This is a genomic window from Nitrospirota bacterium (assembly GCA_035873375.1).
Classification (GTDB): Bacteria; Nitrospirota; Thermodesulfovibrionia; order Thermodesulfovibrionales; family JdFR-85; genus BMS3Bbin07.
The window spans coordinates 1-95,132 of record JAYWMQ010000027.1; the positions used below are offsets into that span (position 1 = coordinate 1).

General features: G+C 46.8%; 98 protein-coding genes, 1 tRNA gene and 1 rRNA gene. 57 read left to right on the plus strand and 43 right to left on the minus strand.

What is annotated here, in order from left to right; genetic code table 11:
* Positions 1-587: 587 nt before the first annotated feature.
* The 4 genes from VST71_05815 (at position 588) to VST71_05830 (ending at position 2,713) form a co-directional block, all read left to right on the plus strand.
* On the plus strand, positions 588-755 hold the full coding sequence (locus VST71_05815; protein MEC4685228.1) for a hypothetical protein: 168 nt from the start codon (positions 588-590) through the stop codon (positions 753-755).
* Positions 756-897: 142 nt separating this feature from the next.
* A complete protein-coding gene (locus tag VST71_05820) occupies positions 898-1,446 on the plus strand; it encodes a type II secretion system protein (protein ID MEC4685229.1) in 549 nt (182 codons plus the stop codon).
* An 81-nt stretch (positions 1,447-1,527) separates the two neighbouring features.
* On the plus strand, positions 1,528-2,070 hold the full coding sequence (locus VST71_05825; protein MEC4685230.1) for a prepilin-type N-terminal cleavage/methylation domain-containing protein: 543 nt from the start codon (positions 1,528-1,530) through the stop codon (positions 2,068-2,070).
* A 118-nt stretch (positions 2,071-2,188) separates the two neighbouring features.
* A complete protein-coding gene (locus VST71_05830; GenBank protein ID MEC4685231.1) occupies positions 2,189-2,713 on the plus strand; it encodes a prepilin-type N-terminal cleavage/methylation domain-containing protein in 525 nt (174 codons plus the stop codon).
* Positions 2,714-2,803: 90 nt separating this feature from the next.
* On the opposite strand, the gene VST71_05835 is transcribed toward VST71_05830, so the two are convergent.
* Entirely contained in the window at positions 2,804-4,708 is a 1,905-nt protein-coding gene (locus tag VST71_05835; protein MEC4685232.1) for a tetratricopeptide repeat protein, read from the minus strand.
* 519 nt (positions 4,709-5,227) lie between these two features.
* Between VST71_05835 and VST71_05840 the strand changes: the two genes are divergently transcribed.
* The 3 genes from VST71_05840 to VST71_05850 are packed head-to-tail and all read left to right on the plus strand — an operon-like array spanning position 5,228 to position 7,279.
* Positions 5,228-6,205, plus strand: coding sequence for a glycosyltransferase (locus tag VST71_05840; GenBank protein MEC4685233.1), 978 nt, complete (start codon positions 5,228-5,230; stop codon positions 6,203-6,205).
* A gap of 41 nt (positions 6,206-6,246) precedes the next feature.
* A complete protein-coding gene (locus VST71_05845) occupies positions 6,247-6,912 on the plus strand; it encodes a class I SAM-dependent methyltransferase (protein MEC4685234.1) in 666 nt (221 codons plus the stop codon).
* A 7-nt stretch (positions 6,913-6,919) separates the two neighbouring features.
* The gene (locus VST71_05850; protein MEC4685235.1) at positions 6,920-7,279 is read left to right on the plus strand and encodes a Uma2 family endonuclease; all 360 of its coding nucleotides are present in this window, start codon (positions 6,920-6,922) and stop codon (positions 7,277-7,279) included.
* Positions 7,280-7,339: 60 nt separating this feature from the next.
* Here the strand turns inward: VST71_05850 and VST71_05855 are convergent, their stop codons facing one another.
* The 3 genes from VST71_05855 to VST71_05865 all read right to left on the minus strand — a co-directional run bounded on the left by VST71_05855 (position 7,340) and on the right by VST71_05865 (position 10,042).
* Positions 7,340-8,803, minus strand: a complete 1,464-nt coding sequence (locus VST71_05855; GenBank protein ID MEC4685236.1) for a DegQ family serine endoprotease — start codon at positions 8,801-8,803, stop codon at positions 7,340-7,342.
* 77 nt (positions 8,804-8,880) lie between these two features.
* Entirely contained in the window at positions 8,881-9,936 is a 1,056-nt protein-coding gene (locus VST71_05860) for a deoxyguanosinetriphosphate triphosphohydrolase (GenBank protein MEC4685237.1), read from the minus strand.
* Between the two features lie 21 nt (positions 9,937-9,957).
* Positions 9,958-10,042: transfer RNA gene (locus tag VST71_05865), tRNA-Leu, on the minus strand.
* Positions 10,043-10,181: 139 nt separating this feature from the next.
* Between VST71_05865 and ald the strand changes: the two genes are divergently transcribed.
* The 3 genes from ald (at position 10,182) to VST71_05880 (ending at position 13,317) form a co-directional block, all read left to right on the plus strand.
* Positions 10,182-11,294: an alanine dehydrogenase gene (ald, locus tag VST71_05870; protein ID MEC4685238.1), complete on the plus strand. Its 1,113-nt coding sequence runs from the start codon at positions 10,182-10,184 to the stop codon at positions 11,292-11,294.
* Positions 11,295-11,501: 207 nt separating this feature from the next.
* Positions 11,502-11,705, plus strand: a complete 204-nt coding sequence (locus VST71_05875) for a helix-turn-helix domain-containing protein (GenBank protein ID MEC4685239.1) — start codon at positions 11,502-11,504, stop codon at positions 11,703-11,705.
* Positions 11,706-11,751: 46 nt separating this feature from the next.
* Positions 11,752-13,317 (plus strand): PilT/PilU family type 4a pilus ATPase, encoded by a 1,566-nt coding sequence (locus tag VST71_05880; GenBank protein MEC4685240.1) that lies wholly within the window; start codon positions 11,752-11,754, stop codon positions 13,315-13,317.
* Between the two features lie 202 nt (positions 13,318-13,519).
* Here VST71_05880 and fliW read toward each other — a convergent pair whose 3' ends face one another.
* The 14 genes from fliW to VST71_05950 all read right to left on the minus strand — a co-directional run bounded on the left by fliW (position 13,520) and on the right by VST71_05950 (position 22,963).
* Entirely contained in the window at positions 13,520-13,945 is a 426-nt protein-coding gene (fliW, locus tag VST71_05885) for a flagellar assembly protein FliW (GenBank protein ID MEC4685241.1), read from the minus strand.
* Positions 13,942-14,172, minus strand: coding sequence for a carbon storage regulator CsrA (csrA, locus tag VST71_05890; GenBank protein MEC4685242.1), 231 nt, complete (start codon positions 14,170-14,172; stop codon positions 13,942-13,944). Before csrA ends, fliW begins: the two co-directional genes overlap by 4 nt.
* Before the next feature lie 58 nt (positions 14,173-14,230).
* A complete protein-coding gene (flgL, locus tag VST71_05895; GenBank protein ID MEC4685243.1) occupies positions 14,231-15,304 on the minus strand; it encodes a flagellar hook-associated protein FlgL in 1,074 nt (357 codons plus the stop codon).
* Positions 15,301-16,929, minus strand: coding sequence for a flagellar hook-associated protein FlgK (flgK, locus tag VST71_05900; GenBank protein MEC4685244.1), 1,629 nt, complete (start codon positions 16,927-16,929; stop codon positions 15,301-15,303). Before flgK ends, flgL begins: the two co-directional genes overlap by 4 nt.
* A 40-nt stretch (positions 16,930-16,969) precedes the next feature.
* The gene (locus VST71_05905; GenBank protein MEC4685245.1) at positions 16,970-17,410 is read right to left on the minus strand and encodes a flagellar protein FlgN; all 441 of its coding nucleotides are present in this window, start codon (positions 17,408-17,410) and stop codon (positions 16,970-16,972) included.
* Positions 17,407-17,700, minus strand: coding sequence for a flagellar biosynthesis anti-sigma factor FlgM (gene flgM, locus VST71_05910; GenBank protein MEC4685246.1), 294 nt, complete (start codon positions 17,698-17,700; stop codon positions 17,407-17,409). Before flgM ends, VST71_05905 begins: the two co-directional genes overlap by 4 nt.
* Positions 17,701-17,772: 72 nt before the next feature.
* Positions 17,773-18,078: a rod-binding protein gene (locus tag VST71_05915; protein ID MEC4685247.1), complete on the minus strand. Its 306-nt coding sequence runs from the start codon at positions 18,076-18,078 to the stop codon at positions 17,773-17,775.
* Positions 18,078-19,169, minus strand: a complete 1,092-nt coding sequence (locus VST71_05920; GenBank protein MEC4685248.1) for a flagellar basal body P-ring protein FlgI — start codon at positions 19,167-19,169, stop codon at positions 18,078-18,080. Before VST71_05920 ends, VST71_05915 begins: the two co-directional genes overlap by 1 nt.
* 101 nt (positions 19,170-19,270) lie before the next feature.
* Positions 19,271-19,990 carry a flagellar basal body L-ring protein FlgH gene (locus VST71_05925; GenBank protein MEC4685249.1) on the minus strand — a complete coding sequence of 240 codons (720 nt, stop codon included), beginning with the start codon at positions 19,988-19,990 and terminating at the stop codon, positions 19,271-19,273.
* Positions 19,977-20,606, minus strand: coding sequence for a flagellar basal body P-ring formation chaperone FlgA (flgA, locus tag VST71_05930; GenBank protein ID MEC4685250.1), 630 nt, complete (start codon positions 20,604-20,606; stop codon positions 19,977-19,979). Before flgA ends, VST71_05925 begins: the two co-directional genes overlap by 14 nt.
* An 11-nt stretch (positions 20,607-20,617) precedes the next feature.
* Entirely contained in the window at positions 20,618-21,406 is a 789-nt protein-coding gene (gene flgG / locus VST71_05935; protein ID MEC4685251.1) for a flagellar basal-body rod protein FlgG, read from the minus strand.
* 2 nt (positions 21,407-21,408) lie between these two features.
* Complete coding sequence (locus tag VST71_05940; GenBank protein MEC4685252.1) at positions 21,409-22,158, minus strand: flagellar hook-basal body complex protein; 750 nt, start codon at positions 22,156-22,158, stop codon at positions 21,409-21,411.
* A gap of 264 nt (positions 22,159-22,422) precedes the next feature.
* Positions 22,423-22,779 carry a hypothetical protein gene (locus VST71_05945; protein MEC4685253.1) on the minus strand — a complete coding sequence of 119 codons (357 nt, stop codon included), beginning with the start codon at positions 22,777-22,779 and terminating at the stop codon, positions 22,423-22,425.
* Positions 22,780-22,813: 34 nt separating this feature from the next.
* Positions 22,814-22,963 (minus strand): hypothetical protein, encoded by a 150-nt coding sequence (locus VST71_05950; protein ID MEC4685254.1) that lies wholly within the window; start codon positions 22,961-22,963, stop codon positions 22,814-22,816.
* A 523-nt stretch (positions 22,964-23,486) separates the two neighbouring features.
* Here VST71_05950 and pheA point away from each other — a divergent pair.
* The 11 genes from pheA to VST71_06005 all read left to right on the plus strand — a co-directional run bounded on the left by pheA (position 23,487) and on the right by VST71_06005 (position 34,090).
* Positions 23,487-24,578: a prephenate dehydratase gene (gene pheA, locus VST71_05955; GenBank protein ID MEC4685255.1), complete on the plus strand. Its 1,092-nt coding sequence runs from the start codon at positions 23,487-23,489 to the stop codon at positions 24,576-24,578.
* Positions 24,575-25,666 (plus strand): histidinol-phosphate transaminase, encoded by a 1,092-nt coding sequence (gene hisC / locus VST71_05960; protein MEC4685256.1) that lies wholly within the window; start codon positions 24,575-24,577, stop codon positions 25,664-25,666. Before pheA ends, hisC begins: the two co-directional genes overlap by 4 nt.
* Before the next feature lie 78 nt (positions 25,667-25,744).
* Positions 25,745-26,770 (plus strand): 3-deoxy-7-phosphoheptulonate synthase, encoded by a 1,026-nt coding sequence (aroF, locus tag VST71_05965; protein ID MEC4685257.1) that lies wholly within the window; start codon positions 25,745-25,747, stop codon positions 26,768-26,770.
* A 10-nt stretch (positions 26,771-26,780) separates the two neighbouring features.
* Complete coding sequence (locus VST71_05970) at positions 26,781-27,632, plus strand: prephenate dehydrogenase/arogenate dehydrogenase family protein (protein MEC4685258.1); 852 nt, start codon at positions 26,781-26,783, stop codon at positions 27,630-27,632.
* A gap of 76 nt (positions 27,633-27,708) precedes the next feature.
* On the plus strand, positions 27,709-29,001 hold the full coding sequence (gene aroA / locus VST71_05975; GenBank protein MEC4685259.1) for a 3-phosphoshikimate 1-carboxyvinyltransferase: 1,293 nt from the start codon (positions 27,709-27,711) through the stop codon (positions 28,999-29,001).
* Between the two features lie 55 nt (positions 29,002-29,056).
* Positions 29,057-29,719, plus strand: a complete 663-nt coding sequence (cmk, locus tag VST71_05980) for a (d)CMP kinase (GenBank protein ID MEC4685260.1) — start codon at positions 29,057-29,059, stop codon at positions 29,717-29,719.
* A gap of 35 nt (positions 29,720-29,754) precedes the next feature.
* On the plus strand, positions 29,755-30,372 hold the full coding sequence (locus tag VST71_05985; protein MEC4685261.1) for a lysophospholipid acyltransferase family protein: 618 nt from the start codon (positions 29,755-29,757) through the stop codon (positions 30,370-30,372).
* 14 nt (positions 30,373-30,386) lie between these two features.
* Positions 30,387-31,247 carry a 4-hydroxy-3-methylbut-2-enyl diphosphate reductase gene (gene ispH / locus VST71_05990; GenBank protein ID MEC4685262.1) on the plus strand — a complete coding sequence of 287 codons (861 nt, stop codon included), beginning with the start codon at positions 30,387-30,389 and terminating at the stop codon, positions 31,245-31,247.
* 24 nt (positions 31,248-31,271) lie between these two features.
* Positions 31,272-32,855 (plus strand): 30S ribosomal protein S1, encoded by a 1,584-nt coding sequence (gene rpsA / locus VST71_05995; protein ID MEC4685263.1) that lies wholly within the window; start codon positions 31,272-31,274, stop codon positions 32,853-32,855.
* 54 nt (positions 32,856-32,909) lie between these two features.
* Positions 32,910-33,758, plus strand: a complete 849-nt coding sequence (sppA, locus tag VST71_06000) for a signal peptide peptidase SppA (protein ID MEC4685264.1) — start codon at positions 32,910-32,912, stop codon at positions 33,756-33,758.
* A 44-nt stretch (positions 33,759-33,802) separates the two neighbouring features.
* Entirely contained in the window at positions 33,803-34,090 is a 288-nt protein-coding gene (locus tag VST71_06005; GenBank protein ID MEC4685265.1) for an HU family DNA-binding protein, read from the plus strand.
* On the opposite strand, the gene VST71_06010 is transcribed toward VST71_06005, so the two are convergent.
* Together VST71_06010 and VST71_06015 are read right to left on the minus strand one after the other, a co-directional pair.
* A complete protein-coding gene (locus VST71_06010; GenBank protein ID MEC4685266.1) occupies positions 34,087-34,665 on the minus strand; it encodes a DUF6691 family protein in 579 nt (192 codons plus the stop codon). The genes VST71_06005 and VST71_06010 overlap by 4 nt on opposite strands.
* Positions 34,665-35,171, minus strand: a complete 507-nt coding sequence (locus tag VST71_06015; GenBank protein ID MEC4685267.1) for a YeeE/YedE thiosulfate transporter family protein — start codon at positions 35,169-35,171, stop codon at positions 34,665-34,667. Before VST71_06015 ends, VST71_06010 begins: the two co-directional genes overlap by 1 nt.
* Before the next feature lie 93 nt (positions 35,172-35,264).
* On the opposite strand from VST71_06015, the gene VST71_06020 reads away from it, so the two are divergent.
* Positions 35,265-35,444, plus strand: coding sequence for a hypothetical protein (locus tag VST71_06020; protein MEC4685268.1), 180 nt, complete (start codon positions 35,265-35,267; stop codon positions 35,442-35,444).
* Positions 35,445-35,456: 12 nt separating this feature from the next.
* The gene (locus tag VST71_06025) at positions 35,457-35,810 is read left to right on the plus strand and encodes a PilZ domain-containing protein (protein ID MEC4685269.1); all 354 of its coding nucleotides are present in this window, start codon (positions 35,457-35,459) and stop codon (positions 35,808-35,810) included.
* Between the two features lie 21 nt (positions 35,811-35,831).
* Here VST71_06025 and VST71_06030 read toward each other — a convergent pair whose 3' ends face one another.
* Entirely contained in the window at positions 35,832-37,709 is a 1,878-nt protein-coding gene (locus VST71_06030; GenBank protein ID MEC4685270.1) for an ASKHA domain-containing protein, read from the minus strand.
* Between the two features lie 240 nt (positions 37,710-37,949).
* On the opposite strand from VST71_06030, the gene hisD reads away from it, so the two are divergent.
* The 18 genes from hisD (at position 37,950) to VST71_06120 (ending at position 62,218) form a co-directional block, all read left to right on the plus strand.
* Positions 37,950-39,230, plus strand: coding sequence for a histidinol dehydrogenase (hisD, locus tag VST71_06035; protein ID MEC4685271.1), 1,281 nt, complete (start codon positions 37,950-37,952; stop codon positions 39,228-39,230).
* A complete protein-coding gene (locus tag VST71_06040) occupies positions 39,227-39,580 on the plus strand; it encodes a YraN family protein (GenBank protein MEC4685272.1) in 354 nt (117 codons plus the stop codon). The genes hisD and VST71_06040 overlap by 4 nt, the downstream gene beginning before the upstream one ends.
* Before the next feature lie 245 nt (positions 39,581-39,825).
* Positions 39,826-41,274, plus strand: coding sequence for a cytochrome c3 family protein (locus tag VST71_06045; protein MEC4685273.1), 1,449 nt, complete (start codon positions 39,826-39,828; stop codon positions 41,272-41,274).
* Positions 41,275-41,387: 113 nt separating this feature from the next.
* The gene (locus VST71_06050) at positions 41,388-42,446 is read left to right on the plus strand and encodes a cytochrome c3 family protein (GenBank protein MEC4685274.1); all 1,059 of its coding nucleotides are present in this window, start codon (positions 41,388-41,390) and stop codon (positions 42,444-42,446) included.
* Positions 42,446-43,537 (plus strand): cytochrome c3 family protein, encoded by a 1,092-nt coding sequence (locus VST71_06055; protein ID MEC4685275.1) that lies wholly within the window; start codon positions 42,446-42,448, stop codon positions 43,535-43,537. The genes VST71_06050 and VST71_06055 overlap by 1 nt, the downstream gene beginning before the upstream one ends.
* 392 nt (positions 43,538-43,929) lie before the next feature.
* Complete coding sequence (locus VST71_06060) at positions 43,930-45,012, plus strand: cytochrome c3 family protein (protein MEC4685276.1); 1,083 nt, start codon at positions 43,930-43,932, stop codon at positions 45,010-45,012.
* Positions 45,013-45,194: 182 nt separating this feature from the next.
* The gene (locus VST71_06065; GenBank protein ID MEC4685277.1) at positions 45,195-46,328 is read left to right on the plus strand and encodes a cytochrome c3 family protein; all 1,134 of its coding nucleotides are present in this window, start codon (positions 45,195-45,197) and stop codon (positions 46,326-46,328) included.
* 101 nt (positions 46,329-46,429) lie between these two features.
* On the plus strand, positions 46,430-47,365 hold the full coding sequence (locus VST71_06070; GenBank protein ID MEC4685278.1) for an NHL repeat-containing protein: 936 nt from the start codon (positions 46,430-46,432) through the stop codon (positions 47,363-47,365).
* A gap of 52 nt (positions 47,366-47,417) precedes the next feature.
* Positions 47,418-49,103, plus strand: coding sequence for a DUF4382 domain-containing protein (locus VST71_06075; protein MEC4685279.1), 1,686 nt, complete (start codon positions 47,418-47,420; stop codon positions 49,101-49,103).
* 145 nt (positions 49,104-49,248) lie between these two features.
* Positions 49,249-51,516: a hypothetical protein gene (locus VST71_06080; GenBank protein MEC4685280.1), complete on the plus strand. Its 2,268-nt coding sequence runs from the start codon at positions 49,249-49,251 to the stop codon at positions 51,514-51,516.
* 91 nt (positions 51,517-51,607) lie between these two features.
* Complete coding sequence (locus VST71_06085; protein MEC4685281.1) at positions 51,608-52,168, plus strand: hypothetical protein; 561 nt, start codon at positions 51,608-51,610, stop codon at positions 52,166-52,168.
* 84 nt (positions 52,169-52,252) lie between these two features.
* A complete protein-coding gene (locus tag VST71_06090) occupies positions 52,253-52,834 on the plus strand; it encodes a hypothetical protein (GenBank protein ID MEC4685282.1) in 582 nt (193 codons plus the stop codon).
* 123 nt (positions 52,835-52,957) lie between these two features.
* Positions 52,958-54,475 (plus strand): OmpA family protein, encoded by a 1,518-nt coding sequence (locus VST71_06095; GenBank protein MEC4685283.1) that lies wholly within the window; start codon positions 52,958-52,960, stop codon positions 54,473-54,475.
* Positions 54,476-54,501: 26 nt separating this feature from the next.
* Positions 54,502-56,220 (plus strand): peptidyl-prolyl cis-trans isomerase, encoded by a 1,719-nt coding sequence (locus VST71_06100; protein ID MEC4685284.1) that lies wholly within the window; start codon positions 54,502-54,504, stop codon positions 56,218-56,220.
* A gap of 91 nt (positions 56,221-56,311) precedes the next feature.
* Entirely contained in the window at positions 56,312-58,273 is a 1,962-nt protein-coding gene (locus tag VST71_06105; GenBank protein ID MEC4685285.1) for a cytochrome c3 family protein, read from the plus strand.
* Entirely contained in the window at positions 58,254-59,537 is a 1,284-nt protein-coding gene (locus VST71_06110; protein ID MEC4685286.1) for a cytochrome c3 family protein, read from the plus strand. Before VST71_06105 ends, VST71_06110 begins: the two co-directional genes overlap by 20 nt.
* A 233-nt stretch (positions 59,538-59,770) precedes the next feature.
* Positions 59,771-60,853: a cytochrome c3 family protein gene (locus VST71_06115; protein ID MEC4685287.1), complete on the plus strand. Its 1,083-nt coding sequence runs from the start codon at positions 59,771-59,773 to the stop codon at positions 60,851-60,853.
* A gap of 57 nt (positions 60,854-60,910) precedes the next feature.
* Positions 60,911-62,218, plus strand: a complete 1,308-nt coding sequence (locus VST71_06120; GenBank protein MEC4685288.1) for a cytochrome c3 family protein — start codon at positions 60,911-60,913, stop codon at positions 62,216-62,218.
* Between the two features lie 307 nt (positions 62,219-62,525).
* On the opposite strand, the gene VST71_06125 is transcribed toward VST71_06120, so the two are convergent.
* The 5 genes from VST71_06125 to purB all read right to left on the minus strand — a co-directional run bounded on the left by VST71_06125 (position 62,526) and on the right by purB (position 65,390).
* Positions 62,526-62,807 (minus strand): DsrH/TusB family sulfur metabolism protein, encoded by a 282-nt coding sequence (locus VST71_06125; GenBank protein MEC4685289.1) that lies wholly within the window; start codon positions 62,805-62,807, stop codon positions 62,526-62,528.
* A gap of 37 nt (positions 62,808-62,844) precedes the next feature.
* Positions 62,845-63,189, minus strand: coding sequence for a DsrE family protein (locus tag VST71_06130; protein MEC4685290.1), 345 nt, complete (start codon positions 63,187-63,189; stop codon positions 62,845-62,847).
* Positions 63,190-63,332: 143 nt separating this feature from the next.
* Positions 63,333-63,551: a DsrE family protein gene (locus VST71_06135; GenBank protein ID MEC4685291.1), complete on the minus strand. Its 219-nt coding sequence runs from the start codon at positions 63,549-63,551 to the stop codon at positions 63,333-63,335.
* Positions 63,552-63,674: 123 nt separating this feature from the next.
* A complete protein-coding gene (locus VST71_06140) occupies positions 63,675-64,016 on the minus strand; it encodes a metalloregulator ArsR/SmtB family transcription factor (protein ID MEC4685292.1) in 342 nt (113 codons plus the stop codon).
* 75 nt (positions 64,017-64,091) lie between these two features.
* Positions 64,092-65,390 (minus strand): adenylosuccinate lyase, encoded by a 1,299-nt coding sequence (purB, locus tag VST71_06145; protein MEC4685293.1) that lies wholly within the window; start codon positions 65,388-65,390, stop codon positions 64,092-64,094.
* Between the two features lie 153 nt (positions 65,391-65,543).
* On the opposite strand from purB, the gene VST71_06150 reads away from it, so the two are divergent.
* On the plus strand, positions 65,544-65,990 hold the full coding sequence (locus tag VST71_06150) for an SH3 domain-containing protein (protein ID MEC4685294.1): 447 nt from the start codon (positions 65,544-65,546) through the stop codon (positions 65,988-65,990).
* Positions 65,991-66,022: 32 nt separating this feature from the next.
* On the opposite strand, the gene VST71_06155 is transcribed toward VST71_06150, so the two are convergent.
* The 17 genes from VST71_06155 to VST71_06235 form a co-directional block, all read right to left on the minus strand.
* Positions 66,023-66,748 (minus strand): metallophosphoesterase family protein, encoded by a 726-nt coding sequence (locus VST71_06155; GenBank protein ID MEC4685295.1) that lies wholly within the window; start codon positions 66,746-66,748, stop codon positions 66,023-66,025.
* Positions 66,749-66,750: 2 nt separating this feature from the next.
* Positions 66,751-67,167, minus strand: coding sequence for a transcription antitermination factor NusB (gene nusB, locus VST71_06160; GenBank protein MEC4685296.1), 417 nt, complete (start codon positions 67,165-67,167; stop codon positions 66,751-66,753).
* Positions 67,168-67,170: 3 nt separating this feature from the next.
* Positions 67,171-67,632 carry a 6,7-dimethyl-8-ribityllumazine synthase gene (gene ribE / locus VST71_06165; protein ID MEC4685297.1) on the minus strand — a complete coding sequence of 154 codons (462 nt, stop codon included), beginning with the start codon at positions 67,630-67,632 and terminating at the stop codon, positions 67,171-67,173.
* Between the two features lie 68 nt (positions 67,633-67,700).
* Positions 67,701-68,918, minus strand: a complete 1,218-nt coding sequence (locus VST71_06170) for a bifunctional 3,4-dihydroxy-2-butanone-4-phosphate synthase/GTP cyclohydrolase II (protein ID MEC4685298.1) — start codon at positions 68,916-68,918, stop codon at positions 67,701-67,703.
* A 42-nt stretch (positions 68,919-68,960) separates the two neighbouring features.
* Positions 68,961-69,605 carry a riboflavin synthase gene (locus VST71_06175; GenBank protein MEC4685299.1) on the minus strand — a complete coding sequence of 215 codons (645 nt, stop codon included), beginning with the start codon at positions 69,603-69,605 and terminating at the stop codon, positions 68,961-68,963.
* A gap of 2 nt (positions 69,606-69,607) precedes the next feature.
* Positions 69,608-69,952 (minus strand): hypothetical protein, encoded by a 345-nt coding sequence (locus VST71_06180; protein ID MEC4685300.1) that lies wholly within the window; start codon positions 69,950-69,952, stop codon positions 69,608-69,610.
* Positions 69,949-70,560: a signal peptidase I gene (gene lepB / locus VST71_06185; protein MEC4685301.1), complete on the minus strand. Its 612-nt coding sequence runs from the start codon at positions 70,558-70,560 to the stop codon at positions 69,949-69,951. Before lepB ends, VST71_06180 begins: the two co-directional genes overlap by 4 nt.
* Positions 70,557-72,347, minus strand: a complete 1,791-nt coding sequence (gene lepA, locus VST71_06190) for a translation elongation factor 4 (protein MEC4685302.1) — start codon at positions 72,345-72,347, stop codon at positions 70,557-70,559. Before lepA ends, lepB begins: the two co-directional genes overlap by 4 nt.
* Entirely contained in the window at positions 72,347-73,276 is a 930-nt protein-coding gene (locus VST71_06195; protein ID MEC4685303.1) for an ROK family protein, read from the minus strand. The genes lepA and VST71_06195 overlap by 1 nt, the downstream gene beginning before the upstream one ends.
* A 169-nt stretch (positions 73,277-73,445) precedes the next feature.
* Complete coding sequence (locus tag VST71_06200; GenBank protein MEC4685304.1) at positions 73,446-73,820, minus strand: response regulator; 375 nt, start codon at positions 73,818-73,820, stop codon at positions 73,446-73,448.
* A complete protein-coding gene (locus VST71_06205) occupies positions 73,817-74,368 on the minus strand; it encodes an ATP-binding protein (GenBank protein MEC4685305.1) in 552 nt (183 codons plus the stop codon). The genes VST71_06200 and VST71_06205 overlap by 4 nt, the downstream gene beginning before the upstream one ends.
* Position 74,369: 1 nt before the next feature.
* Positions 74,370-75,101, minus strand: a complete 732-nt coding sequence (locus tag VST71_06210) for a PHP domain-containing protein (GenBank protein ID MEC4685306.1) — start codon at positions 75,099-75,101, stop codon at positions 74,370-74,372.
* On the minus strand, positions 75,079-75,429 hold the full coding sequence (locus VST71_06215) for a serine kinase (GenBank protein ID MEC4685307.1): 351 nt from the start codon (positions 75,427-75,429) through the stop codon (positions 75,079-75,081). Before VST71_06215 ends, VST71_06210 begins: the two co-directional genes overlap by 23 nt.
* Positions 75,426-75,851 carry an ATP-binding protein gene (locus VST71_06220; GenBank protein MEC4685308.1) on the minus strand — a complete coding sequence of 142 codons (426 nt, stop codon included), beginning with the start codon at positions 75,849-75,851 and terminating at the stop codon, positions 75,426-75,428. Before VST71_06220 ends, VST71_06215 begins: the two co-directional genes overlap by 4 nt.
* A gap of 76 nt (positions 75,852-75,927) precedes the next feature.
* On the minus strand, positions 75,928-76,275 hold the full coding sequence (locus VST71_06225) for a DRTGG domain-containing protein (protein ID MEC4685309.1): 348 nt from the start codon (positions 76,273-76,275) through the stop codon (positions 75,928-75,930).
* Entirely contained in the window at positions 76,272-77,663 is a 1,392-nt protein-coding gene (locus VST71_06230; protein MEC4685310.1) for a sigma-54 dependent transcriptional regulator, read from the minus strand. The genes VST71_06225 and VST71_06230 overlap by 4 nt, the downstream gene beginning before the upstream one ends.
* A gap of 102 nt (positions 77,664-77,765) precedes the next feature.
* Entirely contained in the window at positions 77,766-79,445 is a 1,680-nt protein-coding gene (locus VST71_06235) for an ATP-binding protein (GenBank protein ID MEC4685311.1), read from the minus strand.
* A 228-nt stretch (positions 79,446-79,673) separates the two neighbouring features.
* Between VST71_06235 and ndhC the strand changes: the two genes are divergently transcribed.
* The 15 genes from ndhC to VST71_06310 all read left to right on the plus strand — a co-directional run.
* Positions 79,674-80,030, plus strand: coding sequence for an NADH-quinone oxidoreductase subunit A (gene ndhC / locus VST71_06240; protein ID MEC4685312.1), 357 nt, complete (start codon positions 79,674-79,676; stop codon positions 80,028-80,030).
* A 36-nt stretch (positions 80,031-80,066) separates the two neighbouring features.
* Positions 80,067-80,564, plus strand: a complete 498-nt coding sequence (locus VST71_06245) for an NADH-quinone oxidoreductase subunit B family protein (protein MEC4685313.1) — start codon at positions 80,067-80,069, stop codon at positions 80,562-80,564.
* On the plus strand, positions 80,546-81,079 hold the full coding sequence (locus VST71_06250; protein ID MEC4685314.1) for an NADH-quinone oxidoreductase subunit C: 534 nt from the start codon (positions 80,546-80,548) through the stop codon (positions 81,077-81,079). Before VST71_06245 ends, VST71_06250 begins: the two co-directional genes overlap by 19 nt.
* Positions 81,067-82,263, plus strand: a complete 1,197-nt coding sequence (gene nuoD, locus VST71_06255) for an NADH dehydrogenase (quinone) subunit D (GenBank protein ID MEC4685315.1) — start codon at positions 81,067-81,069, stop codon at positions 82,261-82,263. Before VST71_06250 ends, nuoD begins: the two co-directional genes overlap by 13 nt.
* Positions 82,264-82,319: 56 nt before the next feature.
* Positions 82,320-82,775 (plus strand): NADH-quinone oxidoreductase subunit NuoE, encoded by a 456-nt coding sequence (gene nuoE, locus VST71_06260; GenBank protein ID MEC4685316.1) that lies wholly within the window; start codon positions 82,320-82,322, stop codon positions 82,773-82,775.
* A gap of 101 nt (positions 82,776-82,876) precedes the next feature.
* Positions 82,877-84,157 carry an NADH-quinone oxidoreductase subunit NuoF gene (nuoF, locus tag VST71_06265; GenBank protein MEC4685317.1) on the plus strand — a complete coding sequence of 427 codons (1,281 nt, stop codon included), beginning with the start codon at positions 82,877-82,879 and terminating at the stop codon, positions 84,155-84,157.
* Between the two features lie 65 nt (positions 84,158-84,222).
* Positions 84,223-86,826, plus strand: a complete 2,604-nt coding sequence (nuoG, locus tag VST71_06270; GenBank protein MEC4685318.1) for an NADH-quinone oxidoreductase subunit NuoG — start codon at positions 84,223-84,225, stop codon at positions 86,824-86,826.
* Positions 86,823-87,860 (plus strand): NADH-quinone oxidoreductase subunit NuoH, encoded by a 1,038-nt coding sequence (gene nuoH / locus VST71_06275; GenBank protein ID MEC4685319.1) that lies wholly within the window; start codon positions 86,823-86,825, stop codon positions 87,858-87,860. Before nuoG ends, nuoH begins: the two co-directional genes overlap by 4 nt.
* 82 nt (positions 87,861-87,942) lie before the next feature.
* Positions 87,943-88,503, plus strand: coding sequence for an NADH-quinone oxidoreductase subunit I (locus VST71_06280; protein ID MEC4685320.1), 561 nt, complete (start codon positions 87,943-87,945; stop codon positions 88,501-88,503).
* Positions 88,496-89,020 (plus strand): NADH-quinone oxidoreductase subunit J, encoded by a 525-nt coding sequence (locus VST71_06285; GenBank protein MEC4685321.1) that lies wholly within the window; start codon positions 88,496-88,498, stop codon positions 89,018-89,020. Before VST71_06280 ends, VST71_06285 begins: the two co-directional genes overlap by 8 nt.
* Positions 89,021-89,168: 148 nt before the next feature.
* Positions 89,169-89,471, plus strand: coding sequence for an NADH-quinone oxidoreductase subunit NuoK (gene nuoK, locus VST71_06290; GenBank protein ID MEC4685322.1), 303 nt, complete (start codon positions 89,169-89,171; stop codon positions 89,469-89,471).
* 49 nt (positions 89,472-89,520) lie between these two features.
* Positions 89,521-91,464: an NADH-quinone oxidoreductase subunit L gene (nuoL, locus tag VST71_06295; protein ID MEC4685323.1), complete on the plus strand. Its 1,944-nt coding sequence runs from the start codon at positions 89,521-89,523 to the stop codon at positions 91,462-91,464.
* Between the two features lie 83 nt (positions 91,465-91,547).
* Positions 91,548-93,062: an NADH-quinone oxidoreductase subunit M gene (locus VST71_06300; GenBank protein ID MEC4685324.1), complete on the plus strand. Its 1,515-nt coding sequence runs from the start codon at positions 91,548-91,550 to the stop codon at positions 93,060-93,062.
* 1 nt (position 93,063) lies between these two features.
* Positions 93,064-94,476, plus strand: coding sequence for an NADH-quinone oxidoreductase subunit N (locus VST71_06305; protein ID MEC4685325.1), 1,413 nt, complete (start codon positions 93,064-93,066; stop codon positions 94,474-94,476).
* A gap of 542 nt (positions 94,477-95,018) precedes the next feature.
* Positions 95,019-95,132: ribosomal RNA gene (locus VST71_06310) — 16S ribosomal RNA — on the plus strand; the annotation flags it as partial.

A 95,132-nucleotide genomic window follows, 5' to 3' on the forward strand; every position in this document is an offset into this window, starting at 1 on the left:
AATCTGAAGATGTCACCCGCCACGGCGGTGTCAAACCAAGGGCCTTTTGTATAAGTTCAGTATCTGTCATAATGCGTATGAACTTACCATTTTGTATGGCTACTAAGCAAGGGCTACCCACTCAAATCAGCGAGGAACCATCTTTTTTATCCAATAGAGAGAAGATACCGAAATAGCAGGAGTTCCCCCCCAAAAAAGACATCAAAAAGGATAAGCCCACGAAAAACAGACAAAAAACGAAAATATAAAGTGGTAGCAGATGATTTTTAAAAAAATGGGGGGGGTATGTATTGAAGGGGGGGAACAATATAAAACAACTTCTCTGCATGGGAAATTCACCTGCTGTTCTATCTTCAATCTTCTACTGCACTGCTTAAAGGTTGCCGGAAATTGCAAGCTGTTGACAAAATTTGTCAACGAGTTCTTTGTTTATAACTATAAGCAGTATTTATAGTGGCTCATGCAAGCCGTTGTTTTTTCTAAAGAAAATCTTGAAACCACTCTTACATAAACCCTTTTTAATACTGGCAACAAACTTGCATTTTTATAAACTATCGAAATAAAATTAAGAAAGTGACAAGGAGGTGATGAAAATGTTGAACAGGGGTGATATTCCCGAAAAATCATCAGAGCTTCAGGACGACCTGGTCTTAAGGCTGGAGCCCCTAGATGTATCTTATGACAGGGAAAAAGAAGGCAATAGCTCCATGTGGGCTGGTGGCACATCACAGGAGTGGTTTTTTATAGATGAATGACCATATTGCCTCCATTCTATGGTACAATGGAACAATTGTAACAGGCCTTGCCTGAAAAATAATTCATCAAAAGCAGGCTTCCCGGTCAGGAGAAAATCCGGCTTAGGGAGAGAAAGTCTGCAAGTAAAAAAGGAGGTAAGTAATGTACAGGATGATTTCAGAAATGAAGAGGCGGGATGAGAGAGGTTTTACCCTCATCGAATTGCTCATCGTTGTGGCAATTATCGGTATCCTGGCTGCAATAGCAGTCCCGGCATACCTTGGGCAGAGGGAAAAGGCGAAGTGTAGGGCTGTTGAGGCAGGGGCAAAAGGAGCAGTTTCCGAAATACAGGGATATCTCGATGCCTTGGTTTCCGGGGATCCCTTCATTATCTTAGCTGCAAATGGAAGTCAGATCTGTGTGGAGTCGAATACCGCTGCAGCCGGCAAAACCTGTCAGGCACTGTATGACGAAACAGCCGTTTCTACCTACACTGATATCGATAGCGTTCTTGATTTAGTAGAGATCCACCATCAAGCCAAAAATGAGCTTAGTCCTTTCAATAGTGCCAATGATTTATTTGTTGTAGCAAATGCTGGCGTAGAGGGTACAGTTATTTTAGAAGCTGTTGATACTCGCACAACTCGTATTCGTGGTTTCTGCTCAGATGCCACTAACGCAGTTTTTGATACTGAAGTGACGACCCGATAACACCGGCTCCTCATATTACGCACATACCGACAGGCGGGACAATGATTTGTCCCGCCTGTCTTTAAAGAGATTCAAGAATGAGTGAAGAAAGTGATCAACACCTTAAGAGGAAAGAAAGGTTTTACACTCATTGAACTGCTTATTGTTGTGGCCATTATCGGAATACTGGCAGCCATAGCAGTCCCGGCTTATCTGGGACAAAGGGAAAAGGCAAAAACCAGGACTATCGAGGCAGGTGCAAAGGGTGTGGTTACAGAGATACAGGGAGTGCTGGAAGCCTTTATTTATGAAGAGCCTTATCTTTTATTAAATGCAGGTGGAAAAGAGATATGCATAGAATCTTCAACGGCTGTTGGAAACAAGACGTGTCAGACCTTCTACAATATGCCTGCAGACGAGACTTATATCTCTATTGATGATATCGTTACCAATGTATTAAGCCATTACAACGGTAGGAGAGAGAGAAGTCCCTACAATTATTCTCAGTCCCTGTTTGTAAATGCAACGGATAAAGCAGTTGGGACAATAGTTATCGAGGCAGCAAGCGGTCGCTCAATTCGCATTCATGCCTATGCGGAAAACATCAGCAACCCGATATTCGATACAACTGTTACGGCCAGATAGTGCAGTGCGGGTAATCATTAAGGAAATTACGGAATAGACGGAATAGACGGAATAGACGGAATTCAACGTTATTGCGTTTGATTAATATACTATTTTAATATATACAGAGGAGGGAAGTATGAAAGCTCTTTCAGTGTACAGAAGCAAGGAGAGGAGAAAACTACGGATTTTAAATAGAAACAGTGGCTTTACACTTGTTGAATTATTGCTCGTTCTGGTAATTATTGGTATCCTTTCAGCCATAGCAATACCAATGTTCCTGGGGCAAAGGACAAAGGCAATACATGCTGAGGCCAAAAGCAATCTTGAATCAATCCGGCTGCTTGAAGAGCAGTTCTTTGCTGAAAATGGAGGATACGCACCAGCGGGTGGAGGGACAATTACTTATGACGCCACCCCTCCAGGCAGCACCTGTGCAGCAACTGGTGGAATAGAGGATGTGCTCCCGGGTTTTCAGCCAGGGGGATGCACGTGTTGTACCGCACCTTATGATTTATATTTTACATATTCAATAACCAGCACTGATGCGGATGGGAACGGCCTTGCAGAAAGCTTTACAGCTACGGCAACCGGTTACACCGGAACCCCTGTTGAAAATGCAACATTTTCAATTGATCAGAATAATAACAGAATGGGCTTCTGATAAAGCCTGATTACGGAAGAGCATCGGTTTGTCCGCAGGTTAACTTGCCCGGTTATCAGAACCCGGGGGGTTAGTATATTTTGGGTGAAATCATTCCAGAAGCGGATCCTTGCTCAGTTTTTCACCCTCAATGATAAATCTTGATAACTGTTCTTTTATTTTAACTTGCCATTCAACATCGTCCTGTGGCACCTTTAGAAGTGCAAATTTGAATAACATCAGGGCTTCTGTTGTTTTTCCGACCCGAAGTGCTGATAACCCCAGGTTGTAAAGGTCTGTAAATGGTGTGGCAATGGAAAAAATTCTTGTGGCCTTGCTAAGAACGTTATAAGCCTTCTTGTATTGTTTCAGGTTTGTATAACAAACCCACAATTTTCTGTATATACCTGTCCGCTCTCCTTCATTTGATCTATCCAATGCCTTTTCATAGAACGAGACTGCTTTATCAAACCTCTTCAGCCCCATCATTGAATCGCCTTTCAATCTGTAACCTTTGGGGAGTTCCGGGATGTTTTTGATGATTAAATCCGCATAAGGTATTGCCTTCAGGTAGTCCCCTTCCATATTGTACATCATCGCTATAACCTGATTTATTATATTGGAGTCAGGATATATTTCGGTGAGTTTGAATAATTCTTCCATGATGGAGTCTTTATCCTCTTTATTTAACCGGCTAATATCCTGGCCAATAATTGTGTACGGATCTATTTTCCTGAGCTCGAATTTCCTCGCTATTTCAGGGTAGGTTTTTTTATCCACATACAGGACTTCTGTATCATCAAAAAAGACCATCGTGTAATCAGGGAACTTCTTGATTATTTCTCTGAATATAGTGTTTCTATTGGGCACTACAATAAAGGGAGGGTTATATTTTGAGATAACCTTTCTTAGAACTTCCACATTTGCAAAAGCATTAGTTGCAATATAGAAATCTTCATCGGTAAAAAGTAACGGAACCTCCATATCCATGAATATTTTATATTTTGGGTATAACATCCACTGAAGATAGCCTCCATTGTTGGGGTAATTCAGCACAGAACCTCCGACATCAAGACGTTTAAGGAACGTAGCTACTCCAGCGGGAAGGCCTCTTGCAGAAACAGGATATTTGGCCTGATTCGGGAATATATTTTTTAGAAACATAACAGGCATGATTATCAGTACAGCAACTAAAAAGATACTAACCGGGCTGAATGTTTTTTTGTGGTAGCCTGTTGCCGGAACAGGAGCATTAGCCGCCAGAACAGGAATGGCAAGCAGTGCTGACTCGTCAATAAAACGGATACCTTTAGTCAACAGAATAATTCCACCTGCAAATAATAGCAAGTGGCTTATCCTTATTTGTTTCGTTAAAATGGATTTCAAGGCTGCCAGAGTTGATCCTAACAACAACAGGCTGAAAATTGTTACGTAATTGGGAGATATTACTGTTCCACGTAAAGTGAGCAGGGTGTCCAGGCTTAAGGGCCTGAGTTCATTAATATATTGAGATGCATATGTTGTTGATATAAATGGCATTTCAATCAACTTTATGCCGTGTGGAGTAAGAAAGATGGCCCCCATTGAAATAACTATCGGAATAATATAGACAAGCTCGTCCCTTGTAAAGTGTCTTTTGTTCTTTATGCGTTTAATATACGACTCAATGATATAAGCAAGACATATCATGATCATTACCGGATACTCTATTCCATGCAGGTTAACCCATAAAACTGCAAGCAATGGCAGGTATATTGCTTTTTTGGGTTTAAACTCAAGGATATAGAGGAACGCAATTATAAAGAGATACGAAAATATATGCGGTCTTACAAGCAGGTAGCGTGGTATCAGGACTAAAAAGTAAAAAAGAACAACCGTCATAATAAATAAGGTTGATTTGTTTTTTGAATCCTTTAAAAAGTAGAACGATATCAGGGATACCGTGGCAAGGTAAACAAGGGTCTTCAGGATAATGAGCCCATAGTAACCAAGGAAAGAATAAACCTTATATACCACCACCTGAAACAGCCAGAAATAGTCTGTCCATTCTCTGCTATTGATAAAGGAAAAATAACTATTGTTTGGTAACGACATATTTTCAAAAATGTATCTCCCGCTGTTAAGGTGATACCATAGATCTGTATCACCGGCAATGATCGGCCAATGGAGAAGATAGTATGAGCTTATTGAAAGAAGAAAGAGGACATAGAAGAGGTTGTACTTATAAGGACTTTTCAGAAAGTCAGGGGTCTTTTGAAGAGTTTTCTCTTTGCAACTCTTCCAGAACTGATTTAGTTGGGTCATAAAGTATCCTATGCCAGCATTTTCATAAACGTTTCTATTAGCCTCATCCCTTTGAATAACAATATAGCAGAAAAACAGAGCCGAAAACAACACAAGGAAAAGTATCAACTTCAATCGGATTGCATCTGTACTAATAGATATAGAAGCCTCATTGGACGGATTGCTTTATTTTTGATATGATGTTATCATTATTTTAACAAAACAAGAGGGGTAAAATGTCAGAAAAAATGCATGGAAGAAGGGTTTGTTTTGCCTGATTATGATGATTGCAAAATAGCGATTCTCATTCCGTGTTATAACGAAGAGAAGACCATTGCCAGGGTTATATGTGACTTCAAGTCAGAGATTCCCAATGCGGATATATATGTTTTTGACAACAACTCTACAGATAATACCGTAAAAGAAGCAACCCGGGCAGGCGCAATAGTGCGATATGAGAAAAGGCAGGGGAAGGGGAATGTTGTTCGTTCCATGTTTCGGAGTGTTGATGCTGATTTATATGTGCTGGTGGATGGTGATGGAACATACCCGGCAGACAGGGTTCATGAACTGATCAAGCCTATCCTTACTGAAGATGCAGATATGGTAATTGGTTCACGTCTTCATAGCATGTCGAATAGCCGCTTCAAGCCACTTAACCGGATGGGAAATCGTCTTTTTCTTTTTTTACTAAACGCTATATTTGACGTGCATGTCACAGATCTTTTATCAGGATACCGTGCATTCAGCAGACGTGTTGTCAAGAGTCTACCCCTTTTGAGCAGAGGGTTTGAGATAGAAACTGAATTGACTGTAAAATGTCTTGAGCGTGACTACAAAATTGTGGAGGTTCCGGTAGCACTTTCTCCGAGAGCAGAGGGAAGCTCTTCCAAGATAAAGATTTTCAGTGACGGTCTTCTAATATTTAATACAATCTTTGCCTTATTTAGAGATTACAAGCCACTAACAGCCTTTGGGATGTTGGGGGGCTTTCTTGTTTTCTGTGGATTGATTCCCGGCGTTGTAGTAATTAGTGAGTTTATTGCTACAAGTTATATAAGTCGCGTTCCTTCAGCCATACTTGCTGTTGGGTTAGTTTTGTCCGGATTACTTGTAGCATTTATTGGCTTGGTTCTCCATACTATCGCAAGACATTTTCAGGAGCTGGACCTTCAGATGCAGAACCTGAATGAAATTGTAGACAAGAGTTTACATAAAATGAAAGAATGATCAGAAATAAACCTGATGTTATAATCCAGGATCTGGAGATTATGGCAGATGCCGTTAATTACCGGCAATGGATATATAGTCGTATCAGCAGATACATTGGACAAAGAATTGTTGAACTTGGTGCAGGTATTGGAAACTTTACCGAGAGCTTTCTTGATAGGGAACTTGTTGTTGCTGTTGACAATTACAACCCCTGTATCGAATATTTGGAAAAACGGTTCTCAGGTCACGGAAACGTCGTTCCGGTGAAGATGGATATCTCCAGTCACGAAATCTTATCGCTGTCTCGTTACAAACCTGATACTATTATTTGCATAAATGTACTGGAACATGTAAAAGATGATTCGGTAGCCGTTTCTCATATGTTTCAAGTACTATCAAGGGGGGGGCACATAGTATTATTTGTGCCTGCATTTCAGTTTTTATATGGAAATATTGACCGGAGTGTAGGACACCATAGACGTTACAGCAAAAATGAGTTAAAGGAAAGACTAATCGTGGCAGGCTTTAAACTAAAAGATATATTTTATATGAACTCTATTGGAACCATAGGCTGGTTTTTAAATAATAAAATCCTCAAGCGTAAAGAAGAATCTGCATCACAGGTCATATTCTATGACAGGTTTGTTGTTCCATGGTTAAAACATATGGAATATTATATTAGCCCACCCCTTGGCTTGTCACTGATTGCTATAGGTGAGAAGTAAAATAAATGTGGAATTGATAAAATCCTCCCCGCATGATGTAGTTCAGCCCGATGTCCTTGTTGTCTGTGATGAGAAGAAGATAACCGAGAAGAACATTCAGGGTGTGCCTGACCTTGTGGTGGAGGTGCTTTCACCGAACACTGCGATTAAGGACAAGCGGCTGCTGTATGAAAAGGTTGGGATAAGGGAATACATAATTATAGACCCGACGGAACAGTATGTGGAGAGGTATCTCCCTGATGAAGAGGGTTTTTATGGAATTCCGGATATATTCGGTCCGAAAGAGGTTGTGAAGCTGAAGGCCTTTGAAGAAATAGAGATACCGCTGTGGGAGGTCTTTGAGACGGAACCTCCGGAACGAGAGTAGTTGGGGAAAGGTAGTTCCCCCTGACCGCAAGCTGCATCAGGGGGAACCGATTATTGCCTGTTATGGCCTGATGGTCACGTAGATGTAGCCTCCGGACCTGTAAACAAGTAGAAGCACGTTATCGTCAGGGCCTATCCTGGAGACCACTTTCCTGTAATCATTTATCTCCTTTATTACCTGCCGGTTTATCTCCTGAATGACATCGTTTCTCTTAAGAATCCCGGAGGCAGGGCTGTCCTCTTCAACCTTGGACACGAGAACCCCTCTTACCTTGTCGGGTATATTGAGGCTTGCCCTGAGGTCTGCTGTGAGTTCCTGAACATAAACTCCGCGCAGAACATTGTTGTAGCCTTCTTTTACGGCTGCCGTCTCTGTCTCTGGATATTCACCGAGAGTTACCGTCAGTATCCTTTCCTTGCCATCCCTTATAATCTTTGCCTGTACGGTTTTCCCAGGGGGTGTGTTGGCAACCATATTTCTCAGGGATGTCTCGTCCTCTACCATCTTGCCGTCAAACTCCACAATAAGGTCTCCCCGTTTAAAGCCGGCTTTTTCAGCAGGACTATCCTTTACCACGTCTGTTACAAGGGCACCCTTGTCCTCTTTTATATCAAATGACTTGGCAAGTTCGGGCGTAAGACCCTGAATTGTTACCCCAAGCCATCCACGGATAACTTTGCCGTATTTGACTATGCTCTTCATTACCGCCTTTGCCATATCCGAGGGGATGGCAAACCCGATACCCATATATCCGCCGCTTGTTGAAAATATAGCGGTATTCACACCTATAAGCTCTCCCTTTGTACTGACAAGCGCTCCACCCGAGTTGCCGGGATTAATGGCGGCATCGGTCTGGATAAAATCCTCGTAGTCGGCAATGCCCACATTGGACCTGCCTACTGCGCTTACTATTCCCATGGTTATGGTCTGGTTCAGACCAAATGGGTTTCCAATGGCAATAACCACTTCTCCCACCCTCAGGCTGTCAGACTCTCCTATCTTGATGGCAGGCAGTTTTTCAGCGTCAATCTTTATCACCGCAAGGTCTGTCTTGGGGTCAGTGCCGATAACCTTGCCCTTGAATTCCCTCTTGTCAGAGAGTACCACCTTTATCTCATCTGCATCCTTTATCACATGATTGTTGGTGAGTATGTACCCGTCCTCGGATACTATTACCCCTGAGCCAAGGGCTGAGGATTTGAATTTCCGTTCAGGGCCAAAAGACCTGAAGTCGTTACCGAAGAACCGCCTGAAAAAGGGGTCGTTAAATAAATCGTTGAAGGGGTTGTTCTTCAATGTAACGGTCCTTGTGGTGGATATATTAACGACTGAAGGTTTTACCACCTCGGCAACCTCGGAGAGTGACGTGCTCAACCTGCCAAGGAACTCGGTAGCTTCTTTCGATACCCTGGTTTGATCTGCAAACGTGAGTTTTTGAACATCAAGATTTGATGATATAGTAAGACCTACAACTATACCAATCAAAACCAGAAGCAGTGCAATGACCTTGTTTCTCTTTTTCATGTGTTCACCTCCACATCGGTTTTTTTTGGTTGGCAATAACTCCTATCCAGTGATAAAAAACCTCAATCAAGGGACTTTCAGGTGTACCTCGGTTGTTGCCATTCCTGAGGCAGAAAGAGTCTCTCATACGTCATCAGGGCAAACCTGTCTGTCATGCCTGCTATAAAATCACAGACCATCCTGTGCCTGTCCATCTTTTTTTCAGCACGAACATTTCCGAACCCCTCTTCAATATCCTCAATATGGTCAAGAAAGTACTCATAAAGGTCACGGAGTATCTTCCTTGCCTTTTTAAACTCCATCTTTATCTGCCGGCTCTCATAGACACTGTCAAAAAGGAAATCCCTGAGAATGTATATTGCAGCGGAAACCTCCTCTCCCATATAAATATGATCATACTCGGTGGCTATTGTTGAATATATCACATCCTTGACCATTGTATCTATACGTTTTGAATATTTGTTTCCTATGGTCTTTATAACTTCCGCGGGTATGTCCGTCCTTTTTATCACTCCCGCCCTGATGGCGTCGTCAAGGTCATGATTTAGATAGGCAATTATATCAGATACCCTTACGACCTGTCCTTCAAGGGTCTCGGAAAGACCTGCACCGTTCTCAGGCATTATTTGTCCCTTTCCTTTTGAGTGGGTTACTATGCCGTTTCTTACCTCATGGGTGAGGTTGAGTCCCCTGCCGTTGTTTTCAAGAAAGTCCACCACCCGGAGGCTCTGTTTGTGATGGTCAAAACCCCCTGGATATATCTCTCTCAGGACTGCCTCTCCTGCATGGCCGAAAGGCGTGTGCCCGAGGTCATGACCCAGGGCTATGGCCTCCGTGAGATCCTCGTTCAATCTGAGCGCCCTGGAGATAGTACGTGCGATCTGGGAAACCTCAAGTACATGCGTCAGCCTTGTCCTGTAATGGTCCCCTTTTGGCGCAAGAAAGACCTGTGTCTTATGTTTTAGCCGCCGGAATGACTTTGAATGGATTATTCTGTCCCTGTCACGTTGAAAACAGGTGCGGACTTCCCCTTCCTTTTCAGGCCTTACCCGCCCCTTACTACCTGTGCTGAGGGCGGCCTTGGGATGAAGGGTCTTTTTCTCAATTGCTTCTGTCTGTCCGCGAATGGTCATTGTAGGGTTGTTTGTCTGAAATGGTGCCGAAGGGGGGATTCGAACCCCCACAGGTTGCCCCATACGCCCCTCAAGCGCACGTGTCTACCGGTTCCACCACTTCGGCTAACTTATATTATTTATCAGAGCGGGTCTTCTTGTCAACCATACGGGTGTATTAATCAGCAATTAAGGAATAGCCGGCATTTCTGATACTTGTTGAAATATGGGGTAAGAGATGATAGTATTTGTTAAAGGGGGTTAGCATGATAATAGGCGTTCCAAAAGAGATAAAAAAAGAGGAGTACAGGGTGGCTGTCACACCTTTTGGTGTCAGGGAGCTTAAGAGGGATGGTCATACCGTTCTTGTTGAGCCTGGTGCGGGAGAGGGCAGTGGTTTCTCCGATGACGAATATCTCGGGGCAGATGCCGACATTATCGACAGGGAGAGTTTGTTCAGGAAGGCAGACCTCATTGTCAAGGTGAAGGAGCCCCTTCCCCCGGAGTATGATTTAATCAGGGAGGGACAGGCAATATTCACGTTCCTCCACCTTGCCCCGAACCGTGAACTTACTGATGTGCTCCTTGCCAGGAGGGTGGTTGCATTTGGATATGAAACACTGCAGAAGGATGGCGAGCTGCCCCTGCTTTCGCCCATGAGTGAGATTGCGGGCAGGATGGCCCCGATAATGGGTACATTCTATCTGCAGAAGATTAAGGGGGGAGAGGGTATCCTCCCTACCGGGACAACCGGGGTAAAGCCTGCAAGGGCATTGATACTCGGTGCAGGAGTTGTTGGTACAAATGCTGCCCGTGTGTCAGTCGGTCTCGGAATGGATACGGTTGTAATAAACAAGGGAGTAGAAAGATTGAGGAAGATTGACGAGATCTTCCTGGGAAGGGTAAAGACCTTGCCCCTTACCGGGTGCGACATAGCGGGAGAGTTGAAGGAGGCTGATATAGTGATTGGTGCTGTACTCGTTCCTGGTGGAAGGGCGCCGGTACTGATAAGCAGGGGGATGCTCGGGATTATGAAAAAAGGTGCTGTTATAATCGATGTGTCTGTAGACCAGGGGGGATGTGTGGAGACATCAAGACCAACCACACACGATAACCCTGTTTATGTTGTTGATGGCGTGATACATTATGCGGTTGCCAATATGCCCGGTGCATACCCAAGGACATCAACCCTTGCATTGACAAATGTAACCCTACCTTATATCAAGACCATGGCTAACAGGGGAATTGAGAGCGCCATCAGGGAAGACCCTTCAATAAAGAGTGCCCTTAATACTTATTCCGGAGAGGTTGTTCATAAGGTGTTAGCCGATTCTTTGGGGATTCCTCATAAAAGTATTGATGAAATAATGAGAGGATGATCCGGTTATTCCTGCCGTGTGACTGCTACAACAGCATCTACAAGATTGTCACCTCCTTACATTTTTGTGTTCCGGGTTGTTCTGAATTATACTTAAAAATCAAAGGATTAGCTCCTGGCACGTTTCTGGCTTTGTTTAGGATGTAGCTGGGGTTGGGGGCTATGCAGGGGTAGGTGTTTAACGGTAGTTCAGCAGATTGGAGTATAGATGGTTTCATTGAAAGACAAGGTAGAAGAGATGGAGAGGGAGGAGATAATCAGGGCCCTGAAGGAGACCGGTTGGATCAAGGCCAAGGCAGCGAGGGTCCTGGGGATTACAGAGAGGATGATAGGGTATAAGATCAAGAAGTACGGAATCAAAATAAGCATGACAGGAGAAGAGAGCGAGTTTCTTGACAAACAGGACTTATAATATTGATTAAGTTGACAATTATCGTGAAATGTGATAAAACTTTAGTATGAAGACAGGCAGAGGTGAACAAAGGCAGCGTCTTGGAGAATTACTTGTTGAGCATGGTCTGATTAATACAAACCAGTTGAAAGAGGCGCTGAAGAGGCAGGCTCAGGTGGGCGGGCAGATAGGGTCCATCCTGATAGAGCTGGGGTTTATTACAACTGACGATCTTCTGGACTTCCTGAGCAGGCAGCTTGGTGTCCCTTCTGCAAATCTGTTTAAGCTGGACGTGCCTCCGAAGATATTAAGGTTCCTTCCGCTGGAGAAGATCAGAAGTCTGAAGGTTGTTCCCCTTGCGGTTGATGATAATACAGTAACCCTTGCAATGGTGAATCCCCGTGACATGGTGACACTCAGTGAAATCGAGTTTTCCCTCGGCAAGAAGGTGCAGCCGGTAGTAGTGCCTGCCGTGCAGATGGAGACAGCGATAAAAAGCCTGATGTCGGATCCTGATAAAGGGCTTAAGGGTATGGCCCTTGAAAAGGAGGCTCAAAAGGCGGAGACACAAAAGGCGCCTGAACTGCTCTCTTTGCTGCGCTATCTGGTAGAGTCACCTGCAACCGATATGTTGCTTACCGCCGGAGTCCCTCCTTCCTTAAAGATTCACAATGATATAAAGAGGGCATCCATGTCCTCGCTTACTCCCCTTGATTGTGAAAGGTATGCGAGGGGGATGATGACCGGGGAGGCCTGGGAAAGATTTATCCGGAAAGGTGACCGGGATTTTGCCGTTACCTATCCTGAAATCGGACGATTCAGGGTAAGTGTTTACAAACAACGGAACTCCATCTCTGTTGCCATCAGGCACATAGCGGAAATCATACCCACCCTGGAGGAACTCAATCTGCCGGAGTGGTTGAAAGAGTATGCCCTGAAGCCTCAGGGGTTGATATTGGTGGCAGGTCCTACCGGACATGGTAAAACCACCACCCTTGCAGCAATGATTGATATTATCAACACCTACAGGAGATGCAACATTGTCACACTTGAAGACCCGATCGAATATCTCCACAAACATAAGAACAGCAATGTCAACCAGAGGGAGATCGGGCTCGATACCGAATCTTTTTATGAGGGGTTGAAACGTATCTTCAGGCAGTATCCCGACGTGATAGTTGTTGGGGAGTTGAGAGACAAGGAGAGTTTTGAAATAGCCCTGCAGGCAGCTGATACCGGACATCTTGTTTTATGCACGGTTCATTCAAATAATTCCACCACGGCAATTGAGAGGATCATTAATATGTTTCCGTCACACCAGCAAAACCTGACCAGGACAAAGATTGCCGATACCCTCCTGCTTGTATTCTCGCAGAGGCTGGTTTCCCTTAGAGAGGGTGATGGCAGGATACTTGCCTACGAAAAACTGATAAACAGTTACAGGATAAAGAACCTTATAAGAGAGGAGAAGACCCACCAGATAAGGTCTCAGATGCAGGTGGGGACAGAGGAGTTTTCCTCCATTGACAGCGCTCTGGCAAATCTTTACAAGGAAGGATTGATCACTTTTGAGAAGGGCCTGCTTTATGCTGAAAACGAACAATTCTTCAGGGAGATTGCCGGGGTGGTCTGATTTTATACAGATGCCCTGGTTCTGACAAGGTAGTAAAATCTCTTTTTGAAATCCGGGGGCTTCATTTTTGCCACTTCTGCAAGTCCTCTTATTAACCCGTCAACTATATAGAGAGACATATTCGTCAAAATCAACCACTTAAGAACTTGTTGTGTAAACTCTTGTTTTGTCACCCTGAACTTGTTTCAGGGTCTCATACCTTTCAGGTCTTTTCTTGCAGTTCCATATTATAAGCATAAACTCCGGGACTTTCAACAACTAATTGAAAACCCCTTCTGGTGGCCGAGTTGAGAATAAGCGGTCCCTGGAAATTTGCCATAACATTGTTGTTCTCAACCCTGACAATTACGAGGATTGCGAGGTCATCAACGTCTTCAAGCCCGATGAGCTTTTTTGCCGCATCAGGGACCTCAAACTGATAGGAGGGATTTATCAGGAATGGATTGATTACTATGAAGGCCACATCAGGGTCATCAATTGCCTGCAACCATTTGACTTCCGTCTCCTTATGGTCCATGAGGATATATCTTTTGAGGCCGGGGAACCCGAAGAGCCCATCGGGAAAGTGAATGACCTGTTCTTCCGGTACCTCGATGCTGCCGAATCTGGTTGTTGAGAAACTGATCACGATTTTCTGAAGACCTCCTTGAGTTTGCCAAAGGTATCCAGCCCTGCCATTGCAGAGAGCCTGTTTTCCCTGGAGATTTTTTGGTATAGCTCTTCCCTGTAAATCCTGAAGTGCCTTGGTGCCTCTATCCCGAGTCTTACCTGATTTCCCTTTACCTCCACCACCCTGATGATTATATCATCACCAATGCGGATTGATTCGTCTGACTTCCTTGTCAATACCAGCATCCTGCCTCCTCTTGCTTTCAACGGTTTAATTCAATTTAAATCATGGTATTCCTATTGGTCATTGCAGAAAATCCAGCAGGGACTGGCTCAGCAACCTTGCCCCTGTATTCCTTAATGCCTGAAGTGCTACTTCGTTTTTTGATACCTCGGATATTACCTCTGCAAGGTCCGCATCCTCTGTTGCGGAAAGGAGGGTACGTAAACCAAGAACGGAATTATCCAGTCTGCCATGCTCCGTCTCCGTGAAATTTATTCTTGCCCCTAACTCCGCCCTTGCATCAGTAACCTGTCCGATGGAATCGTCAATCGGGGTCAGTATTGCATTGATCCTGTCGGTATTATTGCTCTCAAGGGCACTTTGCAACTGCCCTGTCATCTGAATCATGTTGTCGAAATAAAAGGTGTCCTCTACTGAAGTGTATGGCGGGCCACCCTGAAGCTCTGTCTCCACTGCAGACTTATCGTCCGTAGAGGAAATGGCTATTATCACCCTGTTTTTCGGATAGGTTCCATCAATAACCTGTCCGGGAATGTAATGAATATATCTTGTCCCCTCCTCAAGTGTAACTACTTTGTGTGATGATTGAACGTAGGCAAAAGCCTCATTTCCCGTCAGGTTTTCCTTTATCCTTGCATTGGCCCCAACCTTTATCTCCAGATTGTTTTCATCGCCCCGGTAATCATAAGTGTTGGGGTCAAAAGCCATCCTGTCTGTCAGGAGTCCGCTGAAGATATATTTGCCCTGAAATGAGGAGTTTCCAAGACTGAGCAGGTGCATCTTCAGTTCCCTGACCTCCTTTGCCGTTGCCTCTCTATCCTCACTGCTCATGCTTCCGTTCAGTGCCGAAAGAGAGAGCTCCTTTAACCTTGAAAGGGCATTGGTGGCATCTCCAAGGATTCCGCCTGTGATCTCAAGATTAGCTGTTGCTCCCTCTATGCTCTTTATATTCTGTTGAGTCTCCTTAATGCTGACCTTATAGTCAAGTGCCCTCGATGCCCCGACAATATCCTGAGACGGCCTGTTTATCTTCTTTCCGGTGGCAAGGGTTTCCTGGGCATCATAGAGCCTTCTGAGGTTCTCCTGCAGGGCCCTTGTCAGCTGGTCGTATACTGTAAAGCTTGAGATTCTCATAAGTTGAGTATCACCTCCAGCAGTTCGTCGGTGACCTTTATGAGTTTTGCCCCTGCCTCGAATGCCTTCTGGTATCTGATGAGGTTTGCAGCCTCTTCATCAAGGTTAACCCCCGATACTGATTCCCTTCTCATATTCAGCTCATTAAGCAGGCTCTGTTCAAAGTCCGTACTGTCCTGTGCAGTGCTGCTCATGGAGCCTGTAAGGGTTACTATTGTACGGTAGTAATCGTTAAAAGTGTTCCCTATGTCTGAAACATCCCCCTGATACAGATCAATCATGGCAAGTGCGTTTCTGTTGTCCCCCGGCAGGGTGTAATCATAGGTTGATGCCGCCACGTCTTCAGCAGAAGATATATTGAGGGCGAAGTTTTCAATGGATAGCTCAAGAGGAGTTACAAGGAATTTATCTCCTCCCTGGGGGCCGCCGGCATCATCTGATACTACTATCTCCATACCGTCAAATGCTATTGTACTGCCGGAGGTATAGGTAGTCGGGGGAACAACGGTCGTATCCGTTGCAAGGTCAACTACACTGTATGTGGATGAATCGCTGAACCGTATTTCATATTCGTGGAGTGTCAGCTGGCTTAGGTCGGAGATGGTTTTAGAGGTTACAGCCGTCCCGTCCGAGTAATCCCTTGTAAATAACTGAAGCGGGGCAAAGAAGTCGTTGTCCGTTGACCCTCCAAGATCATATCCCTGCCGGTGCTGCAGATTTGTCTCCTTTACGATGGAGGCAACAAGGCTCCTGAAATTCTTCAGCGGGCCTTCCTGAATATCCTCCCTTGATGCAAGAAGGCCTGACAGGGCACCTCTTGAGATGTAATCATTTACCCGGTCATTGCCTGCCATTATGTCTATGGTATTGTCAGGGTTTACTACAGAAGCAAGTGCAAAAGAGCTTTCCCGTTCAACGAGGTTTTTGTTGCCCATCACTATGGTAACCCGTCCGGAGTCGTCTTCAAAAGAGCTGAACCCGATCAGCTCGCTCAATTGTCCCATCAGGTTATCCCGTTTGTCTCTCAGGTCGCTTGCCTCATAGGAGGAACCGGCTTCCACCTCTGTTATCATCCCGTTCATGGATGCAATCTTGCTGGTTATAGTGTTTATCCTGTCAATCGAATCTTCTATCTCGCTGTCTGTATGTTTTACAGTCTCCCTGAGTGAGCGTTCCATATCCTTTGCCATGGATATCAACCCCCTGGCCCTCTGCAAAAGGACAGAGCGTTGTGGCAGAGCCTCAGGGTTATCAGCTACTTCCTGCCAGGTATTTATGTATTCATTGAAGGAGCCGGAAAATTTTGGGGACTGTTGTTCATTAAATACCTCTTCGACCTGCCTGAACACATTTCCGAGGCTGTTCGACCTGGCAAAGTTTTGCTGCTGAAGTAGTATCTGGTTTTGCAGGAGGTTGTCGTAATGGCGTCTTATGTGTCCGACGGTGACACCCCGTCCAATAAAACCCGCCCTGGTCCTTCCCGGTGTCTGTATATCAAGGATCGCCTCCTTGCGTGAAAAACCGGGGGTATTGATATTGGCAATATTATTTGCCGTTACATCAAGGGCAGCCCGGCTTGCAAAGATGGCGGATTTCCCGATATCAAAGAGTCCGAATATTGCCATCAGGCTGGTATCTCCATAGAGGGCTTTTTATTTGCAACCATCAGGCCTCCCTTGAGATGGTGCCTGAAGGCGAGGCTTTAATGTCAAAGGTCTGGAAAAAGGCGGATGAGACCCTGAGATGAAGGGATGCCCGTTCTATGAGCAGTCTGTTGATCTCATTCAGTTCTCCTATGCCCTGCATGAGACTGAGGAGCTGAGAGCGGAGATCGAGGAATTTTTTGTTTCCGGTAATACTGTGAAGGTCGGAAATACTTCTCCCCCCCTCCCTGTCTCCGAAGAATTCATCAGCAAGTCTCTTCCTCTCTTCTTCAAGGAGTCTTAACTGGAGCACTATATTGTCTTTTTCTTTGGCAAGGGTTTCAACCGCTAAAGGGTCAAAGGAGACGATCGCCTCTTTTTCACCCTTCAGCAGGTCATAGAGCCTTGAGTAACTCCTTACCTGTTCTTCGAGTATCTTCAGTATCCGGGCTGAATTCTTCATATCTCCTCTAACATCCTGCTGAGAACCTTTGCAGGGTCTATCCTGTATGTGCCAGCCTCGATGGCCTGCCTGATAGCCTCAACCCTGTCAGCCCTTACCTCGGGGAGTTTTTGAATTTCTGCCTTCATCTCGTTAATTTCCTTTGCCTTGCCCGAAACCTCGACACGGTCAGCTACTGTCTTACTGCCCTGTAACTGCTCGCTTTTTCCGGTGGCATCCTTGCCTTGTGCCTTCTGAGCCCTGAGATAAACATCCTGTCCCTCAGGAGGCTTTCCACCGTAAATCTTCATTTAACCCCTCCTTAAACAAAATTTGCTATGACTTTATACTATAAAATATTATCGGCCGGAGGCAAAAAAACTTTAATCTTCATTCCCCCGGAGTGATTTCATGAGCATTTCAGAAATTCCCGTGCCCCTTTCAGCAAGGGTCTTTGCGAGTTCCATATCAAAGAGCGTCTGAAATACATCACCGGACAGTCCTCCCTGAAAGAGCCCCTTACCGTTCATGCCACGCATGCCCTTCAGGAGTTCATAGATAAAGAGGGATTCAAATTTCCGGGCCACCCGTTCTGTTTCCGCTTCAGACGTTTTGTTTCCGGCATCTGTTCTGTTATCCTGGTCTCGAGGCACTGTGCTGTAAATTGAAAGAATAGACGGATCAATCATCAGATAATCTCCAGTTCCGCCCTGAGAGCCCCTGAGGCCTTGAGGGCCTGAAGGATGGCTATCAGGTCGCGTGATGTAACACCCATGGCATTCAGCGCCCTCACCACCTCACCAAGCGAGGTGCCTGAGACCTGTATAAGGTGGGCCTTTTCCTCTTTTACCTTTACCTCTCTTGAAGGAACCACCACTGTCTCTCCCGCTGAGAATGAAGGTGGCTGGGAGACCTGATATTCAGTTGTGATCTCTATGGTGAGACCTCCGTGGGCAATTGCTACAGGTGAGATGCGGACGTTTTCGCCTATTACTACAGTGCCTGTCCTTTCGTTGATTATTACCCTTGCAGGAAGATCAACAGCGACATTGATATTTTCAACAAGCCTTAGAAGTTCAACGATTCTTCCCTTGTATGGCTCAGGGACCTGCAGTGCCACGGTGGATGGGTCCAGGGCCGATGCGTATCCGTTCTTTAAAGCCCTGTTTATCTCCCTCATCATGTTTGAGGCCACAGTGAAGTCGGGATTGTGAAGTATTATTTTCACCTCGGTGAGTGAATTCAGTGACATGGGGATTTCCCTTTCAATAATAACGCCGTTTGGTATTCTTCCCACCGTGGGATGGTTTTTCTGGACACCGGTGCCCCCGCTGCCTGCAGAAAAGCCCCCTATTGAGACAGGGCCCTGTGCGAGGCCATAGACCTTTCCGTCAGGTCCTTTCAGGGGGGTCATAAGGAGAGTTCCGCCCTGTATATCCTTGGCATCGGCCATGGCAGAGACAAGCGCATCCACTCTGTTTCCGGCCCTTGGGAAGGGGGGCAGGGTTGCCGTGACCATTACGGTTGCCGTATTTTTTGCCTTTATGTCTCTTGGGTTGACAGTGAGACCCATCCGTGCCAGCATATTTGCCATGCTCTGCATGGTGGCCCTGCCCTTGTCCCCGGTTCCGTTCAGGCCTACAACCAGTCCGTACCCGACAAGCTGGTTCTCCCTTACACCCTCAATGGATGCAATGTCCTTTATCCTCTCGGCATTGACTGCCTGGTTCGGCAATACCAGAATAAGAACCATGACAGCACTGAATGCAATCCTTTTCATATTCCTTGTCACCCCTTTTGATTGACGATTGAATATTGACGATTGAATATTGGAAAAACATCATTTTTCATTCGTCAATAGTCATTCGTCAATAATCAATCCTAAAACGGCCATATCCTGTCAACTATGTTTCCAAGCCAGCCCGAGACCTGCTTGTTGTCGATTATTCCGTCACCTACGAGGAATATCCGGGCATCGGCAACCTTTGTGCTGTAAATGGTGTTGTTTGTGGATATGTCGTCAGGTCTTATCAGGCCTTTCAGCACAAGGACCTGTTTTTCATAGTTCAGTGTTACCTCTTTCCTTGATTCTATAACGAGGTTCCCATTGGGCAGGACGTCAATGACCCTTGCCGTGATGGTGCCCTTGAGAGAGCCCTCTCTTGTTGTCTCCCCTGTACCCTGAAAATCATTCTTGAATGAACTGCCTGCTGTTGGCGAAAAAGTATTGCCCTTCCCGTAGAGATTGTTCAGGTTCATGTTGAGAGGAGCACCGAAGAAAGCATCTATGCCCGCATTCAGGGTTGAATCCTTTGCTGTCTTTGTCTCTGCCTTTTTGCTCCCTGATACGTTTTCAATGATCAGTACGGTTACAAGGTCGTTTAGCCGCCTGGCCCTTCTGTCCTCAAACAGGCTTGCCCTTTCCCGGTAGATGGAGCCTGGGGTGGTATATCGGTGCTCTGATGAAGCCGGTACTGTTATATAATTGGGGGATGGTGGCGGAAGCGTATTTGTGGATGCACACCCCGCAGAGAATAACATTATTAAGGTTCCCAGGGTTGACAGCAGGACATTGTTCCTGTTTGGACTATGGTTGCACATTTACTGTTCCCCTGTTTTCTACAATTCCGGTTATTGTCTTTCTTGATCTCAGATTCATCACGGATATCTCCATTTTGGAGAAGCCGTCCTCTTTGGCCACGCCTGGTGCGGTCACCCGCAGTGAATTGGATTTGTAAAAGAGGGTAACACGCTGTCCCTTTTTGATCAGGGGTTTTTCACCTGTTATTGCCTCTGTCAAGGTGCTGTCTGCAGGCAATGACCTTTTCAGTACCTTTCCCCTTGCCATCCTTATATCTCTTATTGCACCCCTGGGGATTTTTCTGACATCCATCATCGTGGCATAGACATCAGTGCTGCTGATAAGGGTTCCTCTGTATAATGCCCTTCTGGTCTTTACAACCTGTTCCCTTGCCGTTATGTATGCCTTTATTCGCACTTCCCTGTTATCAGCGAACCGGAATATGAAAGAAGCCCTGCCAAGGGGCCCCCTTTCAGTTATAATCTCAACCGGCCTGCTCCGGGGCAGGGCCTCGTCCGGGACAACCCTCTGTACCTGAATCTCCGGCCAGGGATAATTGTTCACGAGGTAGTCCTGAATAACGGCTTCAGGAGCCCATCCGGAGACGATTGTTAAGGCTATCAACAGGGATATCATCAGTTTTGTCCTTACCTTCTAAGATTATTTGCTATCTGCATCATGTCATCCGCAGCCTGTACTACCTTTGAGTTAATCTCGTAGGCCCTCTGGCTTACAATCATCTGTACCATCTCGTCTACAATATTTACATTGCTGAGCTCAATAAATCCCTGCTGAATCGTTCCCAGACCTTCAGTGCCGGCGACGCCGGTGGTCGGCACGCCAGATGAAGCTGTCTCTTCAAAGAGATTCTTTCCAATTGACTTCAGGCCGCCCGGGTTGGAGAATTTTGCAATCTCAAGCTGTCCTACCTCGGTGGGAGCAGAGCTGCCGGGTTGTGTTGCATTTATACTTCCGTCCGAGTTTATGGTTATCTGGGTTGTATCTGACGGGATGGTTATCTCGGGTTCCATGGGGTATCCTTCAGATGTTACAATTCTGCCCTCGCTATCCAGCTTGAATGCGCCGGCCCTTGTATAGGCAATCTCGCCATCCGGTTTTACGATCTGAAAGAAGCCGTCTCCCTCTACTACCATATCAAGGGGGTTTCCTGTGGGAGTAAAGTCTCCCTGCTCAAATAGCTTCTGAACAGCTACAGGTCTGACGCCGAGCCCGATCTGTATGCCTGAGGGCAACTGTGTGCCATCGGCGGAAGCCGCCCCCGGGGTCTTTATCTCCTCATACATCAGTTCCTGAAAATCAGCCCTGCTCCGTTTGTATCCGGGAGTATTTACATTTGCAAGGTTGTTGGCTATAACATCAATGTTCAGTTTCTGGGCTTCCATGCCTGTTGCAGCAATAAAGAGTGACCTTATCATGACTAAATCCTCCCTATCTCGTTTAGTGCCTTTGATGTGGCTGAATCAAAGGCCTGTATCATTTTCTGGTAAGTCTCAAACTCCCTTGTTGTTTTTATCATTCCGACCATCTCCTTTATAATATTTACATTAGAGCCCTCGATTACACCCGGCGAGACCCGTGAAGATGACTCAACCGGCTTCAAGTCCGCTGGGGCAAGGTATGTGGCTTCTCCTGCCTGAATGAGATTGTATGGCTGGGGAAAGTCAACAATTTTGAGCCTTCCCACTGTTGTATCATTTACCAGGATATCCCCTCCGGGTCCTATTTCCACCCTCCCCTGGGGGAGCTGAATCGGGGTATCATCCACACCCATCACCTTCAGTCCGTCAATGTTCAAGAGGTATCCCTCTTCATCAAGCCTGAAATCCCCCCTCCTTGTGTACCTTTCACCTTCAAGTACAAAGAAACCATCACCCTCAATGGCAACGTCAAGAGGGTTGCCGGTTTTTATGAAGTCTCCGGCTGAAAAATCAGTGACGACTTTTCCCTTTTCTACCATGACGCGTTCAGGATTGGAGATATTTTCAGTAGAAGGCAGGAGAAAGGAGCTGAAGGATGTCCGTTCCTTTTTGTAGCCCGGAGTTGATGCATTGGCGATATTGCGCGCAGTGAGTGAGAGTTCTGCATCCTTGAGTATGGCGCCTGATGCCGCTATGTATATGCCTTTGTACATGACGGGTTTTGTTAAAGCAAGAGCTGTGCCAATCATTTATCGTTGGTGCAAAACTACTGTTTTAAGGAGTTCAGGCAGTCAGAGCGTGTCATAAATCATGAAAAAAATCTGCGATATTATTCTGAATCCACTTCAGAAATGCTGTGTTTTCAATACGTTGCGTTAAATGCAGAACCTAAAAACAGCTCATGGTGACAATCGAGATACGATTCGGGTATCAGAGTGGGCTGCAAAGCCGGGGGGGCCGGCAGGTGAATAATGGCGGCAAAATTTTGTCCTGAGGAGGAAAAAAGTTCCTCCTCAGGCATTCATGTTAATTATAAACTCAACCTCTCCACCGGGTATATCAAGGAGGCTTGCTATCTCTTCAATCTTCAGTCCCTTGCGGGATAGTAATACTACCTCTTTGTAACGGTAATCCAGTGTGCTTACAGGTTCCTGCGATATGTTTTCTGCCTGTATTAAGAGGTTCTCGAGGATTTCAATCTTTTCATCCAGCCTCTGTTCAACTTCATTCAAAGCCCGGACCCTTGTGTCTACACGGCTCATAAGAAGAGATGAAAGCTCTTCAATCTCGGAGAGCTCGAGTTGCAGTAGTCTGTCTGCCTCCTTGATCTTTCCCGTCTTTTTCCGTTGCTTGAGAATCCCTTTAATCATTTTTTTACCTCCTGAATCTGCCGGTACCCGGCGTCTAAGCCATTATATCCACGATGCCTTTCCTTTTCTTGTTTTTACCTTTGTCTTTTTTCTTCTTGCGCTTCTTCTCTTTTTGGGAAGTGATCTCAGGACGTTCCCTGATTACAGGTGTTTCGTTTACTTTATTTATCCTGTCTACCGGCATTAGTCTGGGTTGTATTAAAGGATAATTCTTCCTTGTCTTTCAATTCCACAGGAACTGTCAATTTCGTGACGGTTGTGGCGTCTGGCTGCCGTTTCTGCAGTCATTGAACGCCTCATTTGACTGTCTCTGGTTCATTAAAGCCTTGCTCTATGCCATGCAAGAGTCCTGCCACAATGTGTTCCTCTGCAAGCCTTCAGGTTTCAATATCTTTGCTGCCATATGTGACAAGGGGCAATCTGTACGCTTTTTTAGTATTAAATCCTGGTTCAAGAGAGTTTGCCTTTTTAAGTAATGCCTTGTCTTTTTATATCTTATCGGACAGCGGGAGGGTAACTTTAATCCGCAGTGGAACAAGGGAGCTGCAAAAATAAATCCTGAAGCTCCCCGCAACTTGCAGGCTTTGGTTTTCAACGGAGAACTGCTGAGAAATCGTGACAATTGCTTGAAAAAATGCTGGAAAATCTGTTAGAGTCAAACTCTATATCCATAAATTATGTAAATCATTTCATGGTAGGGAGTCAGGATGGAAAAGTTAGAAAAGTTAAGGGTATCTATTGACAGCATAGATGAGGAGATACTGGATCTCCTGAACAAGAGGGCAAGGGTGGTCCTTGAGGTGGCCAACGTGAAGAGGGACACCAGGCAGGGTTTCTACTCTCCGGAGAGGGAGAGGCAGATACTTGAGCGTCTTCAGGGTATGAATCCCGGTCCGTTTCCGAATGATGCACTCAGGGTAATCTTCAGGGAGATCCTTTCAGCCTCCCTGTCCCTTGAGGAACCCCTTAAGGTGGCCTGTCTCGGCCCCCTTGCTACTTTCACGCATCTTGCCGCACTGAGGCACTTTGGATCATCGGCACAGTTCATTCCCGTTGACAGCATAAAGGATGTTTTTGAGAGTGTTCAGGAGGGCAAGGCTGCGTATGGTGTTGTCCCTATTGAAAACTCCAATGAGGGTGTCATAAGTTATACACTTGACATGTTCATGGATTTTGACCTCAAGATAGCTGCTGAGATAATGCTGGAGATAAACCATAATCTTCTCTCAATATCAGGAGACATAAAGAAGATTAAGAAAATATACTCTCATCCCCAGGCCATAGCACAGTGCAGACGGTGGATAGAGCGGAACCTGCCGCACGCTACCATTATTGATGCAACAAGCACTGCAAAGGCAGCTGAGCTGGCCTCAAGGGATGAAGAAGGCTCGGCTATTGCGAGTGAACTGGCTGCAAAGGTGTATGACCTGAGGTTTGTTGAAAGACATATTGAGGACAACAGGAACAACTATACCAGGTTTCTTGTTGTATCGGAAGAATTCCCACCGCCCACAGGAAAAGACAAGACCTCGGTAATGCTATCAATCAAGGATAAGCCGGGGGCGCTCTTCGAGGTACTTACCCCGTTTAAAAAGGCCGGGATAAATCTGACAAAGATAGAGTCCCGCCCATCAAAGAGAAAGGCCTGGGAGTATATATTCTTTATTGATATGGATGGTCATGTCCAGGACAAGAAGGTAAAAAAGGCCCTTAAAGAGGTAGAGAAGGATTGCATCTTTCTGAAGGTCCTCGGTTCTTATCCGCGCACTGACAGGAATGACATTAATATTCAGGCATGATCAGACCCCCTGAGTATATACAGTCTATCAAGCCCTATGTGCCTGGAAAACCGGTAGAGGAACTTCAAAGGGAGCTCGGAATAGAGGATGCAGTTAAACTTGCATCCAACGAGAACCCTTTGGGTCCGTCTCCAAAGGCTGTAAAGGCCATATCTGAAGTGATTAGCGGAATTAACCGCTATCCTGACGGCAGTGGTTTTTATCTTAAAAATGCGTTGTCTGAGAAGTTAGCTGTAGACCAGGAAGGGCTTATCCCCGGTAATGGGTCAAATGAACTGATAGATATTGCAGTCAGGACCTTTATGACTGCCGGAGATAAGGCAGTAATGGGAGTGCCGTCGTTTGTGGTTTACCCTATGGCTGTTCAGTCGGTTGGTGCAAAGGCCGTACAGGTGCCGCTGAAGGAGTGGAGGCATGACCTTGAGGCCATGGCAGGGGAGATTACGGAGAAGACAAGGATTATCTTTGTTGCAAATCCGAATAACCCGACAGGTACAATAAACCATGCCGATGAGTTTGATAAGTTTATGCAGAGGGTGCCCGACGGTGTCCTGGTGATTGTTGATGAGGCTTACAGGGAGTATGTGCGTGACAGCAGGTACCCTGATGCCATGGAGTACCTGAGGGCAGGACGTGACATCATTATACTGAGGACTTTTTCAAAGGTTTACGGCCTTGCAGGACTCAGAATAGGATACGGTATTTCCCGGAAGGAGATTGTAAGAGAGATGAACAAGGTGCGGGAGCCTTTTAATACCAGTAGCATTGCTCAGGCTGCCGCCATTGCCTCTGTAGGAGATGACGGACACGTAGAGAGGTCAATTGCCCTGAATGAGGAGGGTAAGGCATATTTATATAAGGAGTTCCGGAGACTGGGACTGGATTTTGTTGCTACAGAGGCAAATTTTATATATGTGACATTTGACCGTTCTGTTGCGGTAGAGCTGTATAATCACCTGTTGAAGAGGGGGGTAATCATCCGGCCCATAGGTGCTGCTGCAGTACGGATCACCATAGGCCTTCCTGAAGAAAACAGGTTGCTTGTTGAGGCCCTTGGGGCGGTTATCGGTAATAGCTTGATATCTTGAGTGTTGAGCTGCAAATTGTAAATATAGTTTCTGTTTTTAGGATCGATTTTGATATCAGAAAACGAAAAGGAGGAGCATATGGACATAATAGTGTTGAAACCTTCTGCAACAGAAGAAGATATAAGGCATATCACCAAGAAGCTTGCCGGAAAAGGGCTTAAGACCAATATATCAAGTGGTACGGAGAGGACGATTATTGGTGTGATCGGCGATACGTCAAGGGTTTCAGAGGATGAAGAAAATGCAATAAGGGCAATCGACTGTGTAGAGACAGTAATGAGGATTCTTAAGCCCTACAAGCTTGCAAGCAGGGATTTCAAGAAGGAAGGCACCCTTATTAATATTAAGGGGAATGTCATCGGCGGCAATAGAATTCATGTTATGGCCGGCCCCTGTGCAGTAGAGAATAAAACCATCTTTGTCAATATAGCAAAAAAGGTAAAGGAAGCAGGTGCTACCTTTATACGTGGTGGTGCATTTAAACCAAGGACCTCTCCGTATACATTCCAGGGCCTTGGTGAAGAGGGGCTCCAGATACTTGCCGCGGCCAGGGAAACTACAGGCCTGCCTGTAGTTACAGAGCTTATGGATCCGAGGGATATAGAGGTGGTTGCGAAGTACTCTGATATTATCCAGATCGGGGCCAGGAATATGCAGAACTTCAGACTCCTTTTAGAGGTTGGAGAGATGAAGAAGCCCGTGCTCCTTAAACGGGGGCTTTCAGCCACAATAAAGGAATGGCTGATGGCGGCAGAATATATAATGTCCAGGGGGAATCTTGATGTCATTCTCTGTGAGAGGGGGATCAGAACCTTTGAGACAGCAACCAGAAACACCCTTGACCTTTCAGCAATCCCGGTGCTGAAGCATCTTACGCACCTGCCGGTGATGGTTGATCCGAGCCATGGTGTGGGTAAATGGGGACTTGTTATCCCAATGGCACGGGCTGCTGTAGCAGCAGGAGCTGACGGGCTTGTAATAGAAGTGCATACCAATCCGGAGGAAGCCCTCTCTGATGGTGAGCAATCACTCAGACCGGATGTTTTCAAACAGTTGATGGATGAAATAGGGCTTATTGCCAAGGCCATGGGCAGGGAAGTCTGAGGATACAGAAATGATCAAATTCAACAAGGTTGCAATCATAGGGGTCGGGCTTATAGGATCATCCCTTGCCCTTGCCCTCAAGAAATATGGTCTTGCTGTTGAGATCAAGGGTTCGGGCCGCAAGGAGAGCAACCTCAAAAAGGCAATGCAGCATGGTGTGATTGACTCTTACAGTCTCAAGCATTCCGAGATAGTGGAAGGGGCGGACCTTGTGGTGCTCGCCACCCCGGTTGGATGCTTTAAGGCAGTAATTGAAGAGGCAGGGCCCTTTCTGAAAAAGGGGGCTATTGTTACAGACGTGGGTAGTGTCAAGGGGAGACTCGCAAGGGAGATGGAAGGACTGATGCCCGAGGGTGTCACATTTGTTGGCGGGCATCCTATTGCAGGCTCTGACCGTTCGGGTATTGATGCCGCAACTGAAGATCTCTTTGCCGGTGCGAAATGCATTATAACCCCTACGGAGCATACACCTGAAGAGGCGGTCAGGAAGGTTACGGAACTCTGGACGACGATTGGAGCCGAGGTTTGTTTTCTCTCCCCTGAAGAGCATGACCTGGTCTTTGCCCTTGTAAGCCATCTTCCCCATCTTATCGCCTATGCCCTTGTCAATACGGTAAGTGATGTTAATCCGGAGTACATTCATTATGCGGGGAAGGGGTTTAAGGATACCACACGGGTGGCCCTCAGTTCTCCCGAGCTCTGGAGGGATATCTGTTTTAAAAACAAGGAGAACCTTCTTGACCTTGTGCAAAGGTTTCAGGATAGCCTTGCCAGTATGGTTGATGCCCTGAAGAGGAACGACTCTGAAGAGCTGGAATCCCTGTTTGAGAAGGCGCAGAGACTGAGGGGCAAACTTTTATAGGTTTTAAATTATTAAATCTTTTGCTGTAATTTTTCTATATCTCAAAATAACTAATAGCTAATAACAAATAACTAAAATGGTTGACAGTATTAAACTTTTAAGGTCAGGCCCACTCAGGGGTGAGGTCATACCACCTCCTGACAAGTCCATCTCTCACAGGGCCCTCATTTTTGCATCCATTGCAAGGGGCAAAAGCATTATCCGTAATCTCCTGAGGGCTGATGACCCGATGAGAACCCTTAATGCCATGAAGACACTTGGTATGGAAATAAGGGATTCCGGGGAGACAATAGAGGTTTATGGAGAGGGCCTTCATGGTCTCAGGGAACCGGAAGACGTGATAGATTGCGGTAATTCCGGTACCACCATGAGGTTGCTTGCGGGTCTTTTGTCCGGACAGCCTTTCTTTTCTGTGCTGACGGGAGATGCTTCACTCAGGCAGAGGCCGATGAAGAGGATTATAGAGCCGTTGAGAATGATGGGTGCAGGTCTGTATGCAAGGGCAGGGGATACACTTGCACCGATTGCTGTAAAGGGCGGGGGGCTGAAGGGAATCCACTTTAAAAGCCCAGTTGCCTCGGCCCAGGTAAAATCTGCTGTCCTGCTCGCTGCCCTGTATGCTGAGGGTGAGACGGTTGTGGAGGAACCCCGGAAGTCGAGGGACCATACAGAGCGGATGCTGCCTGCTATCGGAGCAGATCTCAGGGTTGAGGGGCTCAGGATTACAGTATCAGGGGGGAATGAGCTTACACCTTTTGAGATTACCATACCGGGCGATTTTTCGTCGGCTGCCTTCTTTATGGTGGCAGCCGCAATTGTAAGGGACTCCGAGATTATAATAAGAAACGTCGGCATTAACCCGACCCGTAGAGGTCTGTTCGATGTCATGAAGCGAATGGGTGCGGATATCGAGATTACAGATGAAAGGATGGTCTCGGGAGAGACGGTCGGGGATATCCGCTGCAGATATACGGAGAAACTTGCTGCAACAGAGATTAGACCGGAGGAGGTTCCTGCAATGATTGACGAGTTCCCGGTATTCTGTGTGCTTGCCTGCAGGGCTGAGGGGACGACAACTATCAGGGGAGCGGGGGAACTCAGGGTGAAGGAGTCGGACAGAATTGCCGCTATGGCCTCTGAGCTGGGGAAGATGGGGGTTAATGTAACTGAATACCCGGACGGACTGGAGATCAGCGGTCCCGTGAATCTGAGAGGTACGACCCTGGAGGCTCATAATGACCATCGTGTGGCAATGGCACTCTCAGTGGCTGCACTTGTGGCAGAGGGCAGTACTACGGTGCAGGGTGTGTCTGCTGTTGATATATCTTTTCCGGGTTTTTATGACCGGATTATGGAGCTTACGGGGTGACAAAGCTGAGATGTCTGTTGTTCACCTTGCCCGATTTGGGTAGTAACAGGGATAGATGACCAAGAAACGGATTATAACAATAGATGGCCCGTCAGGGGCCGGTAAGAGTACTGTTGCCAGGCTGCTGGCAGACAGGCTTGGTTTTCAGTATCTAGATACAGGTGCCCTTTACAGGGCGGTTGCGCTCTATCTGAGACGGTACGGACTGAGCGAGGATGTTACTGATGAGACCTTGAAGCGGATTCTGAAGGGGCTGGATATAGGCTTCTCCGAAGGCAGGGTCTTTATAAATGGAGAGGATGTGTCAGAGGCTATCAGGACTCCTGAGATAGGGCATTACTCCTCGGTCTTTTCTGCGAGGAGACCTGTAAGAGAGTTCCTCTTTGCCATACAGAGGGCTTATCCTGAAAAATACGATACAGTTGTTGAAGGCAGGGACATGGGAACCGTTGTCTTCCCTGACGCCTGGATTAAGTTTTTTTTTGACGCCTCCCAGCAGGAGAGGGCAAAGAGAAGGTACCTTCAGTTAGTGCAAAAGGAGATAGCTGTTACAATGGAGGAGGCCCTGCAGGATGTGCAGCAAAGAGATGAGAGGGATTCCCGCCGGGAGCTGGCTCCTCTGAAACAGGCCCGGAACGCAATTTATATTGACACCACATCCATGGGGATTGAAGAGACCATTAAAAAGATGTTAGAGTTCCTTATGGGTAACAGGTGATGAATTTAAAATCTGTTATCCGCATATAACATGTTATGTACTGGATATTCAGAGCTGTCTTAAAGATAGTTTATAAATTGTTGTTTTGTTTTGAGGTCAGGGGGGCGGAAAATATTCCTGCTGAGGGGGGAGTTATAATCGCTGCAAATCATCTGAGCCATCTCGACCCGCCACTTATCGGAGTATGTATAAAGAGGAGGGCGGTCTTTATGGCAAAGGGCAGTCTCTTTCATGTGCCCGTAATCGGATGGTTTGTGAGACGTCTTTCCATCCCTGTTGATAGGGATACGGCCCGACCTTCTACAATAAAAGAGGCAGTGAGGCAACTGAAAGAGGGTAGGGTTCTCGTGATGTTTCCAGAGGGCACAAGGAGCAGGGATGGAGACGTTGGAGGAGGAAAGAGAGGGGTTGCCATGGTTGCAGCCCTGAGTCACGCAAAAGTTGTTCCGGCATTGATTGAGGGTACGGAAAGGGCCTTGCCTGCAGGGGGCGGATTTTTAAGACCAACAAGAGTGAGGGTGACCTTTGGACGCCCTATTGAATATAGTGGTGCAGAAACGAGCAAGGGTTTTCAGCAGCGTATAACCGATGAGATTATGGGCAAAATCAGGGAGCTTAAGCAGGAACCCGTAATGCGTAACTCAGATTTATAACCAGGGGCTTTATTATGGATATATATATTGCAAAGGGAGCCGGCTTTTGCTTTGGTGTGAAAAGGGCTGTGAATATAGCGTTCAGGACAGCTGAGAGGTCTGTAAAGAGGGTCGCCACGCTCGGACCCATAATCCACAATCCCCAGGTTGTGGAGAAACTGCGTCAGGCCGGTGTGAAGCCACTGGATAAGATTTCAGAGGATGTGGATATACTTATAGTGCGGACTCATGGTATTCCGGTCAGCCTTTATGAGAGTCTTCGTGATGCAAAGTTTGAGCTTATTGATGCAACGTGTCCGTTTGTAAAAAAGGCGCAGCAATATGCTAAACTTCTCAGGGAAGAAGGCTATCAGGTGCTTATTCTCGGTGATAAGGACCACCCCGAGGTAAAAGGAATTTTAAGCTATGCCGGTGAGAGTGCCATTGTTGTCAGAGACTCCGCTGAAATACCCTTACTTAATTCGCGTGTCGGCATTGTTGTTCAGACCACACAGCCCGTTGAGGCCTTAAAAAAACTGCTTGACAAGGTTATACAGACAGTAAAAGAGGTAAAAGTATATAATACCATATGTAACTCAACAGCCCTCAGGTTGAGGGAGACAGAGGATATGACCAGAAAGGTTGACCTTATGCTCGTTGTTGGCGGAAAGAACAGTGCAAATACAAAACAGCTTGTCACTTTATGTAATGATAGCAGGGTAAAGACATACCATGTTGAGACAGCCGGAGATTTGTGTCCGGAATGGTTTGATGGGGTGGGAAAAGTCGGCATAACCGCCGGAGCTTCTACCCCTGACTGGATAATAAATGATATAGTAAAAAAAATAGAGGCCATTGGAGATCTGACATCTGCTTCCAAGGGTCGGGAATCTTAGGTTATACAGGAGGTTATTTTGCTAATGGAGACGCATAACAGGGAGCTTGACGAACTTTACTCCGGAACAATTCCTGATATTGTTGAAGGGACCATATTAAAGGGAAAGGTTATTTCCATAAAATCAGACAATGTGGTTGTTGATATCGGATATAAATCCGAGGGTTTTATATCCATAGGGGAGTTTGCAGAAAAGGATAGGGGGGGACTCTGCGAAGGCTCTGAGATAGAGGTATATGTATCAAGGATTGATTCCGACGGCCTCGTAATACTGTCACCAGAGAAGGCGAGGAAGATAAGGACATTGCAGCGGTTGGAGGAGGCGCAGAAAGACGGTACCCCTGTTGAGGGGATAGTTGTAGAGAGAATCAAGGGTGGATATAATGTGGATATTTCAGGGATAAGGGCCTTTATGCCCGGTTCCCAGGCAGACCTGAAGCCTCTAAAGGATCCTGACAGCCTTATCGGACAGGAAATTGAGCTCAGGGTCCTGAAATTTAACAGCAAGTTGACAAACGTGATTGTTTCAAGGAGGGTTATATTAGAGGAGGAGAGGGCGAAGCTGAGGGAGAAGACCCTTGCCAATCTCAGGCCTGAATGCGTCCTGTCCGGAGTAGTGAAAAATATTACTGATTATGGCGTCTTTGTCGACCTTGGAGGCATTGACGGTCTTCTTCACATATCCGACATATCCTGGGGCAGGATAAGACATCCATCCGATGTCTTTAGTGTTGGGCAGGAGGTTGAGGTGATGGTGCTCAACTTTGCCCCTGAGACGGAAAAGGTTACACTGGGATATAAACAGAAAAGATCCGACCCCTGGCTTAATATCGAAGAGAAGTACCCTGTCGGCAGGGTGGTCAGTGGCAAGGTGGTTAGTCTTACTGATTATGGTGCATTTGTTGAGATTGAAGACGGGGTGGAGGGACTGGTGCATGTTTCTGAACTCGACTGGTCTCCCAGACCCAAGCATCCTTCGAATTACATGGAGATCGGAGATTTTGTAGATGCCCAGATACTGAAGGTTGATCCAAAGGAGAGGAGGGTCTCTCTGGGGATCAAGCAGTTAAAGCCAAAGCCCTGGATACTCGTTGCCGAGAGATATGAGATCGGTCAGCGTATAAGTGGCAGGGTAAGAAGTCTGACGGAATTTGGAGCCTTTATCGGCTTGCCGGAGGGAGTGGATGCCCTGCTCCATATATCTGATATGTCATGGACGAAGCATGTCAGGCATCCATCTGAAGTTCTGCGTAAAGGACAGATGATTGAGGCGGTTATCCTGAGCCTGGAGCCGGAAAAAGAGAGGATGGCCCTTGGTCTCAAACAGCTTGTCCCGGACCCCTGGGAAGAGAAGATACCCGCAGACTTTCATCTCGGAGAGGAAGTTAAATGCAAGGTGCTGAGACATACGGAGTTTGGCATCTTTGTTGAGCTTGAAGGCGAGGTGGAGGGACTTGTCTATTCCTCGGAGATTGATACCGGTGCAAAAAAGCCCGACGAGGTTTATAAGGAAGGGGACGAGATAGTTGTCAGGATTATCAAGGTGGATGTGGAAGGTCGAAAGATCGGACTCAGTCTGAAGACACTAAAGCATGAAACGGATGAGTAGCGCAGGTGTCAGCAGGGAATTAATCCCTGATTCTGACATTTTTTGAGGAGATAAATGAAAAAACTCTGTGTGGTATTAGCGATACTGCTGTTGGCTACCATCCTTCTGAGCCTGATTGTGACACTCGTTGGCAAGAATATGCCGATAGGGGAGAAGGTAGCCCTTATAAGGATAGAAGGCCCGATCGTATCTTCAAGGAATGCCATTGAGCAACTCCGGGAATACAGGAAGGACTCGAGTGTAAAGGCCATAGTTCTAAGAGTAGACAGCCCGGGAGGCGCCGTCGGACCATCTCAGGAGATTTATGAAGAGGTGGGCAAGGTGATGAAGATAAAACCCGTTGTTGTCTCAATGGGGTCTGTGGCGGCATCCGGCGGGTACTATATATCTGCTCCGGCAACTAAAATATATGCCAATCCCGGGACCATTACAGGGTCAATCGGGGTAATTATGGAGATCCCGAACTTTAAGGGTCTTATGGATAAGGTGGGAATCAGGACAGAGGTGATAAAGAGTGGTAAACACAAGGACCTTGCGTCGGTATTCAGGGGGATAGGCAAGGAGGAAAGGGCCATCCTTCAGGGTGTGCTTGATGATGTCCATGACCAGTTTATCAGGGCTGTTTCTGAGGGTAGGGGAATTCCTTACGAGCGTGTCAGGGAGATTGCTGATGGCCGCGTCTTTTCAGGAAGGCAGGCAAAGGCGGTGGGGTTGGTTGATTCCCTTGGTAATATCCAGGATGCCATTCTGGAGGCTGGCAGCCTTGGGGGGATTAAGGGCGAGCCCAATGTAGTGTCAAAAAAAGAGAAGTCATCAATATTTGATATGCTAACCAGCCGTATTCCAAAGGAGCTTAAAGAGGCCTTTGGTACCGTAAGTCTGAAGTATACCATGTATTATTAATATTAAAACCGAAAAATGTATTCTGAATAATCAAGGGAGGGGTTATGACCAGGTCTGAGCTTATTGAGAAAGTCTCTGAGAGACTGGAGGGTTTTACGCTTAAGCAGGCTGAGATAATAGTCGAGACCTTTTTTGAGACCCTCAGGGAGGCCCTTGGCAAGGGTGAGAAGGTGGAGTTGAGGGGGTTTGGTAATTTCAGGATCAAGACCCGGAATCCGCGAAAGGCAAGAAACCCAAAGACGGGGCAGTCTGTTGAGGTTCCGGGGAAAAAGGTTGTATACTTCAGGACCGGCAAGGAGTTAAGAGACCTCCTGAATTCCGGAAAGGGTTAACTCCTCTTCTCAAACCGTTCCATCAGATAAAACATACCCGCTGCAAGAACATACAGGAGTACCATCACAAACCAGTGATTTATCTTCAATAATTGCGGCAAAGTCACACTTCCCATTGCTGAAGAGATGTAAAACCCTTCGATATAGGGATACAGGACGGCAAATATCAGTGAACCGGCGCCAATGCCTGTCATGGCAACCAGCGCATCCAGTCTTCCTGATGCAAACCCGGCTATGGCTGTTCCTGGACAGTATCCGCTTAAGACAAAGCCTGCCCCGAATAATATACCCCCTGTAATCTGGGGCCAGAAAAAAGCCGGGACAATCCATACCCTGCTTATGTCCAGGAGTTTCAGATCCGACAGCAGATACAGCCCGGAAGCAGCAACAAGTATTGCAGTAAACATGACCTTCGGGACGGTGAAGTCTGTAAAGTAAAAGACACCGGTCAGTTTGTGAGGATTGCCAAGGCCTCCCCTCTCGAGAAAGAGACCAAAGAAAATCCCCAGGATTACAGCCAGTAGAAGGCTTGTGTTTTCACCGAACATTGCATATCCATATAAAGGGGCTGTCATTACCATAACCTCCTGAAAAGGGCTGCGAAGACAAAGCCGCCTGCAAACATTGCAATGACAAATATCCACCCTCCTGCTGCAAGTTGTGCCCCGCCTGAAAGGGCTACTCCACTGGTGCATCCCCTCGAGAGCCTGCTTGCAAAACCTATCAGTATGCCACCTGTTACTGCGGTTATCAGTCTCTTTTTGGTGCTCATTTTTGCGGCCTTATCAAGTCTGACCCTGAAGTTTCCACTCAGCAGTGCCCCTGTCAGGGCTCCGATAAAGAGCCCTGTGACCTCAAAAAGGACCCAGTCTTTCAATGGAGATTCAACATTGAGGTATCTTGAGAAATACTTGAGACTGCCTGCATAATCTGGACTGATTTCCTTCAGGCCAACAGCCGTAACCAATGAATAGGCACTTGAGGCTCCGAGTCCCCAGCCGATAATGTAGAAGGTTGCCAGTAGGGTCAAGCCAAGACCAACTCCAGCGATATACGGTGACCAGAAATTATTTTTTTCCATAATCCCCCCGCACTTCCGGTTTTTGCGTTTCAGGATTTATCAAAACCCCCATATTGAGTGAAGTTAAGAAGATTATATCATAAAAAATGGAAGATGGAACTAAAAGACGCGTTAAAAATCGGAATAACCCATATTTTTGACAGATATATGGTAAAATATGTAGAGCTTATTGAGGGGGCTATGGTTAGGGAAACGCATCTTTCTGATGATTCAAAGCTTTGTCATGGAACGGCTTGCATTATTGAGGAAGAAGTGCCGTTTCCCAGAGCCTGACAGTATGAGAAAATGATCCAGAATCTCCGTAGACATCATAGATATCCAATATTGGCAACGGCCGTTGTTGAGGTAAGAAACGACAAAAATCCACAGCCCATTGAAACCATGGTTGCAAGCATTTCACAGTCGGGTATGGGAGTTTATTCCAATGCTCCTTTAGAAAAGGGTACCCCTGTCACGATTGAGATTACATTTATATCAGTAAAAGGAATTAAAGAGAACGATACCGTAGAGGGCAGGGTTGTATGGTTATCTAAACTGGGGAAGATTTACTTTGTAGGCATTGCATTTGATGAGGAACTGAACCCCGTCAAACAGGCCCGTTTATATGAACACTTTTTTAAGGTAATAAGCTGGGACTGACAGCTCCGCAGAAGCCCTGCCTCAACTCCTTTTGTTTTCCAGTAATGTTTGTACCGTCGGAAATTGTTCAATGTCAGTGTGGGGAAGGAACATTGCTGACATGAATTCGTCCATAAAGCCCCCCTTTGCAGATAGTTCTATGTAGGTCATCCTTGAGGCCACGTCTTCAGCCTCCCTGCGCATATCCTTTGAGAGAAGGCACAGATAGGCCCCTGCAACCGAGGTGTTTCCCATAAAGTAGAACCGCTCCTTCGGGAGGTCGGGCAACATACCTATCAATATTGCCCTTTCAACATTGAGATAGTTGCCAAAGCCACCGGCTATATAGACTCTTTCGATCATGTCAAGGGTGAAGCCGACCTCTTTGAGCAGAAGAGAGACGCCTGCATAGATGGCAGCCTTTGCCCTCATGATGTTTTCTATATCTACCTCTGTAAGTACAATGTCACCTTTGGCATTATGGTGTATCACAAATTCTATGCCGTCCTCGCCCTCCCTAATCCTTGAAGACGCAGTCTCCCTGACAAATTTGCCCCGCTGATCAAGTATTCCTGTCAGAAACATTTCGGAGACGGCGTCTATCATTCCGGAGCCGCATATACCGATTGGTTTTGAGTCACCTATCACCTTTATTTCTGTCTCGAATGTGTCAGGGTCAATCCTTATTGACTCGATAGCTCCGTCAGTGCCCCGCATACCATGTTTTATTCCGCTGCCTTCAAAGCATGGCCCGGCCGAGCAGGCAACCGTCATCATCCATTCGTTATTGCCTACCACTATCTCGCCGTTTGTGCCGATATCCATAAAGAGTGATATCTCGGGGTTCCTGTGCATCCTTGTGGCAATCACGCCTGAAACAATGTCACCACCTACATAACTTGCCACACATGGCACAGTATATACGGGAGTGTTCCTGCCTGTCCTGATGCCTGCCTCGGAAGCCTTCCAAACAGGAAAATAATTTACTGCAGGTATGTAAGGCGCTTCCCTTATGTAGGCAGGATTGAATCCCCAGAAGAGGTGGGTCATGGTTGTGTTGCCGGAGATGACAACAGATTCAATATGTCGTGGTTCTATTTCATGCCTTGCTGTAAGTGGGGAGATAAGGTCATTGATGTCCGCAACAACGGCCTTCCTGAGATCATTAAGCCCACCCCCTTCAGTGGCGTGGACTATCCTTGTAATGACATCGTCTCCATAGCGCATCTGGGAGTTGTATGTTGATGCCACATCCACGACGCCTCCATCCGCCATGTCGATGAGGTAGAGGACAACAGTGGTTGTTCCGATATCAACTGAAATTCCATAGCGTGTGTCCTTGACTTCTTCTGGTTCAAGGAACAACGCCTCTGTTGAGTCATCCTGATAGCAGAGGGTTACATTCCAGTTGAATTTCCTCAGGTCATCAGCCATCCGTGAGACGAAATCCTTTGAATAGCGAAGCTCGATACCCCTGGTATTCAGTTCACGCCTTAGTCTCTCAAGGTCACTTATATTGTCATCAATTGTTGGTGGAGGCACTCTGAGAGGTATCCTTGTTATGAGGGGTGATATTGTGGCCTTATAGGTTTTTAAAAGTTCAATAAGGTCTTTTGACCTGGAGATGGCGATCTTGTCACCTACTGTCAGCCTTGATTCAATCGGTATATCTACAAGGAGGTCTCCCTCTGCAAAGGTCTGGCAGGCAAGCACTATGTCACTGTCCCTTTCTTCCTGTGAGAGTTTTCCATAGGACCTGCATTTGTAGTCTCCATCGACAATCCTGACCCTGCACTTGCCGCATGTGCCTTTGCCCCCGCAGGACGCAGTTATATATATTTCCTGTCGTTTAAAAGCATCATAAAGTGACTCGTTTTCGAGTACAATGATTTCCTTGTCGTCAGTAAAGGTGACCTTCATTATTAACCCCCTGAGAGAAAAAGTCTCTTATTTTATTTTGAAGAGGTGATAAAAATCAATTTTACCATTAATTTTCCATGTCTTGTCTTTTCGTTTTCAGGCAGTTTATCCTAAACAGAAGGCGTTTGATGAATATTGAGAGACTTATAGGGCAGATAAAGTTAAACGGTTGATTAAGTTGATAGTAGTCTTACGAAGCCGGTCAAAATTAAAAAATCGGGATATGGAGAGAAAAGTGAAATGAGGATAATCAGGGATGAAGAGGATCTCGAAGGTTTTCTGGTGCTTCTGAAAGAGCGTGCCGGAGGCGTAAGTGAGGAGATTGTAAATGCGGTTTCGGGGATTGTATCTGATGTCAGGGTGCGGGGAGACCGGGCTGTAAGGGAATATACCGGGAGATTCGACGGACTTGAAACAGAAAACCTCAGGATAGGCAACAGGGAGATAAAGGCGATCGCCGAGAAGGCAGACCCTGAGGGGGTTGAGGCTTTGAAAATGGCTGCCGGGAGGATCAGGGGCTTTCATCTCAGGCAGAAGGAGGAGTCCTGGTCGTATAGAGAGGGTGGGGCCATGCTGGGGCAGATTATCCGCCCCATTCAGCGTGTTGGTGTATACGTTCCCGGTGGCAAGGCATCCTATCCCTCAACAGTCCTGATGAATGTGATTCCGGCCCAGGTGGCCGGGGTAAGGGATCTGGCCCTCTGTGTCCCCACCCCACGTGGAGAGGTCAACCCTTATGTGATGGCTGCTGTAAGCCTTTTAGGGGTCAGGGAGGTCTACAGGGTTGGGGGTGCCCAGGCTATAGCTGCCATGGCCTGCGGGACGGAGACAATAAGGAAGGTGGATAAGATAGTGGGTCCCGGAAATGTCTATGTTGCCACTGCCAAGCGGATGGTCTTCGGTGAGGTGGATATTGATATGATTGCCGGACCAAGCGAGGTCCTTATTATTGCGGACAGGACAGCCCCTCCCGAGTTTGTGGCCTCAGACCTTCTGAGTCAGGCAGAACATGATGAGCTTGCCTCCTCAGTGCTTGTCACCTCCTCTGAAAGACTGGCTCTCAGGGTGAGTGAAGAGGTGAGGATACAGATTAAAACCCTTGGACGAAGAGAGATTGCCGAGGCCTCTCTGAAGAATTTTGGTGCAATAATTGTAACAGGTACGCTCAAAAGGGCAGTCCGGGTGGCCAATCTCATTGCCCCTGAGCATCTTGAGATTATGACGGAAAAACCCGAAAAACTCCTGCCTCAGGTTCAGAATGCAGGGGCGATATTCCTTGGGAAATGGACCCCTGAGGCCCTCGGTGATTATGCGGCAGGTCCAAACCATACCCTCCCGACAGGTGGAACAGCCAGGTTTTTCTCCCCCCTCGGGGTGTATGATTTCGTAAAGAGATCTAGCCTTTTGAGTTTCAGCAGACAGTCGTTTGAGAGGCTCTCTTCAGTGGTGGAGGCCCTGTCGGATCTGGAGGGCCTTGAGGCACACGGCAAGGCTGTAAAGATTAGAAAAGGGAAAAAGTGAAGAATCAAACCGGTAAAGAGGGAGAGGCTTTTGCCGTTAAATACCTCATAAAGAAGGGCTACAGGATCATGGCGTCCAATTACCAGACCCCTATCGGAGAGATAGATATAGTGGCCAGGGACGGAGATACCATTGTCTTTGTTGAAGTAAAGACCCGGCAGAGTCTCTTGTACGGATATCCCTCCGAGGCTGTTACATGGCGCAAGCGGGAGCGACTGAAGAGACTCGCACTATATTATCTGAAGGTTCACAAGATGCTTGGGGCAAGTGGCAGGTTCGATGTTATAGGGTTATACCTGAGGGACGGCACCTATCAGATTCAACATATTATTGATGCCTTTGAGGTATAAGCGGTTTTTTTTGGAGGGCAGGATGATCGGCAGTATCAAGAGAAAAAACTTGACGAATGAAAGCCGTCTTTCGTATAATTTGCCAAATATATATAATATAGAACTTGAAGATAGAAGTTTTTAACAGCATGGATGAGAGAAGGGCATCGCAAAAAACTATGCTGGTAGAGAAGCATTATAATAGCAAGAAAAAGAGAACCTTTGACTATAACAGGTATTGCCTGTAAGCTAATAATCAGGAGTTTATGAACTATAAGCATGCTATAAGTCTTTTTACCACTATTATAGTCGTCATTTTTCTTGTTCCGCTAATTTCCTCAGCAGAGAAATTTACTGATTGTAAGAAATGCCATAAGGACAAAGTTGCAAAGAAGATTATGCATCCTGCTGTTGAGATGGGATGTGTAACATGCCATGCCCAGGCTCACCAGAAAGGGGCAGAGTTTCCGAACTATCTGTTTGCTGAGGGGGCTGATGTCTGCTGGGCCTGTCACGATAAAGCCATATTTACAGAGAAGGTAGTCCATCCTCCAGTGGCAGCAGGTATGTGTACAACATGTCATGACCCACACAGCAGTGACAACAGGAAGCTCCTTGTCTTGAAACCTCCGGATCTCTGTTTTATGTGTCACGATAAAGCCATGTTTGCAAAAAAGGCAGTCCATCCTCCGGTGGCAGCAGGTATGTGTACAACATGTCATAACCCGCACAGCAGTAAGAACAGGAAGCTTCTTGTTTTGAAACCTCCGGATCTCTGTTTTATGTGTCACGATAAGGCCATGTTTACAAAAAAGGTAGTCCATCCTCCTGTTGCAGGAGGGGAGTGTCTAATATGTCATAATCCTCACTCCACTGATAATCCCAAGATACTGAGAGCTCCTGTGCCTGATCTCTGTTTCTACTGTCATGACAAGACAAAATTCGAAAACAAATCGACTCATCCTCCGGTGGCGGCAGGAATGTGTACGACATGCCATAATCCACACAGCAGTGACAACCGGAGGCTACTCGTCTTAAAGCCGCCGGACCTCTGCTTCATGTGTCATGTTAAGGACGATTTTATATCGGAAGCGAAGAAGAAGCATCATGCACCCGTGCTGAAGGGGTTGTGTCTGAAGTGTCATAATCCTCATTCCTCTCCCTCGGAAAAATTGTTGCGGGCTGATGTTCCGGACCTCTGCTTCAAGTGTCATATCAGGGCTGAGTTCAAGGGTAAATATAACCATTATCCTGTTGAGGCAGGTATGTGCCTCTTCTGTCACCAGCCGCATCAGGGGGATGTAAAAAAGCTTCTTGTTGCCAAGCTGCCGGAGCTCTGTTTTAATTGCCACGACAGTTCGGATTTCACCAGGAAGAACCAGCATCCTCCGGTGTCGGCAGGTATGTGCACACTATGTCATGATATTCATGGTTCTTCAAACGTTGCACTGCTGGACCTTCCGATAACTGATCTCTGCCTTCAGTGTCATCCGAGAATCGGTAAGGCCCCCCACGCTGCTGGTACATTTACACAGGCAGGGCATCCAATCAGGGGCAGAAAAGACCCGAAGGCCAAGTATGGAGAGCTTACGTGTGCAAGCTGTCATAACCAGCACAGCTCTGATTATATACACCTCTTCAGGTACCCCGCCAAGAGTACTTTTGAGCTCTGTCCCAATTGTCATGGACTTAAAAAGGGCTTTAAAAAGCAGTAAGGGAGAACCGGTTGCTGTTCACGCCTCTTTTGTATTGGCACTGTTCTTGCTTATGTAGTAATTACTTTAAAACATTAATGATATAAAGAGCATAATTCAACGAAATACTGATTATGAAAAAACAGGTAATTATTGTAACCATCCTTGTCTTTATTTGTATGCTGCTTGTGTTCTGGTTTCCAAAAGGCAGTGATGCTGTGGTGAAAGGGGATTGTGAGGTCTGCCATAGTCTTTATCCCGGAATGATGGAAGCAGCGGCTCCCGGTAAGCCTTTAAGGTATGTCCTTCAGAACTCAATGTGTGTAAATTGTCACTCAAATGCTGACAGAAATACCATAAAGATGCTGGGTGGTGCCAGGGTGCCCGTGGTATACAGCAGGGTAGAGCCGGAGAGGCCTTTGTCTGGCGGTAATTTCTATTATGTTAAGGTTTTTGGTGACAGGAGAGGCCATAATGTGGATGGTATTGCCTCTGTAGATACAAAAAACATGTTTATGCCCCCGGGATATGACCGTTTTTCCGATCCCTCCACTCTTGGGTTCAACGACAAGAAACCCCTGGCATGTGCGGGCTCCAATGGCTGTCATGGAAACAGGAATATTGAAAACCCGTTTGCCTCTATTCTGGGGACACATCATTCAGAGGATTTTCCTGTTGACGGAAGCACCACAGCCAGGAGTTACCGCTTTCTGAAGAGAACGGCTGATGTAAAGGGGGTTGCCGGGCTGGAGGATAAGGATTGGGGCTACACTGCTTCTTCAAAGGAACATAATGAATATACCCCTTCAATCAACCGTCTCTGTGCCGACTGCCATAGCGGCCTTTACCGCAGGGATGAGATAGGCAAGGCAAGTCCCTGGTTCAGGCACCCCACAGGGATTGTCCTGCCGAATAGGGGGGAATACATGAAGTATAACCCTGATGTTCCACCTCCGGCAGACAGTTCCGGCATAAGGATTTACAGCCTCGATGCACCAGTGGCAAGACCGGAAGTTCCTGCTGTTTCCAGTGAGGTGGTGAGGCCCGGTACTGACGTTGTCATGTGCCTTTCATGCCATGTGGCACACGGGAGCCCTAACGAGTTTATGCTGAGGTGGGATTATGATTCCATCGTCTCAGGGGAGGAAGGCAGTACCGGTTGCTTTATATGTCATACGGGAAAGGGTGAATAATGGGCAGGGGATTGAGGGCAAAGGGCTGGCGGCGAGGTGTTGAGTGGAAGGATTTCCATGCCCTGTGTTCTGTGCTTTTTGCCCTGTGCTTTATGTTTATCGTCCTCTCTTTTCCCTCAAACATTGATGCCAGGGTAAAGGGGAAGTGCAAGAATTGCCACAGCATGCATGCCGGTAAACCCAATCCTGTCCTGACAAAGGGCGGGTGCCTCGGCTGTCATGCCCAGGATCCTTCCGGTACCAGGAATATTATAGTTAAGGGGAAGACAAGGATCCCGCAGGTAATCCATAACATGGATAACGGAGACCTTGCCGGTGGAAACTTCTATTATGTATCGGATGACTATAACCCTGATTATTCAAAAGGACACAATGTGTTGGGAATTTCACTTCAGGAACATCCCCCCATGGATCTGCCCCCGGGCTTTATAGGAAATATTGTAATTCCCGGGGGGACGGGGCCTGCATACTGGCCACAGCAGCAGCAGCTTACCTGTGCAGGCACGTGGGGTTGTCATGGAAACAGGACTATTGAGAAACCGTTCAAGGCCGTTTATGGAGCACATCATACCGACGACAGTGTGATTGACGGTTCAACCGTGGGCAGAAGTTACCGCTTTCTTTACGGGATAAAAGGCAAGGAACACAAGGAGTGGGAATATCAGGCAACCACCGATGACCATAACGGTTACAAGGGTGATACCAGTCACAGCACAATGGACACCATAAGTTACCTCTGTGGTGAATGCCATTCCAAATTTCATCCAAACCCAAATCTTGGAGGTGAGACAGAGGTTGGTGAGAATGTCTGGCTTAGGCACCCCACCGACATTTCCTTCAGTAATGTGCATGGTGGGTATGCAGGGTCGGAGTTTCAGGACTATACCAGGTATAGCCTCCAGGCGCCTGTTGCCTATAAAAACCCTACAGGCAGAGAAAATATCGTGGATATGGATAGCATAGCCATGTGCCCCTCATGTCACAGGGCACACGCAAGTCCTTATCAGGATATGTTGAGGTGGGATTACAGCAATAATATGTTTAGCCGAGGTGACGGCTGCCTTACGTGTCATACGCAGAAGGGGCAATAGTCCGTTGTTATTTGATATTGGCGGAGAGCAGAGCTGGAGTAATTGTGTAAAATGTTACATGAATTGTGTAGAAAACTACAGAATAGCGGGATTGTCCTGTTAAATTTATAATGCCGGGCTGAAAAATATACTTGACAAAAAAACCTTGTATGTGTTACATTTTCCTTGCAAAAGCATCAAAAAGTAACTTAGTACGTATACCCCCTATGTATGTAGACAAAGTCTCTTGGCATAATTATTGCATAATTTCATAACAAGCTAATAATGCACGGGTTGATGCTCGTGCCATTCTTAAAATACAGAGGGTCGTTCAGGAGCAAAGCCGGTATGTTTCTAAATTCCGATCGGTTTTGTGTATGCTGAGCAGACCCCAAAAACAAGGGAGGAAAGTGATGAGAAAAACATTATTGATGACAGTGCTCTTGGTATTTCTGTCTGCAATTTTTATTTATTCTTATGCTGACGCCAAAGTATCCGGTGTTTGTTCAAGCTGTCACACCATGCACAACAGCCAGGATGGTTCACCGATGACGTTTGACAGTTCGGCTACTCCTAACGGGAAATTGCTCCGGGGCAGCTGTGTGGGCTGTCATGCACAGAATACTGCCAGCAATATCGTCAACTCCATACCCCAGGTTTACCATTCAGACCCAACAGACCTTGCAGCTGGGAATTTTTCGTATGTTGTAACCTCGGACTCCAGCGGACATAATGTCCAGGGCATAGTGACCTCGGCAGATGCCACACTCGTCAATACACCGCCTGGATATAACAGCGGCTATGACCCGTCATTAACAGGGTTTGATACCACGAGCCGCCTGGTATGCGCAGGGTCTAACGGCTGTCACGGTAACAGGGATTCCTCTGATGAGTGGACTGCAGTCAGTGGGGGACATCACGGTGATGACTCTATCCTCAAGTACGGCGCCGGTTTTACACTGACCGGGCAGGGGGCTGATGTGCCCACCAGTTACAGGTTCCTATACAAGATAAAGGGTGCAGAGGACAGCGACTGGCAGGATACAGCGACTGCTACAGACCACAACGAGTATCTGGCGGAAGCCTATGCCACGAGGGGCACGACGGATTCATGGGCAAATATGAAGGGCACAATAAGTGAGCTCTGCTCTGAATGTCATTCCACGTTCCACCTGGGAGGAACCAGCGGTATCGGTTCTGCCTCACCGTGGCTGAGACACCCGACAGATGTTGTAATCCCGAATTCAGGAGAGTTTGCTTCCATATCAACAACGTATAGTGATGAAACCCCGGTAGGAAGGCCTGCGGCATCATTGACAACCGGGTTGACTGCTGCAATAGGGACTGTTGCTGCCGGGACCGACAGGGTTATCTGTCTCTCGTGTCACAGGGCACATGGTTCGCAATATCCCGATAGTCTGAGATACAGTTATCAGACAACCCTGAATACCGGTGCAGGTTGTTTGAGGTGTCATACACAGAAAGATGCATACTAAATATAATTGAAGAAAAGTTTTCAGGCTAACGGCTGAATTTACAAAAACATGGGTATCTGACGATACCCATGTTTTTTATGGATACTCTTATATTGAAAGAGATGGCGGGGGGGGAGGTTCTAAAAACTTTATTATGTTAATGCCTGATCCGGATTTAGGCATCGGGGGGTAGGAAGAGAAGGATGAAGAGAGTTGTTATGGCAGCCTTTGCAGTCCTTTTGTCTCTGTTTTTTGTTTATACTTTGTCCATGACCAGCAAGGCCGGTGCTGCAGTAACCGGTCAGTGTGTAAACTGTCATACTATGCACAACAGTCAGGATGGCGGACCTGTGGTTAGAGACGGCCCCGGTGTTGGATGGAATGATTCAGGAGTTTTAACAGGAGGCACACCCTCATCTACGCCCAGGAATAAACTTCTTGTTGCAGGTTGCGTGGGATGCCATTCTTCAAGCAGTAGTCAGACCATTATAAGTAAAGGCAGCAGCAATATACCTATTGTCTTTAACACTACGGTGCCTGTTAACCCACTGGCCGGTGGCAACTTTTACTGGCTTGCCCAGGGGGATGACACCAAGGGCCATAATGTTTATGGCATAGCAGGTACAGACAGCAACCTGAGTACAGCGCCCGGTAGAAATCCGGCTGCTTGCTCAGATAGTTGTCACGATACCCTGGCAGCCGCGCCTGACGTCAATAACTATTACCGGGGCGGATGTCAGGGCTGTCATGTCTTTACGTCACACCATGATGACGTCAACTATCCATGGTACCGGTTCTTGAAAGGTCATGGTATAAGTCCGGGCTTTGCCCTTACCCCTGACCGTAAAGAGCTTAATGACTATGTCAAAGGTGTTGAAGATGATGACTGGGAACAGGAGACCGTTATCGACCACAATTATTATAAGGGGACAAACGTAATAACCTATACTAATGACGGGACATCTCTTACGAATTATCAGACTATTACTGCATTCTGTTCCGGCTGCCACAGTGTGTTCCATGGCCCGGAGAGGAGTAGTGACGGTATGGGGAGTGCAAGCCCGTGGATAAGACATCCAACCGATATATCCTTGCCTTCAACGGGGGAGTTCGCGGTATATGATCCTGTTACCAACTATAGTGCTGAGGCCCCTGTAGCCTGGATTGACCCCTCAAGTCCTGTAAGGTCAGGGGCTACAGTGATGTGCCTTTCGTGCCATAGACCTCATGGCTCGGACCAGTCTGATATGTTGAGGTGGGATTACAGTAATATGTCTACCTGTTGCGGTGGTCAGGATACCGGCTGCGTTACATGCCATACTGCAAAGAATGACTGAACAGGTTTTGACCCGGAGTATAACTTATGAGAAAATGGTTTGACAATATCTTGATAAATGCCATATCTTATTCTATGATTAAGGATTGATTCAGGAGGTTTATGTTCCGTATCCTTGTTGTAATTATTTCCTTTGTAATACCCTTTCTTCTCGTCCAGCGCAAGATAGAGGCCCAGTTACAGGATGTTCCTGTAGTCCATGCATACAGCATTGTGGAAGGAGAAGAAGACAGGTTGTTTTTCCCTTCCTTTGTGTGGGCGGAGCCAGTCAGTAACGAGGTTTACGTTATTGACGGAAAAAGCAGGATTATCATATATACGTCAGATTTTTTCCCCCTATTTACCCTTGATAGCAGAAAGGGCATTGAGTCACCACAGGGGTTGACTCTGGATGCTGAAGGTAATATGTACGTTGCTCAGTCTGCCACAAAGGACAACCCCAGGCACAGGATTTCCGTTTTCAATGCATGTCTTAAGTGGGTGCGTGATATTTATCTGGAGGGTTTTGAGGGATCCGAGTCGTTTAACCCATATCGTCTGGCCATGGATAAAGCGGGTAATATCTATGTAGCAGGGTCCTATTTCCCCGGAGTTTTGGTGCTGACTAATCAAGGCCGTTTCCTGGAGGTAATATCACCTGAAGAAGAAGGTAGAAAGGTGAAATTAAATGATGTGACCCTGGATAAAGCAGGCAGGATATATCTTGTCAGCGAGGAGATGGGTCATATATATGTCTATGATGAAAACAGGAAGTTTCTTTTCAAGTTTGGCCGCAAAGGTGGGAGCACAGGCAAGTTGAGCCGTCCGATGGCTGTCGGTGTAGATAATCGAAACGGAAGGATGTATGTGGTAGATTATATGCGTCATACTGTTTCTGTGTATGATAAGGACGGTAAATATCTGTTTGAATTTGGAGGCCTGGGCCTGTCCGCGGGATGGTTTCAGTTCCCCAGGGATATATCAGTCGATTCAACAGGCAGAATACTTATTGCCGATACCTTTAATAACAGGGTGGAAGTGTATCAGCCTAAAGAATAGCAGCGGGTATGAGGTGGAGGAAAGGTCTTTTCAGGTCTGAAAAAATTAAGGGATGGATATAGATAAGCAGGAATTATCCACAGATTGTGTTGATAGCGAATACAACAAAAAGATTCTGTCAGAACACGGGGAGTTTATGTCGAACAATGTACAGCTTTATAAAGACACTGCAGTTTTAGTAATGATCTCCGTACTCTTAGTCCTTTGCTCGGTTCTCCTTTTAACGGGATGCACTACAATTAAAGGACAGCAAGAGGTTTCAAGGCATTCTCAGGGACAGATTGACCTCTTTCTGAAGGGGACTGATGATGCTTCCGTGGATATTTCATTTGATCTGGCTGCTGTTGATATTATGGCAGAGGACGGTACCTATAGAGAGTTAATGAGTGCCCCTCTGAATATAAATTCCCTTGCCATGAGGGGCCGTCAGATACTCCTGGCCGAAAAAACTCTACCGGAGGGCAGATATAAAAAACTCCGGTTTGTTGTAAGCCGGGCATTGATCAGGAGAAAAGGCGTGATTGCACGTTTAGCCTTGCCTCCCGAGGGAATAGAGATACCTGTAAGTATTACGATATATAAAGACCAGAACACATCATTGTTCCTGACCTGGGATGCAGATGCATCTGTTGTTGATAAATACCTGTTTAAACCTGACTTTTCTGTTAAGGGTCAGGTCCCGGAACTGAGCAGCCTCCTTGTTTATGTTACCAATGAGGATTCGGATAATGTCTCCGTTATTAACAGACAATTAGGTGAGGTAGTGGCAACTGTAAGGGTGGGAAGAAAACCCAGGGGTATTGCTGCAGGCCTGAGAAGGGAGAGGTTGAGGGTTTATGTGGCCAATTCAGGTTCTAACAGCATTTCAGTGATTGACCCCACCACGAATAAGGTGGAACAGGAGATACCGATCCGGTTTGGCAGTGAGCCGGAGGGGATAGCCGTGGCAAGGGGACCTTCTGGAGAAGAACTCATATTTGTGGCCGATTATGGCTCTGACACTGTATCCGTTGTTGATGCCACAACCTATCAGGAGATAGACAAGGTAGATGTTGGGAATGGTCCGATAGCAGTGGCAGTAGACCCCCCGGCGGAGACCGTCACGGCGTCGCGGTTCCTCAGCCTTGAGGATGTTAACATCTTGAGGAATTACCGTGAAAGATATTTTAATGTGTATGTAGTTAATAAGGATTCCAGGGATGTCTCGGTGCTGAGGATGGACCTGCAGAGAAACAGGTTTGAAGAAGTTGTCAGGTTAAGTGTAGAATGGAACCCGGTGGCGCTTGCAGTAGACTATCAGAGAGGGAAGGTCTATGTAGCTAATTATGGTTCTGACAGGCTCTCGGTCATAGATATCATAGAGGTTATTAAAGGAAATGAGGCAGGCGCTGTCAGCGATATCAGTTCTGTGGGTACCTCTGTCACAGGAGTTGTTGTTGACCCGACCTTTGACAGGATTTATCTGTTGAGGGAGGTTCCCGGCGAGATAATGATTATCAGACCTTTTCTGGAGAATTACTATACTGCGGATACGGTAATGCCCCTGGTAACAGGTACAATACCTGTTGGAACTTCACCGAGGTCCATGATTATGGACCCCGAGGCCAGAAATCTCTATGTAGTTAACAGGGAGTCTGATAATGTCTCGGTAGTGGATAAGACTGCAAGAAAAGTAGAACGGGTTATCCCTGTGGGTAAAAACCCGTATGGCATAGCAATGTTTCCGTATTATGAGTGAAAACTTGATTAACCAGAGAGCAGAGATGAAAAAAACTGCTGATTAATTGAGATAGAGAGTTAAAGATGATTTTAGTCTTGAATTCATGCAGAACGATGGTCAATGGTAAACAGGTAGCAATCATTGACAAATAACCGACGAGCTTATGCGGAAGATATTATGGAAGATTATCGGAATAGCTTTACTGACTGCCTGTCTTGGCAGCCCTGTTTTTGCCGAAGGGCTCAAGGGATGGGCAGACTTAAATAATAGGACTACAAAACAGTTTGAGGATGACAAGGAAATATCAGTCAACAAGACGTTTTATCGAAATTTCTATCTGCGTCTGGATAAATCAATCACCCCGATGCTCTCCTATCAACTCTATTTCAGGACAGGTTTGCTGGATTCCGACTTTACCGACCCTGAAGGTGTGACCACCACTACTTACAAGAGGGCTGTTGAGCCTGCAATAGACCTGTTCCTCCGGAACTCCATCTATGACCTGAGTACAGGTTATCGCCGTCAGGAGCAGTGGTCAACCGCGCACCTGAGAGATGACAGCAGAGAAACGTCCGAGTATTATTATTCACGCCTCAATATAAAACCCCTGGAATTGCCTTCCCTATCCTTGCAGTTCGACAGGAAGAGGGACTACACCCATTTCCTTATTAATGAAACAGACAAAACCAATAGCGTATATTCCGGATATTCCGGAAGCTCCATATATCAGTACTCGTTCAAGGATTTAGACCTTTCCTATAACCTTACTTACAGGCATATCGTGGATGAGACTCCGACATCTATACTGGCTAAATCAATCGGTGACAATTTTAACGGCCTGTACAGAATCGGTTACTCCCGTTCTTTTCAGGAGGGCAGTACCAGGGTGACCGCAGTCTATCAGGGGAACTATGTGCGGAACAGGAGGCAGCAGTTCGTGAACCAGACGGGCAACGTGCTTTTCGAGCGAACACCCTTTAGCGGGCTCTATGCCATAGATACGACCATCCCCATTCAACAGGAAGTGGATATATTGAATGACAAGCCATCCCTGATTGATAAGGATTATCAAACGTCAACCGGAATCAATATCGGCAGTAACGGCCAAGTGTACAATAATATAGGTATAGAGCTTTTGTCATCATTGGAGGAAGTAGACAGGTTATACATTTATGTGGACAAGGATGTCAGTTCAGATATTAGTCTTATAAATCCGAATAACTGGAAGGTCTACAGGAACAGCGTTAATCAAGGGACATGGACGGAAATAGATATCCAGAGTGTGGTGGTATCTACTGATATAGCTAATAATATCTACCGGTATGAGATAAGGTTCTCTTCTGCTCAGAGTGCACGCTATTTCAAGGTGATAAATATGTTTACTTCCAGCTTAAGTGATGTTATGGTAACGGAAATCGAGGCTTACGGTATGGACTCAATTCCCGATACAGGTGAGATTACCAAGGTGACGAGGGTTTTTACTCAGGGCCTAAACCTCAGTGTGAACCTGATGCCCGTAAAAAGGTTAAGCCTTCTCTTTAATTACTATATTGACAGGACAGATCAGAACACTGTGTCACTCCCGGACTCCATAAGTGGTATTTTTGTAAATATTTTCAGTAAATCCACGGCAGGGGATGAAGAAGGGCTGGTTAGTAATATAACAAGGACTTACAGTGTGACCTCAACATGGTTAACCCACAGGTTGCTTACTACCATTTTCCGTTTTCAGAGGAATGAGGCGTTCGACAACAAAGATGAGGCGGATATCAGCTCAAATATCTATTCCCTCTCCTTTAACTCAGTTCCCTTGCCAACTCTTGATACAACCCTTGCATTAATCAGGAGTGACAGATTCAGCTTTGGTGAGAAACAGTCCCTGAATAACTCATTGCTGTTAAGTGTAGGTTCGAGACTTTACAGGGATGTCAACATGATTACCGATATGGGATACACGGAGTCAAAATCTTATACAGCTGGTTCTCACCTCACTTCCCGCTTTATCCGTGGCTCACTTGATGCATTTCTTACCCGGAAGCTGACAGGAAATCTCATATATGGTTTTAACCGTCAATCGTCAGACGATACGTCTTCGAATTCAAAAGAGGGGGGTGCAATAATTACATATCGGCCGGGCCGGTTTATCAATCTTTCCGGAAGTTTCAGGGTTTCGGATATCGATGGCAATACAACTACCGCCGAGGGAATTTTAATTGATTGGCTTCCCGTGCCTGTCCTTAAAGTGAATTTAAACTATCAGCATGCCCGTTCTGAACCGGAGATTTCAACTGACGACTCGCTCAGCGGCTATGGGTTATGGTATATTACAAAGTTTATAGATATCCGTTTCACGTATAACTATACACGGAGTGTCAGGGAGAAAAAGATGGAAACCTATATTGTTGGTGCAAATTTGAATTGCAGATTCTGAGGTGTCTGAACTATAATTAGAGTCAGTATTAGAGAACGATTCACCGAAATAGAATATGATTGATAGAGTTAAGAGAAGAAAGCAAAACAGAATGCTTCGCTGGCCTCTGCTTCCGGCCCTGTCTCTTTTGCTGATTTTCATGTGGGGTTGTGGTAGCCCGAAACAATATATCCGGCCGGATGTAGATGTCCGCAATATAAGGAAGATAGCGGTATTACCGCTGGAAACCCTTACCACGGATGAATATGCCGGTGAAAAGATCAGGGGCCTGGTTATCTCGGAGCTCATTAACAGGGGAGTCGATGTTATCGAGCCCGGTGAGGTAACAAGGGTACTGAGGGAATTAAAGGTCGGATCCCTTAGAGGTATAACGATTGAGGATATACAGAAGATAGGGGAAAAATTGAATGTAAAGGCAGTAATGATGGGCTCGGTCGGGGCCTTTGGGATAAGCAGGGGAATTACGGCCTCTTATCCTGAGGTGTCAATCCATCTGATGATACTTGATACATCCTCCGGTAATATTATATGGTCTGCCTGGAATACAGCAGGCGGTCCCAGTTTCTGGACCAGACACTTTGGTACAGAGGGCATTACATTAAGTGAAACCGCCAGGAAGGTTGTAAAAGAGACCATTGATGCATTATTTTAAAAGTGAATGCTTAATTGAGAACAGGATAACCATTTATCATTTGCCATTGACTATTGACTATTGAAGAGTAAAAGGAGAAACGATATGGACCTGGTGAAGAAATATGCCCTGACAGGTATGCTCTGTCTATTGCTCCTTGGCGCAGGATGTCGTAGCAGCATGCCTTCATTTCATATCCGTCAGGATGTGGATTTCGGTTTTATAAAACGGGTGGCGGTATTGCCTTTAAATAATCTGACCAATGAGAGATTTGCCGCCGAAGCAGTAAGACAGGTGCTTATAAGTGAACTGCTGGCCTCGGGTCTTGTTGATGTGGTGGTTCCCGGAGAGGTAATGGCTGCAATTGACCGTCTGGGGATTAAGTCTGTCTCATCCCTGAATGCTGAACAGATAAAGGCTTTAGGTAAGGCCCTTGGTGTTCAGGCTGTTATTTTCGGTTCGGTTGAGCAGTTCGGAATGGTCAGGATGGGAAATATCTCTGCACCAAACGTGACAATTACCCTGATGATGGCGGATACAGGTTCAGGGAGCATTATCTGGTCGGTTACAAGCACAGGTGTGGGGGGCGGTTTTATGGCCAGACATTTTGGTGCGAGGACAGAGACCATGAGCGAGACACTGTTGAGGGTAGTAAAAGATGCTATCCGGACACTTGCTAAATACTGAGAATAGTCTGTTTATATCATAGTTTTAAAGATTGTCGACATGTGACAAATGAATAAAAAAAAACTGAACAACGTGGCCGTGAGACGAAACATACTTTGTAGCCCTAACCGATTGGCGTCTTCTTTGCTAATCGTTATCTTCTCGTTGTTCTTTATTACCAATATTTGCTATGCAGCCCAATCACCCCGTGGAGAGGGGAGAGAGCTGAAGGAAAGGATAGCCCTCTTTCCTCTTGTGAATCTAAGCGAGGACAGAGATGCCCTGAGGTACGTTATGCCGGTATTGAGAACCCGGTTGGAAGACAAAGGGTTTGACGTAGTGGATGAGGATAGCCTCAACAGGTTCCTGCTTAAAGAGAGAGTCAGGGCTACCGGGTACATTTCAAAGGATATGGCCAGGAAGATAGGGAAGGAATTGAATGTAAAGGCCGTTTTGCTCGGTTCCGTTAATCTGTTTTTGCGGGGAGAAAATCCAGGGATTGGTTTATCAGCCCGCCTGGTTGATTCATCCACCGGCCTTATCCTGTGGGCTGATTATGCCTCTGCTACCGGAGACGATTTCACTAAAATCCTGGGTTTGGGTAGAATAAAGACCATGGATAAGCTGCTTCCCAGGGTTGCGGACAGATTGCTTGCCTCTTTCACCACCATGCCGTCCCGTAAAGAGACGGAACATACTTACAGAATTGCCGTGATGCCGTTTCGCAATAACAGTGGAGTCAGAGATGCCGGTATAATAGCTACGTACATGTTTTTAGTGGAATTATTCAAGAATCCTGTTTTTGAACCGGTGGAGTTCGGAGAAGTCAGAAGAGCAGTAGTGGATTTAAGGGTCAGGGAGAGGGGGGAACTGGATTACAGGTATGTGAAGGCCCTTTCAAAGTCCCTGTGGGTGGATGGCTTTTTAGTCGGGACTGTGGAGCTTTACTCTGACGGACTAAATACTGCCTCTCCACCCGAGGTCTCTATAGCCGCCAGAATAGTAGATGCCGGTAAAAACAGGCTCCTGTGGTGCGATAGCTCTCAACTAAGGGGTGATGACAATATAATTGTCCTCGACTGGGGAAGGATAAGATCTGTGGATAAAGTGGCTTTTAGGGTGGTCTCAAAATTAGTAAAGAGGGCTGAGAAAGTATGTGGGGGACCAGTTCCTGTTGTTTCAGAGCCACCTCCTAAAACAAAGAAAGTTGTTCCTGAAATACCTTTGCCTGCAAATTTACAGAAAGGGTCTGAAACTTATCGGGGACCTGAAATAGACCAACGGAGCCCCCCCATTACAAGAGAGTTCCGGACGACGATATATTTTGATTACAGAAGTGCAGAAATCGGAAAGGATGCGTACAGTATCTTACTCGGATTTATTGATTTCCTGAATGCCAGGGAGATAACAGGTATTACAATTGAGGGTCATTCATGTGCGCATGGCCCTAAGCGGTTCAACTATGAAATTAGCAGGAGAAGGGCACTTGCTGTGAGGAATTTTCTGATCAAACATGGAGATGTAGCAGAAGACAGGATAATAATCAAATATTTCGGCGAAGACGGTCTTCTTTATCCTGAGATACCTACAAAAGAGAATATAAATGACCCTGAGGTGAAAAAAAACAGGAGGGTGCTTGTCACGGTAACGTACAGGCGATGAAGATGATAAAAAACGGAGATAGCAAGATGGCACAAACGCAGTCAATAGTCACCGGTCAACAGTCGGGGGTTAAGTCCGGCAGCTCCTCTGGTACAGGAAAAACCACAGACTTGAGCTCGGGAATCTTCCCGGTTGTTGTTCTCTGCTTACTGTTTGCTTTTGTGGGTGGTTGTGCATCACTTCTGCAGAGGGGAGATGTAACGGCAAAGGGAAAAATATTAGCGGTTGTAGATGGCGAGCCCATTACCGAAGAAGATTTGAAATATTCGCTGCAGATAGCCCATCGCAGGGAAGACCTTTCCTCTGCGGGGAATTTAAGTCTGGCAGAGTATGTGCAAAAACTGATTGATGATATGTTGATTATTGAGGAAGCCCGCCGTATGGGCATGGAGCAGGACCCTCAGGTTCAACAGGCCGTTAAGGCGTATATCCTGAGGGAGTCGGTCGTGAAGCTTTATGACGAGGAGATTTCGCAGAAGGTCTCAATATCGGATGAGGATATTGTAAGTTATTACAGGAAGAACTATGAGAGGTTTTCGCTTGGCATTATTGAGGTAAGTTCAGAGGAAGAGGCCGGTAATATAGCAGGACAACTAAAGAAGGGAGCTGATTTCAGTGACCTTGCCCGGAAGTACTCTACCCATCGTTCCGGGGAAAACGGGGGAGAGATTGTTCTTACACGAAGGTCCATGCCGGCTTATATTGCTGAAACTATTGCCGGGCTCAGCCCGGGTGAGTTGAGTGATATTCTGAAGATACGGGATAAATATTATATAGTAATGCTGCTCAGCAGGAAAGAGGCGCCTGATGAAGAACTCAAAAATGTCCGAAAAGAGATAGAAAAGGTTATCAGGAAACAAAGGGAAAAAGAGCGTGCTGATGAATATCTGGAATATCTTCGTGAACACGCTGTCATTAAGATTAATAAGGATATTCTTTCTGCTATCAGTCCGGATAAAGGAGACGAGGAAGCAGTGGAATGGTCAAAGGATAAAAGGGTAGTGGCAGAGGTGAATGGTTCGGTCCTTACAGCAGGTGAGTTTGTCGCAATGGCCACTGCTTACAGGGGTAAATCAAATGAATATATCCTTAATAGCTGGATTGACCGTAAGATAGTTGACCAGGAGGCGCTTGGCCGGCGTTACGATACTACTCCCGATTTGAAGAAAAAGATAGAGCGCTATGAGAATCAGCTTTTAAAGAAGGTGTTCATAAATAAAGCAATTATCCCGAAGATCGAAGTTTCAGATAAGAGATTGAAAGACTACTATCTGAAACACCGGGGAAAATTTGCCGGCCCCGACAGGTTTAGAGTTCAGCAGATTACGGTGAAGACCATGGATGAGGCCAGGAACCTATTGAGCAGCCTGCAGGATGGTGCTGATTTTTCATGGCTGGCAAAGAATAAGTCAATTGATTCTGCAGGTCCAAAAGGTGGAGAGGTTGGATGGCTTACCATGCAGAAGTTTCCAGGGCCTGTAAGGGAGTTTGTGGCTACACTGAAGACAGGAGAGGTAAGCCCGATTTTCAAGGTTGATTCATCCTATAGAATAATCCGGCTGCAGGGAAAGGTTGATGGGGAAGTCAGGAGGTTCGAAGAAGTAAGAGATGCTGTTTACAAGGCGTATTTTAAAGAAGAGTTCAATGCCCTCCGGGACGAGTTTGTGGTACAGTTGAGGGCAAAGGCACGTATAAAGATATATGATGAGGCAGTAAAGTCAATAGAGGAAGGATTGCAGAAATAGTTTGTCCTTGACAAACGAAACCGGTCAGGGATAAATTATCCAAACCGGGTAAACGGGAAACCCCGGATAGAGGTTGGCAATTGTGAGAGGAATGATTAACTCCAAAGGAAAGAATATCTTAAAAGTCCTCCTTCTGTTTTTTATCTTAAGCCTCATCTACGCATGCGTTCCTGAAGATACAGCAAGAAGGCGGGGTTTTGAACCAAAACCCTGTCTGGATTGTCACAAGGAGAAGCTGAATGAATTTCAGAAGAAGTATGTGCATTCTCCGGTAAGCAAACAGGATTGTGAGGCCTGCCACCTTCGTCATGGAAGGCTTGCCGTTAAATCCTTCAAGGAGAGGGAGGAGCGAAAGCTCTGCTTTACCTGTCACCGGAAGATGGCCTCGGATATGGATAAGTTATCCAATGTGCATACCGCCCTGAAGCAGGGCAGGTGTGTCCCCTGCCATAACCCCCATGCATCTGAAAACAGGTTTCTTCAGAAAGAGACGGGCAGTGAGCAGTGCTTTACCTGTCATGACAGGGTTCCTTTTATGAGGGCTAATCGCCATGAGCCCCTTTCAGACGGATGTCTTACATGCCATGCAGCCCATGGTTCTCAATATAAGGACAATCTCATAAAGGATGAAGCGGATCTCTGCCGCTCGTGTCATGACCCTGCTACGGGCGGTTTCAGGAAGGCACATAAGAATTATCCGGTTCAACAGGGCAAATGTACAGGTTGTCATAACCCTCACAGCTCAACAAATGATAAATTGCTCAGGAAATCAGTCCATGTTCCTCTGGAACTCGGGCAATGCAGTTCCTGTCATAAACCATCGGAAGGCCCGGATCCACTCGGTGTTATTGCTCAGGATGCCAAGCTATGCTATAGCTGTCACAAGAAGGAAGAAAAGGATTTTAAGACAGCTTACAGGCATCCTCCTGCTGGTAAAGGTAAATGTCTTGACTGTCACAGTCCTCATGCCTCGGATTATCCGAAAATTACCCTTATGGATGAAAAGGAGCTTTGTTTAAAGTGTCATGCCGACAAGCCGAAGATTGACGTGACTAACCTGCATGCACCAATAAAGGAGGAGGGCTGCACAGTCTGTCACGACCCACATGGCTCTGAGAACCCTTTTTATCTGAATGCACCTGAGGGGCAGATATGCCTTACATGTCATGCTGATATGAAAAAGGAGTTAAAAGAAATATCCACGCATAAGCCGTTCTCCGAGCTTCAATGTACAAAATGCCATGACCCTCATGGTACGGATACCCCGGTTATGCTTAAGGCCGTGCGAGCCCGGTTATGCTATAGCTGTCATCAAAAGGAGGAGAAGGAGTTTTTTAAGACCTATATCCATACACCTGTGAATAAAGGAGAGTGTCTCTCCTGCCATAAGGCGCATGCATCTGAAAATAAGGGTTTGCTGAGCAATTCACCGGATCAGCTCTGCCTTGATTGCCATGATGGTATGTTGCCGGATGTTAAGGCAAAAGAGATGCATCCTCCATTCAGGGACCGGGCCTGCCTGACATGCCATGCCCCCCATGCCAGTGATTACACGGCAAATACACTTACGCCCATGGCGGAGCTCTGTTACAAGTGTCATAAAAGCACAAAGGCTGCACTGAAAGGCAGCAAAAACAGGCACCTGCCCGTGGATGAGGGGAAATGTACGGCCTGTCACAGCCCGCATGGGACCAGGGTTGAGTATCAACTCTTAAGCCGTCCCTCGGAGCTCTGTCTTTCCTGTCATGAAAGGGTAGTGACTACCAGTGCCAGAAAAGGGCATATAGATATGGAAAAGGGGGACTGTTTGAGTTGTCATCGCTCTCATTATTCTGAATCAAAGGACTTGCTGAATGCCAAAGACCCGGCGTTATGCCTTAAATGCCACTCGACAGATACGGAGAGACTGTTGAAGGTACACAGAAAACCTTTGGCCCAAATCAGGCAGTGTCTGAGCTGTCATGAACCCCATGTAACAGAAAAGCCGGGGATGCTTAAAAAGATAAAGCATGATCCATTTGCCAGGAGGGACTGTGAAGCCTGTCATAAATGACAGAAGATTCCTGTCAGTAACCTTAATCGCTGTAAGCTTCATGCTGATAACGTTTATCTTGTCAGCCCTGAACAGTAATGCCTATGCCCGGGCTGACCTTAAAACGAGTGTGCCTGAGCTTTGCTATCAGTGTCATGTAAAGCTTGAGGAAGGCCTGTCTGACAGGTATGTCCATTTCCCGTTTAAACAGGGTATGTGCATTTCATGTCATAGCTCACATGTAAGTGATACAAAGGGCCTGATAAAGGATGATATCAATTCCCTGTGTCTGAGCTGTCATAAAGGTATCAGAAAACTTATCCGGAAATCCAGCTTGCACGGTGCCCTTAAAAGGGGCGTGTGTACGGATTGTCACACACCCCATAGCGGAAAAAATAAATACCTCCTGGTCAGCGAGGAAAAGAGACTCTGCTGGAATTGCCACGAGAATCTTAAAGGGCAACTTGACAAGCCTGAAGTGCACGCAGTTTTTAAGGAAGGAAAATGTTCATCATGCCATGATGCTCACGCATCTTCGGAGGAGAATCAGTTGCTTGCCGCCCCTGCCAGGCTGTGCAAAAGCTGTCATGCTCCACGGTGTAAGGCGGGCGGGGTCTCTATAAGTTATATCACAAAAGGAATGAATTGCACCGAATGTCACACAGGACATACCTCTGATACCAAAGGTCTCCTCGGTCCTTATGGTCATACGGCCTTTCTGAAAAAGGATTGTGAACAATGCCATAAACCTTTTGTTGCTAATGGGAAGATAACCACTAAAAGAGAGGGCGAGGCCTTGTGCCTTGGTTGCCATAAAAAGGTCATCGCAACACTCAAAGGTGCGGATGTCCACGGCGCCAATATGAAGAATGTCTGCACCATGTGTCATAATCCTCATGCATCGAAAAAGGAGAACCTGACAGTAAATGAATCAGGCGTTTGTCTCAACTGCCATGAGAAGACAGAAAAAAGGACTGCCCTGATGGAGAAGACATTGAAGTCCATCCGCTGTGCTCCTGTCAAGGACAGGAAGTGTTTTGAATGTCATGTGCCGCTGCACTCAGGTCGGCCTCTTTATTTCAGGACAGATGATATTGTAACCTGTTCCAGTTGCCATGAATCACAGCATGAAATCACCCATCCTTTAGGTGCCGGCGTCATAGACCCGCGTAACGGTAAGTCGCTTACCTGCATTTCATGTCATAGTATGCATTCTGCCAAGGCTGATTTTATGCTTACCTTTGATAGAAAGAGGCAGCTCTGTATCCAATGTCATAAAAAGTAAAATGATGCCGAAGGTGTGTGCTGAATTACACTGTTTAGGCGTTTTTGCAGTTAGATAAAAAAACGGTTTCAGAATTATATGGATGATTGAAGTCGTTAAAGGAGACCGTGTTTTTAGGCAATCTCGGCTTGCATAATTTACAGAGAGGCAGAATATTGCCCTGCAATCTTTATACCGTGAGTATTGTGGTATAGCTATTGCATGTAATATTTCAGGAGTGTTTTGCAAAACCAATGAAAAAAGGGAACCATACACTAATTTGCCTTACTATTTTGCTGGTGCTGATACTGGTTGGCGGAGTGCGGGCAGAGGTTAGCGGTGTATGCAGTAACTGTCACACCATGCACAACAGCCAGGGAGGTGTTCCGATGAACTATGACAGTTCTGTCACCCCCAACCGGAGACTGCTCCGCGGGGATTGTATAGGTTGTCATGCACAGAATCGCAGCACTAATATCTTCAACACTATTCCCCAGGTCTACCATTCTGATCCTACAGACCTTGCAGGAGGGAATTTTTCGTATGTTTTACTTGCTGACTCGAGCGGACATAATGTCCAGGGCATAGTGACCTCGGCGGATGTCATACTCGGCAATACACCCCCCGGATATAACAGCACCTATGATCCCTCCTTAACAGGGTTCAGTACTGTTAGCCGTCTGGTGTGTGCAGGGTCTAACGGCTGTCACGGTAACAGGGATTCATCCGATGAGTGGGCCGCAGTCAGCGGGGGACATCACGGTGATGACTCAATACTCAAGTACGGCGCCGGTTTTACACTGACCGGGCAGGGGGCCGATGTGCCCACCAGTTACAGGTTCCTATACAAGATAAAGGGTGCTGAGGATAGTGACTGGCAGGATACTTGGAGTACTACTGACCACAACGAATACCTGGCTGAAGTCTATGCAACAAGGGGCACGACGGATTCATGGGCAAATATGAAGGGCACTATCAGTGAGCTCTGCTCTGAATGTCATTCCACGTTCCATCTGGGTGGCAGCAGTGGAATCGGTTCTGCTTCACCGTGGCTGAGGCACCCGACAGATGTGATAATCCCGAATTCAGGAGAGTTTGTCTCCATGTCGACTACCTATACGGCTACAGTGCCGGTTGGAAGACCGGCGGCATCACTGACAAGCGGGTTGACCGCTGCAATAGGGACAGTTGCCGCCGGGACCGACAGGGTCATGTGTCTCTCCTGTCACAGGGCCCATGGCTCTCCCTACTACAAGATGCTGAGGTGGAACTACAAGAGCACCATTCTTCCGACAGCCCTGTATGGGTGTAACGTTTGCCATACATCCAGGAACTAAAGTCATTAATGACACGGTCGTTGCGTGTAGTAAATAGCCAATCCGGAGGTTAGAGAGTTGAGACGTGGAAAAAAAAGAATATTAATCCTGTTGGTTGTCCTACTTGTTTCAGTGGTCTTTCTGTATATTGGCCAGGCAGGTGCCGGTCCCTACCTTGATTCAGCCCACGGGAACAGCAACTATGGGGTCAAACGCTCTGCTGCCGGATTTCCCACTGATTATCCCAGGGGTCTCTGTGCCCAATGCCATGAGCAGCATGCAAGTATTGGCGGGTCAGAGCCGGCCCCTACCGGTGGACCTGATAGCTTTATGCTGTTTGATACAAACTATACAAGCCAGACAGCTGATTTTTGCTTTGACTGCCATACTGATGCGGGTTCTTATCAGACGGGGGGCAGTATTATAAACCGTTGTTACAGTTTTCGGGCGGGTGGCTGGACTGCTGATACCCTTAACGATATCCTTGAGGCATTTTCCTTTACCTCTTCCGGCACTTCGCACAATCTTGATGATATAAGCACTTTTATTACCGGCAGATGGAGTTACACGTCTGATTCAAATCCCTGTGTTGCCTGCCATAATCCGCACTCTGCCCAGGGAGATCCCCCTAATGCGCCCAATAGCGCCAAGAGCACCAGTACAAGGGGCTGGCCTGTATCGCGTCCGAGCCTGCACAGCAGGGATAATAATGCCTGGGGACTCTGGGGGGATGGAGTTGGTGAAAAGATGAGCGACTATGTTGGTGCATTAACATATCAGGCTCCCTACCGGTATGGTTCCACTACAAGTTTTGAGCCTGATGGGTCCACCACACAGGATGGCTCTAACCTTACGGATTTTGTCTCTTTCTGTACGGACTGTCATAATACGACAAACTCGATCTACAGTACAACACTTGGAGGACCCCTGGCGACCATTGACTGGGTTACTGCAGGTGGGGATTCTTCCTTGTCCGGTGACAAGCATGGAAAGAATAATGCAACAGTAGGCATTGATATAAACCCTCCATTTTCAAATTCAAATTCTGGCAATTATGTGCTTTCCTGTACTGATTGCCATGAACCTCATGGCTCACCCAATGACTATTTGATAAGAAGAGAGGTGAACGGGGGCGTCCTTGCCGGAACAGTCAATAGCGGAACTAAAAGTTTCGGGTACCTCTGCAGACAGTGTCACTTTGATGATACGAGTTATAACGGAAGGGTCAATTTCTGGGAATATATTCACCACAAAAGTGCTGATTCTCCATATGTACAGAACCGATGCCGTAATTGTCACGGAAGCGGGGGGAATCCACCCCCTCCCATAAGGTGTTCTATCTGCCATTACCATGGCTCAAGTGCAGCTAACAGGCGTACATTTTAGCCGTCACCTCTGAGAAGAAAAATATTGTTTATTTTCAAAAGGGCTGGAGTAAGCTAAGGCAAGGGTCATGACACCCCGGCATGTAGAAGGTAAATCAGGTGTTTCAGGTGTTAAAAAAGGCTGCTGTCCGATGGTAACGGACAGCAGCTTAGGGGAGGTAACGAGGCGCTCATGCAGATATTTTTATCATAATTTTAAGGTTTTGTCAAGTAAAAAATGTAAGGTCAGGTAGTAATTATAAGTTTAGGGATATGAAGCCTGGCTGGTTTTTCCCCGGGGATTGCTGTTTCAGGTACAAATGTTGTGCTTAAAATGCACCAATTGCCTTATCTTCACCTGTCATCATATCGATGAGTTCATCCCATCCGATTATCTTCAGTCCCCTCTCGATGTCATCTTCCTGAAGTCCCCTGAGCTGAAGGTCTTCCTTTACAGCGTAAGCCGTGCCGCAGAAGCCCTCGAGTCTCTCGATCTGAGCGAAATAGACAGCGTTTTGAATCAGGCAGATATCTGCAGCCATGTCTCTCGCAAGCTTAATCCCCCTTTTACCTTCCGGGGTATCAGGTGCACTTTTTATAATCACAAGCATTTTAAAAACCTCCTTTATTAATCGTTCCAACCCTGGATTAAAAAATCATTGTTGTGTCTGACTCTTTCACGAGTTCTGCAATTTCAGAGCTGCTTGTAATAATAACACCCTCTTCAATCTCGTCAGCCTCAAGATGTGAGTCCTTTAAAGAAAGCTTGTCGGCATATACATCAACGCCCATATCAATACAGTCTCTGATTCCTTCCCCTGCGTTCATATATTCGGTGCCGGATGTGTCCTGATTTCTGCGTGCTGCGTTGACCCCTCCGTCCACAAGGATGAGCTTGACAGCAATATCCTCGGTTACCCCTCCAAGGGCATGACGAATGGCCTCAGAGGCGTCGACAGTACCGTAGGGCGGCCTTCTCAAGATTATGCTCATGTTTCCCATGCCTCCTCCTATATCCCGAAGTTTAAAAATACCGGGTTGGTCTTTACCACATCAAAGAGCCCTTTTAGAGAACTCATCTCTCCGCCTTCAACGGAATCTTCAGCCGCAAGACCGCGGCCCTGCATGCAGCCCGTTCATATATCCACCTTGAGTCCCCTGCCCACAAGTTCCTCCATTACAGAGAGAGACTGTGGCAGTTGTCCTTTTACTATGGAGAATACCCCGTCCCCTGATGCAATCAGCCTCACCTTATGCCCCTTTTTCAGTGCGGCATCTGCGAGTCTGAAGATAGTATGGGTGTTTTCAAAGCTGTACGGTGTGGTGGAGAGAAACATGACTATCTCTTTTTGCATTTAGTCCTCCTGTATAAATGGTCATTCCGAGTGAACAGGCTGTGTCACAATTCTGAAAAAACGCATATGATGTCATTCTGAATTCATTTCAGAATCTCGTAGTTTCAACGTGTTACGTTATGCTTATCTTCTCCTTTCTCCCGGATACTTTCCTTTTTTCGTAACAGGGCAGCATGCGGGCGCAGGGAGTGATCCGGGGTAGTCCTTTTCAAGCAGTTTCAGGATATCCGGAATTACCGGGTCAACAAGGAAGTAGCACCTCAGTCTTCCATCCATATAATAGTCAATAATTCCGTGATTCCTGAGTAACGAGAGGTGTTGTGATATATTGGGCTGACTTATCTCTAAAAACTCCTCAAAATCGCTCACACACTTAACCCCCTTTGTGAGCTCCTCAAGTATCCTGATCCTTGCCGGATGGGCTATAACCCTCAATAGCTCTGCTCTCTGCCCCAGTGACCGCATGTATCCTCCTATACATTCAAATATTATTATATTTTTATGTTCCTGTCAAGTAAAAAATTGTTTCCTTAATGTGAGTTATGCATTTTCAAAGACACGTTTGAATATATAATCCACATTTCTCAGGTAATATGAAAGGTCGAACAGTGTGTCGAGTTCCTCAGCGGACAAGTGTCCTGTTACATCAGGGTCCTGCTTGAGAAGGGTTTGAAAATCCCTTTCCTCCTTCCAGCTCTTCATTGCATTACGCTGTACGAGGGCATAGGCTTCCTCACGGCTGAGTCCCTTTTCAGTGAGGGCGAGCATAACACGCTGTGAATTGTAGAGGCCAAAGCTCCGCATCATGTTTGTCTTCATCCTTTCGGGATAGAGCTGAAGGCCCTCAAGTATGCCCTTCAGCCTGTTTAGCATGTAGTCAACAAGGATTGTGCTGTCAGGTATTATTACCCTCTCAACCGAGGAGTGCGATATATCCCTCTCATGCCACAGTGGTATGTTTTCAAGGGCTGCCATGGAATTGGCCCTTACAATGCGGGCAAGGCCCGAGAGGTTTTCACTGCCTACGGGGTTTCGTTTATGTGGCATTGCAGAGGAGCCTTTCTGTCCCACTGCAAAGGGCTCTTCAGCCTCCAGGACCTCTGTCCTCTGGAGGTGCCGTATCTCTACCGCTATCTTTTCAATGCAGGCGGCCACAATGGCAAGGGTGGAGAGATACTCGGCATGCCTGTCCCTTTGAACAACCTGTGTGGCAACAGGCTCTGGTTTTAACCCAAGCATTGAAAGGACCATCTCTTCAATCTGAGGCGGGATGTTGGAGAATGTTCCCACAGCCCCTGAGAGCTTGCCGGCAGAGATTACATTTTTGGCCCTTTCCATCCTTTCGAGGTTACGCTTCATATCCTCATGCCAGAGGGCGAATTTGAGACCAAAGGTCATTGGTTCCGCATGAATACCATGACTGCGGCCCATGCAGGGAGTGTCCTTGTGCCTGTATGCCTGCTCTTTAAGGACGCCAAGGAGTGTCTCGATATCATTGATAATAATATCTGCTGCATCACGCATCAGCAGGGCAAGGGCTGTGTCAAGTATATCCGACGATGTCAGCCCCTTATGAATATAGCGGGCCTCAGGCCCTACATGCTCTGACACTGAGGTAAGAAAGGCGATTACATCATGTTTGACAGTGGCCTCTATTTCATCGATCCTCTCTGTATCAAATCCGGCCTTCTCCTTGATGACCTTAAGGGCGTCCTGAGGGATGTCCCCCATCTCTGCCCATGCCTCGCAGGCGGCTATCTCCACCTCAAGCCATTTCCTGTATTTGCTCTCGAGTGTCCAGATATTCTCCATTTCCTTACGCGTGTATCGTGGTATCATTGTTTCCTTTCCTCCATCATGCGACTCTGTTTTTTTGTGAAAACGGAGCCTATATTTTACAGGTTGTGTGCAGTGTTTGACAAACCGGGATGAGGAGTGAGAAAATAAGGGCTTGATATTAGTATGTGCTCTGAGTATATAATTAACATTGTAATGAAAAAGATACTGTTATATGGATTGCTTGTCCCGTTGATATTTCTTTTTAACGGTTATGCCTTTGCATTGTGTGTTAACGTGCCTGAGGCCAACCTGAGAGGCGGCCCCGGGACCAGGTATGAAAAGAGGTGGCTTGTCTTCAAATACACGGCCCTGAAGAAGATAGCCAAAAGAAAAGGATGGTATAAGGTTCAGGATGTTGATGGCGATCTGCACTGGATTCATGGGAAACTGGTTACCTCTAAAATCAAATGTGCAGTGGTAAAGGTAGATAAGGCGAACGTCAGAAGCGGGCCGGGAACAAGGTTTAAAAAGAGCGCTATGAGTCCGGCTATAAAATACGATTCGTTTAAGGTGATCAAGAGAAAGGGTGCATGGGTGAAGGTTTTGGATGAATTCGGTGATAAGGGATGGATACACAAAAAATTGTTGTGGATTCAGTAAAGTTACCGTGTGCTTAGCACGGTTCAGGGTGCTCAGATCCCCTTCTCCAGCCTCTCTATCAGGAATTTGGGCAGTCCGGCTTCTCTCATCTTCCTTTGGGTCTCTCTGAAGTTGTAGTCAACACGGATTATTTCCACTTCCCCTGCATTCAGGACTGCATAAGCAGCCCTTGGATCCCTGTCCCTTGGCTGTCCGACACTGCCTGCATTAATTATATACCGTGCAGCCTCTGAGAAGGTTACCCTGTCTTTGTAAAGGATGAGCTCACCTGAGGGGCGTTTTTCCATTATAAATGGGGTATGACTATGACCTATCAGGCATATCTTTTGTTCAAAGTACCGGAAATTAACCCCTGCATCATTGAGTGTAACTATGTAACGCCATGCATCCGGTTCTTTTGGTGTGGAGTGAACGAGACAGAGATTATCCTTTTCCATCACCTTCAGTATGTCCAGTTTTCCAAGAAATTCAAGGTGTTCCTCTGTTATATGCTCTATTGTCCACTGTACTGCGGTCCTGGCATTTTCATTAAAGCGTTCTAACGGCGTATCCCCGGTAACAGCACGGTCATGATTTCCTGCAAGAAGGACCAGACACTCTTTTTTAAGCAGCTCAATGCATTCATTCGGATTGGGTCCATATCCGACTGCATCGCCCAGGAACAGGATGTTTTTAATGTCCCTCTTCCTGATGTCCTCAATTACCGCATACAGTGCCTCGAGGTTGGAGTGGACATCCGAGATTACAGCATACAGCATCTTCAGTGCATCCTCTTCTTCAGTTTCTTTGCTATCCTGTCCAGCAGGCCATTGATAAAAGAAGAAGATTCTTTGGCTGAAAACTTTTTTGCGATCTCTATGGCCTCATTCAGTGTAACGGCAGCAGGGACATCGTTTTTGTAAAGAAGTTCGTATGTGGCAAACCTCAGTATATTCCTGTCAACTGCAGCCATCCTCTTCATCTCCCAGTGTTCAGCTACAGACTTTATTAATGAATCTATGTGGGCAAGATTTTTGAGGGTGCCGCGGACAAGTTCCTCAGTGAATGCCTTTACATCATCAGGTGCAGGATTTTCCTTCCAGAAGGCCTCAAAATTCAATCTGTCAGGAGTGTCTTTTGTCAGGTCACATTGATATAATATCTGCAGGGCATATTCCCTTGCCTTTCTTCTTTTCATAATCTATATTTTCTTCATCAGATCAGCCATCTCCAGGGCTGTCATTGCAGCATCCCAGCCTTTGTTGCCGGCCTTTGAACCTGCACGTTCAATGGCCTGCTCAATTGTATCTGATGTTATTACCCCAAATGAAACAGGGACTCCTGTCTCCATGCTGGCAACGGCAATACCCTTGGATGCCTCGGCAGCTACATAGTCGAAATGAGGAGTCGAGCCCCTTATAATAGTGCCGAGGGCTATAATTGCATCATAAGTGCCCTTTTGTGCCAGCTTCTTTACTATAATTGGTAGCTCAAATGCACCGGGTACCCGCACCAGGTCAATATCCTTCTCTGATGTGCCGTGTCTCTTCAGTGCATCAATGGCGCCTTCCGTCAGTTTGCTGGTGATAAAATCATTAAAACGGCTTGTTATAATACAAAATTTCAGGCCCTTGCCAATTAGTTCACCTTCGTAAATATTCATAAAAAACCTCCCTTTGAGATTGACGATTTAAAGAATAAGTAAGTTTATTTAACAGTCACCAGTCATTATCATACTTTTTCCAGCAGGTGGCCGAGTTTTTTCTTTTTTGTCTTCAGGTAGGCACGGTTCTTTTCTCCCGGTTTAATCTCAACAGGTATACGTTCAACCACCTGCAGGCCATAGCCCTCAAGCCCCACTATCTTGCGTGGATTGTTTGTCATCAGTCTGATCTTCTTCACACCTGTATCAACGAGTATCTGTGCGCCTATTCCATAATCTCGCAGATCCGGCTTAAAGCCGAGCCTTATATTTGCCTCAACAGTGTCAAGCCCCTCATCCTGCAGGACATACGCACGGAGTTTGTTGGCGAGTCCTATCCCCCGGCCTTCCTGTCTCATATAAAGTATAACCCCTTTGCCGGCCTCTTCCACTATCTTCATGGCCGAATGGAGCTGGTCTCCGCAATCACACCTTTTTGAACCAAATACATCGCCTGTGAGGCACTCGGAGTGGACCCTTACGAGTGTCGGTTCTTCAGGAGTTATGTCTCCTTTTACAAGGGCAAGGTGCACATTGCTGTCAACCATGTTTTCATATACAATCGCCTTGAAATCTCCACCGTAGGATGTAGGGAGTTTTACCTCCGCGACCCTTTTTACGAGAGTTTCCTTGCGCATGCGGTGTTCAATTAGGTCTTTGACGGTTATGATCTTCAGCTTATGTTTGCCGGCAAACTCCATTAACTGCGGCACCCGTGCCATTGTGCCGTCCTCATCCATTATTTCACAGATGACCCCCGCAGGGTAAACTCCGGCGAGCCGGGCAAGGTCTACTGAACCCTCTGTCTGCCCTGCCCTCTGCAGCACCCCTCCGGGCCTGGACCTGAGGGGGAAAATATGTCCCGGTTTGACGATGTCTTCAGGCCCTGACTTCGGGTTAATGGCTGTAAGGATTGTGGTTGCCCTGTCATGGGCTGAAATGCCGGTAGTTACCCCCCGCTTGGCCTCAATGGATACGGTGAAGGCCGTTCCATAGGGAGATGAGTTTGCATTGGTCATCATGGGGAGCTGAAGCTCATCTATCCTCTCCGGGGTCAGACTGAGGCATATCAGACCCCTGCCATGCTTTGCCATAAAGTTTATAGTCTCCGGGGTCACCTTTTCTGCTGCTATGCAGAGGTCCCCTTCGTTTTCCCTGTCCTCGTCGTCAACAAGGATGATGATCTTTCCCTGCCTGATATCTTCAATGGCCTCTTCTATTGTGTTGAATTTGTACTTGCTTCTCATCCTGCCTCCTTTATTTGTTCATGTTATCTCTTATTGTCTTCTTTAAAGAAATCCGGATTTGCCCAGAATTGATAAAAGTTTATCATCCTTCTCTTCCGTGGTGACGTTTAGAAATTTAGCCACATACTTGCCCAGTATATCGACTTCAAGGTTAACAGTGTCATTAACCCCCTTCTGTGCTATTGTGGTGATGTTTTCAGTATGAGGTATGATTACCACAGTAAAAGAGTCCCTTTCAATATCCACAACAGTGAGGCTAATGCCATCTATTGCAATGGAGCCTTTTTTTACAATGTATTTCGTTACCTCTTCAGGAGCCCCTATCTCGACCTTTACAGTGTCACCAATACGGTGTTTGTGTTTAATTCTGCCCACCCCGTCAATATGACCGGTCACAAAATGTCCGCCAAGCCTGTCCGATGGCCTGAGGGCAGGCTCAAGGTTAACGCGGTCTCCTTTTTTAAGCATGCCGATATTGGAGGTATTTAATGTTTCCGCTGAGAGGTCAAACAGCATAATTCCGTGCTGCAGGGATGTAATCGTAAGGCATACACCATTGACGGAGATGCTGTCACCTATATCAGCAGTCTTTGCAACCTTTTTGGAGAGTATGCCAAGGTGGGCAATCCTGCCCTTTTTATCAATCCCTGAAACTGTTCCCATCTCCTGTACAATCCCTGTAAACATATCTACTCCTTAACATCAACTTCAAAGTCAAGCGGTACCTGATAGTATCCGGCAAGGTCTACCACTTCAGACCAGGATGTGGATATCCTTACCTGTCTATTCGTGACAACCACGTATATGTCTGAGGGTTTGACCGGTATATTCAGGGAACGGGCTTCCTCATAGACCAGGTCTCTGTAACGCTCAGGACCTCTATAACTGAGCCTTGCTATGGCCCTGGCCTCGGATTTTAAGGTAAAATAACGATAGTACGGCATGGTAAACTGATATCCGATATAAACAGAAACGATGAGAAGGATAATACATAAAACCGGTTTTATACTTCCTCTTTCATTTCTGATATTCATTTGACTAATCTCCCTATCCTGTTTAGCCTGGGAAGATGCCGGTTGCTGTCCCAGGACCAGTATATAATAAATGCCTTTCCTTTGACAGCATTGAGGTCAACGAAACCCCAGTACCTGCTGTCATAACTTTGGTCACGGTTATCTCCCATCACAAAGAGCTTGCCATTTGGGACATACAGGGGGCCGAAATTGTCTCTTACATCCATGCCGATGGACCTGATGTCATTGTCAGTGTGCTGGATGTATGGTTCGTTAAGGGGTTTGCCGTTTACATAAACTATTTTGTTTCTCCCCTCAACCACGTCTCCTCCGACTCCGATAACCCTCTTTATAAAATCCCTGTCAGGGTCTTTGGGGTATTTAAATACCACTACATCGTCCCGCCGGGGCTCCCTGAATACCAGTATTTTTTTATCTGTAAAGGGTATCTCTGTGCCGTAAATGAATTTGCTGACCAATATATGGTCACCAACAAGGAGCGTGGGAATCATTGAGCCTGAAGGTATTTTAAATGCCTGTACAACATAGGCCCTGATGATGAGTGCAAGTAAAAGGGCGGTTATTATTGCCTCGGCATACTCACGTATTATTCCCTTTTTTTTCTTCATTCCTTTACCCTCAACACGGCAAGAAATGCCTCCTGTGGAACCTCTATCCTTCCAACCTGTTTCATCCTCTTCTTGCCCTCCTTCTGTTTTTCCAGTAATTTCCTCTTTCTGGAGATGTCACCACCATAGCACTTTGCAATCACGTCCTTCCTGAGGGCCTTGACACTCTCTCTGGCGATTATCTTGCTTCCTATGGCAGCCTGTATAACCACCTCAAAGAGTTGTCTCGGGATGACCTTTCTCAGTCTTTCAGCCACCTCTCTTGCCTTGTAGTAGGCGTTTTCCCGATGCATTATCAGACTCAGGGCATCTACCGGTTCGCCATTCAGCAATATGTCCAGCTTGATCAGGTCTGATTCCCTGTAGCCAACAAACTCATAATCAAGGGATGCATATCCCTTTGAGAGGGATTTCAGCCTGTCATAGAAGTCCCACAATATTTCGCTCAACGGTAATTCGTAGACAATCTTCAATCTGTTTGCACTTATATAAGAGAGGTCCTTCTGTATCCCCCGTTTTTCCTGACAGAGGGTGAGTATATTCCCCACAAAATCCTGTGGCACAAAAATGGTTGCATTTACATAGGGTTCCTCTATCTTAAGGGGCCTCTCCGGCATTCCTGAAGGGTTATCAATAAGGGACAGGTTTCCGTCCTGGTCGGTTACCCTGTAGACCACTGTCGGAGCTGTACTTATTATAGAGAGATTAAACTCCCTCTCGAGTCTCTCCTTGATTATCTCCATATGGAGCAGCCCGAGGAAGCCGCACCTGAAACCAAAGCCAAGGGCCACCGAGCTTTCAGGCTCAAAGTTGAAGGATGCATCATTAAGCCTCAGCTTCTCAAGGGCCTCTCTCAGTAACTCGTATTTTGATGACTCCACCGGATAGAATCCGCAAAAGACCATTGGCTTTACATCCTTGTATCCCGGGCAGCGTTTGGCGGCAGGTCTTGATGCATCCGTGATGGTGTCCCCTATATTTGTATCCTGAACATCCTTTATGCCGGCAACAATGTAACCAACCTCGCCAGCCGAGAGACTGCCGGTTTTCTTTACCACCGGTGTGAATATTCCCACATCTGCAACCTCAAATTCCTTTTTCGAGGACATGAGCCTGATCCTCATTCCGGGACGTACGGTTCCTTCAAAGACCCTTACAAGCACTATAACACCCCTGTAGCTGTCAAACCAGGAATCAAACATGAGGGCCTTAAGCGGCGCAGAAACATCTCCTGTTGGGGGAGGGATTTTCTTCACTATGGTCTCAAGTATCTCCTCTGTGCCACTGCCCTGCTTTGCAGAGGCAAGTATTACTTCGGAGCAATCAAGCCCCACTACGTTCTCTACCTGCTCTTTCACCCGTTCAGGGTCAGCCTGCGGTAGATCGATCTTGTTGATGACGGGGATTAATTCAAGGTCGTTTTCAATGGCAAGATAGGCATTTGCCAGAGTCTGTGCCTCCACCCCCTGAGAGGCGTCAACCACAAGGAGCGCCCCCTCACAGGAGGCAAGGCTGCGGGAGACTTCATAGGAGAAATCCACGTGTCCGGGTGTATCTATGAGATTGAGAATATAGGTTTCACCGTCTTTTGCCCTGTAGGATAGCCTTACGGCATGGGCCTTGATGGTTATGCCCCTCTCTTTTTCAAGGTCCATGGAGTCCAGAACCTGCTCCGACATCTCCCTTTCCGTAAGGGCACCTGTGAATTCAAGTAACCTGTCGGCAAGTGTGGATTTGCCGTGGTCGATGTGTGCTATTATTGAAAAATTTCTGATATGTTTAGTCATTAGCTCTTGGTTTTATCGAATACCAGGCAGGCTGACCCGATCACCCCGGCATCGTCTTTCAGTAGTGATGGAAGTATTTTTGTGGACCCGTATAGTTCGGGGAAAGCCCTTTTTGATGCCTCTTTGATTGCCGTCTCTACGTATATATTCCAGGCACCGATAAGTCCCCCTGCAAGGATGACGGCTTCAGGGCTGAAGATGTTGATTGCACTGGCAATTCCTACGCCGAGGTATCTTCCGGCCGTCTTCAGTGTTTCCCTTGCCAGGTTGTCTCCTTCAAGGGCATAGCTGTAAATATCTTCAGGGGAGATTTTGTATGCGTTTCCCTCACAGCAGCCCTTCATCAGGCTTTCAGTCCCGTTTTCAATCAACTCAACCGCCCTTTCTGTCATCGCCCTGGCAGATGCATAGGACTCAAGGCACCCATTGTTTCCACAAAGGCATCTAACCCCTTCTGCCTCTATGCTGATGTGTCCGAGCTCGGCGGCAATATCCAGCAGGTGTCCGTCATAAATAACACCGCCGCCTATGCCTGTGCCCAGCGTGAAGAGGACAAAGGACTTAAATTCTTTGCCGGCTCCAGCCCATTTTTCACCCAGCGCTGCTGCATTGGCATCGTTTTCGATATAAACGGGCAGGGAAAATCTCTCTCTGATGCCGTCTATAAAGCCTATTCCTTCAACGGAGGGGAGGTTTGGAGACCGTTTTACAATCCCCTTCTCTCTCTCGATAACACCCGCCACACCAATCCCTATTCCCGCTACATCGTCTGAGTAAAACCTGTCGATAGCAGAGACGAGTGAATCAAAGATATTCCCGGTGGATGCGGTTTTGACCCGCTCCACTATCTCTCCTTCCCTGTTCACCAGTGCGACCCTCAGATTGGTTCCGCCTATGTCTGCGCCTATGGCATATCTTTTATGTTTCATCTGCTTTCAACGTCAGGATGAATTTTGCGGGCATCCTGTCTTAACAGGTTCTGCCTTAAATCTCCCTGAGTGTCCCCCTGTCTTGTAAAATGGTTGTAGTTGTATGCATATAACTTATTATTTTAACACAGTTTAACCATGAGCTGCAAAATAGAGCTGAAAATTAATCTTAGAAGCCTTTGTTCTGTTTTGCCTTTGTGACCACCTTCAATATGTCTTCCGGTGTGAAGGGTTTTTCGACATATTCAAAGGCCCCTAATTTTATTGCCTCAACCGCCGTGCTTATTGTTCCGTAACCCGTGATGATTATCACCTGGATATCCGGCCAGCGCTCCTTTATGATCTTTAATACTTCAAGCCCATCCATATCGGGCATTTTAAGGTCTGTCAGGACTACATCAAAGTGTTCATTTTCAAGCAATTTTATCGCCTCATCTCCACGTGAAGTCGCCACTACATCATAGCCTTCCGGCGTTAACACCCTCTGGCAACTTATCCTGACTATAGCCTCGTCATCTATTACAAGAACCCTCCCCTTGCTCATCTTTTTCCTCCTTTCCTCAGGTCTCCTATCCCTTCGGATATATCTTTCCTCAGTGCAGAGAGTACCCCCGGATAATTTATGGGCACCTCATCGAGTTGTCTCTTGATCTCTGCGGTATTGAGCATATATTCATTATTGTCGATCCTGTATTTGAATATCAGGTCAATATCAGGGTTTCCGGCAATAAGTGCCATTATTGTAGATGTTAGGTCACCCAGGGGTTTTCTGTCAACGTGACTCAGGGAGAAGAAGGCCTGAAGGGTGGTTCCCTTTCCAACTTCAGAATGAACAGTGATGTTGCCGCCAGCCTCACGGGCCGACTGTGCGAGCAGGGGGATGCCAAGCCCTGTCTTTTTCCCTTTTGTGGTAAAGAAGGGGTCTGCTAAACTCTTCAGTGTCTCTGTATCCATGCCCCTGCCGTTGTCTTTTATGGTCAGTCTGAGGGTGTCGCCTCTTGTATCTTCTTCAACCGATATAACTATCCTGTTTGCCCCGGCATCAATTGAGTTCAGGGCAATGTCGAGTATATGCATGGAGATGTCCTGCATTTCAGAACCTTACCTCCCTGCCCTCCTTTCCTGACAAGGCAAGGACAATCTCCTCAAATGAGGCATCTTTCATTATAAACTCTGTAGCAGCACGGCCGATGTCCGATACATGATGGGCATCAGATGAGGTGATCCAGGGATACCTGTCATATATGCCAAACATTTTTAAGGCCCTCTGCCTTTCTGTTCTGAAAGATATCTCGAGTGCATCAAACTTCAGGGAATCATGGATAAAGCCCAGTTGAGTCAGGATACTGAATGCCTCCCTGTCAATGTGGCAGGCAACTGTGATGCCTCCAATGTCATGGATGATGTTGATGGCCTCTTTGACTCCGAGCCCCGTGGCATCCATAAGTACCCGGTCATTAAACCTGATGACCTCGTCCTCTTCGTTGACAACGACCTGTTCATAAAGTATACGTTTGTTGCCGGTCAGAGGGAGGTCATTGTAGGCAATCTCCTGAAGTCTCATGACGGACTCCATGTCAGGAAAGAGGGCCAGGATATGGACCTCTTCAACGGTTGTCAGTTCCATGCCCGGAATGACCGTTATCTCACCGTTCGCCTTTATGGCAGACGGTATGTTTTCTGCAGTGTTATGATCAGTGATTGCAATGATGTCCAACCCCTCTTCAATGGCTCTTGATACCACCCTCGCGGGGGTCATGTCAAGCTCGGCGCATGGAGACAGGCAGGTGTGAATATGGAGGTCAGCCCTGTAAGTTCTGAACATTTAGAATCTGGTATAGCTTGCCTGCAGTTTCAAAAGCTGACTTGCCGGTAAGCAGTATGGGGATATCTTCTGAAACCGCCTTGTCCATGGTATCGGCATCCGGCATCCGGCCGTTGACTATTACTATTGCTGAGAGATTTTTGAAGACTGCTACAGCTACAATATTAACGTGTGTCTGAAGTGTTATCCAGATGTTTCCCTCCCCGGCGTTTGCCATCACATCACTCAGGAGGTCTCCCACATAGGCACCGCTTACCTCACGTTCATGCCCCACGGCAGGGGTGAGAGGTCTAAGGGACAGTATCTCAGCTATTTCTTTCAGTTTCATCGTTTGATTATCATCTCAACTGTAGTGCCCTCACCGACAACAGAGTCTATTCTGAAGATGTCGGCGTTTTTTTTCATGTTCGGCAGTCCCATGCCTGCACCCCACCCCATCTCTCTTACCCAGTCCGGTGCAGTAGAATAGCCCTCCTGCATTGCCAGTTCAATATCCTCAATTCCGGGACCCATGTCCTGTGCAATTATCCGTATCTCTTCCGGTGATATAATGTACCTGAGTATGCCTGCAGTGGCATATATCATAATGTTCATTTCTGCCTCAAATGTGGCAATGGCAACCCTCCTGACAAATTCATCTTCAACCCCGGCGTTTAACAGGATGGTCTTGAGCTCAGTGGATGCCTCACCAGCATGGCTGAAGTCTCCGCCTACAATATGAAAACTGCCTTCATAGGTTTTGTCTGTCATAACCTTTATCTGACAACAGACTGCCCCTTACTTTTCTCACCATGAAGGGGGGGCATGTAAATATGTACCTGTTTTTTCATTCAGGACAACACCTGAGTCCCTTTTCATATAGTTTACCACAGGCAGTAAACATTGAGTAGGGTGTGATAAGAAGGGTGATCTTCTTCTTTCGAGCGAGTTCAATTGTATGTGTGTCCGGTTCTTTTCCCCTTGTGAAGACAACGACCTTTATGTCGGCAATGTCGGATGTCCTTATTGCCTGCTGCTTTGCAAGGCCTGTGATAAGTACGGAGTTCCCCCTTGAATAGTACAGGACGTCACTCATGAGGTCAGTTGCACATGCCCACTCGATTTCAGCCTCGTAATCCCGCGAGTTGGTTATTATAACCGCATCGAGGAGCCGGATAATCTCTTTCAATCTCATTTTGGTCTTGGAATCCCGTGTTTTTTTATAAGGGCATGGAAGTTTGACCTCTGCATTCCAACGTCACTTGCCGCCCTTGATATATTCCATTCGTTTCTCTTCAGTGCCTCTGCAATGAAGACCCTCTCCACTTCCTCAGTGGACTTTTCCCTGAGGTCTTTTTTTATCTCTTTCAGCTCTTCGATACTCCGGGGAATCTGCTCAGTTTTCGAAAGCGTGAGGAAGCTGAGGGTTTCTGGCTTGATGGTATCGTTGTCCGCAAGGAGTATTGCCCTCTGGATCGTATTTTCCAGTTCACGTATATTGCCCGGCCATCTGCAGGAGCTGAGAATCCTCATGGCCTCCGCTGAGATGCTCTTAACATCTTTTCCTAATTCGTCAGAATATTTCTTCAGGAAGTGATATGCAAGGAGGGGGATATCTTCCCTCCTCTCCCTCAGTGGGGGGACATGAATGGGAAAGATGTCAAGCCTGTAAAAGAGGTCTTCCCTGAAAGTGCCCGCCTTTACCATGGCAGAAAGGTCTTTATTTGTTGCGGTTATGAACCTTGTATCAACCTTGGAGGCCTTTTTGTCTCCAACAGGCCTGTATTCTTTTTCCTGCAGTACCCTGAGCAGTTTTGACTGGAGTGACAGCGGCATGTTTCCGATCTCATCAAGGAAGAGGGTTCCCCCCTCAGCCTCTTCTATCAGGCCCTTCTTGTCAGTAACAGCACCTGTAAAAGCCCCCCTTTTATGTCCAAAGAGTTCAGACTCTATTAACTCGCCAGCCAGGGTTCCGCAATCTATGACCACAAAAGACTTCTCCCTGCGAGGGCTGTTATAGTGGATGGCCCTTGCAACGAGTTCCTTTCCTGTCCCGCTCTCCCCGGTAATCAGTACCGTGCTTGCAGTGGGGGCCACAGTGCCAATCAGTCTGAAGACCTTCTCCATTGCCTTTGAGGTTCCAACTATGTTTTTTATGTATTGAGCAGAGAGTTCTTTTTTGAGGCGTATATTTTCTTCTCTGAGTCTCTTTCTCTCAATGGCCCTTCCGGCAAGGGATACCAGCTCTTCCGGCCTGAAAGGCTTTTCTACATAATCATAGGCGCCTAACTTCATTGCCTCCACAGCAGTAGAGACAGTTCCGTAACCGGTCATGAGTATCACCTCTGTGTCCGGATAGACTTCCTTTATCTCCTTGAGAAGCTCTATCCCGCTTGCATCAGGCAGCTTGAGGTCTGAGAGTACCAGGTCAAAAGTCGTTACTTCCATAAGCTTCAGTGCGCTCCCGGCATTTTCTGCCTCTGAAACCCTGTATCCCTGGGGCTGCAGAAGCTTTCTGCAGCTTGCCCTTACGATCTCTTCGTCATCGACTATGAGTACCCTTGCCTTGTTTTTTAATTGCATCCGTCAACAGGACCTGTCCGTCCGTTATTTTTCAGATTAAGATTCTCCTCCCCTTTAGTCGATGGAGAGAGTTCAGGGATTCAATTGTAATAGCGTATTTGTTTATTGCAATTCTTTTGGAGATGATCCCTGAATTTTATCGGTATCCGCTTCCCTTGTTGGCCTGGGCAGTCTTATAAAGAAACTGGTGCCCTTGCCGAGGGTGCTCTCTACCTTGATATGTCCGCCATGTTTTCTTACTATGCCATGAGTTACAGCGAGCCCGAGGCCTGTACCTTTTCCTACCGGTTTAGTGGTAAAAAAAGGTTCGAATAGCTTGCTCATATGCTCTTCAGGTATTCCTGGGCCTGTATCAGTGAACTCTATCTCGATGAATTCCTTTCCATCTTCGGTTATCAGTCTCGTTGCTATGGTGATTTGTCCCCTGTCGTTCATGGCGTCGGCAGCATTGATGAGAAGGTTCATAAAGACCTGTTGAAGCTGCGAGGCGTCACCTACAATGCGCGGCAGGTCATGGGAGAGGTCGGTGATGATCTTTATATTATGAAATTTAGCCTGATTCTGGATGATCTCAAGGGTATGTCTGATGGTGTTATTTATATCAATATCCGCGCGCTCCGCAGGAATGGCCCTTGAAAAACCAAGAAGGCCTTTTATTATCTTTGAGCAACGCTCTGCCTGCTCTATGATCACCTCAAGGTCTTCCCTGTCCATCCTGTTTTCAGGGGGCGTCCTCTTGAGCATCAGGTGTGCAAAGGTTACAATCCCGGTGAGGGGGCTGTTAATCTCATGTGCAACACCTGCTGCCATGCGTCCAAGTGAGGCAAGCTTTTCAGTGTGTATAAGCTGTTCCTGTCCCCGCCTGATCTCCTCGGTCTTTTTCGCAACTTCGGCCTCGAGTTCTTTTGCCCAGTTCTCCAGCTTCTGCCTGGCATTTCTCAGCTCCCGTGTCATGGAGTTAAAGGTCTCGGCAAGCATCCCCAGCTCGTCACGTGTCTTTATATCCACCCTGTGGTTGAGGTCTCCCTTTGAGACGCGTTGCATCCCTTCTGCCAGGAGCTGGAGGGGATTTATCAGTATCTTCCAGAGTATGATGCAGAGCACTATACAGAAGAAGAAGGTGAAGATGATCCCGAAGGTAATGGTCTCTATTTTCTGTTTCCTGAGGGTGCTGTCAATGCCGGAGAGGGAATAATCTGTTTCCAGAATTCCGAGAATCTTCTTGTCGGCCGTGTGGTAATGGCATGAGGCAGTGTAGCAGCTTTTCTGATTAACAATGGGACGCAGGAACCTCAATACCCGTCCGTGGTCATCCTTTATGATTGTCCACATACTGTTGTCCTGCATCTTCAGTGTTTCATGCGGCTTGTCGGGATTTGTGTGGCAGAGCCTGCAGGAGGAATTGATATCAATCTTCTTTCCGATCATTTTCCTGTCACTTGAGAAGCGAACCTCTCCCTGAAGATTGTAGATCTTGATGTTCTTGACATCTTCTGATGAACCAATGGTCTCGATAGTATCCTGAATGGTTCCAATCTGGCGGGTATGCATATTTATAAATATGCTCTTCTCTATCATTGCGGTGTATGCTGCTGTATGGCGTATGGAGTTGTTGAGGAATTCCTGCTCCCCGCGTATGATTATCATGTACCAGAAGATTGAACTCCCTGTTAATACGAGGATACCGATGGCAACTATCAACTTCAGGCTTAAGGAGTGGCGGGATTTCTTTGCGATCAGGTCCTTGAGGAAGTTAATTTTCCCCTTGAAATCAAAAACCATTTTCAGCCCCTTGCAGAAGTGCAGAAGTTATGTAAGTGCTTCAATAGTTACACTATTTTACACTTTACATTTAAACTCTACTATAAACCGGAACTGAAAATCCAGTTCCGGGATTTTAATATAAAGTGAAGTCGTAGCTTTGGCTTTCTGTCAAGGTAGAACTTTAATTTTTTTTATTGACAAAGCCATCTTTTTTATTGTATATATGTACCCATGCCAGGAAGCTATTTGCCATCAAGCTACCTACCCGTACTGATTTTTCTTGTCATCTCCCTTGCCTTCGGACTCGGTGCCCTTATTATGGGCAGTATGTTCAGATTAAAGAGACCTTATGAAGAGAAACTCATGCCATATGAATCGGGGATTACACCTGTTGGTGAACCCCGGTACAGGTTCTCTGTCAGGTTTTATGTGATAGCCATGCTCTTTGTTGTGTTTGATGTGGAGGTCATTTTTCTCTATCCCTGGGCTGTTGTTTTTGACAAGCTTGGTCTATTTGCATTTATAGAGATGATTATCTTTATCTTTGTGCTCCTTGTGGGCTATGTGTATGCATGGAGAAAAGAGGCGTTTACGTGGGAATAAGGAGTCTTTTCGATGATAATTGATACTGCAGCCACAATGGTGGAGGTTGAAGAAGGGGTTAAGATAATTCCCGGTGCCAATACCATTATCACCACTATGGACAAGCTCATCAACTGGGGGAGGGTCTCTTCACTCTGGCCCGTCACTTTTGGGCTTGCCTGCTGTGCCATTGAGATGATGACCGCCGGTTCAAGTCATTATGACGTTGACCGTCTTGGCATGATCTTCAGGGGGTCTCCGAGGCAGGCAGACCTTCTTATAGTTGCAGGAACCGTTACCAAAAAGATGGCACCGGTTGTCAGGAGGATTTACGACCAGATGCCGGAGCCGAGGTATGTGATATCCATGGGGAGCTGTGCATGTACGGGTGGTATCTTCCGTTCCTACAGCACTGTTCAGGGTTGTGACAGCTTCCTTCCTGTGGATGTATATGTGCCTGGCTGTCCACCAAGACCCGAGGCACTTATGTACGGAATTGGAAAGTTGCAGGAAAAGATCAGAAAGGAGTATTTCCGTTGGAGCCGCTGGAGATAACCGAGAGGATTAAAGAGAGATTTCCTGATGAAGTTCTGGATGTCATTGAGTTCAGGGAACAGCTCGCCGTGGTGATAAAAAAGGAGAGAATTGTTGAGCTCTGCCGCTGGCTGCATGATGAGCCTGATCTTGGATTTGACTACCTTAAAGACATCTGCGGAGTGGACTATCTCGGTAAGAAACCCGTGAGGTTTGAGGTCGTTTATACATTATACTCACTGAGACACCGGCACATGCTGAGGCTGAAGGCCGCGGTTAGTGAGGATGCGGCTTATATTGACAGTGTGGTGCCTGTCTGGATTGGCGCCAACTGGCATGAGAGGGAGTGTTACGACATGTACGGCATAAGGTTTAATGGTCATCCTGATCTCAGCAGGGTTTTGATGCCTGAGGACTGGGAGGGCCATCCACTCAGGAAGGACTATCCTGAAGGGGGGCCTGAGAGGGAGTGGCAGGGCTTTCAGGAGGTTCTTGACAAGGCTCAGAAGCTTAAGGAGTTTTCGTGGAAGGGATAGAGAAGCCGCTTCAGACTAAAGAGCTTACCGTCAGTATGGGCCCCCAGCACCCATCCACTCACGGTGTTCTCAGACTCGTCCTCGAACTTGATGGAGAGACTGTCGTTAAATGTACCCCCCATGTGGGTTATCTTCACCGCGGGGTTGAAAAACTTGCCGAGGGAATGACCTACCTGCAGGCATTGCCGTTGTCGGACAGGCTTGATTATATATCTTCAATGTCCAATAATGTTGGCTACTGTCTTGCAGTGGAAAGGCTTTTCGGGATCGAGGCACCTGACAGGGCAAAATTTATCAGGACAATAGTCTGCGAGATGACCCGTATCAGCAGCCATATCATATGGGTTGCCACCCATGCCCTTGACCTTGGTGCAATGACCGTATTTTTATACTCTTTCAGGGAGAGGGAGTGGTTGCTTGACCTCTTTGAGATGCTCTGCGGTGCAAGGCTGACAGTGAGTTATCCGAGGATCGGAGGGGTCAGAAACGATGTCTCCCAGGAGTTCCTCGACAGCCTCTATAAATTTACCGACGAGTTTCCAAAGAGGATTGAGGAGTATGAGACCCTTATTGACAAGAACCGTATCTGGCTTGGAAGGACAAAGGGTATAGGAGTGATCTCGGCTGAGGAGGCAATAAACTGGGGTCTCAGCGGGCCGGTACTCAGGGGATCCGGAGTTGATTATGATATAAGAAAACGTTTCCCTTATGATGCCTACGACAGGGTGGACTTTGATGTGCCATTGGGCAGGAACGGGGATGTATATGATAGATACCGCTGCAGGATGGAGGAGCTGAGACAGTCCGTCAGGATAATCAGACAGTGTATTGAGAGACTGCCGCGTGGCCCTGTAATGACCCCTGACGCACCTAAGTTCACGTTGCCGCCAAAAGAGAGGGTTCTGGCGGATATGGAATCATTGATACACCACTTTGTACTGATAACAAAGGGGCCCATGGCTGCCCCGGAAGGTGAGATATACGTTGCCACCGAGGTTCCAAAGGGTGAGCTTGGTTTCTATATTGTAAGTGATGGTACAGGAAAGCCTTACAGAATGAGGGTAAGGGCCCCTTCCTTTGTCCATGTCTCGTTACTTCCGAGGCTCTGTGAGGGGGGGCTGGTGGCTGATGTTGTAGCCAATATAGGCACAATCGATATAGTGCTTGGAGAATGTGACAGGTAACAATATAAAAAGCTGAAAATCAGGAAAACTAACATATTCAGGAAAACTAACATATCATGGATATTTTTGAAGAGATAAGAGCTTTAACAGAGAAATACCCCGACCGGAGGGGTGCCCTGCTCCCTGCACTCTATGTTGCACAGGAAGATGCGGGCTGGCTGAGCCAGGAGGCACTCGACAGGGTCTCCAATGCCCTGAACCTGCCGCAGGCCACTGTAAAGGGGGTTGCAACCTTTTATTCCATGTATAAACACCGGCCCATGGGGCGTCATCTTATACAGTTATGCACAAATGTTGCCTGCATGATTATGGGAGCGGAAAGCCTTGTGGACTTCCTGAAGGGTAAATATGGACTTGAACCCGGAGGCACGACCGTGGACGGAAGGTTTTCACTGGTAATAATGGAGTGCATAGGAGCCTGTGACAGGGCCCCTGCAATGCTTGTGGATACGGACTTTCACTCTGACCTTACAGAGGACAATATAGTGGAGATGCTTGAGGAGTATAAATAAAACTTGAATTATCTGGTCACGGGAAATCTGTAGCAAGTATTTTTGTTTAGTAATCAATCAGTGTGAATTAGTGTCCATTCGTGGCTGAACTTATTGAAATTATGGAAAAATTTCTGTTAAAAAACATCGAAAATCCGTCTTCGGCCAGCCTTGAGGAGTACGTGGGGGCTGGTGGTTACGGGTCCCTGAACAAGGCCCTTCAGATGGAGCCTTCGGATATTATTGCAGAAGTCAAGGCAGCAGGGCTGAGGGGCAGGGGTGGGGCAGGTTTTCCTACTGGTATGAAGTGGGATTTTGCCTCCAGAGACACGAAGTTCCCGAAATACCTTATCTGTAATGCTGATGAAGGCGAGCCAGGGACTTTTAAGGACAGGCCCATACTCGAAAAAAATCCGCACCTCCTTATTGAAGGGATGGTTATATCTGCCCATGCACTTAAGTCAGAAAGGGGCTACATATACCTCAGGGGTGAGTACCCCCATGCAAGGATTGTCCTTGAGAAGGCAATTGAAGAGGCGTATGCAAAGGGATATCTTGGAGATAATATAGCCGGGAAGGGGGTTGGGTTTCACCTTAGCGTTCATCAGGGTGCCGGGGCCTATATCTGCGGAGAGGAGACTGCACTGATCGATTCAATAGAGGGCAGGAGGGGACAGCCGAGGATCAAGCCTCCTTTTCCCGTTAATGTCGGTGCCTGGGGAATGCCTACAATTGTCAATAATGTGGAGACCCTTGCGAACATACCGTTAATTGTCTCCATAGGTGCTGAAAAGTATGCTGAAATAGGAAACCCTGAATGTCCCGGGCCGAAACTCTTTTCTGTAAGCTGCTGTGTTGAAAGACCAGGTGTTTATGAGTTACCGATGGGAACCACCCTCAAGGAGATTATATATGACCATGCCGGGGGTGTCCGGGGTGGCCGGGAACTCAAGGCAGTGATCCCCGGAGGTATCTCAACGCCGGTACTGACGCCGGATGGTATCGACTGCCCCATGGATTTTGTTAATCTTCCAAAGCGCGGCAGTATGCTTGGTTCAGGTGCGGTAATGGTCTTTGATGACACGGTATGCCTGGTGAAGGTCTGCTGGCGGGCGATGAAGTTTTTCGAACATGAATCATGCGGTAAATGTACACCCTGCCGCGAGGGTACCGGGTGGTTGAGAAATATCCTTGAAAGAATCGAGGGTGGTTTCGGCCGCGAGGGTGATATAGAGCTGCTGCAGGATATAGCACTCAGTATTACGGGTAAGACCTTCTGTCCATTGGGTGATGGCGCAGCAGGTGTTGTGCTCGGGTTTATAAAGAATTTCTCCGATGAGTTCATGTATCATATCACGAATAAAAAATGTATGGTAAATAAAGACTCTCAGAGTGCTGGATAATCAGGGGTTATGGGCTTAAAAACTGAAGCTTATGACCTGTAACCTGTAACCGGAATAAAAGGAAGATGATTAAGGTAACCATAGACGGAAGAGATGTTGAGCTTGAAAACCCTGTGACTGTCCTTGAGGCGGCAAAACAGGCGGGTATCATCATACCAACGCTCTGTTACTTTGAGGGACTTACACCATTTGGCGGTTGCAGGCTCTGCCTTGTGGAGGTAGAGAAGCTTCCCAAACTGCAGACTTCATGCACCCTTATGACGGCAGACGGGATGGTGGTCAGGACAGAGACTGAGCAGATTAAGGCTGCAAGACGCTCGATACTCGAATTTCTGCTCATCAACCACCCCCTTGACTGTCCCTTTTGCGACAAGGCAGGGGAGTGCGATCTGCAGGACCTTGTTGCACGCTACGGGCCTGAGGCAGGCCGCTTTGCCGAGGGCAAGAGACGGCATCCGGAGAGTTTTGATGACCCGATTATTGTGAGGAATATGGAGAGGTGTGTGCTCTGTACGCGATGTGTAAGGATGTGCAACGACCTTCAGGCCTCATATTCCATTTCAGTGACAGGAAGGGGCAGCCATTCATTTGTAGAACCCTTCTCCGGTGGTAAATACAACTGTGAATATTGCGGCAACTGCCTCACGGTATGTCCTGTTGGTGCGATAATGTCAAGGCTCCACAGGCACACTTACAGACCCTGGTTTGTTGAGAAGGAGATAGAGACCGTATGTGGTTTCTGCGGGGTAGGTTGTTCCATGGTTCTGCAAATGAGGGAGAATTCCATAATAAGGGCCATACCGAGGACGGAGGTAGGGTTCAACAAAGGTCTCTTGTGTGTAAGGGGTCGATTCGGTTATGAAAGTATTGAAAGTGAAGAGCAGCTTACAACCCCCCTTATGAGGGTGGATGGAGACCTGAAGCAGGTAAGCTGGGAAGAGGCGATTACCTTTATAGCAAGACGTCTTAAAGAGATAAAGGAGACTTTTGGTGGGAAGGCAATCGGTGCTGTTGCATCGGGAAGATGCACAAATGAAGATAATTACATGCTGCAGAAATTTATCAGGTTTGTCATTGGTTCAAACAACATTGACTCCTCTGCGAGGAATTATTATGCCCCGGCAGAGACCTATCTTGAGAGTATATTCGGCCAGGGAATTACGGCAAACCTTATCTCCGGGATAGCCAATTCAGATGGTGTCCTTGTTGTTGGTGGCGATCCCACGGCGATAAATCCAATACTCGGGCTTCAGATAAGGGCTTCGTGGAGAGGTGGCGGTAAGGTTATAGCCCTTGGCGTCCCTGGAGGGTTAAAGAGGTTTGTAGCTTACGAATTGATGCCCACGCCATATTCAGAGGAGATTGTGCTCTCAGCCATTGTGGGCAGACTCCTGAAAGGCAAGACGTTCAGTGGTGAAAATGCGGTAGTAGAGGCCAAACTCAGGAGCCTCAGAATGCCTTCGGATGAGGAGCTGAGTGTGACCGGCATATCACCTGAAGATATTGCGAGGGCTTCTGATGACCTTGCAGGGATGGCAACTCCTGTTGTAGTTATAGGTCCTGATATCATACAGAGGGAAAGGGCATCCAAAAACCTCTTCCTTCTTGGAGCGATAGCCTATCTGATAAATGCGAGGATTTTCCTCCTTTCCGAGAGACCGAATTACCAGGGTGTGATGGATATGGGGTGTCTGCCGGATTTCCTTCCGGGTGGAAGGCCTGTTGAGCTTGAGATGTTCAGGCACAAGATAGAAGGTGCACTGGATTTGAAGGCCCCGTCGGATAAGGGATTGACCTTTTTTGAGATGATAAATGAGGCGGAATCAGGGGGGCTGAAGGCACTCTATGTTATGGGTGAAAATCCCCTCTTTAATATTCCCGACAGTGCAAGGGTGAAGAAGGCCCTTGGAAACCTGGACCTGCTTGTGGTCCAGGATATTCACCTTACGGAGACTGCCGAGATTGCGGATGTGGTTTTGCCTGCAACGGCCTGGCCTGAAAAAGAGGGGACATTTACAAACCTTGAAAGACGGGTGCAGAGGGTCAGGAAGGCCAGAAGAGGCAAGCTGGCATCATATGGCAGAGATGACTGGAAGATTATTGCAGATATCGCAGAGAGATTCGGAATGACGAAGAAATACCGCAGGGTGGAGGATGTGTGGGAGGAGATAATGCATGTCTCGGCCCTGCACACCGGGCTCGGTTACGAGGATATCGCAGACGGAAAGGCCGTTTGGCCCTATTCCGGCGAGCCCCTGAGGGGGATGGAAGGTGATTTTTCAGTAGAGGGGCTTGAGGATCTGCCCCGTGTCCAGGATTCCGAAAAGCCTTATTTAATGATAGAGAAACCATTGTATCACTCTGGTACATTTAGCCGGAGGTCCAGTGCCCTGCTCAGTATTTATCCGGAGCCTTGTTTAATGATAAACCCCTTGCTGTCAGAGAGGCTTGGACTTGCAGAGGGTGAGAGGGCAAGGATAAGCAATAAACGGGGTGTGCTTGAGCTGAAGGTGAAATTAAATAAAGATGTGCCTGATGGTCAAGTGCTGCTTTCCAATACCTTTGAGGGATTCGGGGCTATGAGTTTGATTGGGTTCTCGATAGATTCAGCTATCGGGTCTCTGTACATCAGGGATAATTCCGTGAGGGTGGAGAAGGTGCTGGTATGAGTGTCTTTGAGTTTTTGATGCAGCCGGGGAGCTTTGATATCATATTGAATATAGGGGCTATTGTCCTCAAGATAGTTATTGTTGTTGCCGTGGCCATGTTTCACGTTGCATATGCAACCTATTTTGAGCGCAAGGTGATAGGGCATATGCAGGTGCGGATGGGACCGATGGAGGTGGGGCCACACGGACTGCTGCAGCCTATTGCAGACATGCTCAAGCTCTTCTTCAAGGAGGATATCATCCCCGCAAATGCGGACAAGCCGGTCTTTTATCTGGCACCCGTAATATCACTGACAGCTGCACTGTCATCACTTGCAGTCATCCCCTTTTTTGACGGTTTTGTTATAGCCAATATAAACATCGGGCTCTTGTTTATACTTGCCGTTTCATCGGTGGGGACATATGGAATAATCCTTGCCGGGTGGGCATCTTCTTCAAAATACTCCTTTCTTGGCAGTCTCAGGTCCGCTGCCCAGGTTATCAGTTATGAGGTGGCAATGGGGCTTAGCCTTGTGGGTGTGATAATGATGGCAGGCTCACTGAACCTTACAGATATTGTTCGCGCTCAGGCCGACTATCCCACAGGCATGTTTGCAGTTCCCCAGATACTCGGATTCTTTGTGTTTATTGTCGCAGCGGGAGCAGAGACAAACAGGTCTCCTTTTGATCTCCCGGAGGCGGAGAATGAGCTTGTGGCAGGCTATTTTGTGGAATACAGCGGTATGAGGTTTGCCCTCTTTTATGCTGCAGAATATATAGGAATGATGATAATGGGCTCTCTTGCCGTTACATGCTTTCTTGGTGGCTGGACGATTCCACATTTTATTACAAGGGTGCTTCCGTTCCTCGAACATGTTCCCGGAATTGTCTGGTTTCTGCTGAAGCTCTATTTTACCATCTTCTTTTATTACTGGATAAGGGCCACTCTGCCGAGGTACAGGTATGACCAGCTTATGGGCATAGGATGGAAGCTGCTGATTCCGCTTGCACTGCTGAATATACTGATAACAGGGATAATAAAGATAGCTATTTAATTATTTTCCATTTTTCATTGGGTATTTGTCATGTATTATTGATAAAAACCGGAAAATGGTAAATGACAATTCGGGAGAAGAGATGACGTTGAAGGAGCTGATAAGAAAGGTCTTTTTTGTTGAGATAGTCAAGGGTATGGCCCTGACCCTCAGCAGGTTTTTTACAAAACCTGTTACAAGGAGGTATCCCAAGGAGAAGAGATCGATAGCCATAGGGTTCAGGGGGCTCCATGCGCTTGTGCGTAACCCGGCAACAGGTGATGCAAAATGTGTGGGTTGTGGACTCTGTGCAGCGATATGCCCCTCGAGATGCATCAATGTCTATACCTCGGAGGGCTCAGAACATCAGAAGGTGGTGGACAGATATGAGGTAGAAGTCCTCAGGTGTGTTTTTTGTGCCTTATGTGTTGAGGCATGCCCCTATGGGGCTATAGCCCTGACTCCCCATTATGAGTATGCAGACTACAGCAGGGATGCTATTTACATGACAAAAGAGAGACTCCTTGAAAACTGGGATAAATATATGGGTGAAGACGGGGCCCGGTATTTTGACACTTTCTGGAACCCCAAGGATGCCCATTATAAAACACCTAAAGGTCAGGCGATGTTTAAGGGAAGAATAATAGGAGGCTTCAGTGGTTGAGTGGTTTTTTGGATACCTTGCAGGAGCTGTCATCCTTCTGTCCCTCCTTGTTGTCTTAAGCCGGAATCCCGTGCATAGCGTGTTATGGATGCTCCTGATGTTTCTGCACGTGGCAGGACTTTATCTGCTGCTCAATGCAGAGTTCCTGGCTGCCACTCAGGTGATTGTTTATGCAGGGGCCATACTGGTCCTATTCCTCTTTGTCGTTATGCTGCTGAACCTGAAAGAGGAGTTGAGGGTTAAGCAGTTTACAGGCGGGTGGCCTGTCAGGCTTTTAATTGCAGCAGGCATTCTGATTGTCCTGAAGAAGGGGTTTGAGGGATTCAAGGTTGGGTTTAAGGGGCCCTGGAGTATTGAGGCTATTGAGAAGGCAACACATACAAAGGCGCTTGGGAGTGTGCTTTTTACAGAGTATGTGCTGCCTTTCGAGATTGCCTCTCTGATCCTCCTTGTAGCAATAATAGGTGCTGTGTTTCTTGCAAAGAAGCGCGCTCAGGATGTGACCGGCGGGAAGTAACGTTAAGCGGTGACGAAGCCCGTATCGTGAGACGGTCATGGGGTTACGTGAAAGAGACAGAAGACGTAACCGCCTGACGAAACGGGCCTCGTGACCGACGGACGACAGACGGTAACGTCAAACAGCAGGATAAAGTGGAGGTTTGTATATGGTGCCTTTATACTGGTATCTATGGCTTGGCAGTGTGGTCTTTGCAATAGGTGTGTTCGGTTTTCTTGCAAGGCGTAATATCATAATCATGTTTTTATCCATAGAATTGATGCTGAATGGTGTAAATATATCCCTTGTTGCCCTGAGTCATTACATGCAGGACCTCAGAGGCCAGATACTCGTCTTCTTTGTAATAGCCGTTGCCGCTGCAGAGGCAGCTATTGGACTGGCCATTATAATCGCCATGTTCAGAAACAAGGCCACCCTGCATGCGGATGAAATCGCGGAGATGAAGGGATGATAGAAATTGAAGATTGTCAATTGTCGATTGTCAATCAGATGAGGAGATTATGCAATATTACTTACTGATACCTTTAATGCCGCTCGGGGCCTTTTTCTTTAACCTGCTGCTCGGTAAGAAAATAGTAAGGAGGCAGGCACACTGGCCGTCAACACTTGCTGTAGCAGGCTCCCTTGTGGTCTCTGTAATGGTTCTCCTGGATGTCCTCTCTGGCAAGACCCTCAATGAGGACCTGTATGTCTGGATAGTCTCCGGAAACTTTAAGGTATCCATAGGTTTTCTGATTGATCAGCTGACGGTGGTCATGCTTATAGTGGTTACATCCGTCAGTTTTCTCGTCCATGTTTATTCAATTGGGTATATGCAGGAAGACCCTGGTTATTACAGGTTCTATGCATACCTGAGCCTCTTTACCTTTTCCATGCTCATGCTTGTGACGGCAAACAATTTTCTCCAGTTATATTTTGGCTGGGAGGCAGTCGGGCTCTGTTCGTATCTCTTGATAGGGTTTTGGTATGAGAAGAAATCAGCCTCAAATGCGGGAAAGAAGGCATTTATTGTCAACAGGTTTGGTGACTTTGGTTTTGGCCTTGGTGTTATCATGGTCTTTCTTACCTTTGGCACCCTTGCTTACATCCCTGTATTTGAAGGTGCAGGAAGCATGGCAGCCCAATCCATAAATATCCTCGGCATGCAGATTAATCTCATAACCCTGATTGCCCTCCTGCTCTTCTGTGGGGCAGTAGGCAAGTCTGCACAGATTCCGCTTCATGTCTGGCTGCCTGATGCCATGGAAGGCCCCACCCCTGTCAGTGCACTTATCCATGCTGCTACAATGGTCACGGCAGGTGTCTTTATGGTGGCGAGGCTCAATCCCATCTTCAGTCTCTCTCCTGTTGCCTTGGGTGTTGTTGCCGTGGTTGGGGCTATAACTGCCCTGTTTGCAGCAACCATAGCCCTTGTTCAGAATGATATAAAGCGGGTGATAGCATACTCCACCATAAGCCAGCTCGGATATATGTTCATAGCCTGTGGTGTCGGTGCCTATGGTGCAGGTATCTTCCATCTCTATACACATGCCTTTTTCAAGGCCCTGCTCTTCCTCTGTGCAGGCAGCGTTATGCATGCCATGGGAGGAGAGGTTAACATGCAGAAGATGGGAGGCCTTAAAAAATATATGCCTGTAACTTATGTTGCCATGCTGCTTGCCTCTTTGAGTATCTCGGGAATCCCTCCGTTTGCCGGATTTTTCAGCAAGGATGAGATACTATGGATGGCATATAACGGAGGAAGTGTTGGGAGGATTGTCTGGGCCCTCGGTACACTGGCTGCTGTGCTTACGGCGTTTTACTCGTTCAGGCTTATATACCTTACCTTTCATGGAGAATTCAGGGGGACGGAGGAACAGAAACACCACCTGCATGAGTCTCCAGCTACGATGACAGTACCGCTGATCATACTCAGCATTGGTGCAATTGCAGCGGGCTGGATAGGTATCCCCCCGATTATATCGTCAATCACGGGGGGTGAATACGCAAACTGGTTTGCGGAGTTTATGAAACCGGTTCTGGGACATCCCGAGATAGAGGCGTCTCACTCAACAGAGGCCATGGTAATGACATTTTCCGTAGCTATAGCCGTGGTTGGCATAGCTGTTGCGTGGCTCTTTTATATAAAAAGGCGGGAAATACCGGTAAGCCTTGCGCGGAGATATGGCCTTGTATATAAATTGTTATATAACAAGTACTATGTGGATGAGATATATAACCTGATCGTGGTGCGTCCAACCATGTTGTTCTCAAAATATGTGCTGGTCGGACTGACTGACGGTGTCATCATTGAAGGGATAGTAAACGGGGTGCCGGCGCTTATTAACTGGTTTGGGGCAAAGGTCAGAAGGATTCAGAATGGTCTGCTGCAGGGTTATGGTACAATGATGGCCCTCGGGTTATTTCTGATATTGGCAATAGCCTTTATAGTTATCATTAAATAGTGTGCAAATGACAAATGGCGATTGACAGGTAAAAAATGGTAAATGAGAAATGAATAATGACAAATAATATGGGGAATGGATAAATGGAAATAGGATACCCGGTGCTTTCAACGCTTATTTTCCTGCCGGTTTTTGGTGGACTGCTCATGCTCCTTATAGGAAGGAATCAGGAGGGTGTTGTGAAGTGGACTGCGCTGATCTTCAGCACCCTTACCCTGGTGCTCTCACTCCCACTCTTTACGGAATTCGACAAGACAACATATATGATGCAGTTCGTGGAACGTAAGTCCTGGATACCTGACTGGGGTGTGGAATATTATGTTGGTGTTGACGGAATAAGCGTCCTCTTTGTCCTTCTGAGTGCCCTGATCACGATCCTCTGTGTCCTTATCTCGTGGAACTCGATCAAGATAAAGGTAAAGGAATTCTATGTCTCCCTTCTGTTGATTGAAGGTGCCATGATCGGGGTCTTCTGCTCCCTTGATTTCTTTCTCTTTTACATCTTCTGGGAGGCGATGCTGATCCCCATGTTTCTCATAATCGGGGTATGGGGAGGTCCGAGGAGGGTCTATGCAGCGATAAAATTCTTCCTTTTCACTCTGGTGGGAAGTATCTTTATGCTTATCGGTATTATCGTCCTCTATCTCAAGGGAGGGACGTTTAATATCCTTGAACTCTCGCAGATGGCGTTGCCTTTTAACCTGCAGTTTTGGCTCTTCTGGGCATTTTTTGCCGCGTTTGCCGTTAAGGTTCCCATGTTTCCCTTTCATACATGGCTGCCTGATGCCCATACCGAGGCCCCGACTGCTGGAAGTGTGATACTTGCAGCAATCCTCATAAAGATGGGAGCGTATGGTTTTTTAAGATTCTCCCTTCCCCTCTTTCCCGATGCAGCAAGGGCAATGACACCAGTGATGCTTGGTCTCTCGGTAGTTGCCATTATTTACGGCGGGCTCGTCTGTTTTGCACAGACTGACCTGAAGAGGTTAATTGCCTACAGCTCTGTCAGTCATATGGGTTTTGTAACCCTTGGTATCTTTACCCTCAACTCCCAGGGCATGGAAGGAGGGATACTCTATATGATAAACCACGGGATTATAACCGGGGCGCTCTTCCTCTGTGTCGGGATAGTCTATGACCGGACCCACTCAAGGGAGATAGTGGACTATGGAGGGCTTGCCAGTGTTATGCCAGTGTATGCCGGATTTTTTATGCTCTTTACTCTTGCCTCGATAGGGCTTCCGGGTCTTAATGGTTTTATCAGTGAGTTTCTGGTCATCCTTGGAGGATTTAAGGCGAAAAAGCTTGTTGGTGTCCTTGCAGCCACGGGCATTATAATTGGTGCCGGATACATGCTCTGGCTATATCAGAGGGTCTTTTTCAATGAAGTAAATGAAAATATAGCCCGGATTGAGCCAATGGGACTGAGGGAGGCTCTGCCCCTTCTGTCTCTATCGGTTTTTGTGTTCTGGATCGGTATTTATCCCGATACATTCCTGAGCTTTATGCATGTGAGTGTAAATCATCTGCTCGAGAGAGTCAATTATGGTGTATCAGATACCATGATGGCGATCAAGGGCCTGACCGGAGGTTATTGATATGGACATATCTACTATCTGGCCGCTTCTGCCCGAGATTATCATAGCAGCTTCTGCCCTCCTGGTTCTCCTGGTTGAGCTTGTTATCAGGAAAAAGGAGACAGTCGGTCTCCTGAGCATTATATCAGTTGCCGTTGCTGCCTACTATATCCCGCAGTCTTTTGGCAAGGCGTTCGGGGGGATGTTTATATCAGACGGATACAGTGCCTTTTTTAAGTTTATCTTCTTCATAAATCTGATCCTTACCGTCCTGCTTTCAACAAGATATCTTGTGATTGAGAAGGCAAACCACGGCGAGTATTATGCCCTTATCATGTTTTCAACCCTTGGGATGATGATAATGGCCTCTGCAGGAGACCTGATAGTGCTGTATCTGGGCCTTGAATTAATGGCTCTCAGTACCTATGTGCTTGCCGGTTTTATCCGTCATGACATAAGGAGTAATGAGGCAGCCCTCAAGTATTTCCTCCTTGGAGCGTTTTCATCTGCCCTGCTCCTTTACGGGATAACGATGATTTACGGGCTGACGGGTACAACGGATATCTCTCTCATAGGGGCAGCGGTGGCGGAATCGGGGCTCAACACCCCCCTGCTCCTGTCAATCATATTCCTTATGGTTGCCTTTGGGTTCAAGGTAGCACTTGCACCCTTTCATATGTGGGCACCTGATGTATACGAGGGTGCACCGACATCTATCACCGCCTTTATGTCTGTGGGGCCAAAGGCTGCCGGCTTTGCAGCCTTTGGAAGGGTCTTTTTGACAGGCTTTGGCCCGCTTAGTGCAGACTGGACCGGCATATTGATTGTTTTGAGCATACTGACAATGGCGGTTGGCAATATAATAGCCATACAGCAGAGCAATATAAAGAGGATGCTTGCCTACTCCTCTGTGGCACATGCAGGGTATGCTGTTCTCGGGATTATTGTGGGCGGTACAGAGGGGATCGCTGCCATGATGAACTATCTCTTTATTTATGCTTTTATGAATATAGGTGCCTTTGCAGTGATTATAATGCTCAGGAGCGAGGGGTTCCAGGGAGAGGCGCTTGAGGATTTTAAGGGACTTGCCCGGACCCATCCCCTTGCAGCCGCCATGATGCTTGTATTTATGTTTTCTCTTACAGGGATTCCCCCGACAGCCGGGTTTATAGGGAAGTTTTATCTCTTTAAGGCCGTTATTGGTGCCGGGTACATATGGCTTGCAGTAGTTGCCGTCATATTCAGTGCGATTTCCGCTTACTTCTATCTCAGGGTAGTAATGTATATGTATATGCTTGAGCCTGAAGGGGAGGCTGTTACCCTTTCCCTCTCCCCCTCCCTTGGTCTTGCACTCCTTATAACCACACTTGTGGTTATATTTATAGGTATCTATCCATCTCCGTTACTCTCCTTTGCCCGTCTGGCAGCAGGTTGATAAGTAATAATTTCAAGCGCTTTTGCATGATTTTATAAGAGAAGGGCAGTTTTGTATATATAATTTGACTTTATCTGCCCAAATATGTTAATTTAATCCCTTGACTTATTTAACGATTGGGTGTATTCTATAATTAGAAAGAGGAAGAAGTGAAGTTCTTTGAAGGGTATTATTTGATGAAGCTGCTCGCTTTCTCCGCGATACCATAATGAGGGTTTGTTAGGGGCTCGAGAGAACATCCCAAGTCTGGGAGTCAGCGGTAAATGTGGTGTGCAAGGCCTGAAAGCTCTAAAAGGCTGGAGGGAAAGCCTGAAACATTTACCAAGACACCCACTTAGAGAAGAGCCTCAGAGGCCCAGGATTCCCGGAGGTATCGCGGGGATCAAAAAAAATAAATCAAATTATCTACAAGAAGGATTCTTTTGTCCTGCTGACCTTTGTTTTGTCCATAATGTAGAAAGTTATAGAGTTTTATTATTGTTCTTTGAGAACTAAAAAGCAGGTCCCGTTGATTTAAAAGAGAAACAAGAAGAGCAAAGGAAAAAGATGAGAGTTTGATCCTGGCTCAGAGCGAACGCTGGCGGCGTGCTTAACACATGCAAGTCGAACGGATTCCGCATTAAACTTCGGTTGAATGCGGAATTAGTGGCGGACGG

Excerpts from the sequence above, each read along its gene's own strand:
- VST71_05815 (MEC4685228.1), top strand. The coding sequence starts at position 588 with ATGAAAATGTTGAACAGGGGTGATATTCCCGAAAAATCATCAGAGCTT.
- VST71_05820 (MEC4685229.1), top strand. The coding sequence starts at position 898 with ATGTACAGGATGATTTCAGAAATGAAGAGGCGGGATGAGAGAGGTTTT.
- VST71_05830 (MEC4685231.1), top strand. The coding sequence starts at position 2,189 with ATGAAAGCTCTTTCAGTGTACAGAAGCAAGGAGAGGAGAAAACTACGG.
- VST71_05840 (MEC4685233.1), top strand. The coding sequence starts at position 5,228 with ATGGAAGAAGGGTTTGTTTTGCCTGATTATGATGATTGCAAAATAGCG.
- VST71_05845 (MEC4685234.1), top strand. The coding sequence starts at position 6,247 with ATGGCAGATGCCGTTAATTACCGGCAATGGATATATAGTCGTATCAGC.
- VST71_05855 (MEC4685236.1), bottom strand. The coding sequence starts at position 8,803 with ATGAAAAAGAGAAACAAGGTCATTGCACTGCTTCTGGTTTTGATTGGT.
- VST71_05860 (MEC4685237.1), bottom strand. The coding sequence starts at position 9,936 with ATGACCATTCGCGGACAGACAGAAGCAATTGAGAAAAAGACCCTTCAT.
- ald (MEC4685238.1), top strand. The coding sequence starts at position 10,182 with ATGATAATAGGCGTTCCAAAAGAGATAAAAAAAGAGGAGTACAGGGTG.
- VST71_05875 (MEC4685239.1), top strand. The coding sequence starts at position 11,502 with ATGGTTTCATTGAAAGACAAGGTAGAAGAGATGGAGAGGGAGGAGATA.
- VST71_05880 (MEC4685240.1), top strand. The coding sequence starts at position 11,752 with ATGAAGACAGGCAGAGGTGAACAAAGGCAGCGTCTTGGAGAATTACTT.
- csrA (MEC4685242.1), bottom strand. The coding sequence starts at position 14,172 with ATGCTGGTATTGACAAGGAAGTCAGACGAATCAATCCGCATTGGTGAT.
- flgL (MEC4685243.1), bottom strand. The coding sequence starts at position 15,304 with ATGAGAATCTCAAGCTTTACAGTATACGACCAGCTGACAAGGGCCCTG.
- flgK (MEC4685244.1), bottom strand. The coding sequence starts at position 16,929 with ATGGCAATATTCGGACTCTTTGATATCGGGAAATCCGCCATCTTTGCA.
- VST71_05905 (MEC4685245.1), bottom strand. The coding sequence starts at position 17,410 with ATGAAGAATTCAGCCCGGATACTGAAGATACTCGAAGAACAGGTAAGG.
- flgM (MEC4685246.1), bottom strand. The coding sequence starts at position 17,700 with ATGAAGATTTACGGTGGAAAGCCTCCTGAGGGACAGGATGTTTATCTC.
- VST71_05915 (MEC4685247.1), bottom strand. The coding sequence starts at position 18,078 with ATGATTGATCCGTCTATTCTTTCAATTTACAGCACAGTGCCTCGAGAC.
- VST71_05920 (MEC4685248.1), bottom strand. The coding sequence starts at position 19,169 with ATGAAAAGGATTGCATTCAGTGCTGTCATGGTTCTTATTCTGGTATTG.
- VST71_05925 (MEC4685249.1), bottom strand. The coding sequence starts at position 19,990 with ATGTGCAACCATAGTCCAAACAGGAACAATGTCCTGCTGTCAACCCTG.
- flgA (MEC4685250.1), bottom strand. The coding sequence starts at position 20,606 with ATGATATCCCTGTTGATAGCCTTAACAATCGTCTCCGGATGGGCTCCT.
- flgG (MEC4685251.1), bottom strand. The coding sequence starts at position 21,406 with ATGATAAGGTCACTCTTTATTGCTGCAACAGGCATGGAAGCCCAGAAA.
- VST71_05940 (MEC4685252.1), bottom strand. The coding sequence starts at position 22,158 with ATGATTGGCACAGCTCTTGCTTTAACAAAACCCGTCATGTACAAAGGC.
- VST71_05945 (MEC4685253.1), bottom strand. The coding sequence starts at position 22,779 with ATGATTAAAGGGATTCTCAAGCAACGGAAAAAGACGGGAAAGATCAAG.
- VST71_05950 (MEC4685254.1), bottom strand. The coding sequence starts at position 22,963 with ATGCCGGTAGACAGGATAAATAAAGTAAACGAAACACCTGTAATCAGG.
- pheA (MEC4685255.1), top strand. The coding sequence starts at position 23,487 with ATGGAAAAGTTAGAAAAGTTAAGGGTATCTATTGACAGCATAGATGAG.
- hisC (MEC4685256.1), top strand. The coding sequence starts at position 24,575 with ATGATCAGACCCCCTGAGTATATACAGTCTATCAAGCCCTATGTGCCT.
- aroF (MEC4685257.1), top strand. The coding sequence starts at position 25,745 with ATGGACATAATAGTGTTGAAACCTTCTGCAACAGAAGAAGATATAAGG.
- VST71_05970 (MEC4685258.1), top strand. The coding sequence starts at position 26,781 with ATGATCAAATTCAACAAGGTTGCAATCATAGGGGTCGGGCTTATAGGA.
- aroA (MEC4685259.1), top strand. The coding sequence starts at position 27,709 with ATGGTTGACAGTATTAAACTTTTAAGGTCAGGCCCACTCAGGGGTGAG.
- cmk (MEC4685260.1), top strand. The coding sequence starts at position 29,057 with ATGACCAAGAAACGGATTATAACAATAGATGGCCCGTCAGGGGCCGGT.
- VST71_05985 (MEC4685261.1), top strand. The coding sequence starts at position 29,755 with ATGTACTGGATATTCAGAGCTGTCTTAAAGATAGTTTATAAATTGTTG.
- ispH (MEC4685262.1), top strand. The coding sequence starts at position 30,387 with ATGGATATATATATTGCAAAGGGAGCCGGCTTTTGCTTTGGTGTGAAA.
- rpsA (MEC4685263.1), top strand. The coding sequence starts at position 31,272 with ATGGAGACGCATAACAGGGAGCTTGACGAACTTTACTCCGGAACAATT.
- sppA (MEC4685264.1), top strand. The coding sequence starts at position 32,910 with ATGAAAAAACTCTGTGTGGTATTAGCGATACTGCTGTTGGCTACCATC.
- VST71_06005 (MEC4685265.1), top strand. The coding sequence starts at position 33,803 with ATGACCAGGTCTGAGCTTATTGAGAAAGTCTCTGAGAGACTGGAGGGT.
- VST71_06010 (MEC4685266.1), bottom strand. The coding sequence starts at position 34,665 with ATGACAGCCCCTTTATATGGATATGCAATGTTCGGTGAAAACACAAGC.
- VST71_06015 (MEC4685267.1), bottom strand. The coding sequence starts at position 35,171 with ATGGAAAAAAATAATTTCTGGTCACCGTATATCGCTGGAGTTGGTCTT.
- VST71_06020 (MEC4685268.1), top strand. The coding sequence starts at position 35,265 with ATGGAACTAAAAGACGCGTTAAAAATCGGAATAACCCATATTTTTGAC.
- VST71_06025 (MEC4685269.1), top strand. The coding sequence starts at position 35,457 with ATGATCCAGAATCTCCGTAGACATCATAGATATCCAATATTGGCAACG.
- VST71_06030 (MEC4685270.1), bottom strand. The coding sequence starts at position 37,709 with ATGAAGGTCACCTTTACTGACGACAAGGAAATCATTGTACTCGAAAAC.
- hisD (MEC4685271.1), top strand. The coding sequence starts at position 37,950 with ATGAGGATAATCAGGGATGAAGAGGATCTCGAAGGTTTTCTGGTGCTT.
- VST71_06045 (MEC4685273.1), top strand. The coding sequence starts at position 39,826 with ATGAACTATAAGCATGCTATAAGTCTTTTTACCACTATTATAGTCGTC.
- VST71_06050 (MEC4685274.1), top strand. The coding sequence starts at position 41,388 with ATGAAAAAACAGGTAATTATTGTAACCATCCTTGTCTTTATTTGTATG.
- VST71_06055 (MEC4685275.1), top strand. The coding sequence starts at position 42,446 with ATGGGCAGGGGATTGAGGGCAAAGGGCTGGCGGCGAGGTGTTGAGTGG.
- VST71_06060 (MEC4685276.1), top strand. The coding sequence starts at position 43,930 with ATGAGAAAAACATTATTGATGACAGTGCTCTTGGTATTTCTGTCTGCA.
- VST71_06065 (MEC4685277.1), top strand. The coding sequence starts at position 45,195 with ATGAAGAGAGTTGTTATGGCAGCCTTTGCAGTCCTTTTGTCTCTGTTT.
- VST71_06070 (MEC4685278.1), top strand. The coding sequence starts at position 46,430 with ATGTTCCGTATCCTTGTTGTAATTATTTCCTTTGTAATACCCTTTCTT.
- VST71_06075 (MEC4685279.1), top strand. The coding sequence starts at position 47,418 with ATGGATATAGATAAGCAGGAATTATCCACAGATTGTGTTGATAGCGAA.
- VST71_06080 (MEC4685280.1), top strand. The coding sequence starts at position 49,249 with ATGCGGAAGATATTATGGAAGATTATCGGAATAGCTTTACTGACTGCC.
- VST71_06085 (MEC4685281.1), top strand. The coding sequence starts at position 51,608 with ATGCTTCGCTGGCCTCTGCTTCCGGCCCTGTCTCTTTTGCTGATTTTC.
- VST71_06090 (MEC4685282.1), top strand. The coding sequence starts at position 52,253 with ATGGACCTGGTGAAGAAATATGCCCTGACAGGTATGCTCTGTCTATTG.
- VST71_06100 (MEC4685284.1), top strand. The coding sequence starts at position 54,502 with ATGGCACAAACGCAGTCAATAGTCACCGGTCAACAGTCGGGGGTTAAG.
- VST71_06105 (MEC4685285.1), top strand. The coding sequence starts at position 56,312 with ATGATTAACTCCAAAGGAAAGAATATCTTAAAAGTCCTCCTTCTGTTT.
- VST71_06115 (MEC4685287.1), top strand. The coding sequence starts at position 59,771 with ATGAAAAAAGGGAACCATACACTAATTTGCCTTACTATTTTGCTGGTG.
- VST71_06125 (MEC4685289.1), bottom strand. The coding sequence starts at position 62,807 with ATGCTTGTGATTATAAAAAGTGCACCTGATACCCCGGAAGGTAAAAGG.
- VST71_06130 (MEC4685290.1), bottom strand. The coding sequence starts at position 63,189 with ATGAGCATAATCTTGAGAAGGCCGCCCTACGGTACTGTCGACGCCTCT.
- VST71_06135 (MEC4685291.1), bottom strand. The coding sequence starts at position 63,551 with ATGCAAAAAGAGATAGTCATGTTTCTCTCCACCACACCGTACAGCTTT.
- VST71_06140 (MEC4685292.1), bottom strand. The coding sequence starts at position 64,016 with ATGCGGTCACTGGGGCAGAGAGCAGAGCTATTGAGGGTTATAGCCCAT.
- purB (MEC4685293.1), bottom strand. The coding sequence starts at position 65,390 with ATGATACCACGATACACGCGTAAGGAAATGGAGAATATCTGGACACTC.
- VST71_06150 (MEC4685294.1), top strand. The coding sequence starts at position 65,544 with ATGAAAAAGATACTGTTATATGGATTGCTTGTCCCGTTGATATTTCTT.
- VST71_06155 (MEC4685295.1), bottom strand. The coding sequence starts at position 66,748 with ATGCTGTATGCTGTAATCTCGGATGTCCACTCCAACCTCGAGGCACTG.
- nusB (MEC4685296.1), bottom strand. The coding sequence starts at position 67,167 with ATGAAAAGAAGAAAGGCAAGGGAATATGCCCTGCAGATATTATATCAA.
- ribE (MEC4685297.1), bottom strand. The coding sequence starts at position 67,632 with ATGAATATTTACGAAGGTGAACTAATTGGCAAGGGCCTGAAATTTTGT.
- VST71_06170 (MEC4685298.1), bottom strand. The coding sequence starts at position 68,918 with ATGAGAAGCAAGTACAAATTCAACACAATAGAAGAGGCCATTGAAGAT.
- VST71_06175 (MEC4685299.1), bottom strand. The coding sequence starts at position 69,605 with ATGTTTACAGGGATTGTACAGGAGATGGGAACAGTTTCAGGGATTGAT.
- VST71_06180 (MEC4685300.1), bottom strand. The coding sequence starts at position 69,952 with ATGAATATCAGAAATGAAAGAGGAAGTATAAAACCGGTTTTATGTATT.
- lepB (MEC4685301.1), bottom strand. The coding sequence starts at position 70,560 with ATGAAGAAAAAAAAGGGAATAATACGTGAGTATGCCGAGGCAATAATA.
- lepA (MEC4685302.1), bottom strand. The coding sequence starts at position 72,347 with ATGACTAAACATATCAGAAATTTTTCAATAATAGCACACATCGACCAC.
- VST71_06195 (MEC4685303.1), bottom strand. The coding sequence starts at position 73,276 with ATGAAACATAAAAGATATGCCATAGGCGCAGACATAGGCGGAACCAAT.
- VST71_06200 (MEC4685304.1), bottom strand. The coding sequence starts at position 73,820 with ATGAGCAAGGGGAGGGTTCTTGTAATAGATGACGAGGCTATAGTCAGG.
- VST71_06205 (MEC4685305.1), bottom strand. The coding sequence starts at position 74,368 with ATGCAGGACATCTCCATGCATATACTCGACATTGCCCTGAACTCAATT.
- VST71_06210 (MEC4685306.1), bottom strand. The coding sequence starts at position 75,101 with ATGTTCAGAACTTACAGGGCTGACCTCCATATTCACACCTGCCTGTCT.
- VST71_06215 (MEC4685307.1), bottom strand. The coding sequence starts at position 75,429 with ATGAAACTGAAAGAAATAGCTGAGATACTGTCCCTTAGACCTCTCACC.
- VST71_06220 (MEC4685308.1), bottom strand. The coding sequence starts at position 75,851 with ATGACAGACAAAACCTATGAAGGCAGTTTTCATATTGTAGGCGGAGAC.
- VST71_06225 (MEC4685309.1), bottom strand. The coding sequence starts at position 76,275 with ATGAGATTGAAAGAGATTATCCGGCTCCTCGATGCGGTTATAATAACC.
- VST71_06230 (MEC4685310.1), bottom strand. The coding sequence starts at position 77,663 with ATGCAATTAAAAAACAAGGCAAGGGTACTCATAGTCGATGACGAAGAG.
- VST71_06235 (MEC4685311.1), bottom strand. The coding sequence starts at position 79,445 with ATGGTTTTTGATTTCAAGGGGAAAATTAACTTCCTCAAGGACCTGATC.
- VST71_06245 (MEC4685313.1), top strand. The coding sequence starts at position 80,067 with ATGGTGGAGGTTGAAGAAGGGGTTAAGATAATTCCCGGTGCCAATACC.
- nuoE (MEC4685316.1), top strand. The coding sequence starts at position 82,320 with ATGGATATTTTTGAAGAGATAAGAGCTTTAACAGAGAAATACCCCGAC.
- nuoF (MEC4685317.1), top strand. The coding sequence starts at position 82,877 with ATGGAAAAATTTCTGTTAAAAAACATCGAAAATCCGTCTTCGGCCAGC.
- nuoG (MEC4685318.1), top strand. The coding sequence starts at position 84,223 with ATGATTAAGGTAACCATAGACGGAAGAGATGTTGAGCTTGAAAACCCT.
- nuoH (MEC4685319.1), top strand. The coding sequence starts at position 86,823 with ATGAGTGTCTTTGAGTTTTTGATGCAGCCGGGGAGCTTTGATATCATA.
- VST71_06280 (MEC4685320.1), top strand. The coding sequence starts at position 87,943 with ATGACGTTGAAGGAGCTGATAAGAAAGGTCTTTTTTGTTGAGATAGTC.
- nuoK (MEC4685322.1), top strand. The coding sequence starts at position 89,169 with ATGGTGCCTTTATACTGGTATCTATGGCTTGGCAGTGTGGTCTTTGCA.
- nuoL (MEC4685323.1), top strand. The coding sequence starts at position 89,521 with ATGCAATATTACTTACTGATACCTTTAATGCCGCTCGGGGCCTTTTTC.
- VST71_06300 (MEC4685324.1), top strand. The coding sequence starts at position 91,548 with ATGGAAATAGGATACCCGGTGCTTTCAACGCTTATTTTCCTGCCGGTT.
- VST71_06305 (MEC4685325.1), top strand. The coding sequence starts at position 93,064 with ATGGACATATCTACTATCTGGCCGCTTCTGCCCGAGATTATCATAGCA.